Annotated in this window: 95 protein-coding genes and 1 other RNA gene (1 of these 96 running past the window's edge); 50 read left to right on the plus strand and 46 right to left on the minus strand. The window is 37.3% G+C overall.

Features of this window, described 5'->3' with window-relative positions; genetic code table 11:
- From ACFIML_RS04215 to ACFIML_RS04290, 16 genes are all read left to right on the plus strand, one after another.
- On the plus strand, positions 1–282 hold a 282-nt coding region (locus tag ACFIML_RS04215; RefSeq protein WP_375687452.1), incomplete at its 5' end, for a YadA-like family protein.
- A complete protein-coding gene (locus ACFIML_RS04220) occupies positions 279–881 on the plus strand; it encodes an invasion associated locus B family protein (protein ID WP_375615168.1) in 603 nt (200 codons plus the stop codon). The genes ACFIML_RS04215 and ACFIML_RS04220, both read left to right, overlap by 4 nt.
- Before the next feature lie 885 nt (positions 882–1,766).
- Complete coding sequence (locus ACFIML_RS04225) at positions 1,767–3,077, plus strand: Ppx/GppA phosphatase family protein (RefSeq protein ID WP_375607993.1); 1,311 nt, start codon at positions 1,767–1,769, stop codon at positions 3,075–3,077.
- Positions 3,078–3,106: 29 nt separating this feature from the next.
- Positions 3,107–3,835, plus strand: a complete 729-nt coding sequence (locus ACFIML_RS04230) for an RlmE family RNA methyltransferase (RefSeq protein WP_375606735.1) — start codon at positions 3,107–3,109, stop codon at positions 3,833–3,835.
- Between the two features lie 198 nt (positions 3,836–4,033).
- A complete protein-coding gene (gene obgE, locus ACFIML_RS04235; RefSeq protein ID WP_375614580.1) occupies positions 4,034–5,059 on the plus strand; it encodes a GTPase ObgE in 1,026 nt (341 codons plus the stop codon).
- A 1-nt stretch (position 5,060) separates the two neighbouring features.
- Positions 5,061–6,200: a glutamate 5-kinase gene (proB, locus tag ACFIML_RS04240; protein ID WP_375614582.1), complete on the plus strand. Its 1,140-nt coding sequence runs from the start codon at positions 5,061–5,063 to the stop codon at positions 6,198–6,200.
- Between the two features lie 45 nt (positions 6,201–6,245).
- Positions 6,246–7,502 (plus strand): glutamate-5-semialdehyde dehydrogenase, encoded by a 1,257-nt coding sequence (locus tag ACFIML_RS04245; RefSeq protein WP_375606737.1) that lies wholly within the window; start codon positions 6,246–6,248, stop codon positions 7,500–7,502.
- 29 nt (positions 7,503–7,531) lie between these two features.
- Positions 7,532–8,125: a nicotinate-nucleotide adenylyltransferase gene (locus ACFIML_RS04250; RefSeq protein WP_375687455.1), complete on the plus strand. Its 594-nt coding sequence runs from the start codon at positions 7,532–7,534 to the stop codon at positions 8,123–8,125.
- A 111-nt stretch (positions 8,126–8,236) separates the two neighbouring features.
- A complete protein-coding gene (rsfS, locus tag ACFIML_RS04255) occupies positions 8,237–8,623 on the plus strand; it encodes a ribosome silencing factor (protein WP_375606739.1) in 387 nt (128 codons plus the stop codon).
- Position 8,624: 1 nt separating this feature from the next.
- A complete protein-coding gene (gene rlmH, locus ACFIML_RS04260; RefSeq protein ID WP_375687458.1) occupies positions 8,625–9,107 on the plus strand; it encodes a 23S rRNA (pseudouridine(1915)-N(3))-methyltransferase RlmH in 483 nt (160 codons plus the stop codon).
- Positions 9,108–9,240: 133 nt separating this feature from the next.
- Positions 9,241–10,485, plus strand: coding sequence for a murein hydrolase activator EnvC family protein (locus tag ACFIML_RS04265; RefSeq protein ID WP_375610579.1), 1,245 nt, complete (start codon positions 9,241–9,243; stop codon positions 10,483–10,485).
- Positions 10,475–11,785, plus strand: a complete 1,311-nt coding sequence (locus tag ACFIML_RS04270) for a S41 family peptidase (protein WP_375606741.1) — start codon at positions 10,475–10,477, stop codon at positions 11,783–11,785. The genes ACFIML_RS04265 and ACFIML_RS04270 overlap by 11 nt, the downstream gene beginning before the upstream one ends.
- 39 nt (positions 11,786–11,824) lie before the next feature.
- Positions 11,825–12,352, plus strand: coding sequence for an RNA pyrophosphohydrolase (locus ACFIML_RS04275; RefSeq protein WP_375606742.1), 528 nt, complete (start codon positions 11,825–11,827; stop codon positions 12,350–12,352).
- A 101-nt stretch (positions 12,353–12,453) separates the two neighbouring features.
- The gene (locus ACFIML_RS04280; RefSeq protein ID WP_375606743.1) at positions 12,454–13,014 is read left to right on the plus strand and encodes an invasion associated locus B family protein; all 561 of its coding nucleotides are present in this window, start codon (positions 12,454–12,456) and stop codon (positions 13,012–13,014) included.
- A gap of 326 nt (positions 13,015–13,340) precedes the next feature.
- The gene (locus ACFIML_RS04285) at positions 13,341–13,634 is read left to right on the plus strand and encodes a YggT family protein (RefSeq protein ID WP_375610568.1); all 294 of its coding nucleotides are present in this window, start codon (positions 13,341–13,343) and stop codon (positions 13,632–13,634) included.
- A gap of 22 nt (positions 13,635–13,656) precedes the next feature.
- On the plus strand, positions 13,657–13,971 hold the full coding sequence (locus tag ACFIML_RS04290; RefSeq protein WP_375608004.1) for a DUF167 domain-containing protein: 315 nt from the start codon (positions 13,657–13,659) through the stop codon (positions 13,969–13,971).
- 52 nt (positions 13,972–14,023) lie between these two features.
- On the opposite strand, the gene ppa is transcribed toward ACFIML_RS04290, so the two are convergent.
- The 3 genes from ppa to mgtE all read right to left on the minus strand — a co-directional run bounded on the left by ppa (position 14,024) and on the right by mgtE (position 19,096).
- Positions 14,024–14,554 (minus strand): inorganic diphosphatase, encoded by a 531-nt coding sequence (gene ppa / locus ACFIML_RS04295; protein WP_375687460.1) that lies wholly within the window; start codon positions 14,552–14,554, stop codon positions 14,024–14,026.
- Between the two features lie 68 nt (positions 14,555–14,622).
- The gene (typA, locus tag ACFIML_RS04300) at positions 14,623–16,449 is read right to left on the minus strand and encodes a translational GTPase TypA (RefSeq protein ID WP_375606747.1); all 1,827 of its coding nucleotides are present in this window, start codon (positions 16,447–16,449) and stop codon (positions 14,623–14,625) included.
- Between the two features lie 1,270 nt (positions 16,450–17,719).
- Positions 17,720–19,096 (minus strand): magnesium transporter, encoded by a 1,377-nt coding sequence (gene mgtE / locus ACFIML_RS04305; RefSeq protein WP_375606748.1) that lies wholly within the window; start codon positions 19,094–19,096, stop codon positions 17,720–17,722.
- Between the two features lie 553 nt (positions 19,097–19,649).
- Here mgtE and ACFIML_RS04310 point away from each other — a divergent pair.
- Positions 19,650–21,674 (plus strand): M3 family metallopeptidase, encoded by a 2,025-nt coding sequence (locus ACFIML_RS04310; RefSeq protein WP_375687462.1) that lies wholly within the window; start codon positions 19,650–19,652, stop codon positions 21,672–21,674.
- 162 nt (positions 21,675–21,836) lie between these two features.
- Here ACFIML_RS04310 and ACFIML_RS04315 read toward each other — a convergent pair whose 3' ends face one another.
- Both ACFIML_RS04315 and ACFIML_RS04320 read right to left on the minus strand, forming a co-directional pair.
- On the minus strand, positions 21,837–22,913 hold the full coding sequence (locus ACFIML_RS04315) for an SGNH family hydrolase (protein WP_375687464.1): 1,077 nt from the start codon (positions 22,911–22,913) through the stop codon (positions 21,837–21,839).
- A 14-nt stretch (positions 22,914–22,927) separates the two neighbouring features.
- Positions 22,928–24,187, minus strand: a complete 1,260-nt coding sequence (locus tag ACFIML_RS04320) for a lytic murein transglycosylase (RefSeq protein WP_375687466.1) — start codon at positions 24,185–24,187, stop codon at positions 22,928–22,930.
- A 266-nt stretch (positions 24,188–24,453) separates the two neighbouring features.
- Between ACFIML_RS04320 and ACFIML_RS04325 the strand changes: the two genes are divergently transcribed.
- Complete coding sequence (locus tag ACFIML_RS04325; RefSeq protein ID WP_375687468.1) at positions 24,454–25,344, plus strand: UTP--glucose-1-phosphate uridylyltransferase; 891 nt, start codon at positions 24,454–24,456, stop codon at positions 25,342–25,344.
- A gap of 39 nt (positions 25,345–25,383) precedes the next feature.
- On the plus strand, positions 25,384–26,376 hold the full coding sequence (locus tag ACFIML_RS04330) for an SIS domain-containing protein (RefSeq protein WP_375606753.1): 993 nt from the start codon (positions 25,384–25,386) through the stop codon (positions 26,374–26,376).
- A 277-nt stretch (positions 26,377–26,653) separates the two neighbouring features.
- Here ACFIML_RS04330 and ACFIML_RS04335 read toward each other — a convergent pair whose 3' ends face one another.
- Positions 26,654–27,013 carry a hypothetical protein gene (locus ACFIML_RS04335; protein WP_375606754.1) on the minus strand — a complete coding sequence of 120 codons (360 nt, stop codon included), beginning with the start codon at positions 27,011–27,013 and terminating at the stop codon, positions 26,654–26,656.
- A gap of 253 nt (positions 27,014–27,266) precedes the next feature.
- On the opposite strand from ACFIML_RS04335, the gene ACFIML_RS04340 reads away from it, so the two are divergent.
- The 3 genes from ACFIML_RS04340 to guaB all read left to right on the plus strand — a co-directional run bounded on the left by ACFIML_RS04340 (position 27,267) and on the right by guaB (position 32,286).
- The gene (locus tag ACFIML_RS04340; RefSeq protein ID WP_375606755.1) at positions 27,267–28,652 is read left to right on the plus strand and encodes a sigma-54-dependent transcriptional regulator; all 1,386 of its coding nucleotides are present in this window, start codon (positions 27,267–27,269) and stop codon (positions 28,650–28,652) included.
- 413 nt (positions 28,653–29,065) lie between these two features.
- Complete coding sequence (locus ACFIML_RS04345; RefSeq protein ID WP_375606756.1) at positions 29,066–30,637, plus strand: phospholipase D family protein; 1,572 nt, start codon at positions 29,066–29,068, stop codon at positions 30,635–30,637.
- A gap of 149 nt (positions 30,638–30,786) precedes the next feature.
- Positions 30,787–32,286, plus strand: a complete 1,500-nt coding sequence (gene guaB / locus ACFIML_RS04350; RefSeq protein ID WP_375606757.1) for an IMP dehydrogenase — start codon at positions 30,787–30,789, stop codon at positions 32,284–32,286.
- 176 nt (positions 32,287–32,462) lie between these two features.
- On the opposite strand, the gene ACFIML_RS04355 is transcribed toward guaB, so the two are convergent.
- Positions 32,463–32,609 (minus strand): hypothetical protein, encoded by a 147-nt coding sequence (locus ACFIML_RS04355; RefSeq protein ID WP_273722522.1) that lies wholly within the window; start codon positions 32,607–32,609, stop codon positions 32,463–32,465.
- A 513-nt stretch (positions 32,610–33,122) separates the two neighbouring features.
- Here ACFIML_RS04355 and ACFIML_RS04360 point away from each other — a divergent pair.
- The 7 genes from ACFIML_RS04360 to ACFIML_RS04390 all read left to right on the plus strand — a co-directional run bounded on the left by ACFIML_RS04360 (position 33,123) and on the right by ACFIML_RS04390 (position 42,190).
- The gene (locus tag ACFIML_RS04360; RefSeq protein WP_375606758.1) at positions 33,123–34,409 is read left to right on the plus strand and encodes an RsmB/NOP family class I SAM-dependent RNA methyltransferase; all 1,287 of its coding nucleotides are present in this window, start codon (positions 33,123–33,125) and stop codon (positions 34,407–34,409) included.
- A gap of 132 nt (positions 34,410–34,541) precedes the next feature.
- Entirely contained in the window at positions 34,542–36,098 is a 1,557-nt protein-coding gene (guaA, locus tag ACFIML_RS04365; RefSeq protein ID WP_375606820.1) for a glutamine-hydrolyzing GMP synthase, read from the plus strand.
- Between the two features lie 170 nt (positions 36,099–36,268).
- Positions 36,269–36,991 (plus strand): glycerophosphodiester phosphodiesterase, encoded by a 723-nt coding sequence (locus ACFIML_RS04370; protein ID WP_375606759.1) that lies wholly within the window; start codon positions 36,269–36,271, stop codon positions 36,989–36,991.
- 973 nt (positions 36,992–37,964) lie between these two features.
- Positions 37,965–39,299, plus strand: a complete 1,335-nt coding sequence (gene ugpB / locus ACFIML_RS04375) for a sn-glycerol-3-phosphate ABC transporter substrate-binding protein UgpB (RefSeq protein WP_375606760.1) — start codon at positions 37,965–37,967, stop codon at positions 39,297–39,299.
- 95 nt (positions 39,300–39,394) lie between these two features.
- Positions 39,395–40,279 (plus strand): sn-glycerol-3-phosphate ABC transporter permease UgpA, encoded by an 885-nt coding sequence (gene ugpA / locus ACFIML_RS04380; RefSeq protein WP_375606761.1) that lies wholly within the window; start codon positions 39,395–39,397, stop codon positions 40,277–40,279.
- A gap of 10 nt (positions 40,280–40,289) precedes the next feature.
- Positions 40,290–41,141 carry a sn-glycerol-3-phosphate ABC transporter permease UgpE gene (gene ugpE / locus ACFIML_RS04385; protein ID WP_375606762.1) on the plus strand — a complete coding sequence of 284 codons (852 nt, stop codon included), beginning with the start codon at positions 40,290–40,292 and terminating at the stop codon, positions 41,139–41,141.
- A gap of 2 nt (positions 41,142–41,143) precedes the next feature.
- Positions 41,144–42,190, plus strand: coding sequence for a sn-glycerol-3-phosphate import ATP-binding protein UgpC (locus tag ACFIML_RS04390; protein WP_375606763.1), 1,047 nt, complete (start codon positions 41,144–41,146; stop codon positions 42,188–42,190).
- Positions 42,191–44,116: 1,926 nt separating this feature from the next.
- Here ACFIML_RS04390 and ACFIML_RS04395 read toward each other — a convergent pair.
- The 3 genes from ACFIML_RS04395 to ACFIML_RS04405 are packed head-to-tail and all read right to left on the minus strand — an operon-like array spanning position 44,117 to position 46,670.
- Complete coding sequence (locus tag ACFIML_RS04395; RefSeq protein WP_375606764.1) at positions 44,117–45,031, minus strand: metal ABC transporter solute-binding protein, Zn/Mn family; 915 nt, start codon at positions 45,029–45,031, stop codon at positions 44,117–44,119.
- 10 nt (positions 45,032–45,041) lie between these two features.
- The gene (locus ACFIML_RS04400; RefSeq protein WP_375606765.1) at positions 45,042–45,911 is read right to left on the minus strand and encodes a metal ABC transporter permease; all 870 of its coding nucleotides are present in this window, start codon (positions 45,909–45,911) and stop codon (positions 45,042–45,044) included.
- 3 nt (positions 45,912–45,914) lie between these two features.
- On the minus strand, positions 45,915–46,670 hold the full coding sequence (locus ACFIML_RS04405; RefSeq protein ID WP_375606766.1) for an ABC transporter ATP-binding protein: 756 nt from the start codon (positions 46,668–46,670) through the stop codon (positions 45,915–45,917).
- 680 nt (positions 46,671–47,350) lie between these two features.
- On the opposite strand from ACFIML_RS04405, the gene nrdH reads away from it, so the two are divergent.
- From nrdH to nrdF, 4 genes are read left to right on the plus strand one after another with little or no spacing between them, the layout of a single operon-like run.
- Positions 47,351–47,575 (plus strand): glutaredoxin-like protein NrdH, encoded by a 225-nt coding sequence (nrdH, locus tag ACFIML_RS04410; protein ID WP_005774163.1) that lies wholly within the window; start codon positions 47,351–47,353, stop codon positions 47,573–47,575.
- Positions 47,575–47,973, plus strand: coding sequence for a class Ib ribonucleoside-diphosphate reductase assembly flavoprotein NrdI (gene nrdI, locus ACFIML_RS04415; protein ID WP_375606767.1), 399 nt, complete (start codon positions 47,575–47,577; stop codon positions 47,971–47,973). Before nrdH ends, nrdI begins: the two co-directional genes overlap by 1 nt.
- On the plus strand, positions 47,955–50,105 hold the full coding sequence (gene nrdE, locus ACFIML_RS04420) for a class 1b ribonucleoside-diphosphate reductase subunit alpha (protein ID WP_375606768.1): 2,151 nt from the start codon (positions 47,955–47,957) through the stop codon (positions 50,103–50,105). The genes nrdI and nrdE overlap by 19 nt, the downstream gene beginning before the upstream one ends.
- An 11-nt stretch (positions 50,106–50,116) precedes the next feature.
- Positions 50,117–51,091 carry a class 1b ribonucleoside-diphosphate reductase subunit beta gene (gene nrdF / locus ACFIML_RS04425; RefSeq protein ID WP_273722534.1) on the plus strand — a complete coding sequence of 325 codons (975 nt, stop codon included), beginning with the start codon at positions 50,117–50,119 and terminating at the stop codon, positions 51,089–51,091.
- On the opposite strand, the gene prmC is transcribed toward nrdF, so the two are convergent.
- From prmC to secA, 4 genes are all read right to left on the minus strand, one after another.
- Entirely contained in the window at positions 51,088–51,954 is an 867-nt protein-coding gene (prmC, locus tag ACFIML_RS04430; RefSeq protein ID WP_375687471.1) for a peptide chain release factor N(5)-glutamine methyltransferase, read from the minus strand. The genes nrdF and prmC overlap by 4 nt on opposite strands.
- Positions 51,951–53,027, minus strand: a complete 1,077-nt coding sequence (gene prfA / locus ACFIML_RS04435; RefSeq protein ID WP_375687473.1) for a peptide chain release factor 1 — start codon at positions 53,025–53,027, stop codon at positions 51,951–51,953. Before prfA ends, prmC begins: the two co-directional genes overlap by 4 nt.
- Before the next feature lie 222 nt (positions 53,028–53,249).
- Complete coding sequence (locus tag ACFIML_RS04440; protein WP_375606771.1) at positions 53,250–53,669, minus strand: Fur family transcriptional regulator; 420 nt, start codon at positions 53,667–53,669, stop codon at positions 53,250–53,252.
- Between the two features lie 10 nt (positions 53,670–53,679).
- Entirely contained in the window at positions 53,680–56,397 is a 2,718-nt protein-coding gene (secA, locus tag ACFIML_RS04445) for a preprotein translocase subunit SecA (protein WP_375687475.1), read from the minus strand.
- Between the two features lie 434 nt (positions 56,398–56,831).
- Between secA and ACFIML_RS04450 the strand changes: the two genes are divergently transcribed.
- The 3 genes from ACFIML_RS04450 (at position 56,832) to mutT (ending at position 59,686) form a co-directional block, all read left to right on the plus strand.
- The gene (locus ACFIML_RS04450) at positions 56,832–57,785 is read left to right on the plus strand and encodes a peptidylprolyl isomerase (protein ID WP_375606773.1); all 954 of its coding nucleotides are present in this window, start codon (positions 56,832–56,834) and stop codon (positions 57,783–57,785) included.
- Positions 57,786–57,913: 128 nt separating this feature from the next.
- Entirely contained in the window at positions 57,914–59,146 is a 1,233-nt protein-coding gene (gene argJ / locus ACFIML_RS04455) for a bifunctional glutamate N-acetyltransferase/amino-acid acetyltransferase ArgJ (RefSeq protein WP_375614067.1), read from the plus strand.
- A 126-nt stretch (positions 59,147–59,272) separates the two neighbouring features.
- On the plus strand, positions 59,273–59,686 hold the full coding sequence (gene mutT / locus ACFIML_RS04460; protein WP_375614576.1) for an 8-oxo-dGTP diphosphatase MutT: 414 nt from the start codon (positions 59,273–59,275) through the stop codon (positions 59,684–59,686).
- A 1,572-nt stretch (positions 59,687–61,258) separates the two neighbouring features.
- Here the strand turns inward: mutT and ACFIML_RS04465 are convergent.
- From ACFIML_RS04465 to ACFIML_RS04480, 4 genes are all read right to left on the minus strand, one after another.
- On the minus strand, positions 61,259–62,122 hold the full coding sequence (locus tag ACFIML_RS04465) for an NlpC/P60 family protein (protein ID WP_375614581.1): 864 nt from the start codon (positions 62,120–62,122) through the stop codon (positions 61,259–61,261).
- A gap of 152 nt (positions 62,123–62,274) precedes the next feature.
- Complete coding sequence (locus tag ACFIML_RS04470; RefSeq protein ID WP_375687477.1) at positions 62,275–63,648, minus strand: M17 family metallopeptidase; 1,374 nt, start codon at positions 63,646–63,648, stop codon at positions 62,275–62,277.
- Between the two features lie 13 nt (positions 63,649–63,661).
- On the minus strand, positions 63,662–64,660 hold the full coding sequence (coaA, locus tag ACFIML_RS04475; RefSeq protein WP_375606822.1) for a type I pantothenate kinase: 999 nt from the start codon (positions 64,658–64,660) through the stop codon (positions 63,662–63,664).
- A gap of 122 nt (positions 64,661–64,782) precedes the next feature.
- Complete coding sequence (locus ACFIML_RS04480) at positions 64,783–65,772, minus strand: asparaginase (protein WP_375687479.1); 990 nt, start codon at positions 65,770–65,772, stop codon at positions 64,783–64,785.
- Between the two features lie 220 nt (positions 65,773–65,992).
- On the opposite strand from ACFIML_RS04480, the gene hslV reads away from it, so the two are divergent.
- The gene (hslV, locus tag ACFIML_RS04485; protein WP_012754621.1) at positions 65,993–66,574 is read left to right on the plus strand and encodes an ATP-dependent protease subunit HslV; all 582 of its coding nucleotides are present in this window, start codon (positions 65,993–65,995) and stop codon (positions 66,572–66,574) included.
- The gene (gene hslU, locus ACFIML_RS04490; protein ID WP_375606778.1) at positions 66,575–67,885 is read left to right on the plus strand and encodes an ATP-dependent protease ATPase subunit HslU; all 1,311 of its coding nucleotides are present in this window, start codon (positions 66,575–66,577) and stop codon (positions 67,883–67,885) included.
- A gap of 19 nt (positions 67,886–67,904) precedes the next feature.
- Here the strand turns inward: hslU and ACFIML_RS04495 are convergent, their stop codons facing one another.
- The 3 genes from ACFIML_RS04495 to rpsO form a co-directional block, all read right to left on the minus strand.
- Entirely contained in the window at positions 67,905–68,900 is a 996-nt protein-coding gene (locus ACFIML_RS04495; RefSeq protein WP_375687481.1) for a class I SAM-dependent methyltransferase, read from the minus strand.
- Between the two features lie 71 nt (positions 68,901–68,971).
- Positions 68,972–71,167 carry a polyribonucleotide nucleotidyltransferase gene (gene pnp, locus ACFIML_RS04500; protein WP_375686594.1) on the minus strand — a complete coding sequence of 732 codons (2,196 nt, stop codon included), beginning with the start codon at positions 71,165–71,167 and terminating at the stop codon, positions 68,972–68,974.
- 248 nt (positions 71,168–71,415) lie between these two features.
- Positions 71,416–71,685, minus strand: a complete 270-nt coding sequence (rpsO, locus tag ACFIML_RS04505) for a 30S ribosomal protein S15 (RefSeq protein ID WP_005774142.1) — start codon at positions 71,683–71,685, stop codon at positions 71,416–71,418.
- A gap of 314 nt (positions 71,686–71,999) precedes the next feature.
- Here rpsO and ACFIML_RS04510 point away from each other — a divergent pair, with 314 nt between their 5' ends.
- A complete protein-coding gene (locus tag ACFIML_RS04510) occupies positions 72,000–73,628 on the plus strand; it encodes an MFS transporter (protein WP_375687483.1) in 1,629 nt (542 codons plus the stop codon).
- A 1,602-nt stretch (positions 73,629–75,230) separates the two neighbouring features.
- Here ACFIML_RS04510 and truB read toward each other — a convergent pair.
- The 24 genes from truB to ACFIML_RS04630 form a co-directional block, all read right to left on the minus strand.
- Complete coding sequence (truB, locus tag ACFIML_RS04515; RefSeq protein ID WP_375687485.1) at positions 75,231–76,193, minus strand: tRNA pseudouridine(55) synthase TruB; 963 nt, start codon at positions 76,191–76,193, stop codon at positions 75,231–75,233.
- Positions 76,194–76,197: 4 nt separating this feature from the next.
- A complete protein-coding gene (gene rbfA, locus ACFIML_RS04520) occupies positions 76,198–76,605 on the minus strand; it encodes a 30S ribosome-binding factor RbfA (RefSeq protein ID WP_375606782.1) in 408 nt (135 codons plus the stop codon).
- A 121-nt stretch (positions 76,606–76,726) separates the two neighbouring features.
- Positions 76,727–79,246 (minus strand): translation initiation factor IF-2, encoded by a 2,520-nt coding sequence (gene infB, locus ACFIML_RS04525; protein WP_375686593.1) that lies wholly within the window; start codon positions 79,244–79,246, stop codon positions 76,727–76,729.
- A complete protein-coding gene (locus ACFIML_RS04530; protein WP_375606784.1) occupies positions 79,243–79,878 on the minus strand; it encodes an RNA-binding protein in 636 nt (211 codons plus the stop codon). The genes infB and ACFIML_RS04530 overlap by 4 nt, the downstream gene beginning before the upstream one ends.
- Complete coding sequence (nusA, locus tag ACFIML_RS04535) at positions 79,879–81,510, minus strand: transcription termination factor NusA (protein ID WP_375687487.1); 1,632 nt, start codon at positions 81,508–81,510, stop codon at positions 79,879–79,881. It abuts the gene before it with no gap.
- 47 nt (positions 81,511–81,557) lie between these two features.
- Positions 81,558–82,184, minus strand: a complete 627-nt coding sequence (rimP, locus tag ACFIML_RS04540) for a ribosome maturation factor RimP (protein ID WP_375687489.1) — start codon at positions 82,182–82,184, stop codon at positions 81,558–81,560.
- A gap of 151 nt (positions 82,185–82,335) precedes the next feature.
- Positions 82,336–83,037: a tRNA (guanine(46)-N(7))-methyltransferase TrmB gene (locus ACFIML_RS04545; RefSeq protein WP_375614573.1), complete on the minus strand. Its 702-nt coding sequence runs from the start codon at positions 83,035–83,037 to the stop codon at positions 82,336–82,338.
- The gene (gene metK, locus ACFIML_RS04550; protein WP_375606788.1) at positions 83,034–84,302 is read right to left on the minus strand and encodes a methionine adenosyltransferase; all 1,269 of its coding nucleotides are present in this window, start codon (positions 84,300–84,302) and stop codon (positions 83,034–83,036) included. Before metK ends, ACFIML_RS04545 begins: the two co-directional genes overlap by 4 nt.
- 130 nt (positions 84,303–84,432) lie before the next feature.
- Positions 84,433–84,846, minus strand: a complete 414-nt coding sequence (locus ACFIML_RS04555; RefSeq protein WP_375606789.1) for a helix-turn-helix domain-containing protein — start codon at positions 84,844–84,846, stop codon at positions 84,433–84,435.
- A 148-nt stretch (positions 84,847–84,994) separates the two neighbouring features.
- Entirely contained in the window at positions 84,995–86,629 is a 1,635-nt protein-coding gene (gene lnt / locus ACFIML_RS04560; RefSeq protein WP_375606790.1) for an apolipoprotein N-acyltransferase, read from the minus strand.
- Complete coding sequence (locus ACFIML_RS04565) at positions 86,592–87,617, minus strand: hemolysin family protein (protein WP_375606791.1); 1,026 nt, start codon at positions 87,615–87,617, stop codon at positions 86,592–86,594. Before ACFIML_RS04565 ends, lnt begins: the two co-directional genes overlap by 38 nt.
- 109 nt (positions 87,618–87,726) lie before the next feature.
- Positions 87,727–88,194, minus strand: coding sequence for an rRNA maturation RNase YbeY (gene ybeY / locus ACFIML_RS04570; protein ID WP_375606792.1), 468 nt, complete (start codon positions 88,192–88,194; stop codon positions 87,727–87,729).
- A gap of 19 nt (positions 88,195–88,213) precedes the next feature.
- A complete protein-coding gene (locus ACFIML_RS04575) occupies positions 88,214–89,314 on the minus strand; it encodes a PhoH family protein (RefSeq protein WP_375610576.1) in 1,101 nt (366 codons plus the stop codon).
- A 158-nt stretch (positions 89,315–89,472) separates the two neighbouring features.
- Positions 89,473–90,849, minus strand: a complete 1,377-nt coding sequence (miaB, locus tag ACFIML_RS04580) for a tRNA (N6-isopentenyl adenosine(37)-C2)-methylthiotransferase MiaB (protein WP_375606793.1) — start codon at positions 90,847–90,849, stop codon at positions 89,473–89,475.
- Positions 90,850–90,880: 31 nt separating this feature from the next.
- Positions 90,881–91,372 (minus strand): ribosomal protein S18-alanine N-acetyltransferase, encoded by a 492-nt coding sequence (gene rimI, locus ACFIML_RS04585; protein WP_375687492.1) that lies wholly within the window; start codon positions 91,370–91,372, stop codon positions 90,881–90,883.
- Positions 91,372–92,058, minus strand: a complete 687-nt coding sequence (gene tsaB, locus ACFIML_RS04590; protein WP_375687494.1) for a tRNA (adenosine(37)-N6)-threonylcarbamoyltransferase complex dimerization subunit type 1 TsaB — start codon at positions 92,056–92,058, stop codon at positions 91,372–91,374. Before tsaB ends, rimI begins: the two co-directional genes overlap by 1 nt.
- Positions 92,059–92,910: 852 nt before the next feature.
- Positions 92,911–93,939 (minus strand): YeiH family protein, encoded by a 1,029-nt coding sequence (locus ACFIML_RS04595; RefSeq protein WP_375606796.1) that lies wholly within the window; start codon positions 93,937–93,939, stop codon positions 92,911–92,913.
- Between the two features lie 49 nt (positions 93,940–93,988).
- Complete coding sequence (recR, locus tag ACFIML_RS04600) at positions 93,989–94,594, minus strand: recombination mediator RecR (protein ID WP_273790577.1); 606 nt, start codon at positions 94,592–94,594, stop codon at positions 93,989–93,991.
- Between the two features lie 30 nt (positions 94,595–94,624).
- Complete coding sequence (locus ACFIML_RS04605) at positions 94,625–94,948, minus strand: YbaB/EbfC family nucleoid-associated protein (RefSeq protein ID WP_375606797.1); 324 nt, start codon at positions 94,946–94,948, stop codon at positions 94,625–94,627.
- 14 nt (positions 94,949–94,962) lie between these two features.
- On the minus strand, positions 94,963–96,894 hold the full coding sequence (locus tag ACFIML_RS04610; protein WP_375615151.1) for a DNA polymerase III subunit gamma/tau: 1,932 nt from the start codon (positions 96,892–96,894) through the stop codon (positions 94,963–94,965).
- Positions 96,895–97,117: 223 nt separating this feature from the next.
- An RNA gene (gene ffs, locus ACFIML_RS04615) (signal recognition particle sRNA small type) lies at positions 97,118–97,215 on the minus strand.
- 1,545 nt (positions 97,216–98,760) lie between these two features.
- On the minus strand, positions 98,761–99,168 hold the full coding sequence (locus ACFIML_RS04620; RefSeq protein ID WP_375606799.1) for a hypothetical protein: 408 nt from the start codon (positions 99,166–99,168) through the stop codon (positions 98,761–98,763).
- A 536-nt stretch (positions 99,169–99,704) separates the two neighbouring features.
- The gene (locus tag ACFIML_RS04625) at positions 99,705–100,568 is read right to left on the minus strand and encodes a prephenate dehydratase (RefSeq protein ID WP_375687496.1); all 864 of its coding nucleotides are present in this window, start codon (positions 100,566–100,568) and stop codon (positions 99,705–99,707) included.
- Positions 100,565–101,296, minus strand: coding sequence for a 3-deoxy-manno-octulosonate cytidylyltransferase (locus tag ACFIML_RS04630; RefSeq protein WP_375606801.1), 732 nt, complete (start codon positions 101,294–101,296; stop codon positions 100,565–100,567). Before ACFIML_RS04630 ends, ACFIML_RS04625 begins: the two co-directional genes overlap by 4 nt.
- A gap of 104 nt (positions 101,297–101,400) precedes the next feature.
- On the opposite strand from ACFIML_RS04630, the gene ACFIML_RS04635 reads away from it, so the two are divergent.
- Positions 101,401–101,964 carry a c-type cytochrome gene (locus ACFIML_RS04635; protein WP_375687498.1) on the plus strand — a complete coding sequence of 188 codons (564 nt, stop codon included), beginning with the start codon at positions 101,401–101,403 and terminating at the stop codon, positions 101,962–101,964.
- Between the two features lie 897 nt (positions 101,965–102,861).
- Here the strand turns inward: ACFIML_RS04635 and ACFIML_RS04640 are convergent.
- A complete protein-coding gene (locus ACFIML_RS04640; RefSeq protein ID WP_375608045.1) occupies positions 102,862–103,656 on the minus strand; it encodes a molybdopterin-synthase adenylyltransferase MoeB in 795 nt (264 codons plus the stop codon).
- An 87-nt stretch (positions 103,657–103,743) separates the two neighbouring features.
- Between ACFIML_RS04640 and gshB the strand changes: the two genes are divergently transcribed.
- The 10 genes from gshB to ACFIML_RS04690 all read left to right on the plus strand — a co-directional run.
- Entirely contained in the window at positions 103,744–104,691 is a 948-nt protein-coding gene (gene gshB, locus ACFIML_RS04645) for a glutathione synthase (RefSeq protein WP_375608046.1), read from the plus strand.
- A 133-nt stretch (positions 104,692–104,824) separates the two neighbouring features.
- The gene (locus tag ACFIML_RS04650; protein ID WP_375614569.1) at positions 104,825–105,871 is read left to right on the plus strand and encodes a substrate-binding domain-containing protein; all 1,047 of its coding nucleotides are present in this window, start codon (positions 104,825–104,827) and stop codon (positions 105,869–105,871) included.
- A gap of 75 nt (positions 105,872–105,946) precedes the next feature.
- On the plus strand, positions 105,947–107,407 hold the full coding sequence (pstC, locus tag ACFIML_RS04655) for a phosphate ABC transporter permease subunit PstC (protein ID WP_375606806.1): 1,461 nt from the start codon (positions 105,947–105,949) through the stop codon (positions 107,405–107,407).
- Positions 107,404–108,696, plus strand: coding sequence for a phosphate ABC transporter permease PstA (pstA, locus tag ACFIML_RS04660; protein ID WP_375606807.1), 1,293 nt, complete (start codon positions 107,404–107,406; stop codon positions 108,694–108,696). Before pstC ends, pstA begins: the two co-directional genes overlap by 4 nt.
- 51 nt (positions 108,697–108,747) lie before the next feature.
- A complete protein-coding gene (gene pstB / locus ACFIML_RS04665; protein WP_139412809.1) occupies positions 108,748–109,506 on the plus strand; it encodes a phosphate ABC transporter ATP-binding protein PstB in 759 nt (252 codons plus the stop codon).
- Between the two features lie 21 nt (positions 109,507–109,527).
- Positions 109,528–110,250 carry a phosphate signaling complex protein PhoU gene (phoU, locus tag ACFIML_RS04670; RefSeq protein ID WP_375610531.1) on the plus strand — a complete coding sequence of 241 codons (723 nt, stop codon included), beginning with the start codon at positions 109,528–109,530 and terminating at the stop codon, positions 110,248–110,250.
- 551 nt (positions 110,251–110,801) lie between these two features.
- Positions 110,802–111,635: a cell wall hydrolase gene (locus tag ACFIML_RS04675; protein ID WP_375606809.1), complete on the plus strand. Its 834-nt coding sequence runs from the start codon at positions 110,802–110,804 to the stop codon at positions 111,633–111,635.
- 179 nt (positions 111,636–111,814) lie between these two features.
- Positions 111,815–113,062: an aminopeptidase gene (locus ACFIML_RS04680; RefSeq protein ID WP_375687501.1), complete on the plus strand. Its 1,248-nt coding sequence runs from the start codon at positions 111,815–111,817 to the stop codon at positions 113,060–113,062.
- A gap of 278 nt (positions 113,063–113,340) precedes the next feature.
- The gene (mutM, locus tag ACFIML_RS04685) at positions 113,341–114,216 is read left to right on the plus strand and encodes a bifunctional DNA-formamidopyrimidine glycosylase/DNA-(apurinic or apyrimidinic site) lyase (RefSeq protein ID WP_375606811.1); all 876 of its coding nucleotides are present in this window, start codon (positions 113,341–113,343) and stop codon (positions 114,214–114,216) included.
- An 85-nt stretch (positions 114,217–114,301) separates the two neighbouring features.
- On the plus strand, positions 114,302–115,343 hold the 5' portion of the coding sequence (locus ACFIML_RS04690) for a M20/M25/M40 family metallo-hydrolase (protein ID WP_375608048.1). The gene runs 353 nt beyond the window's last position; the window shows 1,042 of its 1,395 coding nt (coding positions 1–1,042); the start codon lies at positions 114,302–114,304; the stop codon falls past the right edge of the window.

A 115,343-nucleotide genomic window follows, 5' to 3' on the forward strand; every position in this document is an offset into this window, starting at 1 on the left:
ACGGATATGAAGTTTGAGACATTGAATTATGCTATTCAGGATGTTCGGAAAGAAGCAAGACAAGCTGCTGCTATTGGCCTAGCGGTGTCCAACTTACGTTACTATGATATACCAGGATCTTTAAGTGTTTCATTTGGGAGTGGTTTGTGGCGCAGTCAATCTGCACTTGCTATTGGTGCTGGTTATACATCTGAAGATGGAAATATTCGCTCGAATGTGTCTGTGACAAGTGCTGGAGGTCATTGGGGAATAGGCGCTGGAATTACTCTGAGGTTGAGATGATAATAGAAAAAATGGCTGTTATTGTAAAAACGAGAAGTATGTTAGTAAAGATTCTGCTTGCTCTTGCCTTAATAGGCAAGAGCGAGAGCTTTGCCAACGAGAACAATAATATTTATACAGTGCATCCACCGCACTTATCGATACCTAAGGGAGAACCTGGCGAAACACGTCGAATTATTATGCAGTTTTATGATTGGACTTTGATTTGTGACGAAAAACAAAAGCTCAAACATAAGCAAGGTATATGTAATGTGACACAGACGGTTCATGATCAAGAAGGAAATACCATTTTTAGTTGGTCTCTTGTTTCTACGACAAGTGGTCAAGCAGTGATGCTTTTTCGAACATTGCCAAATTCTGATATAAATGTTCCGATTCAAATGTTTGTAAAAGGTGTTAAAAAACCTGTTCTTATTAATTATACGCAATGTAATGAAACGGTTTGTTTGGCACAATCACCTGTAGGGCCGGTTTTGACTAAACAAATAGAGCAGAACAATAAGGTACGTATTTCCTATAAAACTAAAGAAGGTAAGGTATTTTCTTTTACTGTACCATTTAAAGGGTTAAATGCAGCACTTAATTCTTTCCGTCCTTAGAATCCATCGAGTATTTTTAACAAGAGTCATTTTTCCATAAATTGTTGTATTATATTTCTGAGTGTAAATTATAAGATTAAATAAGTAAGAAGTTTTATATAATATGATATCGAGATGATTTGTTGGAAATAGTGAGAGTTTTATGAAATATAAAGTCACAGTAAGTTCTTTATATGTAATAGAAAATCAAGTTAGTGTTTCCCGTAATGCTTAAAGAAAGATTTCGTTAGTTATTAAAAATAAAAAAGATTAGAAATAATCGATTTATTTCTTACAATAATGAGTAGACTAAATTCTTTTTTTAAGCGGTCTGGTTATGTATTAATATTTTTCAGATAAATTTATAATTCTAGGGGTTTTTTTGAACGATAGTTTTTATTGGTATTCACAAAATAACAGCTATTGTAATTGCATTGTGTAGTACTACAGAACTTTTATTCCAGCATAATCAAAGCTATTTCATTGTATATAACAAACGAGGCTCGTGTGTGGATAACGAGATTAAAAAAATTTTTCTTATAAACCGTACTAATGTATAGGTTGTTGTAACCTTAAGAGTCAGCAAATAGTATGATAGTGTAGGTTTGTTACAATAGAGGTGTGCTCCGGTAAATGGTATAAAGAAAAGAGCATAATTTATAAAAATTAATGTGAACGTAAACGATTAATTTATAGTTTTCAATTCATAAAGAGAAGAATGATTTCATGAAAACAACCAAAAGATTATACCAAAATCTGAATAATGCTAGCGTAGAAAATTTTGATGATAGAAAAAGAAGGAATGGTTTCTTTTATTATTTGATGCTGCATTGTTGCTTTATTTAGGAGTGAGTAGAAGAGTTTTTGCGTTTATTTATTGGGGGAAACGCTCAAAGGATGAGAGAAATGACCCCGTTAAATTATGGTTCAAAAGAGTCAGAGCGAGGAGAAACATGCGATACTGAAGCAGATCAGTTCTATGATCCGTGTGGTAGTAATAAAAACAATCTTTCTGCATTGTCACGAACAGAGGCACACTCCATATTTGTTGATATAAAGGGACAACAGAGAAAAAAATATTGTAAACAGAAACAGGTTTTTATTCAATCGGAAACAGCTTTTGAGTTTCATGGTCAGACAATGATAGGAGCTCAAAAAACAAAAAAACTCAAAGTTCCTTTTCTTCGACGGTTTTCTCAAGTAAAATCCCCACCTCTTTATGCGGCGCTTGATCTGGGAACGAATAATTGTCGTCTTCTTATCGCATCTCCCAGTAAACCTGGATATTTTCGTGTTGTTGATGCTTTTTCTCGTATTGTACGATTGGGAGAAGGTTTAATAAATAACGGTTTTCTTAATACGCAAGCTATGGATCGTGCGATTGAAGCATTAAAGATTTGTCATTTAAAATTAAAACAAAGGCATATTAAGCGTTATCGTTTGATTGCAACGGAAGCTTGCCGTTCAGCGGAAAATGGTAGGCATTTTATTCAGCGTGTTTTGGATGAAACAGGTCTTGAATTGGAAATTGTTGATCGGCAAACAGAAGCGCGTTTTGCGGTTACAGGGTGCAGTACGCTTGTTGAGCCAAATATTGATGCAATTGTGCTTTTTGATATTGGAGGAGGATCATCAGAAATTGTTCTCCTTGATGTTTCTCAAAAACGTTCTTTTCGTTTATCTGGACAGATTATCGCTTGGACTTCTCTTCCTGTTGGTGTTGTTACACTTGCTGAACGTTTTGGAGGAAATAATATTAGTTTAGACGATTTTGAAAAAATGAAAAGCTATGTGCGAAGGTTGTTAAATAATTTTTCAGATCGTCATAAATTAGGAGAGTTAGCGCAAGGTCCGAAGTTTCATCTTTTGGGAACCTCTGGTACAGTTACGACTTTAGCAGGAATGTATCTTAATTTAGAGCGTTATGATAGAAGAAAAGTGGATGGCATTTGGATGAATGATGCAGACATTACTCTTATGACAAAACGCCTATTGTCATGGGATATAGAAAAACGCGTAATAAGTCCTTTTATTGGGCGAGAGAGAGCAGATTTAGTTTTAGCTGGTTGTGCAATTTTAGATGTTATTCGAGAAGTTTGGCCAAGTCAGCGTTTAAGGGTTGCTGATCGTGGATTAAGGGAAGGAATTTTAATAGAGCTGATGTTACGCGATGGTGTATGGTGTCGTCATAGAAAGAGCAGAGATTTCAAGCGTTAGAGAACTAAATATGGAGACAATGAATAACGATGAAAAAAATAACAAAAACACCCAAGGGTGGCTATGGAGGTTCAGGGTCACATGAATTATATCAGCGCGTAAAAAAGAAAGCAGGAACCATTAAAGCTTCATCACGGCGATGGTTAGAGAGGCATCTGAATGATCCTTATGTTCATCAGTCAAAAGTAGATGGTTATCGTTCACGTGCGGCTTATAAACTCATTGAAATTAATGAACGTTATAGTTTTTTGAAAAAAGGACAAAAGGTTATTGATCTAGGAGCAGCACCTGGGGGATGGTGTCAGGTGGCTGGGCATATAATAGGGTCAAGTGATGAAAAGCCTAGCGTGGTTGGTATTGATTATTTGCATGTTGATCCGTTGCCTGGGGTTGTGATGCTGGAAATGGATTTTTTACATGCAGATGCACCGCAGAAATTAATTGATGCTTTAGGAACAAAGCCGGATGTTGTACTTTCTGATATGGCTGCACCAACAACAGGACATCGTCAAACAGATCATTTAAGAACGATTTATTTATGTGAAGTTGCTGCTGATTTTGCTCTTTCTGTTCTAAAACCTGGTGGGCATTTTTTGGCAAAGGCTTTTCAAGGTGGAGCAGAAAACACTCTTCTCACAATACTAAAACAGCATTTTAAAAAAGTCTATCATGTTAAACCACCCGCAAGCCGATCAGAATCAGTGGAGCTTTATCTTTTAGCGCTTGAATTTAAGGGAAAAACAAAAATACAAGAATAGCACCTTCTTTTAAGAAGGCTTAACTTTACTTACGTATTTGAAAAAGCTTAACTTTACGCATGTATTTAAGTATGATGATTTTTTCAAATAGTTATTCAGAGATATTTAGAGTTTCTCTGTTAACAATGATGAAAAGCTGGTAAAATTAATATATTGCCTATAGAGGTAGAAAGATTGATTCCTCAGTGAGCGCTTCCAATGAAATTTCTTGATCAAGCTAAAGTTTATATTCGTTCTGGTAATGGAGGTTCTGGAGCAGTATCATTTCGTCGTGAAAAATTCATAGAATTTGGGGGGCCTGATGGGGGGAATGGGGGGCGGGGAGGTGATGTCTGGGTGCTTGTTGTTGATGGGCTTAACACGCTGATTGATTATCGATACCAACAACATTTTAAAGCAAAAACAGGGGGACATGGCAAGGGGCGTAATATGACGGGTGAGAAGGGTGATGATGTCATCCTTAAAGTTCCGGTTGGGACGCAAATTTTTGAAGAAGATAATACAACGTTAATCTGTGATTTAACGGAAGTGGGACAGCGCTATCGCCTTGCAAAAGGCGGGAATGGCGGTTTTGGCAATCTTCACTTTACAACATCGACAAATCGGGCACCGCGTCGTGCAAATCCAGGTTTGTCTGGAGAAGAGCGTGCAATATGGCTTCGTTTGAAGTTAATTGCTGATGCGGGACTTGTTGGTTTACCAAATGCTGGGAAATCGACTTTTTTAGCTTCTGTGACGGCTGCAAAACCAAAAGTTGCAGATTATCCTTTTACCACTCTACATCCTCATCTTGGTGTTGTACGAATTGATGGTCGTGAATTTGTTTTGGCTGATATTCCGGGGTTAATCGAAGGAGCCCATGAAGGGGTGGGAATTGGAGACCGTTTTTTAGGACATGTGGAACGTTGTCGTGTCCTCCTTCATTTGATTTCTGCTCAAGAAGAAGATGTTGCAAAAGCATATCAAATTGTGCGTCATGAACTTGAGTCTTATGGAAACAATCTAAGTAATAAGACTGAAATTGTCGCTTTAAGCCAAATAGATACGCTCACGGTTGACGAGCGTAAAACGAAACAGGAAGCTTTACAAAGAGTAACGGATCAACCTGTTATGATGTTTTCTGCGGTTAGTCGCGAAGGTTTAGAAAATGTGCTGCGTGCTGGTGCACGTATTATTGAAATTTCACGTAAAGAGGAGAACGGTGGGGATAGCAGGATTGATTGAGATGGCTGTTGGATTGCAAAAACTCACACACTATAAACGTATCGTGGTCAAAATTGGATCTGCACTTTTGGTTGATCCTCAGACAGGGTTACGGGTTGAATGGCTTAAAAGTTTGATCAGTGATGTTGTTGGATTACACAAAAAAGGTGTAGAGATATTATTGGTGTCTTCAGGGGCTATTGCTTTAGGAAGGACATTGCTACAGCTTCCTAAGGGGGCTTTGAAATTGGAAGAAAGTCAGGCATGTGCTGCTTTGGGGCAAATTGAGTTAGCGAAAACCTATGGTGATGCGCTTGCTCAACATGGGCTCAAAACAGGCCAAATTTTGCTTACTTTATTTGATACGGAGGAGCGAAGACGTTATCTCAATGCACGTGCAACGATTGAGATGCTTTTATATTTGGGGGCTGTGCCTGTTATTAATGAGAATGATACTGTTGCGACAACTGAAATTCGTTATGGTGATAATGACCGTTTAGCTGCACGTGTGGCAACAATGGTGAGGGCAGATCTTTTAATACTTTTATCTGATATTGATGGTCTTTATACAAAGTCTCCCCATAGAGATCCTACGGCTGAATTTATACCTTTTGTTGCATCCATTACGCATGATATCGAAAAAATGGCAGATGTTGCTGCTTCAGAGTTTTCGCGGGGAGGAATGAAGACTAAGCTTGATGCCGGAAAAATAGCTAATGCTGCTGGAACGGCGATGATTATCACCTCAGGCAAACGTATGAATCCCCTTGCTGCAATTGACAAAGGTGAACGCAAGAGTTTTTTTGCAGCAAGTAAGAAATCTGTCAATGCTTGGAAAACATGGATTTCTGGTCATTTAGATCCATCTGGTGTTTTGACGATTGATCAAGGAGCCATTAGGGCTCTTGAAACAGGAAAATCATTATTAGCAGCAGGGGTTATTGGCGTTGAGGGAAATTTCCAGCGTGGGGATACGGTTGCAATTGTTGGTACAGATGGAGTTGAGATTGCGCGTGGACTTGTAAGCTATGACAAAGATGAGGCTGTACGCATTATAGGACATAAAAGTGAAGAAATTGAAGCTATTCTTGGGTATGAGGCGCGCTCTGCTATGGTGCATCGTAATGATATGATTGTACGTTACTTGATCAATTCTGTTTAAAAAAGTTACTTTTGTTTTTATTATTTTGGCAGAGTGGATGATACGATGACTTTAGAAGAAAAAATGAAAGATATGGGACAAAAAGCACGCTATGCCGCTGCAGCATTGGCTGTTGCTTCTTCTGAGCAAAAGAACAATGCATTGGAAATGATCGCTTTAAGCCTAGAGGCTTACTCAGATGAAATTTTACAGGCGAATTGTTTGGATTTAGAGAAGGCTGCTCAGAATAATTTGAAAGCAGCAATGATTGATCGGCTTAGATTAGATGAATTGCGTTTGGGTGCAATGATAGATAGTGTTCGTCAAGTTGCTCATTTATCTGATCCTGTTGGGCAGGTCATAAGTGCGTGGACACGCCCCAATGGGCTTCATATAAGTCGTGTAAGAACACCTCTTGGTGTAATTGGCATTATTTATGAGAGTCGCCCAAATGTTACAATTGATGCGAGTGCTTTGTGTTTAAAAGCGGGCAATGCTGCGATTTTGCGCGGTGGTTCGGATAGCTTTCATTCTTCTCATGCACTTCATTGTGCGTTGGTACAAGGATTAGAGCGCTCTGGTTTACCCAAAGATGCTATCCAAATGGTTGGAACGACAGATCGTGCTGCCGTTGGGGAAATGCTCAAAGGATTGGATGGAGCGATTGATGTGATCGTACCACGTGGTGGAAAGAGCCTTGTTGCCCGCGTTCAGTCTGATGCACGTGTTCCAATTTTTGCTCATTTGGAGGGACTTTGTCATATTTATATTGATAAATCGGCAGATTTAGATATGGCACGCAATATTGTTTTAAATGCAAAGCTGCGGCGAACAGGGATATGCGGTGCTGTTGAGACAGTTCTCATTGACAGCCAAGCATTAAAAAAGTTTCTTCCTGTTTTAACTGCTTTACAGGAGAAGGGATGTGAAATTCGCGCCACAGAAGATATTGTTTTTCTTATGCCAGATGTAAAATTAGCCTCTGAAGAAGATTGGTCACATGAATATCTTGATGCTATTCTTTCTGTTAAAACGGTTGAGGGGGTTGAGGGAGCTATTGCTCATATCAAGCGTTATTCATCAGGACATACGGAATCGGTTATTGCTGAGGATTTGGAAGTGGTGAAGATCTTTTTTAATCATTTAGATTCAGCTATTTTATTACACAATGCATCGACACAGTTTGCTGATGGAGGTGAATTTGGTTTTGGAATGGAAATTGGTATCGCAACAGGAAAAATGCATGCACGTGGTCCCATAGGTGTTGAACAGCTAACATCATTTCAATATCATGTTAAAGGAAATGGTCAGGTTAGAGTTTGAAAAGCCTATTTTTTCCATGGAAAAATTGTATGCCACATGTTGAAAGATCTAATGTTGTAGGTCTTTTTGGTGGTTCCTTTAATCCGCCGCATGCGGGGCACCTTCTCGTTGCAAAAATTGCCATTCAGCGTTTACATCTTGATCAGTTATGGTGGATGGTTAGTCCAGGCAATCCTTTAAAGGATTGTACACAGTTACTCCCTTTAGAGGAGAGAATGCGATTAAGTTTTAAACTTATTGACCATCCGAAAATTCGCTTGACAGGTTTTGAAAAAGCTATAGGGAGCAAAGTATCGGTAGATACAATTTTCCATATTCTTACCCATTACAGTAGTGTAAATTTTGTATGGATTATGGGAGCGGATAGTTTTACAACGATACATCATTGGTATCGATGGCGTGATATTGTCTCTATGCTTCCTATTGCAATTATTGATCGTCCTTTAGGCCATAGGTCGGCACTCTTTTCTCCTATGGCACAGATTTATCGCCGATTTCGTTTGGATGAGAGAGAAAGTGGGCGCTTACCTTTTATAAAACCGCCAGTTTGGACTTATTTGCATGGACCTTTATCTTTTCAATCTTCAACAAACCTTCGTTTGGAGAAGAATGATTTTTCTTGAACATTTCATAAGATTCTGCTTCTTTCTAAAGAAGTCTCTTTTTGACATTACACAACGACAAGAAAGGATATTGATCTGAAAAACGTTGCACACAAACACTGTTATGATATTATGCCTTCAAAAGAAAAAAAAGTTTTTTCTGTTAGTGAGAGTCTTGAAGTTATTCTCAAGAGTTTAGAAGATACAAAAGCAGAAGATATTGTTGCTATTGATATTCGAGGGAAGTCATCTTTGGCTGATTATATGATCATAGCTTCAGCAAATTCGCAGCGTCATGTATCTTCTGTTGCTGATCATTTATTACATACTTGGAAAGATAGTGGGCAGGGGCTTGCGTGTGTAGAAGGGCTTGCTGGAGGTGACTGGGTATTGATTGATACAGGTGATATTATCATTCATCTTTTTCGTCCAGAAGTTCGTCTTTTTTATAATTTAGAAAAAATATGGATGACGCCGGATTTAAATGATACGGCTTTGCTTCTCTTCGGAGATCATTAAAATGCAAATTTCTATTTTTGCGGTTGGTCGTATGAAAAGTGGGGCAGAGCAAACATTGGTTCAACATTATTTGGATCGTTTTTCTAAAAGTTCTGGTGCTGTAGGCTTTCATTTAAAAAAGTTACAAGAGATACCAGAAAGTCGTGCTCAAACAGTTTGTCAACGTATGGAGGAAGAGGGGAGAAAACTTATTGAATTTTTACCTGAAAAATGTCGATTAATTGTGTTAGATGAGCGTGGAGAATCGATTTCGTCAACTTCTTTTTCTGAAAAATTGAGGTGTTATTGTGATGAGGGAATTCGAGATGTCGTCATTGCTTTGGGAGGACCTGATGGGCATAATGAGCAAATAAGGAAGCGTGCTGATTTTCTTTTATCTTTTGGTTTGATGACGTGGCCACATCAAATTGCACGTATTCTTCTTACAGAACAACTTTATCGCGCTGTAACAATTGAAAATAATCATCCGTATCATCGTTTTTAATATTTTTGTTCAATTTTTAGCACTTATTTATATGTTTATTAATATTGTTTTAGCTGACACCATTTAAAGCATCTCTAATGTATACGATGAGGTGTCATGGTTTTTGCAAATGAAAAAGCTTCTTCATAGAAAGATGCTATATTTATATGAGGAGTGCGTCATATTTGTCATTCTGCTCTTGAGTATGTTTTTTTGCTTTTCTGTATCGCATGCGGAAGATACAATGAGGAGTACGGAAGTCCATAAAGAATTGGGAGAAATTCGCCAAAATATTTCACTTTCACGTGAGCGTGTTGCTTTTCTTATGCATCAAGTTGAGCATTTAAAAAAAGATCAACGTGTTTTGAGTGATGCACTCATAAAGGCGGCTAAAGAAGAACGTATAGTAGCAGATGATATTGCTAAAAGGGAAGAAAAGCTTAAAAAAATGATAGAAAAGCGGGTACAAGTCTATCAAAGTTTAAAAAATCGTCGTGCTGAATTTGCAGAAGTTCTTGCAATTTTGGAGCGTATGGGATTGAATCCGCCTCCTGCTCTTATGATACAGCCAGAGGACGCGTTGGCTTCTATACGTAGTTCTGTTTTATTAGGTACAGTTATTCCTCAGATGCAGGAGAAAACACGAGATTTAACAGTAAAACTCAAGGAGTTGACCAATTTGAGTAATTCCATTACTAGGGAATATACAGGATTAAAGACAAAACTGCAAAATCAAGCAGAGCAGCGAAAACGTTTAGAGCTTTTATTAGACAAAAAAAACAAACTACAAACAAAATCAGAAAAAGAACTTACAGAACAGCAACGAAAAAATATTGCTCTTGCTAAAAAAGCGCAGTCTTTGGAAGAATTGATTTTAGAGCTTGATCGTCAGTCAAAACTTAGCTCTGATGCATCAGTACAGGTACGGAAAAGTTTGCAATTGTTAGAACAGTCCAATTTTGAAAGCCGAAAAGGTTCTTTACTTTTTCCTGTTTCAGGAAAAAGAATACATCACTCTAACAAAAGTTCGCAGATTACGCGCTTTGGTGAAACGATAGAAACAGAGTCAGGAGCTGTTGTTATATCACCTGTGGATGCTTTTGTTGCTTTTGCTGGGCCATTTCGTTCTTACGGACATTTAATCATTCTCAACGTTGGAAATGGTTATCATATCATTCTTACTGGAATGTCGAGAATTAATGTAAAACAGGGGCAGTTTGTTCTTTCAGGTGAGCCTCTGGGTATAATGGAGATGCAATTTATTTCAAACAGTGTTGCATTGGATATAGGAAAAACTTCTCCAATGCTTTACATTGAGTTTAGAAAGCAGGGAAAACCTGTAAATCCAACTCCTTGGTGGCAGACTGAAAAAATAAGAAGGAGCCAAAATGATTCGTAAAGTTATTCTTTTGGTCGCTGGGGTATTGCTCGGCGCCTGTTCAATGATTATGGTGCAGTCTGTTGCTGCGAATAATGAAGATAATGCATATAAAAAGCTAGCTATATTTGGCGATGTTTTTGAGCGTGTGCGTATGCAATATGTTACAGTTCCAGATGATAAAAAGCTTATTGAAAATGCTATCAATGGCATGCTCACATCACTGGACCCTCATTCATCTTATTTGAATGCCGAAGAAGCCAAGGATATGCGGGATTCTACGAAAGGAGAGTTCGGAGGTCTTGGTATTGAGGTCACTATGGAAAAAAACTTAATTAAAGTTGTTTCACCAATGGATGATACTCCTGCTTCAAAAGCAGGTATTCTAGCAGGAGACCTTATTTCAAAAATTGATGATGTACAAACGAATGGTCAAACATTGAATGAAGCTGTTAATAAGATGCGAGGTGCTCCTGGAACACCAATTACCTTAACAATTATTCGTTCTGGCGTTGATAAGCCATTTGAAGTGAAGATTATTCGTGATATTATCAAAGTAAAAGCGGTGAAATATCGGGTTGAGGGTGACATTGGATATGTGAGAGTTATTCAGTTTTCTGAGCAGACATTAAATAATCTTCTAGCGGCAATTAAAGATATCCAATCTAAAATTCCTGAAGATAAGCTAAAAGGTTACGTTCTTGATTTGCGGCTTAATCCGGGTGGGCTTTTAGATCAAGCTGTTAATGTTTCGAGTGCTTTTCTCAATAAAGGTGAAATTGTGTCGACTCGTGGGCGCAAAAAGAGTGATGTGACAAGATTTGATGCGAAGCCAGGTGATGTCATCAATGGAAAACCGCTCATTGTTCTTATTAATGGTGGTTCGGCAAGTGCTTCCGAAATTGTTGCGGGTGCATTGCAAGATCATCGTCGTGCAACAATTTTAGGGACGCAGTCTTTTGGTAAAGGATCTGTTCAAACAATTATTCCTTTGGGTGAAAATGGGGCTTTACGCTTAACAACAGCACTTTATTACACGCCATCTGGCACTTCTATTCAAGGAACAGGGATCACGCCTGATATTATTGTAGAGCAGCCACTCCCCGAAAAATATAAGGGTTATGATGTAAAAGTTGGTGAGTCTGCATTAAAAGGACATATCAAAGGAAAACGAGAGAGTAATAAAGGATCTGGTTCAGCTGCTTTTGTTCCCAAAGACCCTAAAGATGATATTCAATTGAATGAGGCCTATAAACTATTACGAGGTGAAATGGTAAATGCAGCATTTCCACCAGATCCCAATAAGGATGTGTTAAAGTGAGAATTGATATCTATAGCTTGCGATTTTGAGGAATATTAAATGGATGCAGGTATTAATTTGAAGATTCTTCCATATCGCAAATGTGTTGGGATTGTTGTCTTTAATCATGAGGGTAAAGTGTGGGTTGGGCGTCGTTTAATGATGCCCATTCATCCAGATGCAGATATTGACATATCTCATCGTTGGCAGCTTCCTCAAGGAGGGATTGATGAAGATGAAAAACCATTAGATGCAGCGTATCGTGAACTTTATGAAGAAACGGGTATTCGATCTATAAAGTTGATTAAAGAAGCACAAAATTGGTTTCACTATGATTTTCCACAAGAACTTATTGGGTGCACATTAAGCAATAAATATCGTGGACAAATACAAAAGTGGTTTGCTTTCCAGTTTACAGGAAAGCTTTCTGAAATTGCGATTAATCCGCCGCCAGAAGGCAATAAAGCGGAGTTCGATCAATGGAAATGGGTTGATCTAGAAACCCTTCCTTTAATTGTTGTTTCTTTTAAAAAGCATGTTTATATGAAAGTTGTTAGCGAATTTCGAGGTAGCCTTCGGTTGTTATAAAAGCTATATGATTATAAGAAAGCTTTTTGTATTGAGATACTTTATATTAATTTATAAATAATAAATATGTTTCTCTTTTATGTAAAGAACAGGGATATAAAATGAAAAAGTTATTTAATTTACTTATAGTTTGTACTCTTTTGAGTATTTCATCTGTTGCATTTGCAACAGGTTCAAAGCCTTCTGCACCAAAAGATGCAGTAGAGACATTACCAAATGGTGCTTCTTCTTTAACTGAAACCTATGGCTTGTGGACCATTAATTGTGGGTTACAAGAAGGGAAAAAAGTTTGCTTTATGCATCGTCAAGAAGTAAATGAGCAAGGGCGTGTTGTTGTGGCTATGAGCCTTATTCTCAATGCTGAGGGTGTTGTATCAGGTAGCTTAACCGTTCCTTTTGGCATTTTGGTTTCTAAACCTGTTCGTTTGCAAGTTGATGAAGGGAAAGCTGTTATTGAAACTGGTATAAGGACTTGTGTGCCAGCAGGTTGTGTGGTTCCTGTCGTTTTTGACAAAAATCACGTAGCAGCTTTGCGTTCTGGAAAACAGTTAAAGTTGGCGATGACAATTGCTGCTGCAGGTGAACCAGCTTTGAATGATTTATTTATTCAGCTAGATGGTTTTAGCAGTGCTCTTAATCGTTTGACTGCTTTGCAAAAATAATTTTAAAACTAAAAACGGCCTTTTAAAGGCCGCTTTTAGTTTGTTTGTTTTTTATAATTAATAATTAAAACGATGAGATTTAAGATTAATCCTATAAGGGATATTCAGATTTTTTGCCGTTTCTTCTATTTTATGTGCTATTTTTACTTTTGATATTTGTTTTCTAACTGCATCGTCATTAAATAGAGAGATGAAGAATTTAGATGTCTGGTTTTTATTCAAGAAAAAAGAGTATTGAAATATAAAACCATTTTTTGATACACAGGCCTGCTTTAATGAAGGTTTTCTATACGCTCTTCTGTTTCCTTGATTGAAAGGGATGACGCATGATTTATGCATTGCTTCGAACGATTGATTTGATTTTTGAGATTTATATTGATATTTTAATCGCTAGTGTCATTTTTTCTTGGCTTTATGTCTTTAATATCATAAATTCACGCAATCGCTTTGTTGTTTTGATAGGAAGCTTTCTATATCGTCTTACAAATCCCGTTCTAAGCCGTATCCGGCAAATTTTACCAAATTTGGGAACAATTGATATTTCACCTATTATAGTGTTCGTTATTATTTATTTTATTCGTACTTTTATGTGGCGTGTTTACGCAAACATGTATGTATAGAAATGTTACTTGAGGCGAATACATGTTTTATCAAGTTGATAAAAATAACTTGATTTTGTTTGTATATCTCATTCCCAAATCATCTGTTGACAAAATAATAGGGGTTGAATGTAGGGATGGTGAAAAGCAATATCTGGTTATACGCCTTCGTGCTGTTCCTGAAGATGGAAAAGCGAATAAAGCTCTCATTAAATTTCTTGCGAAGCAGTGGAAAATCCCATCTTCTTCTATTTCCCTGAAAAGCGGCGCAATATCTCGCTACAAACAACTTTACTTTTCAACACATTTAGAAGAGCTACAACAGATATGGCAATCCTTTAGAGATTGTATCTCGTAGAAAAAATAAAGAACAAAGCCTATTTTTTATAGGCTTTATTTTATTAAAATCGTTATACTTTTTTATTGCGCTCAACAGCTTGCTTAATTAATTCATGAGCAAAGTTTTTATTACGCCATCCTTCAATTTTAGCCCATTTTCCAGGTTCCAGATCTTTATAATGCTTGAAGAAATGTTCAATTTGTTTGAGTGTAATCTCGGGCAGATCTGTATAGTCATGAATATTGATATAGCGTTTTGTTAATTTTGTCGTGGGAATGGCAATAATTTTTTCATCTTTACCACCATCATCTTCCATCATTAGAGCTCCGATGGGGCGAACATTGATAACACAACCAGGTATAAGTGGACGGGTATTACAGATAAGGACATCAATAGGATCACCATCATCTGAAAGCGTATGAGGGACAAAACCGTAATTTCCAGGATAAACCATCGATGTATGAAGAAAACGGTCAACAAATAATGCACCCGACTTTTTATCCATCTCATATTTTATTGGCTGACCACCAAGAGAGACTTCCACAATAACGTTAATATCTTCTGGTGGATTTTTGCCTACGGGTATTTCCTTAATATTCATAGAGACATCCTTTCTGGAATATAGTGAGGCTCAATACAATTAAATATTTTACCAAAGAGATTATGAAATTAACTTGAAATTGATGCACGTGTTTTTTCAAAACGTTTACGTTCATTGGGATCAAGATAGAGTTTGCGGAGACGAATATTTTTAGGGGTTACCTCCACAAGTTCATCATCTTGTATCCATGATAAGGCACGTTCTAATGTCATTTTAATGGGAGGCGTTAACTTTACCGCTTCATCTTTTCCGGAAGCGCGCATATTAGTAAGTTTTTTTCCTTTTAACACATTAACTTCTAAGTCATTATCGCGTGAGTGGATGCCAATAATCATACCTTGATAGACTTTCACACCTGCATCAATGATCATAGGTCCACGATCTTCAAGATTAAAAAGAGCATAAGCAACAGATTCACCGTTGTCATTAGAAATCATAACACCATTAACGCGACCAGCAATGTCTCCTTTATAAGGTTCATAAGCATGGAAAAGGCGATTCATAATTGCTGTACCACGTGTGTCCGTTAAAAGTTCAGATTGATAACCAATAAGTCCTCTAGTTGGGGCGTAAAAGACAAGGCGGACACGATGACCTCCAGAAGGACGTAATTCTACCATTTCACCCTTACGTTCAGACATTTTTTGTACAACAGTACCGGAATATTCTTCATCGACATCGATAACAACTTCTTCGATTGGCTCAAGAATTGTTCCATTTTCATCTTTTTGCATAACAACACGTGGACGTGAAACACTAAGCTCAAATCCTTCACGGCGCATATTTTCAATAAGAACTGCAAGCTGTAATTCTCCTCGTCCTGAAACGTAGAAAGAATCTTTATCGGCTGATTCTTCAATTTTAAGAGCGACATTGCCTTCTGCTTCTTTTAACAATCGGTCACGAATGACACGACTTGTTACTTTATCGCCTTCAGTTCCTGCAAGGGGGCTATCGTTGACGAGAAAACTCATCGTCACAGTAGGAGGATCAATTGGTTGGGCAGTAAGGGGTTCATTAACCGTAGGATCACAGAAAGTATCAGCGACGGTACCTTTTTGCAGACCTGCAATCGCAACAATATCACCAGCACTTCCTTCTTCAATAGGTTGCCGTTCTAGACCACGAAATGCTAGAATTTTTGAAATCCGCCCAGTTTCTAAAAGTTTTCCATCTTGTCCCAGAACCTTGACATTTTGATTGGGTTTTAGAGAGCCGGAATGAATACGACCTGTAATAATTCGTCCCAAAAACGGATCCGCTTCAAGAATAGTTCCAATCATGCGGAATGGGCCTTCTGCGACGCTAGGGGAAGGAACATGCCGCGTTACAAGATCAAATAAAGGACCTAATCCTTGATCTTTTGGTCCCTCGGGGGCTTCAGCCATCCATCCATCGCGTCCTGAACCATAAAGAATGGGAAAATCAAGCTGTTCATCAGTTGCGTCAAGAGCAGCGAAAAGGTCAAAAACCTCATTAATAACTTCATCAACGCGTGCATCAGGTCGGTCAATTTTATTAATAGCAACAATAGGGCGCAAACCTACTTTCAATGCTTTGCCAACGACAAATTTTGTTTGTGGCATTGGTCCTTCAGCTGCATCAACAAGGACGATGGCTCCATCAACCATATTGAGGATGCGTTCAACTTCTCCACCAAAGTCAGCGTGTCCTGGTGTATCAACAATATTAATTCGAGTATCTTTCCAAACAACAGATGTCACTTTCGCTAGGATTGTAATTCCGCGTTCTTTCTCAATATCGTTTGAATCCATCATACGTTCGCTTGTACGTTGATTATCACGGAAGTTTCCTGATTGCTTGAGAAGCCCGTCTACAAGCGTTGTTTTCCCATGGTCAACGTGGGCAATGATGGCAATGTTACGCAATTGCATAAATTTTCTTCTTTTCGTTTAATGAAATTTCATTTGAGGCAAAGTCTTTACATTCTTTGCCTGATTATTAGAAAACCTTTTACATGTTTTTTTATAATTTTGGAAGATGGAGGCAATATTTTTATGGCAAAACTATTTATCCAAGTCTTTAAGGCTCTATTGAGCTTCAATTTCTGAAGCTTCGTAAAAGTTTTTTATAATACGTATGTTCTATTCTCGAGCTAAGAATTATCCCAAAAATCACAGTCAATTTGATTTTTATCAATATGACACAAGAAATTTATATGAATTCTTGTAAGAGTAAGTAAGTATAAAGCTAGCGGTATTGTTGTTGTTGTTTTGCAAAGAGATTGATAAAAATCCGGAATATCTCTCAATCCATAGCCAATTTATTGACAATTTTACAATATTTTTATTCTAAATAAAGCTTTTTCTTATTCAATAACTTGTCAATCAAAATCCAGATCTAATGCAATCGTGTATTTGAGGTAAATATTGAGACGATTAAGAATTTTATAAGAAGTTCTAGCTTTTGTATGCCAGATTAGGGCAAGAGTTATATCTTTTGATTTATTTATGAATCCGGAATACAGTCTTATTTAGAAAGAATATGAAGGTATCCAAAGAAAATTCCCATTTTTGCCGTTAATCCAATTTATGATTTCAAAAGCATCTAAAGTAATATTTTTTAAACCATGGAGATAGTGCATTGCCTTACACTTTTTTGTTAATTGCATTCTCTAATAGGAGTATGCTTTTCATGCCAAACAGAACACTTTAAACAGAATATACTTTTTGTTGCATATTCATGTACTTAAGAGAGATCGCTTAATGTACACTACATCCATTCCATGATAGGGCTCATAAATGATATAACATACGCGAATAGTATACTATTAACGCCTTTGTGAAGAAATATAAAGCTTGTTGAGTATCATCATTATTATTCTTTCTCAGCTGTCAATATTGCGCCAGTTTTTGATACGAGAGAGAGATGATATAAGAAGTATTTTATTTTTTCTTGAATAGTTTTTAGCCATACACCGATCTCGTTTGTGACTGGCAAGAAGATGACTTTAATCGATTTAATATGAGAAGCTTTATGATGAGGTGAAATTACGCTATTCGGAGCTGTTATTCAAAAAAAATAATAAATTATCTATAGAGCGGTGCGCTAGAAAAATAAATAATAAAGCTTATTCTCTTATGGAAAGAATCTTAGGTTACATGACAAGATTTTTCCATAAGTAAGAGTTTTTACTTTACATGTTTAAAGGAGAGTTCCTGACAAAATGAGGGAAGCTACAGAAAAATAGATTATAATGCCCATGACATCTACTAAAGTTGCCACAAAAGGAGCAGAAGCACTTGCTGGATCAAATTTTAAACCTTTAAGAATAAAAGGCAACATAGATCCAGAAAGAGAACCAAAGGTAACGATTCCAACTAAAGCTGTACCCACTGTTGTCGAAATAGCAATCCAATGTTGGCCATAGTCGTAGATACCTAGTTTTTGCCAAAGAGCAATGCGCGTAACACCAATAATTCCGAGTAAGAGACCAAGGGATAATCCTGTTGGAATTTCACGAATAATAACTTTCCACCAGTCTTTTAATGTGAGTTCACGTAAAGCCAATGCACGGATAATAAGGGATGTAGCTTGTGAGCCGGAATTTCCTCCTGAGCTCATAATGAGAGGTATGAACAGTGTAAGAATAATCGCTTTTTCGAGTTCTGTTTCGAAATGCTGCATAGCGCTTGCTGTCAGCATTTCACCGATAAAGAGTAAAGCGAGCCACCCGCCACGTTTTTTCATCATTTCAGGAAACTTAATTTGCATATAGGGCTTATTAAGCGCTTCCATACCCCCAAATTTATAGGCATCTTCATTCATCTCATCGACCATAGTATCAAGCACGTCATCAACGGTTACAATGCCAATGACATGGTTACTTTCATCAACTACAGGCACAGAGAGAAGATCATGGCGTTGGAAAAGGCGTGCGATATCTTCATGATGTGTGAAGGGCGATATTGTAATGGGCGAGTCATGGGTAGGGACATTAAGAATTTGTTCATCAGGTGAGGCAAGAATAAGGTTACGCAGTGAAACAGCTTTGAGAAGAGTACCTGTTTTAGGATCAATCACATAGCTGGTATAAACTGTTTCACGTGTTCGCTCGACTTCACGAATGTGATCCAAAGTTTTTTGTATGGTCCAGTTCGAAGGAACGGCTATAAACTCTGTTGTCATCAGTGCTCCTGCTGTATGGTCAGGATAACTGGTGAGTTTTTTAAGTTCAGCGCGCGTTAAGGGGTTAAGCAAGGCATAAAGTCGTGTGCGGGTTTCTTTATCCATTTCTTGAAAGACGTCTGCAGCAGCATCGGCAGACATGCCATCAAGAATTTCAACAGCACGATTTATAGGGAGAAGTTCTAGGATGGCAGCAGGTTGCTCAAGCTCTGGTTTATCAAAAAGTTCGATAACATAATCAAGAGGTAGAAGACTAAGAATAGTGACACGTTCCATGATATCGAGATCATTGATGATATCAATAGAGTCTGCAAAATGCTGATTTTTTAATTTTTCAGCGAGAGCTTCAGGAGAAAAATTTTTGAAGTCGAAGGCCGTTTTAATTTCAGTCATGATAAAGTACCTCCTGAAGAGTTGGGGAGTTGTAAATCTAAATAATAGATGAGATAAAAACAAAAATTTATGGAAGATTTGAAAAAAACCTCCCCGACTATATTTTCAATTGTTAATATTTTAAGTTAAAGTCAAGGATAAATTATCAGTTATGAACAAGTTTCTGAATCACTGAAACGAGAATACAGCTTAATTTGAGGATAATATAAAAACGTAAATGTAAAAATCAGTTCTGATTTTTACCATCATTTCTTTAATGAAGTTTTTGATTTTCAAAAGAATCTACAGCAATATTTTATAAAGAGTGGAGATTATGCTTTTCTCCAAGTGTTTTTGTTAATATGCAATTCTATTGTGATGTGCGAGCGAATAATCTTTATTGCTTCAATATAATATGGTTTGAAATGGAAGAACTGTACGATTTTCAGGTTTTTTATTCAATAGCGTTTTGAAAGGTAGTTTTGAAACTCACAAAATAGTTTTAGTATGTTATCAATTTGTGTCGTAAAGATAATTGTTACAGTTTAAATTTATAATGGAGACATAAAATATTATGACAAAAGCAGCAGTGCTGGACTGGAAGGGATTTTCAGGTCTTCCTGATTTTTTTTCTATAAGTGATGAAGATTTTAAACCCGCTTTTGAACAGGCACTTCAAGAAGCCGAAGAAGAACTAGAAGCGATTGCGATGGTGCAAGAACCACCAACACTTGAGAACTTTTTGCAACCTTTTGAGCTTTGTGGCAAAGCGCTTAATCGTATCTGTTCAATATTTTTCTTGCGTACCAGTGCTCATACGAATGCGTTGATTCAACAGCTTGAACAAGAGTTCGTTGTAAAACTTTCTCGTTATTCTTCAAAAATGATGATGGATGCACGGATATTTGCGAAAATAGATGTGCTTTATAAACAGTCGCAACAGGGGACATTTGAGAGTGAAACAACACGTGTTCTTGAATTATGGTGGAAAAAGTTTGTTTGTCATGGTGCAAAATTAGATGAAAAAGCGAAAAAACGGCTTGTAGAAATTAATGAAAGACTCGCTTTTTTAAATGCTACTTTTGGGCAAAATGTCTTAAACGATGAAGCTGAATGGATTCTATTTTTAAAACAAACAGACTTATCTGGTTTACCGGAAGATCTCATTGCTTCAATGAAAGAAATTGCGTACGAAAGAGGCAGTGAAGAAGCCTATGCATTAACACTAGCACGCTCAATTGTTGAACCTTTTTTAAAATTCTCTGATCGTCGTGATTTGCGTAAAGTTGCATTCCAAGCTTGGGCTAAACGTGGTGAAAATAATAACAAGAATGACAATCGAACCATTATTTTAGAGATTGTTGCGCTTCGAGATGAGCAAGCTAAATTATTGGGATATAAATCTTTTGCGGATTTAAAACTCGATAATACTATGGCTAAAAGTGTTGATTCTGTTATGAATTTGCTTATGCCTGTATGGGAGCGAGCAAAAGCGAAGGCTTCTACTGAGCAAATTGAATTACAAAATTTTGCCAATAATCAGGGAAGCAATGAATCTTTAACAGCTTCGGATTGGCGTTATTATGCTGAAAAACTTCGCACTGAAAAGTTTTCTTTTGATGGCGCTGAAATTAAATATTATTTTCAACTTGATCATATGATTAAAGCGGCTTTTGGAGTAGCAGAAAAACTCTTTGGCATTACATTTGAAGAAAAAAATGCTGTTGCACTTTGGCATCCTGATGCACGTTTATGGGAAGTAAAAAAATCTGATGGAAGCTTACTTGGGCTTTTCATTGGTGATTATTTTGCACGTTCTTCAAAACGGTCTGGTGCGTGGATGAGTAGTTTGCAATCACAACATAAATTGGAAGGCGGACAAAAGCCCATTATCTACAATGTTTGTAATTTTGCTAAACCATCCAAAGGGGAGGTTGCCCTTTTATCTCTTGATGATGCACGTACGCTTTTTCACGAGTTTGGGCATGCATTGCATGGTTTGCTTTCTGATGTTGTATGGCCATCTGTATCGGGAACATCGGTTTCGCGTGATTTTGTTGAGCTGCCTTCTCAACTTTATGAACATTGGTTAACTGTACCAGAAATATTAAAATCTTATGCTATACATGCAAAAACAGGGCTTCCTATGCCACAAGAGTTGATAGATAAAGTTTTAGCAGCACAGACATTTAGTGCTGGATTTTCTGCGGTTGAATTTATCTCATCAGCTCTCGTGGATATGGCTTTTCACCAAGGAGAAAAAGTCACTGATCCAACAGTGTTTGAACGCCAAGAATTAGACAAGCTGCAAATGCCTGATACAATTATTATGCGCCATCGTCCTCCACATTTTACGCATATATTTTCAGGGGATAGTTACGCCGCTGGTTACTATTCTTATATGTGGTCAGAAGTGCTTGATGCTGATGCTTTTCAGGCTTTTGAAGAAACGGGAGATGTTTTTAATTCAGAGCTTGCTAATAAGTTGAAACGTTTTATTTACTCTGCTGGGGGAAGTCGTGATCCAGAGGAGCTTTATAAAGCTTTTCGGGGACGGATGCCTTTACCAGAGGCAATGATTAACAAACGTGGATTGTAAGATATAACGGCATGGTGCTAACCATGCCGTTTTCATATTCTTCGCAAAGATGTAGTTGCAATTTATGCAAATTTTCTCTTCATTATAGCTATGTAAACAGTGTTTTTATCTTATTCGCTTTTTGTTTATAGGGGAAAATAGATTTTGTATTTTAAATAGACATTATGGGAAAGAAAAATTATCAGCTCGATCTTTTTGATGTCCATTTGGTGGAAACCATGATTTTTCTATAAAACTTGATTTTTTTCTGCCTATGAGGTGGGTGTTTTGTTGTACCATATCATTAAGGCTCATTGGAGGCTGACGCATAATTTTACTCCGCTCTTGATTCTCTGATTCTTGTATAAATTTTTTAATAACTTGATCGGTTGAGTAAGAATTTTCATGAGAAAAGGCATGAAAATTTAAAATATTTTTCAATGGCTTTTCTAAATAAGCAGCAAGTTTTTTCTTTCCTTCAGAAGTGAAATGCATGCCATTATTGGTGCGCAATTTGGTCATTTTTCCATTAATATCATAGCCTGAAAAAGAAAAGTTTCCTTCTTCATCACTAAAGCCACTCCAGATATCAAGAAAATATCCTCCTGCTGTTTCTGTTACTTGTTTGTAGAGCGCATTAAAAATTTTCATTTTTTGTGTCAAAAGGTTATTTCCAAAAGAAGGTTGACCTATCCATATCCACGATTTTCCAGAGGCATGAAGACTTTCAGCAATTTCGATAATTCTTTGTTTGTAGATGTGCATCCATTCTGATTGATCTGTGTTAATCGTGCTATGAGAGTCTATGATGGGTTGATTATCATTGGCCCCGATCATCATGATAATGACATCGGGGTTATTTTGATTAATGAGTTTAGAAATATTGCTTTGCCAAGAATAATAATCAGTTCGAACTAATCCGGAAGCTGGCATTGTGTTGTTCATAATAACGATATCACTATTATCTATAAAAAACTTCTTAAGTGCATCGGCAACAGCAGAAGCTGTAAAATCTCCTATGACAAGAATGCGCTTTGCGTTCTCATTTTTTAGCTTTTGTATGTTTTTTTGTGTTACGATCTTTTTTTGTGGCTTGTTTATTTTTTGTTCTATAATTTGCGGTGGTTGTTGCGTCTGTTTGTTATGTTGTGACAACCATTTGAAGAAGTTCGTTGCTTTACTTGGGGATGGTTGTATGATCCCCACAATAGAAAATGAAAACAGTAAGAATATCAAGTATATAAGACGCAAAAGAGACAAGACCTTATTCTCCATTATTGTTGGCGAAGGAGAAAAAGCACTTGAGATGATGGATATCCATTTTCTTTTAGACCGTAATGCAGCTGAAAAGCTTTGATTGCTTTGCGAGAGGCTGTTCCGATTTGTCCATCAATATCTCCTTTATAATATCCCAATGCACTTAAGCGAGATTGCAGTTCTTTACATTCTTGGAAGGTAATAGGCTGAAAAGGTCTTTGCCAATCATGCACTAATCCAGGACGTCCAGCAATGCGATCAGCAAGAAGGGCAACGGCAAGAGCATAACGATCTGCATTATTATAACGTTTTAGAACAAAGAAATTTTTTGTGACTAAAAATATAGGTCCTTTTTCTCCATCTGGATATTTTAACATTGCTTGTTCAGCTAATGTAGGAAGAGGATGCCCATTAGCGTATTTTACACCTAATTTTTTCCATTGTTCAAAGGAATACCAGCCTTCAGGAAGTTTTTTTCCCTGCGGCACTTTTACCTCTACTCCCCAAATAAGATTAGGTTGCCAGCCATTTTTGTGAAGAAGATTAGCAGCAGTAGCCAGAGCATCTGGAACAAAGTTCCAGATATCACGCCGTCCATCTTGATTTATATCAACAGCATAGGCGAGATAACTGCTTGGAATAAATTGTGTATGTCCCAATGCTCCGGCCCAAGATCCAGTGAGTTGAGAGCGTTTAATTTCACCACTTTGTAGAATTTTCATAGCAGAAATAAGTTGTGTATGTGCGTATTTTTCGCGTTTTTTATCGGCATAGGCTAGGGTTGCAAGTGAGCGAATGGTATCATGCATGACACTTTTATTGGCTAAAATTTTCCCATAATTGCTTTCCATTGACCAAATAGCAAGCAGAATATTACGGTCAACACCAAAACGTTTTTCAATTTGAAGAAGCCATTTATTCCATTTTTTTGCTTGGCGCCGTCCTTCTATAATAGCAATATCATGGACACGATTATCGAAATAGTTCCATGAAGGAGCAATAAATTCCGGTTGGTATGCGGCGCTTTTTAAAACTTCTGGATCAATGGCATTAATGTCTTTAAATGCCATATGAAACGTAGAAGGGCTAATATTGTGAGCAATAGCTATTTTTTTAAACTCTTTAATCCAGTGTTTAAATCCGCTATCCGCATGTGAAAATGATGCAAAAAACATTAAAAAAGCAGACAAAAGAATGGCAGAGCCAGTGACAAGGGGTCTCCAAGCTATTGACTTCTCTAAAAAAAAAGAGAAACTCTTCAATTCTGTTTTTTGCATTTTGAAATCCCCATTAATATTCAATTCATTAGATGTGCAATAACTTTATTTTGTATTTAGTTTAATCGATAATATGATCAAGAATAGGAAAAAACTGAAATAAATAATTCGTTTTAATTCCTTCAATAAATTCTCAGATTCTTTTTACATTTTTGATTGCCTATTATAATGATAATCAAAACAATAAGATATCTTTTTTACCATTTCGTAAAAACATATGATAAATAAAACAAAAAAGTTATATGAATTCATTGAGGAGGGTGAGTGTGCGTAAAATCCGGAAAGCAGTATTCCCAGTAGCAGGTCTTGGTACGCGTTTCCTTCCTGCAACAAAAACGATTCCTAAAGAAATGCTAACAGTTGTTGATAAACCTGTTATTCAATATGTTGTGGATGAGGCGAGGGAAGCTGGTATTGAGCATTTTATTTTTGTGACTGGACGCAACAAAGCAGTCATTGAGGATTATTTTGATTCGCAAGTTGAATTATACACGACACTTGCTGAATGTGGAAAGAAAGAAGATCTTGCGCATTTATATCGTTTACAGCCGTTGCCAGGGACAACGTCTTTTACACGGCAACAGCAACCTTTGGGACTAGGGCATGCTCTTTGGTGTGCACGTGAATTAGTTGCAGGGGAACCTTTTGCTTTGTTATTACCGGATATGTTGATACAAGCGAAAAAGGGCTGTCTTTCTGAAATGATGAGCCTTTATGAAAAAACAGGTGGGGGGAATATTATAGCAGTTCAGGAATGCGATCCTAGAGAAACACATAAATATGGTATTGTTGGGAAAGGCAAACAGATTGCAAATGGTTTTGAAATCACAAAAATGGTAGAGAAACCAGCACAAGGAACGGCACCATCAAATTTGTACATCAATGGACGTTATATTTTGCAGCCAGAAATTTTTAATATTCTTTCCACTCAAGAACGAGGAGCAGGAAATGAAATTCAATTAACAGATGCTATGATACGGCTTTCAAATGAGCAAGATTTTTGGGGGTTGCAAGTAAAAGGGCGCACTTTTGATTGCGGTTCTAAAGCTGGTTTTATTGAAGCCAACGTTGCATTTTCTTTAGCACGCGCTGATATGCACAGCCACGTTTCTGCTTCATTGAAAAATTTACTAGAAACCATTAATGTTGAAAAGTGATATAGATCTCTCACTTAATTTTATTGATCGAATTTGATTATGACAATACCGTCTCCTCGTATGGCTTTGCAAGGTGCAGTAGCATCAGCGCTTAAAACACTTGCTAGTGAAAAGCAGGGGCTTGAAGCTCTTGAAAAAGCTCTTCTGGAAAGTCTTTCTTCTTCTTTTGAAGCGGTTGTTCAAACTATTAGAAATGCGCGTGGACATGTGGTCATTACTGGTCTTGGAAAAAGTGGTCATATAGGGACAAAAATTGCAGCAACCTTAGCCTCAACTGGTACACCTGCCTTTTTTGTGCACGCTGCAGAAGCCAATCATGGTGATCTTGGTATGATTGGATCTGATGATGTTATTTTTGCTTTATCATGGTCTGGTGAAACTCAAGAGTTAAGTGGTATTATGAGCTATGCTGCACGTTTTCGTATCCCTCTTATTGCAATGACATCAAATGAGCATTCTGTGTTAGGACGACAAGCTGATATTGTGCTATTATTACCAAAGATAGAAGAGGCTTGCCCCCATGGTTTAGCCCCTACAACTTCAACAATTATGCAATTGGCAATGGGAGATGCATTAGCGGTTTCTCTTTTAGAAATGCGTGGTTTTACCGCAACGGATTTCAAAATATATCATCCTGGTGGTTCTCTTGGTGCAAGCCTTAAATACGTGTGTGATATTATGCATGAGGGTGATAGTATTCCTCTGGTTATGCAGGGAACAGCTATGACTGAAGCGATGAATGTTTTGGTGGAAAAACATTTTGGTTGTGTTGGTGTTGTGAATCAAGAAGGTGAACTAATCGGAATTGTAACTGATGGCGATCTTGCACGTAACATTCATTTTAATTTATCAAAATTTAATGTTGACGAGGTGATGACCAAAGCTCCTAAAGTTGTAAAGCCAAATACACTTGTTGGTGCAGCAACAGCTTTTATTAATGATCATCAGATTGGTGCATTTTTCGTGGTTGAAGATAAAAAACCGATAGGAATTGTCCATTTTCATGATCTTTTGCGCATTGGCGCTGCTTAGATTAAGGTTCCCTATCAAATAAATGTTATTTTAGGTTAAAATAGATTGAATGATACAAAGTTACAATTTTATTGTGAGGTGGCCTTACTGATATTTTGTGGAAGAAAATGAATGTTTTACGCATTTCATAATGTTTAGAAAATTCTACGGATAGAGATTGTATCAGTTTCTTTACGTATTTGAGAGAAGATTCTCTGTCAGGAGGAGAAAGGAACACCTCCTGCTTAATGTATGTATTTTGTCTATCTTATAAAAAAAGCTTTATTTTATATTTTGTCTAAGATTTTCGTTTAAGAAAAAATTGTGCTCCTGTAGGTGAGGTGCAGAGAAGTTGTGTGAAGTCATATGACATTGTACAATTGACTCTAGAGATTGTTCCACGAAGAATAGAGCGTATTTCAATTTCTATATTTTGAGCATTGAGATAATTATATGCTCCTTCTGATAGCTTTTCTTCTGTATCTGCTGCATGTGTTTCAAAAACACCATTGTGGAAGGAGGAAATAATACCATTCTCATCAACCCATTTTCCATCAATTCCTGTTGGCATATTTGAGTTATAATATCGCGAAAAGTTACAGGCACTTAACAGCAAGGCGGTAATTGTAAGACATAAAATATGATAGGTATGTTTCATTTATTGCACTCTATTTAGATTATTTTGCTCTCTAGTTTCTATAACATTATTAAATTATCCCATGAGTCAATATGAAAAATTTGATGAAAATCAATGAAAAAGCAAAAAAATGGAAAAAAATGCCTTAATGTTGTATTTAATTGACAGCTTGATGAAGTTCGTAAGTGAAACACAAGAGGTAAAATATTTCTTATGGTTTACAACAATTTTTATATTAAGCTGCTGAGTAGTCTCAAAGGAGATTATTGACATTATGGTTGGTCCCATTCTTGTTGCGAGTGAAGATTATGGAAGACGTATAGAACTTTCTTCTATGCTGCGAGGTTTTGGTTATCGTGTCATTGAAGCAGAAAATGGTCTCCGTACGATTGATCTTTTACACAGGCGTAAAAACATTGTGCTCGCACTCCTTGATGTCGTTATGAGTGATTTGAGTGTGAGCGATTTGATTAAAATGATTAGAGTTGCTGGTGTTTCTGTTCCTATTGTCGTTATAGCACAACAAGAGAATCAGCATTTACTCCAGAAAGCTTTAACAGCTGGAGCTATTGATTATTGGATCCATCCAGTAACATTATTACGCGTAAGAGTTACTTTGGATATCCTTGCTCTTATTTCTGCCTTGGAGCATGAGGTTCGAGATATTCGGCGAAAAAAAGAGAATCATTTACGGTTTTCTGATCTTTGCGTAAAAAGTAGGGCTATGCAGATAGTGTTAGAACAATCGAGACAAGCAGCAACTTCTTTACAGAATCTTTTGATAGAGGGGGAAGCTGGAACAGGACGTGAGACTTTAGCTCGGATTATTCATCATGAGGGATTATTCTCGGAGGGTGTTTTTATTCGCTTTCAATGTTCAGCTATCGTTGATCCAGAAGAAGAAAATCAGCAGTGGTTTAAAGAATTCCTGCCATTGGTTTCTTCTCTTGAAAAAGGGACACTTTGCCTTTGTGATATTGATCGACTTGAGCCCATACAGCAAAAACGGTTTGCTCATTACCTTAAAGAAAGGGAAAGGGATACAAAAGGAGATTTTTTTCCTTTTCGGATCATTGCTATTTCAACATCACGTTTAAAGGATTTGGTTAATGAGAACTTTTTTTTGCATAGTTTGTTTGAACAATTTTCTCATTTGTCTATTAGCGTCCCTGCTTTACGAGAATTAAGGGATGATTTTCCAGAGATCACACAACGTTTGATTGATCGCATTATTACAGAAACAGGGCGATCACATGTCCATGGTTTAGCAGGCTCTGCTCTTTCCTTGCTTATGCAGTATGATTGGCCTGGCAATAGAAATGAGCTTGAAACCTTTTTATTTCGTGCGATTTTACTCAGTGAAGGACCGTTATTAACGGTTCGAGATTTTCCGCAATTAATGGGAAATTCATTAATGAATGTTCCCAATATCATTGAGGGTAATATGCAAGAAGATGATGAACAAGAATCGATAAAATTTTTGAATACTGATGGGCATGTGCGTACTTTTGCAGAGATGGAACATGATATTATCGAGAAAGCGGTTAAACATTATAAAGGACATATGAGTGAGATTGCACGCCGCCTTCATATTGGTCGCTCTACACTTTATAGAAAAATGGAAGAATTGAGAGCAATAAGAAATCAAGAACGAAAGTAAAATTCATAACAAATTTCTCCTCATGACAAGCATGAGTTTCAAAAAAATAGAGTGGATTTTGATAAATTTCGTGGGGGGAATCTTAAGAAAACAATCATTTATTGTAAAATTTATCTATAGAGGATGATTTTGTAGATTTAAATCAAATATAAATTTTATGTGACTATTTTAATCGTTTGTTTCAATTTATACAGTTTTGGTTAAGTTTGCATTTATTAAAACTATTAAAACAGAGAAGCATTTTTAAAAACTTTTAAATACTACCGCTAAAATTTTTGTATCATCAATATTAAATTTATACTCTCTTAAGCAAGAGGTGGCATTTTATCTGCTATACGATTAAGATGAAGTGATTAGTGTTATCGTTTGCATTACTGATGATGTGATAGATTAAAATAGAAAGTTTGCCCTCTTTGACTCTTTTACAGATTATTATTGGTTTTGTCCTCTTTTTTTTTATTGCATCTATGTTGGCAATCTACACTTATGGGCGTTTTGTGAAAAATGCTAGGGGGCAATGTTCTTATGCGTTACCTATTCAGAAAGATGAAACTAAGCTTGATCGTATCGTCAGTCAATTAGCTGAGGAAGAAAATGGATTGGGGATTGATAAAGATGCCCTTTCCCTCATTATCAGCAATTTGGATGCGTTTTGTGTTCGTGCAATAGGAGCTGCAGAGGCTGGGCGTAGCCTTGATCTGATGTATTATATTTGGGACGATGATTTAACGGGACGCCTATTATTAAGTGAAATAGTTGAAGCAGCTGATCGGGGGGTTCGGGTACGGCTTCTTTTGGATGATATTAATGCTCAGTCACGTGATCCAGCTTATATTGCGCTAGATAAACATCCTCATATTGAGGTGAGAATGTTTAATCCAGGGCGATCGCGTCAAGGTGGTTTACGCCGTGGTTTAGAAATTATATTACGGGCAATTACTGTAACACGTAGAATGCATAATAAAGCTTTTATCATTGATGGTAGGGTTGCTTTTGTCGGAGGGCGTAATCTTGCAGATTCTTATTTTGATGCTGGTAAAGAATCTCATTTTCGAGATTTAGATTTGATGTTAATCGGTCCCTCTGTTAAAAAGGTGGAAAGTATCTTTGATGATTTTTGGAATAGTGCTGTTGTTTTGCCAATTCATACTTTGGTTGTTCCTAAAAGCGCAAGTGATCTTAGCTATTGGAGAGATAAATTACGAAAATTTCGGGATTCCAAGGTTGCAAAGGTTTATTTAGATTATGTCAAAGAACACATTAACTTTAGTTGTTTTATCCAAACAGGAAAGCGGTTATTTTTAGCAGATAAAGTTGTTGTTCTTTCTGATCCTCCAGAAAAAGCATTGCGTAAAAAAGCAAGTAATTGGCTTATGAAGGCACTTTCAAAGGTTATTGGAAATGCCAAAAAAACGGTTCAGATTACGTCTCCTTATTTTGTTCCTGGTAAGGTTGGCACGCAGAATTTTAGTAATTTGGTTTCAAAGGGTGTTAATGTCAAAATTCTGACAAATTCTTTAGCCGCTACTGATGTAGCTTTAGTGCATGGTGGTTATGTACCTTATCGTAAGGCATTGTTGAAAAGTGGTGTTAATCTTTATGAATTAAAAGCGGAAGGCAATACTCATGGGTTGCGATTGTTTCGATCGAGTAAGGCAAGTTTACATGCAAAAGCTTTTTTAATTGATCATAAAACAGCTTTTATTGGATCTTTAAATTTTGATCCAAGATCAGCATCATTAAATACAGAAATGGGCATTCTTTTTGAATGTGCTCCCATTACAGAAAGATTAGATTTGTTGTTTTCTGAAGAAACCACAGGGGAAATGAGCTATCATCTGCGTCTTGGTGATAATAATCGTATTTATTGGGATTTTATTGAAAATGAAAAAAAATATAGCATTGACTATGAGCCAGAAAGCAATTTTTGGCGTCGCGCATTTGCAAAAATAATAAGTTGGTTACCTATTGAATCACAATTGTAAATCTTTATAAACCACACTTAAAAAAAATATTTATTTTTCTTTTCATTTTGTTTGTAGCATGGCATAATTTTTTGCCAATCTACCATGTATGAGAACCGCAGTTGTAGTTTAAAGCTTCTTGCGGTGTTTTATTATAAAAGGAATTTGATATGGCAAAGATTGTTGAAACGGGGACAGGTGCATTGGCACTAACTTTTGATGATGTACTTTTACAACCCGGTCATTCTCTTGTTATGCCTAGTCAAGTGGATCTCAGTACGCGCATTGCAGCGGATATTAAGCTCAATTTGCCATTGCTTTCTGCGGCAATGGATACGGTAACAGAATCGCGTTTGGCAATTGCTATGGCTCAAGCTGGTGGTCTTGGGGTTATTCATCGTAATATGTCTCCTGCAGAGCAGGCAGAAGAAGTTCGCCAAGTAAAAAAGTTTGAATCTGGTATGGTTGTTAATCCAGTCACAATTGGACCAGATTCAACACTTGAAGAAGCAAAATCTTTGATGCGCTCTCATGGTATTTCCGGTATTCCGGTTGTTGAAAATGGTGCTAAAGGTGAAACTGCTGGACGGCTTGTTGGCATTTTAACCAATAGGGATGTGCGTTTTGCATCGGATCCCAAACAAAAAATTTATGAATTAATGACGCATGAAAATTTAATTACAGTGCGTGAAAATGTTCAACTCAATGAAGCGAAGTATCTTTTACACCATCATCGTATTGAAAAATTATTAGTTGTGGATGAACAGAATCGCTGTGTCGGACTGATAACAGTTAAGGATATCGAAAAAGCGAAATTAAATCCGAATGCTGCTAAAGATTCTCAAGGGCGCTTGCGTGCTGCAGCGGCTAGTAGTGTTGGGAATGATGGGATTGAGCGTGCTGAACGTCTCATTGACGCAGGCGTTGATGTTCTGGTCATTGATACAGCACATGGACATTCTCAACGTGTACTAGAAACTGTTGAACGAATTAAAAAGATGACTTCCTCTCCAGCTGTTATTGCTGGGAATGTGGCGACTGCTCAAGCAACGCAGGCATTGATTGACAGTGGTGCAGATGCGGTAAAAGTTGGAATTGGTCCTGGCTCTATTTGCACAACGCGTATAGTTGCTGGTGTCGGAGTACCTCAACTTGCAGCCATTATGAATGCTGCAGAAGCTGCTGAAAAAGCGGACATTCCCATAATTGCAGATGGTGGGATCAAAGCTTCGGGTGATTTTGCTAAAGCTTTAGCGGGTGGGGCTTGTGCAGCGATGATTGGTTCTCTTTTAGCAGGTACAGAAGAAAGTCCTGGAGAAGTTTATCTTTATCAAGGTCGATCTTTTAAAGCCTATCGCGGTATGGGATCTGTTGGTGCTATGGCACGAGGATCGGCTGATCGCTATTTTCAAGATGACGTTCGTGATGAACTTAAGTTGGTTCCTGAAGGTGTGGAGGGGCAGGTGGCTTATAAAGGTCCTATAGCATCAGTTCTACATCAGCTTGCTGGTGGACTTCGCGCTTCGATGGGGTATGTTGGGGCAAAAGATCTCGTAGAGTTTCGTGAAAAAGCAACGTTTGTTCGTATTACGAATGCAGGACTCCATGAAAGTCATACGCATGATGTTTCTATCACTCGGGAGAGTCCAAACTATCGTGGGCCTGTTTGAAGAAATAAGAGTCTAGCATCATATTGCATAAATATAAAATCTTCCGAGAACAAAAAAGAGAGGCTGTTATTCTTTCTGCTTGTGATTTGGAATAAAATCCTAAAAGGAAAGAATTAGAGACTAAAACTCTAATTCTTTCTTCTAGACTATGTGAAATAAGTTATATACAATTAGAATTAACTTTTTGTTGTCTTCCGTCCAGTCTTTGACGCACGTTGGCGAGTGTTTGTCTGATCACTTTGGACGGATTTCTTTCCGTTGTTTGAGGGCATTGTATTATGACGGCTTTTAGATGAAGTTGTTTTTCCATTATTATAAGTCATTATTTTCTCCTTTTAAATTTCCTGGCAGTTGCCAGTAGAGTAAAAACGGTCATGCCAAATAGTGGTTCCAAGCATTTTCTAAAAAGTTAATTTTTTGATGAGCGTCAGATGAACTTGTTTAATTTTATGAAAATATTTTTTCTATTTTTTCAGAAGGATAGCCATCAAAAGATGGGAGATATTTGCTTTTTCTGTTATTCAGATAATCTTCGTAAATTTTATTTTACACAATGATAGAGAGGTTGTTTTTTGCATAATGCATGGCGGAAATAAGTTCTTTATGGATGGCTACGTATCTTTTAGTATAAGAGGTAGAAGGATAAAAAGGAAATGGGCAAAACGATAAAGGGAGAAATCTAGATACTCTAAATTGGGTTTTATAAAAAGTTTGATCAGATAATTTTAATATTGAATGTAAATTTTTATGGCTTTGAGAAGGTTTCATTGGCAAGAAGAAGATAATATTATTTTTTTAGATGATTTAAAATTTTATTATTTTAATGGGAGAAATGAGTGCGATTAGGTGGGCGTTTGCAAGCAGCAATAGATATTCTCAAAGAGATAGAAATGAAGCATCGCCCAGTAGGAGAAGCTTTAAAGGATTGGGGTCTTTCTCATCGCTTTGCTGGAGCAGGTGATCGTGCAGCCATTGGTACAATCGTTTATGATGTTTTAAGACGACGTTATTCTTTACAATGGCGTATGGAGAGTGATGATATCCGAGATATCGTTTTTGGTGCCTTATTAGATTCTGGAAAAATGACGCTGGAGCAAATTGACGGTGAGTTGGCAGAAGATCGGTTTGCACCGCAGTTATTAGGGGCTAAACAGCGTAAATCGTGGCAAGGTCAGCAATTAGTGGATGCTCCAGACTATATTCGTGGTGATATTCCGCAATGGTGTCAAGTGCATCTGCGTCCTTTATTTGGTGATAATTGGATCACTGAAGCGGCTGCGTTAGCAACGCGTCCTTCTTTAGACCTACGGGTAAATAACCTAAAGGCAACACCAGAAAAGGTGCTGAAAGAATTAGCAAAAACCAAACTTAAATCTTTTCCATGGTTTGGGCAAGCTTTAAGAATTGCACCGATTGAAAAGTTTAATCGTCATCCCAATGTTCAAGTGGAACCAGCTTTTCAAAAAGGATACTTTGAAATACAGGATTTAGGATCTCAAATTGTTGCTCATCTTGTAGAAGCGCAAGAAAGCATGCAAGTATTAGATTATTGTGCAGGTGCTGGTGGAAAGACATTAGCTTTAGCTTCTGATATGAAAAATCGTGGGCAAATTTATGCTTATGATTCTGATAAAGCACGCCTAGCTCCTATTTTTGATCGTCTTCGACGCGCTGGTGTTCGTAATGTCCAAGTACGAGCACAAAAAGAAGAATTGAAGCCATTAATAGGCCAGATGGATAGAGTTCTACTAGATGCACCCTGTAGTGGGACAGGAACATGGCGTCGTCGTCCAGATGCGAAATGGCGTTTAACATTAGAACAGGTGAAACAACGCCAAACAGAACAGAGGGATATTTTGAATGAAGCGATAGCTTATCTTAAGCCAAATGGGCGCCTAATCTATATTACCTGTTCTCTTTTTACAGATGAAAATGAGGAACAAATTTCCCATTTCCTTCAACAACATTCTCATTTTTCTCCAATAGATATGCCAGCGCTTTGGCAGAAACATTTTAGTTTTTCTCCTGTGCAACCAGTTTTTTCAAATTATGGACTTACTTTGTCGCCGGCCACAACACAAACAGATGGGTTCTTTTTATCTGTGTTGCAAAAAAAACATTGATCCATATTTTTACACTTTTTATCATAAACTTTACGAGAATAATCTTTTTCTTAAGAAAACAGGCTTGTGAAAAGAGAAAGATTGAATCATAACTCTCATGAGTTTTCTTTTACAATTGTTGATTGGTTTTCTATGAGCATATCACATCCAGACACTGTTCTTATTATTGACTTTGGTTCACAAGTTACACAACTTATTGCACGGAGGGTACGAGCAATGGGAGTGTATTGTGAAATTACTCCTTTTCAATTGGCTTTAGAAGCTGTGCGCCGCATAAATCCTAAAGCTATTATTTTATCAGGGAGTCCTTATTCCGTTATTGATGAGGGCTCTCCGCGTGCTCCAATGGAAATTTTTGAGGCGGGTGTTCCGATTCTGGGTATTTGCTATGGTGAACAAGTCATGTGTATTCAGCTTGGAGGAAAGGTTGAAGCTGGACATGAGCGTGAATTTGGGCGCGCTTTTTTGGAAGTTCAAGAAGAGAGTGCCCTTTTTGGTGGAGTGTGGGAAAAAGGTTCTCGTTATCAAGTATGGATGAGCCATGGTGACCGTGTGGCAGCTTTACCAGAAGGTTTTCGTGTCATAGGAACCTCAAAAGGTGCTCCCTATGCGGCTATTGCTGATGAGAAAAGGCATTTTTATGCGGTACAGTTTCATCCTGAAGTTATCCATACACCAGATGGTACAAAACTTTTGCAAAATTTTGTTCATAAGATCTCTGCTATTAAAGGTAATTGGTCAATGGCTTCTTATCGTGAGCAGGCAATTGCGACAATACGACAAACAGTTGGGAAAAGTCGTGTGATTTGTGGTCTTTCAGGGGGAGTGGATTCATCTGTTGTAGCGGTACTCCTTCATGAAGCCATAGGAGATCAACTGACATGTATTTTGGTAGACCATGGGCTGATGCGCAAGAATGAAGCTGAAGAAGTTCTCACGCTCTTTCGTGATCACTATAATATAGAGCTTATTCACGTTAATGCTGCTGATGTGTTTCTTAATGCTTTAAAAGGTGAGACAGATCCAGAAAAAAAACGCAAAACAATTGGTCGCCTTTTTATTGAAGCTTTTGAAGAAGAAACAAAAAAAATAGGAGGTGCAGAGTTTTTAGCACAAGGAACACTTTATCCAGATGTCATTGAGAGTGTGTCTGCTATTGGTGAAACGGTAACCATTAAAAGCCATCATAATGTGGGTGGACTACCAGAACAGATGAAGATGAAACTTGTAGAACCGTTGCGTGAGCTCTTTAAGGATGAAGTTCGCTCGCTAGGGCGAGAGTTAGGGCTACCGGAGCAGTTTATTGGTCGCCATCCTTTTCCAGGTCCCGGCCTTGCAATTCGGTGTCCAGGTGCTGTAACACGTGAAAAATTAGAAATTTTACGCGAAGCAGATGCTATTTATCTTGAGGAAATCCGTAAGGCCGGACTTTATGATGAAATTTGGCAAGCTTTTGCTGTTCTTCTTCCAGTTCAAACTGTTGGTGTTATGGGGGATGATCGCACTTATGAATTTGTTTGTGCTCTTCGCGCTGTCACATCTGTAGATGGAATGACCGCTGATTTTTATCCCTATGATATGGCATTTTTAAGTAAGACAGCAGCACGTATTATTAATGAAGTTAGAGGAATTAATCGTGTTGTGTATGATGTAACCTCAAAGCCTCCTGGTACCATTGAATGGGAATAATTGAAATGAAGGATAAGCCTTTTTCAGAATAAAATATGACTGAGGGTTTGATATTCAGAAAAATGTAGAAAAAATATTTAAAAATTATTGTGCATTTTCATGTTGATATAAGTCTTTATCTGAAAATCTGTACGTCAATATATTGAAAAGTGAGAAGTATGAAATTTTGCATGTCTGAGAAAAAAATTGTTGCACACCGTGGAGGAGCTCATCTTTATCCTGAAAATACCCTTTCGGCATTTAATAATGCTATAGCGTTAGGTGTTGATGAAGTTGAATGCGACGTTCATTTGCTAAAAAGCGGTGAGGTGGTTGTCTTTCACGATTTTCATCTAGACCAATTGGTTGGCAAAAAGGGATATATTCACGACATTGATAATGAAACACGCAAACAACTCTGCGTGAAAGGTAGCCGAGAAGCACCTCCTTTATTAGAAGAGGTGCTTGATCTTCTAGCACCAACGAATGTTGCGTTACATATTGAAATCAAAACATGTGGTGAAGTGGAGCGTGAAACAATATTATCTCAAAAAGCGCTTGCGCTCATAAAAAGCCGCAATTTAACAGAACGGGTTTCTGCAATTAGTTTTGATCCTTTAGTTCTTCGTCCTTTTATTGAGGCAGGAATACCATCTGGTCCATGTGTTGATAATTTTGAAGGTGATATGCACCGTCATTTTTCTGAATGGAAACAATTGGGGTATACTGATCTAAGTTTAAATGGCTCTATTGTTACACAGGATTTTATTGAATCAGCTCTTGAGGCTGATTTTATTGTAGGGGTATGGACAATTAATGGAAAAGCTCGGTTATCACATTGGCTTGATATGCCTGTACATTATATTACGACAGATCAACCTGATCTTGCATTGACATTGCGAGCACAAAGGTAAAAAATATATACCTTATAAAAGAAATCCTTGTACGCTTCATAAAGCGAGCTTAATGGAAGAAAACAAGAAATATTTTTTTACACGTAACAATAACACATTAATTTATAATGATAATTAATAGTTTTTCATGTTGAATGAGAATTCTTAACATATAAGTTTTTTTCATTTCAAATCTTTTTACAATGGATCAATCAAAATCATTCACTTGCACATTACAAGTAGGCTTGGTGTGTGGATAAATATCTCGTGAGAAAAGAATAAAAATTTTCATTTAAACGCTCTCAAATGCAAGACTTGTTGAAGCATGAGGGTTCATAGAGTGGTGCTGTTTTTCACTTTTTGAAGCATAAGAATGATGGCGTGCAAAAAGTTTTATACACTTTAGTGGAGGGACTTTAATATTCCATTTTATAGAAGCTATCATGAGATATAGATGTATTGAAAGATTTTTTAACAGCATGAAAATTTTGTAAGACAATGCCGTTTTGTTTTGCATGAAGGGCATGACCCCATTATCAGGGAAGGAGGCCATTAAATACTTTAAAATAATTTTCTTCATTTTAAGAAAAAGTCTATTTATCTCTTTGTTCAATGTAGTATCAACACCGTTTTAAGGCATAAATCGAAAGTTATAAGACAAATAACAAAATAATAAACAACTCTTTTTTTAAAAAGTAAGTTCAAATATTACAATAGTCATTGAATAACATTTACGATCTATATCTTTTTACCTATTTCCTTGTTTATTTAAACCTTCTCATTTTTTTAAATATTTACAATCGAATGACTCATGAATACATAAGAAAGCTTATAAAAGAAAACGAATAAATCTAAACAAATTCATTTGACCTTTTGGTGGTTCCTGTTTAAATGAGCCAGCATATTTTTATAATAAAATCGGCATGGCATGTTCATGTGTGATACTATAAATTTAGGGGTAGTTTGTATTCCATCACTTCAGAAAGGGTGAACCATGAGTCGTTTTTATCTTTCCATAGTAGCTACGGTTGCTATCATAATAACAACAGCGGGAATAACAGAAGGTTTCGCGCAGACAAAAATTAGTTTTTGGCATTCTATGAGTGGTGAACTAGGAAAGGAAACTGAAAGTCTCATTAACGATTTTAATGCGAGTCAATCTGAATATAAAGTTATTCCTTCATATCGCGGTGAGTATGAAGAGGGTTTGATTTCACTCATTGCAGCATTTCGTGGAAAGAAACAGCCGGTGCTCGCTCAAATTTATGACGTTGGTACTGGAACTATGATGGCAGCAAAAGGCGCAATCTATCCATTTTATCAACTTATGGCTGATACAAAACAAGAGTTCGATCCTACAGATTATTTTCCTGCTATTAGTGGCTATTACTCCGATGAACAGGGGCGTATGGTTTCTATGCCATTCAATATTTCAACACCAATCCTTTATTATAACAAAGATATCTTTAAAAAAGCAGGGCTTGATCCAGAACAGCCTCCTAAAACGTGGCAAGATATAGAAGATTTTTCCAAAAAAATTCTTGAAACTAAAGCGGCAACGTGTGGTTTTACAATGACTTATGCAGCTCAATGGATTGGTATAGAAAACTTTTCAGCGTTGCATAATGTTCCTTTTGGAACGAAGGAAAATGGCTTTAAAGGATTTGATTCAGAACTTACATTTAATGGACCTTTACAAGTGCGTATGTGGGCTGACTTGAAAAAGTGGTCTGATCAAGGTATTTTCCGCTATGGTGGTCCTGCTGGCGCATTAGATTCAACACCAATGTTTATGGCACAAAATTGTGCAATTTTAATGCAATCTTCAGGATCATATGCTGGAATTGTTTCTGAAGCTCAGTTTAATGTGGGGGTTGGTATGCTACCATACTATAAGGATGCAGAAGGAGCGCCGCAAAATTCAGTTATTGGGGGAGCTTCTATTTGGGCGTTTAAGGGACATACTCCAAAGGAATATGCAGGGGCAGCCGCTTTTCTTAAATTTCTTTCAAAAACAGAAAATCAAGCAAGGTGGCATCAAGAAACAGGTTATCTTCCAACCACAAAAGCGACTTATGAATTAAGCAAAAAACAACATTTCTATGAAAAAACGCCAGGTGCTGATATAGCTATTAAACAGATCAATCTTAATCCTCCAACAGTTAATTCGAAAGGTATAAGATTTGGTAATTTACCACAAATCCGTACTATTCTTGATCAAGAGTTGGAAGCTGTTCTTCGTGGTTCAAAAACACCGAAAGATGGTTTAGATGAAACCGTTAAACGTGGAAATAAACTCTTGCGTGAATTTGAAAAATCCAATCATTAATTTCGTTTTATTGTTAAACATTAAAGACTCAACAAAAATCGTTGAGTCCTTTTTGTTTATCTTTTTAAAGTCTCTACATTTAAAGAGCCCTACGAATGCAAGAAAAGCATGCATATTTTAAAAATAGTCTCCTTTCTTACGGGTTGCTTTTTCCTCAGCTCCTTGTGACTTTTTTGTTTTTCTTTTGGCCTGCTGCTCAGGCAATAAAATCATCCTTTGAACGCGAAGATCCTTTTGGCTTTACAACAACTTTTATTGGTCTTGAAAATTATATAACCGTTCTTTCTGATCCTACTTATCGGCAATCGCTTCTTACAACCGCAGTATTTTCCATCTCAGTTACTGTCGCTTCAATGACAATATCACTTCTCTTAGCTGTCTGTGTTGATCGTGTCATCCGTGCAAAAAAGGCTTATACAATGCTTTTGCTCTGGCCCTATGCTGTTGCTCCAGTATTGGCCGGTATATTATGGTTGTTTATCTTTCATCCCACTATTGGGATTATCCCTTTTCTTCTCGAAAAAATAGGGGTTTTATGGAATTATCGTATTAATGGCACTCAAGCGATGCTTCTTATTGTCATTGCGGCTAGCTGGAAACAGATTTCTTACAATTTTCTCTTTTTTCTTACAGGTCTTCAGTCTGTTCCGCGTTCTCAAATAGAAGCAGCCGCCATTGATGGTGCTGGTCCCTTTAAACGATTTTGGACTGTGATCTTCCCACAAATTTCACCAACGACGTTTTTCCTTCTTATTGTCAATGTCAATTATGTTATGTTTGATACTTTTGGTATTATTGATAATACAACTTCTGGAGGTCCTGCGCGTGCAACGAGCATCCTCGTCTATAAAGTATATGATGATGGCTTTAGAAATCAAATAATCGGTGCATCGGCAGCACAATCAACACTATTGATGTTGATGGTTATTGTCTTAACGTTTATCCAGTTTCGCTGGATTGAGCGCCGTGTACAATATTAGGAAACAAATTATGGTTGAAAATCGCCCTGTTTTGAAAGTTATAACCCATATAACGCTCATTGTTGGTATTATCATTATTTGCTTTCCAGTTTATGTTGCTATCATTGCATCAACTCATAGTTCAGCAGCATTTACCTCAGGAACACTTCCTCTTTTGCCTGGGAAATATGCTCTGGAAAATTATAAAACAATCTTTGGTGATGGCCTTGCACAGCTGGGTTTGCCCAACCTCTGGCCACTTTTAATGAATTCATTCATTATGGCTCTTGGGATTAGTATTGGAAAAATTATTATTTCACTTTTGTCTGCTTATGCAATTATTTACATGCGCTTTCCCTTCCGAAAAACTGCTTTTGTTCTTATTTTTGTTACATTGATGCTCCCTGTCGAAGTTCGTATTCTTCCAACCTATGAGATTGTTGCAAAATTGGGGATGGTTAATACCTATAGTGGAATGATTATTCCACTTATTGCATCTGCAACCGCTACATTTTTATTTCGCCAGTTTTTTTTGACTGTTCCAGATGAACTCTTAGAGGCGGCACGTGTTGATGGTGCAGGTCCAGTTAAATTTTTTAAGGATATTCTTCTTCCTCTTAGTAAAAGTAATATCGCTGCTTTATTTATCATTATGTTCATTTATGGATGGATACAATATCTCTGGCCTCTTATCATCACAACGGATCAAAATCATCAAACGATCCTTATTATTTTAAAACAGCTTATTGTCGAATCACTTCAACATGATCCTCAATGGAATATACTCATGGCAGTATCGGTTGTTGCCATGGTTCCCCCTGTTCTTGTTGTTATCTTCATGCAGCGGCTTTTTATCAAAGGCCTTATTGAAACGGAGAAGTAATTGTGGCCATAATCCAGTTATCAAATATAAAAAAACAGTATGACAACGGCATTCTGGTCATTGATGATTTAAACTTAACTATTGCCGATAAAGAGCTTCTTGTTCTTGTCGGTCCTTCAGGGTGTGGAAAATCAACCTTATTACGTATTATAGCAGGACTTGAACAAGTCACCTCAGGTGAATTATGCATTGATAACGAACGTATCAATGATCGTGAACCAGCTGATCGTGATATTGCTATGGTTTTTCAAAATTATGCCCTTTATCCCCATATGACAGTTCGTGGAAACTTAGAATATGGTCTTAAAAATCGTAAAACTCCTAAAGAAGAAATTAAAAAACGTATCGCACATGCTGCAAAGCTTTTGGAGATAGAACCATTTCTTGATCGTAAACCACGACAATTATCAGGAGGACAACGTCAGCGTGTTGCAATGGGGCGTGTGATTGTACGTCAACCCCGTGTTTTTCTCTTTGATGAACCTCTTTCAAATCTTGATGCAAAATTACGGGCGCAAATGTGTATTGAAATAAAAACACTACAGCGTTCATTAGGAACAACGAGCCTCTATGTTACCCATGATCAACTAGAAGCTATGACATTAGCTGATAGAATAGTGGTTTTGAATAAAGGAGCTATCGAGCAAATTGGAACACCAATGGAAATTTACGATACTCCAGCAACAACATTTGTTGCTGATTTCATTGGTTCTCCTCCTATGAATTTTCTTGATCGCCATGTCTTAGAACAACATTTAGGGCATTCATTTTCTTATGGCGAAGAAACTGATCTTTTAGCCTTCAGACCTGAGATCATCTTATTGGGCGAACATCCAGACAAAGGGCCTGTCTTTCACACAAAAATTGAGCTTATCAAGCCTATTGGAACAGGTTGCCATGTTTTAACGCGTTGGAATGGTAGCATCTTTACGATTGAAATAAAAGAACGCTTGACACACGACTATGGTCAAAAACTAAGTTTCACAGTTGCTCATCAGAATTTTCATACTTTTAATAAAAACACAGGAAAGCGCACAAATAATAAGTAAGCATTAATTGATGTGATACGACTCTCTTTTATGCTGCGTCATGATAATGGTGTGTTTTGACTTGCTCAATTACATTTACAAACTCAGGTTGTAACCGATGGGATTAAAAACAAAATTTTAACAGTTTTGGTAATGATCCATTGTTCCGTGGCGCTGAGAATGTCAAAACATTTATATGAAGAAATTTTACATTTTCATGGTCTATAAGAAGAATATAATTTTCAAACATCATTTTCATTATAAAAAAATATCAATATAGAATAAATCTTTATTAACCAATTTTTACTCATTTATAATTTTGTTATAAAAAACAACATATTATCATATGTTTATTGATGTAATAATTTATGTGTATTATAAAAGTAAATGAGAGAAATAGAGAGAAAAAATGAGTCATAGATAAGGGAGGATGCGCCCCATATCTGAGCTTTGATCGCTAACATAAGAAGTCTATTTGATCCATAAAATACGACGCTGTTCTAAATAGTCTCTACGAGAATAGGCGCATTCTATTTTACTGCTGGCCATATGATCTAAAATAGTTTCAGAGCTCCTATAAGAAGCATTTGTTTTTTTACCAATCACATAAATTAGAGAGAAACCTATGCGCGCATGCTGCAAGTTTATTTTTTCTCATGTAAATCACTATGTAATTCTCAGCAAGGGTATCTGATAAGTTGCAAAAAATCACTGAGAGATAGAAGGTGTGCTTATTTTAGAATTTTCATTGCTTTTAGCGATAAAAGCAGATGAAATACATCTGTAACATCTCATCGATCTTTCTATATTCTTGAGTTAAAAATTGCCTATAGATCATTCTAAAACAGATCTTTATGAATATAACATAAGGGATTGGTGCGAACACCTATAAGAATCAGTAGGGACAAAGGCAGTTATATTATTGTTTTGCAAAGCATTTTATAAAAGCTGGTATATTTTTTCAATATATTGCCAGTCTATTAATGGTTTTATGATATTATTTTCTTATAAAGCGCGTGATTTTTTGTTGCTTATAAATCAACCTAAACTTTATACAGCAGTATGTTTGAGACAAATATGAAGACGGTTCAGTGCTGTATTCAGTTTTGTATGCTAAAGTAGAATAAGCTTATCTGCTTTGTGTAATTTCTAAAATGAGGAGACAGCTTAATTTAGGCAGAATATGAAAGCATCAAATAAAAAATAGATTTTATCTTTAGCCTCATCTTTTAATTTAGTATTGCGATTTTCAAAAACATCTAAGCCAATGTCTCTTACATAATGGCGATTAAGCATTGCCGAGCACATTTTTTTACGTTCGTTGAATAAAATTGCATCTCTCATACAAAACAGAATACCTAAACAGAAGGCTGTTGGGTTGCCAATTTACGCACTTTTTTAAAAAAATATCTTGCTAGGTTGTTCAAACTATTTTTTCACGCAGTCGTTTATAAATAGTATAACATAAAATCCATTGTGTATTGCCATCTTTATGCGTATAAAAATACAAGCTTGGGCCATCATCATACTCTCTTTCAGTCTCCAACATTGCAACAATTATTGTGTTGAGACTCTTCATAAGAGGCATTTTTTCTTCAAGTGGTTTTTATTCATACACAATTCTACTTGCATGTTATAAATGAAGTTGGATAGATAAAAATACTTTAAGAAAGAGACACCAAATTCTTCTTATGAATCTTTCAAGTGTCGAGAGTTATTGTAAAAGAAGCATTGAAAAATAGAATGCTACTGCTAACAGTTTGGGCACCATGAGGCAATAAATCTACTTACTTTATCTATCTTAGAATCTATAGAGTATAAATTTCTCTGTAAAAGTAACTTTATTTCATATCAATGTTATCAATTATAGCTGTTGGGGCATCATTAGTAACATAATCATAGACTTACGATTTTATGAACTCTTTTTTATCTCTTTTATAGAAGATCTTAATGTTTTGTGATAGCATCAATGATGGTATTCACATTATGTTCCATCATATCGAGATAAGTTGCTGCAGGGCCATTTTTGTTTGACAATGCATCAGAATAAAGTGTTCCACCAATTGTTAAACCTGTTTCTTTTGCAATCTGTTTTATGAGACGAGGATTAGAGATATTTTCAACGAATAGGGCCGTTGCTTTATTCGCTTTAATTTGTTTAATAAGCTTGGCTACATCGGCTGCGGTTGCTTCAGTTTCTGTTGAAGCACTTTGAGGAGCAAGGATAGTAAAACCATATTCCTTGGCAAAATAGCCAAAGGCATCATGAGATGTGATAATGATACGTTTATCTTTAGGAATGGTAGCAATTTTTGTTTTCAGGGTATCTTGTGCTATTTTAAGTTTTTGGATGTAGGTTTCGGCATTTTTTTTGTAGCTGGTGCAGGATTGTGGATCAATTTTACAAAAAGCAGCAGCAATATTCTTCACATAGATTTCAACATTGGGAATTGTTTGCCAAGCGTGTGGGTCAATAACGCTGTGATGATGGGCATTATGTTCTTGTTTTTTCATTTCGAGAGGGGGTATATTATCACTAACTTTGACAAGAAGTGCTTTTGTACCGCTTGCTGTGATAAGGCGGTCAATGAACCCCTCTAAATGAAGTCCGTTGATGAAAATAATTTGAGCATTTCTAAGAGCTTGAGCATCATGAGGGGTAGGTTCATAAGTGTGGGTATTCGCATTGGGACCTACAAAAGTGGTCATAGAGATATGGTTATCTCCTACATTTTTTATGAGATCTGCAAGAATGGAAAAGCTCGCAACAACTTTGATTTTATTGTGTGCAGAAGCAGAAAATGGAGAAAGGGCAAGCAATAAAGCTCCAAGAAGAACAAATTTTTGAGCAAATTTAGGCACGTTTTTTTCCTTAAAGTGAGGAGGTATAAAAGAGGTGGGGAAACCATGCTACAATAAAGCCACGTGGACTTATCAAACAGGAAACAAGATAAATAAATCCTGCGGTAATGATGATAGCAGGGCCGGATGGAAGTGAAAGATGAAAAGAAAGCAGGAGACCACCTACGCTAGAAATGATTCCAAAAAGAGTGGAAAGCGCGCAAATAGGGCCTAGCCGTGAAAACCAAAAACGGGCTGTAATGGCTGGAATCATCATAATGCCAACGGAAAGTAATGTTCCTAGTGATTGAAAGCCTCCAACTAGATTCAGCACCACAAGTCCAAGCAATGAAATATGAATATATTTACTCAATGGAGAGAGTGATTTAAAAAAGAGGGGGTCAAAGCTTTCTAAAACGAGTGCACGCCAAAAAATACAAAGGCTGCATAGTGTAATCAGCATTATAGTAGTGATTAACCAAAGGGCTTGTGCATCAAGTGCAAGAACCGATCCGAATAAGAGATGAAGCAGCTCAATAGTTGAGTCTTTCAGTGAGATAATAATAACACCTGCCGCGAGTGCAATAAGATAAAAGACGGTCATGGATGCATCTTCTTTCTGAAAGCTGTTTCGTGAAATCAAAATGGTTGCTAAAGCAACAATAATGCCAGCAAAAATACCACCAAGTGTCATAGATATAAGGGAGAAGCCGCAAATGAGAAAAGCAGTTGCAACACCAGGAAGAATGGCATGAGAGATAGCATCTCCTGTCAAACTCATTCCACGGAGCATCAAAAACACACCAACAGGACAAGCACTAATAGAGAGGAGAATAGAGCCGATAAGAGCGTTTTGCATAAATTGGAAATCAACAAAGGGGGCAAGAAAAAATGCATACACGTCTTATAACCTAAGAAAGAGAGGATCATTAATGAGAAGATTTTGTTTTTGTTGTGCGCTAATAGGGAAAGAATTGGATGTGAGAGGTGGCATAACGTGATGAAGGGTGTTGTTTAAAAACTGTGTTGTTTCTCCATAAAAGGCGTTTTGTTGATCAATTTGAATCATTTGGGGAAAAAATTCTTGCACGATGAGAGGGTTATGGAGTGCTGTGAGAATTGTGCGTCCTTGCTGTTGCCAGTATGTGATCAGTGCAAGAAGGTCTTTTTGGGTATTATGATCTACACCATTGAAAGGTTCATCAAGCAAAATAATATTGGCATCTTGTACAATGATACGTGCAAAAAGAGCGCGTTGTAATTGCCCACCTGATAATGTTTCAAGCGAACGGGTGGCAAGTGCTGAGAGTCCAACCATTTCAAGCGCATTCTGAATCTTAGAATCATAAGGGCGTTGGTTTTTCCATAATCCACAAAAGGACCATAACCCTGTTTTGATAAGCGTTTTCACATCAATTGGAAATGTTTGATCTACATGACATTGCTGAGCAAGATAAGCAATGCGGCTTTTTTTTGGTTTTGTAATTTTTCCTTTAAGAGGTTTAATCAATCCGGCGATGGCTTTTAGCAGTGTCGATTTTCCAGCGCCATTATCACCTGTTATTGCAACCAATGAACCAGCTTTTAACTTTGCTGAAAAGTTCTTTATTGCTATTCTATTCCTATAGCCTAATGTTGTCTTATTGAAGTGCAGATCCATATTTTTTACCATTGTTGCTTATTATTTTGGAAACTATGTAATAATATAACGTTTGTCAACAAAATGTTATATTATTACATAGTTTTGAGTACTGAAAATTTTAGTGGGAAGATCGTGGAAAATTAAAAATAATAATTGAATTCACCTTGACGAAAGAGAGAGAGTATATACTATATATAGTATCAAAATGATTGGTGATTCTAAATAAGCACAAGAGAGGGTGTTAGTGTGTTTCGTTTGGTATCTAAGTTATTTCCATTATTGTAAAGAGTTTATTGGCCAAAGATATAGCAGTATTTTTACTGAAGAGTCTCTTTTGGAAGGATTCCCTTTCGTTTTTGTAATTGATTTTTGCCGTAAAAGAGTAAACAGAGCTCTTGAAAAACGGTAGTTTAGAACGTTAGTTTTTTAGACAGCAGGAGGGAATTGTAATGCAAGCAAAAGATTGTTTTATAACTAGGGGGCTTTGCCATTTAAGTTGTAGAATAATCGCTTATTCTCATCATAGTTTTTGAAGTTATTTGATGAGGAATTCTGTTATGTTTAAGAAGCTGTGTATTATTTGAAAATAACCACATGTTTTGCTTACAATTTCTGTTTTTTGTTATTCTTGAGTACCTATAAAATTATTAGATTGACCTTTCAGGGTTGATTGTTTGGAATTGTGAAAGTTGAAGAAAATGTCGATCACTATTTATAGTAAACCATCTTGTGTCCAATGTGATGCTACACGCCGCGCTTTTGATGCAAAAGGCATTCATTATCGTGTTGTTGATATTTCCTGTGATGAACAAGCATATAGTTTTGTTCAATCTCTGGGGTATCGTCAGGTTCCTGTCGTTGTTTGTGGTGAAAATCATTGGTCTGGTTTTAGACCAGATATGATTAGTGGTCTTTGTGCTTAATGGGGCTTATTGTTTATTATTCGAGTGCAACGGGTAATACAGAACATTTTGTCTCGCAGCTTGGTCAACGACTCTTCAAAATTGATAAAAAAAAGCCTTCTGCATTGGTTGGTGAACCTTATGTATTGGTTGTTCCTACATATGCAGATGGCGAAGGAAGAGGGGCCGTGCCAAAGGCCGTTGTCCAGTTTCTTAATGAATCTGAGAACCGAAAATTAATTTGTGGTGTTATTGGCGGTGGGAATCGTAATTTTGGTCGCTATTATAATTTAGCAAGTAAAATTATTGCTGAAAAATGTTGTGTCCCTTGCCTTTATCGTTTTGAGCTGCGTGGAACTGATGAAGACGTTATTTATGTAAAAAAGGGATTGGAAAGATTTTGGAAACAATTGGTATAGGACAATCGCAGAAATCGGATCAGGTTACTGATTATCATGCGTTGAATGCAATGCTTAATCTTTATGATGAAAATGGTCATATTCAATTTGATATGGATCGGCTTGCTGCGCGGCAATATTTTCTTCAGCATGTTAATCAAAATACAGTTTTTTTTCATAACTTGAAGGAAAAAATAGATTACTTAATAGAAGAAGGTTATTATGAAAAAGCTTTGTTTGAGCTTTATGATTTTTCTTTTATTAAAAAGCTTTTTAAACGTGCTTATGCATTTAAATTTCGTTTTCCTACCTTTTTAGGCGCGTTTAAGTATTATACCAGCTATACACTGAAGACTTTTGATGGGAAACGTTATCTTGAACGTTATGAAGATCGCGTCTGTCTTGTAGCTTTATATTTGGCACAAGGGAATAAAGCTCTTGCGGAAAGTTTTGTGGATGAAATTATTACAGGACGTTTTCAACCAGCAACGCCGACATTTCTAAATGCTGGCAAAAAACAACGTGGTGAATTGGTTTCGTGTTTTTTGCTACGTGTTGAAGATAATATGGAATCGATAGGTCGTTCGGTTAATTCGGCTTTGCAGCTTTCAAAACGTGGTGGAGGTGTGGCGCTTTGTTTGACCAATTTGCGGGAAGCTGGAGCGCCAATTAAGCAAATAGAAAATCAGTCCTCAGGTGTTTTACCGGTGATGAAACTCTTGGAAGATTCTTTTTCTTACGCCAATCAGCTTGGGGCACGACAGGGGGCTGGAGCTGTTTATTTGCATGCTCATCATTTAGATATTATGAAGTTTTTGGATACAAAGCGTGAAAATGCTGATGAAAAAGTTAGAATCAAAACGCTTTCGCTTGGTGTCGTTATTCCTGATATTACTTTTGAGCTTGCACGGAATAATGAGGATATGTATCTCTTCTCATCGTATGACATCGAGCGTGTTACAGGTAAACCCTTTAGCGATATTTCTTTAACGGAGCATTATCGATCCTTTGTTGATAATGCAAAGATTCGTAAAAAGAAAATAAGTGCACGCGTTTTTTTCCAGACACTAGCGGAAATTCAATTCGAGTCGGGTTATCCCTATATTTTATTTGAGGATACTGCTAATCGATCGAATCCGATAGCTGGGCGCATAAGTATGAGCAATTTATGTTCAGAAATTTTGCAGGTGAGTGAGGCGAGTGAACTGGAGACAGATTTAACGTATCGCACGATTGGAAGTGACATATCCTGTAATCTTGGATCCATGAATATTGCCAAAGCAATGGAAAGTCCTGATTTTGGACAGACCGTAGAATCTGCTGTTCGTGCTCTGACTGCTGTTTCGGATATGAGCAATATTGCTTGTGTACCTTCCATTGCGAAAGGCAATGCCGAAAGTCATGCGATTGGTTTGGGACAAATGAATTTGCATGGGTTTCTAGCGCGTGAGCAGATTTATTATGGATCTCCAGAAGCGATTGATTTTACCAATATCTACTTTTATATTGTGACATATCACGCCATACGTGCTTCCAATTTAATTGCGCGCGAACGTCAAGAAATATTTGCAGGGTTTGAAAAATCAGCTTATGCAGATGGGCGTTTTTTCGAAAAATATATTGAAAAAGAATGGAAACCGCAATTTGCGCTTGTACAAGAGCTTTTTGCACGGAACAATATTGTTATTCCAAGTCAAAATGATTGGCAGGAACTCAAAGATTTAGTTGTTGAGTATGGGTTGTATAATCGCAATCTACAGGCTGTTCCACCCACGGGATCTATTTCCTATATTAATCATGCCACTTCTTCTATTCATCCAATTGCTTCAAAAATTGAAATTCGCAAAGAGGGAAAAATTGGGCGCGTTTATTATCCCGCTCCTTATATGGATAATACGAATTTGAATTTTTACCAAGATGCTTATGAGATTGGGCCTGAAAAAATTATAGATACCTATGCTGTTGCAACACAGCATGTTGATCAAGGTCTTTCATTAACATTATTTTTTCCCGATACAGCGACCACACGTGATATTAACCGCGCACAAATTTATGCTTGGAAAAAGGGTATCAAGAGTATTTATTATGTACGATTACGGCAAGTAGCATTAAGTGGAACAGAAGTAGATGGCTGTGTTTCGTGCAGTTTATAGGAGATCATCATATGACAAAGATTACAACCAAAAATCCTGTTGTGTGTGCTGTTAATTGGAATAGATTACATGATGAGAAAGATCTTGAAGTATGGAACCGCTTAACTGGGAATTTTTGGTTACCTGAGAAGGTTCCACTTTCCAATGACATTCCCTCATGGTCAAGCTTAACGGATGAAGAACGTAAATTAACGATTCGTGTTTTTACAGGACTAACGCTTTTAGATACAATTCAAAACACTGTAGGAGCCATTTCGCTTCTGGCTGATGCGATAACAGAGCATGAGGAGGCGGTTTTGACGAATATTGCGTTTATGGAAGCGGTTCATGCACGTTCTTATTCCTCTATTTTTTCAACCCTTTGCTCGACCGTAGAAGTTGATGATGCATTTAGATGGTCGGAAGAAAATATTCATTTGCAGAAAAAGGCTAGATTAGTACTTGAACGTTATGAAGCAAATGATCCACTCAAGAAAAAAATTGCTTCTACTTTACTGGAAAGCTTTTTATTTTATTCTGGTTTTTATTTGCCCATGTATTGGGCCAGTCGCGCTAAGTTAACCAATACAGCAGATCTCATTCGACTGATCATTCGTGATGAAGCGGTTCACGGTTATTATATAGGTTATAAATTCCAATTGGGCTTTGCAAAGCTTGATGAAGCCAAAAGACAAGAAATTAAAGATTTTGCTTTTAACCTGCTCTTTGACCTTTATAACATCGAGTGCAAATATACTGAAGATCTTTATGATGCACTTGGATTGACGGAAGATGTTAAAATTTTTCTTCATTATAATGCTAACAAGGCTTTAATGAATTTAGGTTTTGAAGCTCTTTTCCCCCCTGAGGTTTGTCGTGTTAATCCCGCTATTTTGGCAGCTTTATCACCAAACTCTGACGAAAATCATGACTTTTTTTCAGGGGCTGGTTCTTCTTATGTCATTGGCAAGGCGGTTGCTACCACGGATGATGATTGGGAATTTTAATGTTTGCATGCAAATAGAAGTGCGCGGGGTATTCCACTGAGGTCTTTGCGCATTTCTAAACATTGAAAGCCATTTGTTTCAAACAAATTGCAAACTTCTTTTTCTTGAGAGTAACCAATTTCAACAGCGATAGTGCCGTTTTCTTTTAAGTAGTTGGCTGCTTCATGGGCGAGCTTACGATAAAAATCAAGACCATCTTTTCCACCGATAAGAGCGCGTAATGGATCATGTAAGCGCACTTCTTTTGCAAGTTTTTTGATATCTTTTGCGGGGATATAAGGTGGATTGGAAACAATGAAATCAAAGCGACCAGTGACAGAATTAAACCAATCGCTAAGAAGAGGTGTGAAGCGATGTATTACTTCAGCATTTTTTGCATTTTTTGTCGCTGTTTTAAGGGCATCTTCAGAAATATCGACAGCGACTGCATAGGATTGTGGAATGTGTTTAAGAATGGCAATGGCAATGGCGCCACTTCCTGTCCCCATATCAAGGAGTGTTATTTTTCTCGAATTTTCGACATATTTTTTGAGGAAAGGGAGAACAAGATCTATCAACGTTTCTGTATCAGGACGGGGTTCTAACGTCTCTTGAGACAAAGCGAAGGATATGCCATAAAATTCTCGTTCTCCTATAATACGGTAGACGGGTTCGCCTGCAATCCGCCGTTGGACAGCCTGTTTTATTTGTGTAATGTGCTCAGAAGATAGAGGTATATCTGGTTGAGAAATTCTTTCAGCAGCATTTATTCCTGTTATCCATTCAATGAGTATTTTCGCATCGAGATTGGCTTCAGAAATTCCTTTCATGCGCAATTTTTTTTGAGTTTGTTGGATGACATTTTTGAAAGAATATTTGTTCAATTATCGTCCATTTCCATCAGGAGTGCTGTTTGGTGATCTGAGATGAGTGCATGAATAAGCTCATCAAGATCTCCTTCCAATATGCGATCAAGCTTATACAGGGTCAGATTAATACGGTGATCCGTGATGCGTCCTTGTGGAAAATTATAGGTACGAATACGTTCTGAACGATCACCAGAACCAACTTGGCTCTTACGGGAAGCTGAACGTTCATTTTCCGCTTTTTGTCGTTCGATATCGAATAAGCGTGCCCGTAAAATTTGAAGGGCTCGTGCTCGGTTTTGATGTTGTGATTTTTCTGCTTGTACGACCATAATTCCTGTTGGAATATGCGTGATACGAACAGCTGAATCCGTTGTATTAACATGCTGTCCTCCTGCTCCAGATGCACGCATTGTGTCGATACGAATATCTTCAGGACGAATATCAATATCAATATCTTCAGCCTCTGGAAGTACAGCAACGGTAGCAGCAGATGTATGAATACGTCCACCTGTCTCTGTTTCAGGGATGCGTTGCACACGATGGACACCTGATTCATATTTCAATTTAGAAAAGACACCTTTTCCTGAAATGCTAGCAATAATCTCTTTATATCCGCCAACTTCCCCCTCACTGAGTGAAATAACTTCTACTTTCCAATGGTGAGCATGGGCATAACGTTCATACATGCGAAAAAGATCACCGGAAAAAAGTGCTGCTTCTGATCCACCCGTTCCTGCTCGAATTTCAATAATAGCGCTTTTTTCATCAGCAACATCTTTAGGCAAAAGCAGAATCTGGAGTTCTTTTTCAAATTGCTCTCCTTTTTTATATAACGATGGTAGCTCTTCCTGGGCAAGGTTACGCATCTCTATATCTGTTTGTTTATCGTTGATAATCGCTTCTAATTCTGTAATCTCTTCGTAAAGAGCATTTAATGCGCGTATAGAGGTAATAACGGGTTGTAGTTCTGCATATTCAGAAGCTAATTTGACATATGTTTCAGCATTTGGATTTGTTGTCATTTGGCTTTCAATTATTTCAAAGCGCTTTTCAAGCTGTTTCATACGATCTTGTGGCAAAGAAACCATGATAATATTGGCCTAATTTTTCATAATACAATTTTTATAATATTTTTTTGCAATGATTTTTTGTGATAATATCGGCAATGAATTACCGTATAGCATCATACAAAAAGAGGTAATAAAGCAATTCTTTTTTTTTGCCAATGAAAACTATTATATTTTAAAGGTAAATTTTTATAAAATTTGATTTGCCTGAGGTATTTTATCTAATGATATATAATCATTTTTTTAAGAGTTTTTTTTTCCGTAAAGTTCAAGGCGATGATGAATAATATCATAGCCAAGGGATTTTGCAATTTCCTCTTGCAGCTTTTCAATAACATCAGAATGAAACTCGATAACTTGTCCTGTTTCTATATCAATAAGATGATCATGATGTTGCCCATCTGCTTGCTCAAAACGAGATGGACCACCACTAAAGCTATGGCGATGAATTGTTCCATTTCCTTCTAATATTTTCATGGTTCGATAAACCGTTGAGAGTGAAATATTCGAATCTATTTTGTTTGCACGCTGAAAAATTTCAAATGCATTGGGATGATCATTTGTATCCGTCAAAATATCAAGAATAACACGTCGTTGACGTGTTACTCTTAAACCAGCTGTGCGCAATTCTTGCTCATAATTTCGCTTTTTATTCATTTGCATAGTTTACTTTTCAAACAAAGGCTCCATGACAGTGTTTGTATTTTTTCTCTGAACCGCAAGGACAACGCTCATTACGTCCAACTTTTCCCCATGTGGTTATATCGTTAGGGTCACGATCTTGTGGATTAACAAATCTATTTTCTTGTGATCGTGCCCATAAGGTTGGAGCATTTTCTTGACTTTGATCATTAAAGACGGATGAAACAGCATCCGTTTGCTCAGGCATGGTTGGTTCTGTGGGTTGTTGAATAATTTCAAAGCGCATAAGTTTAGAAGTGACAATTCTGCGCAAATTTTTCAACATATTTTGAAAGAGTTCAAATGATTCTGTCTTATATTCATTGAGTGGATCCCGCTGCGCATAACCACGAAACCCAACAACAGAACGCAAATGGTCTAAACTTACCAGATGTTCACGCCATAACGTGTCAATAGTTTCGAGCAACACTGCTTTGTGAAAATAAGCCATAACTTCTGGAGAATATCGTTCAGTACGATCATTTTCAAGTTTTGTAACAGCATCTGATACACGCTCTAGAATTTGCTCCTCGGCAATTCCATCTTCTTTTGCCCATTCTTCCACTGGAAGCTCAAGATTAAAGAGTTGTTGAAGCTCTTCTTCGAGAGTTTTTGCATCCCATTTTTCAGAATATGTCCCTGATGGAATATAAGCCTCTACGAGATCCTCTACGACTTCATTACGCATTTCAAGGATCATTTCTGATAAATCATCTGCATTCATGACCTCCATACGCTGTTCAAAAATAACTTTGCGTTGATCATTCATGACATCATCATATTTTAGTAGATTTTTACGAATTTCAAAGTTTCGTGCTTCGACCTTTTTTTGTGCTTTTTCAAGGGCTTTATTAATCCATGGATGGATAATAGCTTCATTTTCTTTCAATCCAAGTTTTTGTAGCATACCATCCATACGGTTGGAGCCAAAGATACGCATAAGATCATCTTGAAGAGAGAGAAAGAATTTTGAGCGACCAGGATCGCCTTGGCGACCAGAACGTCCACGAAGCTGGTTATCAATACGACGGCTTTCATGACGTTCAGTAGCGATAACGTAAAGCCCTCCAGCCGCTAAAGCTTTTTCTTTAAGTTGCTTGACATCTTTTTTTATTTCTTCAATTTTAGCTGTCCGCTCTGGACCTTCGGTGATATCCTGTAACTCTTGTCGAATGCGCATTTCAACATTACCACCAAGTTGTATATCCGTACCGCGTCCTGCCATGTTGGTTGCAATGGTGAGAGCTTTAGGAACTCCTGCTTGCGCAATGATATATGCTTCTTGTTCGTGATAGCGAGCATTTAAGACTCTAAAATCGGTAATGCCTTCTTTTCGCAAACGTTCTGCCAATTGTTCTGATTTTTCAATAGAGGTTGTTCCAACAAGAATAGGCTGTTCTTTTTCGTGTGCTTGACGGATATCACGCACAATTGCCCGATATTTCTCTTCTGCTGTTCGATAAATCTCATCATCTTCATCAATACGTTGTATTGGCAAATTTGTAGGAACTTCGACAACGTCAAGACCATAAATATTTCTGAATTCTTCGGCTTCTGTTGTTGCAGTTCCAGTCATGCCAGATAATTTTCTATACATACGGAAGTAATTTTGGAAAGTGATGGAAGCAAGTGTCTGGTTTTCTGGTTGAATAGCAACATGCTCTTTAGCTTCTAAAGCTTGATGAAGTCCTTCAGAATAACGCCGCCCAGGCATCATTCGCCCTGTAAATTCGTCAATAATAACGATCTCATCATTGCGAACAATATAATCTTTATCGCGAGCAAACAGTTTATGAGCTTTTAGAGCATTATTGACATGATGAACGATAGCGACATTTTCTATGTCATAAAGACTCTCACCTTTAAGATGCCCAGCTTGTTCGAGCATTTTTTCAATTTTTTCAGTACCAACTTCGGTAAAGGTCGTTGTTTTTTGTTTTTCGTCTATTTCATAGTCTTCTGGAGTTAAGGCAGGAATAAATGTATCAATAAGGTTATAGAAGTCAGTCCGATCTTCTAGAGGACCAGAAATAATAAGGGGGGTACGGGCTTCATCAATAAGAATCGAATCAACTTCATCAACAATTGCGTAATGATGTCCACGTTGGACCATTTGACTATGATCGAAGGCCATATTATCACGCAAATAGTCAAAACCTAGTTCATTATTTGTGGCATAGGTGATGTCGCATGCATATGCCTCTCGGCGGGCTTCACTATCAAGATCATGAAGAATCACGCCTGTTGTAAGCCCTAGAAAACTAAAAATTTTCCCCATTGTTTCAGCATCACGACTGGCGAGATAATCGTTTACTGTCACAACATGAACGCCTTTACCTTCCAATGCATTGAGATAAATTGGTAGAGTTGCCATTAATGTTTTACCTTCACCAGTACGCATTTCAGCTATGCCGCAGTCGTGAAGGACCATTCCACCAATAAGTTGTACGTCAAAAGGACGCATGTCATAAACACGTTTTGCTGCTTCACGAACAGTTGCGAAAGCTTCTGGTAAGAGCAAATCAATACTTTCACCTCCACTAAGACGTTTACGAAAGGCATCTGTTTTTTGGTAAAGCTGCTCATCACTTAATTTTACGAATTGTTCTTCCAAAGCATTAATTTGTGCAACTTTTTGGCGGAGTGCTTTGAGGCGTCGCTCATGAGCTGAACCAAAAAATTTACGTGCAAAAACACCTAAACCGACCATCACTGGCCCTTTCTTTTAATTATTGTCACTTTTGTTGGGTAATTCATACGTTTTCCCCATTCTCTACATTTTCTTTAAGTTTTCTGATATCATTAGAGATATAATGAAATGCAGATGGTACCATTATACTTGCTGGTGTGCAATTTTCCATTTTAATTGTAACGTAGAGATAAGAGGCTAAGCGCGCTATGTCAACTTTAGGTATGCTATTTAACTGATACAATACAAAGTAATTGAAGATACAATATGTCATTTTTCTCTATGATCATGTTTTTCATTTGCATTAGATAGGGTTGTAGAAACCGAGATAAAAGAACGATTTTATATTTTTTACAATGAAATTACTAATTTATTTCTCTATATTTAAAGAATAAAGTGTTATGGTAAAGAAAATTGGAATCTTGAACCTGCCTTCACTTTTAAGGAGTATATTTATGAAATTCAACTTTATCACGCTGTTTTTAGCATCAACTTTATTGGCAAGTACAAGTTTAGGGGTGAAAGCCCAAGAAGGTGTGAATTCACCATCGAATGATTTAAAAACTTTGGAGAAAGCTTCTGAAAAAGCAATTTCTCCTTCTCATGTTATGGCAGTTATTGATGGGAAAAATATTACAGCAGGTCAATTGGATGATTTAGCACTTGAAATAAATCCTAATTTAGCACGTTTTCCTGATGAACAACGTCGTATGATGGTTCTAAAAGCTTATTTAGATATGCAGGCACTTGCAAAAGAAGCAAGAAGAAAAGGTCTTGATAAGACAGAAGCTTACGATAAACGTATGGCAGTCATGCGTGATAATGTTCTTCAACAGCTTTATTTTAAACAGACGATTGTTGACAAAATATCGGATACTGATTTGGAAGCTCTTTATAAGCAAGAAGTTGCTGCTCTACCTAAGGAGGATGAGGTTAAAGCGCGTCATATTTTGGTCAAAACGAGAAAAGAAGCAGAAGCTATCATTAAGCATTTAAATAAAGGCGAAAGTTTTGAAGAGATTGCAAAGAAAAGTTCAACAGATGGTTCTGCTGCCGTTGGGGGTGATCTTGGTTATTTTAGCCATGGTCAAATGGTCAAGCCTTTTGAAGATGCCGCATTTGGTTTGAAAGTTGGCGAATACACTAAACAACCTGTTGAAAGTCCTTTTGGTTGGCATATTATTAAATTAGAGGATCGTCGTGTAAAACAACCGCCTGCATTTGATGATGTTAAAGAAATGTTGCGGACACAGCTGATAAAAAAGCGCTATCAAGAACTGATTGTTGATTTACGTAGCAAGATAGATGTGAAATACCCTGATCCTAATGTTACAAAAATCATGGAATCGCTTCATCAAAATGGGACGCTGCTTCCCGATGAGACGTCCGATGAAGAAGATACGGAATAGCTAGGAAAATAAGTAGATAGCCTCTTTAATAGATAATTTGCTAGGTTGGTTTTGTTCAAAAAATCTAGCAGTTTTCTATGAGAGGTTATTGATCTGCAATCATTTCATTTTTTTATAGAAAGCATATTGTGGTTTTGAAAATCTCTCCTTTGTCGCCTCAAAAGATCCAGGAGCTTTCTCCATTATCTGGTGTACGGATATCAACAGTTGAAGCTGGGATTAAATATAAAGGTCGTACAGATCTTCTTTTGATTATATTCGATGAGCCAGCGAGTGTGGCAGGCGTTTTTACACGTTCTAAATGTCCATCTGCTCCTGTAGAGCATTGTCGCGCATCGCTTCCTCATGGGGTTGCTAGAGCTGTTGTTGTAAATTCTGGAAATGCAAATGCTTTTACAGGAAGCAAAGGAAAGCACACAACGAATGAAATAATATATGCAGCAGCGAACGCTTTAAAGGTTAGAGAAGATGAAGTTTTTATAGCTTCCACAGGTGTTATTGGTGAGCCAATGGATGCCTCGGGTATTGTCAATCTTTTACCAAGTATGACAGAGACAGCAGAAGAGGGAAATTGGTTGGAAGCTGCGAAAGCCATAATGACAACGGACACATTTCCAAAACTTGCGACGCGCACTTTTGACTGTGGGGGAGAGTGTGTTACCATTAATGGAATTGCAAAGGGTGCTGGTATGATTGCACCCGATATGGCGACAATGCTGTCATTTGTAGTTAGTGATGCTACTATTTCTTCGGATGCACTCCAATCCATGTTATCAGAGGCAGTTGAGGGTTCTTTTAATTCAATTACTGTTGATAGTGATACCTCAACTTCAGATACGCTTATGTTGTTTGCGACAGGAAAAGAACATTTTCCCTGCATTAGATGTAAAACAGATCCGCGTTATGAAGTGTTCTCAAAGCACTTGAGTGCACTTTTGCACGAGCTCGCATTACAAGTTGTTTGTGATGGTGAAGGTGCTCGTCATTTAATTGAGGTTAATGTAATTGGTGCTACAACAAACGATGCTGCAAAAACGATTGCTTTGTCAATTGCAAATTCACCACTTGTAAAAACGGCTATTGCCGGTGAAGATGCGAATTGGGGACGGGTGGTTATGGCCGTTGGGAAGGCTGGTGTTGAAGTCGATCGTGATCTATTGATGATTTGGTTTGGTGAGCATCGTGTGGCGATCAATGGCGAACGAGATCCTGAGTATTGTGAAGAGACAATAGGTACTTATATGCAAGGTAAGCACATCACAATTCGTGTTGATATCGGTTTGGGTAATGGTACAGCGACAGTTTGGTCTTGCGATTTAACAAAAGAGTACGTTATGATCAACAGCAATTATAGAAGTTAACGGATGCATTTTATATTTAACAGCTTATTATTTTTCAGAAAAAATGAAGGATGTAAGTTCTTTTAGGAGCAGGAGGGGTATGATAGATAAAGACAGTTATCTTTATGATCCCTATTGGCGAGTAATATGTATATAAAAAGTTCCATTCTTCTTGTTGTTGCATGCGCATTGTTCGATCAGAATAATCGTGTTTTGCTAACTAAGCGTCTTGAAGGAAAATCACTAGCTGGTTTATGGGAGTTTCCTGGTGGCAAGGTTGAGCAAGGTGAAACTCCGGAAGCATCATTGATTCGTGAACTAGAGGAAGAGCTTGGTATTTATGTTCAACCAAATAATTTACACCCTTTAACATTTGCAAGTCATAGCTATAAAACATTTCATCTCTTAATGCCATTGTATCTTTGTGACCATTATGAGGGCGTTGCACAAGGACGAGAAGGGCAAAATTTAGAATGGGTTTTTATTAATGATCTTGATAAATACCCTATGCCTGATGCTGATAAACCATTGGTTCAGGTATTGAAAAATCACCTTCTTTGATGTGTTATAAGCAGGGAATATTGTTTAAATATAAACCAATATATTGAGTTATAATGATAATATAATTTTTATGTTGCATGGGGAAGTCCAGAGTCGTAAAAAATTTTCTCATTTCAAAACTGTCTTATTTTAAATTAATCAAAATCATTCTTTTTCATGTTCCAAGCGGGGCGGGGCATGTTAAAATTATTTAAGAAAGAAATAAAATACGTGCTGAAAGAACACTCTCTACTAGCCAAGGGTTATCGCAACATTGAGAATTAGCAAAGTATATAATGATGCCTTTGCACGCTTTATAAGCATAAAAATGGTGGTAGATAATGGATTTATACTTTTCGCGATTATCATTGAGAGATTGTCTTAGATGCACTGAGAGATATTAGGAGTATTTATTTCATAAGATATCAATAATAGAAAAAATTCAAAAAATGCTTTAAAAAAGAACGCTTTGTGTTTATTATTGGAGATTGTTTTACATGACCAAAATCCTAATTATCATATGTAATACATATATTATATAATAACGTATTGTTTTGTAATCATAAGTTTTATTTTTCTTGATGTTATACGATTTCCCAATCAAAAAAATGTTCAATAACGTACGAATAAAAAGAGTGGTATGTAATTTAAAAAATAATTTTAAAAAAATAAAACATACGGTTAATGAATGATTAAATATAAAAGAAAACATGAAAATAAGACTTCTTAGAGAACTATATATCATACATATCTATGGTATGAGAGATGGAGAAAAAGCTACCTAGGTAAGTATATAAATAAGGAATATATTATTTTTGTATATTTAAAAAAACATAAAACTGAATAGAAAAGAAATAATAAATCTGCGTAGTAATCTTTATTTTCATTTTTTTATAATACGCTTATTTCTCTATTGACTTGTAATAAAGGTATTTGAAACAGTGAAATATGATAATATTAAGAACTCTTATTTAAGTTATGTAATACGATTTATAATTGACTATATGATATTTTAATGAAAGTTCTTCAGTAAGACGGTCGATTAGTTTTCTCAGTATTTAAAGATAGGCGAATATTGATAAAGATTTCTAAATGAGTATGAACTTTAAGAAAAGATCAAAAATGTTGCTTTTGATTAAGAGGAGCGCGTTCTTTACGTAATGTAGAGCGGCATTGTGCTGCGTATTCACGAGCTTGTTTAAAAGAGGCATTTCGCAATGCTCCAAAACCCGTTTCGTGCCGCACTAGTGAATGGTATAACGTTAAAGCTCCCATGGAAATATGGAAATAATGTAAAATCTATTGAGCATACTATCCTTACGCTTACGAAGGAGTAAGTTGGTCCCAATGTTATTATGATAGCTCTTGGCATTTGAGAGCATTCATAAGGGATATTTTTACTTATACATCAATTTTGCTTGTGATGAACAAGCAAGCGATTTTGATTGATTCAACATAAAAACCGATTTGAAATGAGAGAATTTTACGATATTTAGAATGCTTGACACAGAGTAAATAATGGATAATTATCCTTATAAATCAATCTATTGTATAATAAAAAACATTCAATTAATTTTTTATAGGAGGCATGTATTAAATTTCTTGAATTGGGCGACGTTTTGCAATGGGGTATTGATTTTTTTTAGCGATACGCGTAATTGCTTCTTCCAATGGCTCGATCATAACGTCCATAGAAAAACCATTAGCGTGAATAATATTTTCATGATCAATCATAATAGCCACATGACCTTTCCAAAAAATTAAATCACCTCGTTGAAGTTTATCAGTGTCTGTAAGAAGCTTGCCTACAGTTTCTTGCTGCATATCGGTGTCTCGTAAAACTATTTGATCGGTCATCATCATAGAGAGCTGAATGAGTCCCGAACAATCAATTCCAAAACCGCTGATACCACCCCAAAGATAAGGTGTACGGATAAAGGTTTCTGCAACTGTGACATAATCTTCATATACGCGTCCAATGGGGCTGAGATGGCTCGTAATGATTGCCGTTCCATTTTCAAGAATAGAATACGTTGTATCACGGACTTCAATTTCATCAACAACACTGACTTTGCTTCCCATAGATAAAGGGGAGCTTATCGGTCCACGTAAGTCAGCGTGTAAATATTTAAATGTGCGTGGTACTGAAACCACATGTGTTTGTTTTATGGTTGATGAACAAAGAACTTTTGTATCAATATAACCGACATAACCATCCTTGAGTGATTGCCCCCACGACATCGTTTCCCCTTGTTCAAAAATGAGAAGCTCTTCTCCGAATAAGCATTCTGTTTGTCTTTCACTGTTTTTACTATTTTCTTTAAAAAGTCCGGCGACCGCGGTATTAACACGTCTTTTTTTACCTTGAACAAAGCGCTGAGCTGTAATTTCTGTTTCAAGACGTTGATCTGCTAGATCATCTCTGAATGCATAAAGCCTTGGGTCTTTAGAGATCATTTTTTTGCTTTCCATTTTTGGGCATCTCACCTTTAAGAAGACTCACGAAAACTGTCTTGGTAAGATTTTTATCTTCCAATAAAACCAAGAACACAGTGTAAGACCAATTATTCTTTAAGCTGCAAAATTGTCCATTTTTGTGGATATTTGTGTCAAAACTCATTTTTAAAAATATTATAAAGGGCACGGATAGTTTGTGCTGATCCACCAATAGGGTATCCTGGTTTTTCTTTTGGAACCCATCCATAAAGGTCAAAATGCGCAAAATGTTCAGTTTTTTCAACAAAAGAATTAAGAAATAAAGCAGCGATTATAGAGCCAGCAAAGCTATTTCCAGTTACATTGTTAAGGTCAGCAATTGGTGATGATAACATCTCTTGGTAAGGTTTCCAAAGGGGCATTTGCCAAAGAGGATCAAAAACAGCGTGAGCAGATTCAGAAATTTGTTGTGCCCATAGTGAATCATTACAATAAAATGCCGGAAGATCTGGTCCTAATGCTGTGCGTGCTGCTCCTGTTAAAGTAGCCATGCAAAGCATGAATTGTGGACTTTCTTCATCACCATAGGCGAGTGCATCGGCAAGGACAAGTCGCCCTTCAGCATCTGTATTACCTACTTCAACACTTAAACCTTTACGACTTTTGAGAATATCACCTGGTCGGTAAGCATTCGCAGAAATTGCATTTTCTACAGCTGGAATCAAAACGCGTAGACGGAAAGGCAATTTTGCATCCATGATAAGTTTAGCCAATCCCAAAACGTTTGCTCCACCCCCCATGTCTTTTTTCATAAGCAACATGTTATTGGCTGATTTAATATCGAGTCCTCCAGTATCAAAAGTTACGCCTTTGCCCACCAAGGTTATTTTAGGATGATGTTCTTGGCCCCAGAGTAACTCAATCAGTCGTGGTGGAGTACTGCCTGCTCGTCCTACGGCATGAATCATCGGAAAGTTATGGGTTAAGAGATCATCTCCACAAATACTTTGGACATGAGCACCATAAATTTTTCCTAGTTGTCGTACTTCTTTTTCGAGAGTATCAGGGTTCATATCATTGGCTGGAATATTAATGAGATCACGGACAAAGAAGACAGCTTCATAAATTCGTTGGAGTTCATTAAGATCAATTGCCTCATTGACATGGATAGATAAAGATTTGAAAGAAGAATTTTGACGATAGCGATTAAATTGATAACTGCCGAATGCCAATCCAAGATAGGTATTTATTTCATCAGAGTTTGTACCTTCTAAATGCCATTGACCAGCAGGAAGTTTTTGAGCAAGAACTCCTGTGATAAAAGGATCGTTACCATTGCCAATTCCAAATAAAACTTTTTTTAAATGCCCCGTTTCGTGAGGAATAAAGAGTATTTGTCCTGCTTTACCAGTAAAGTCATTAACTTTTATCCATGCTGTTGTTGACGCATCAAGTGATAAGTTGGCAAGAGTTCTTTGGTTTACCAAGATGATAGGGCAACTGTTATCGATACGCGTTGAGGTAAAATGAATGGGGTGGTGGTGCATAGTTATGAGATCCTTATAGTCGTCTAAGTGCGACATATTCGACCAAATGATTTTTTCCCTTTCGTAGAATGAGATTGGACCTTGGTCGTGTTGGCAGTATATTTTCTTGTAAATTTTTTAAATTAATCGTTTGCCAAAGATCCTCAGCAATTTTTGAGGCTTCTTTTTCATTGAGGTGGGCATAACGATGAAAATAGGATTCAGGATTTTGGAAAGCTGTTTTACGCAAACGTTTAAAACGTTCCAAATACCAGTGACGAATGACTTCTGTTTCAGCATCGACATAAATTGAAAAATCAAAAAAATCAGATACGAAAGGAATGGCTTTCCCATCTTTAGGAAGATCACTGACCTGTAATACATTAATACCTTCAACAATTAAAATATCAGGATGGTCAATGGCAATTGTCTGGTTTTCTAGAACATCATAGGTCATATGTGAGTAAAGCGGAGCACGAATATTTCCGACACCTGCTTTTATAGCAGAAAGAAAGCATAGCAATTTTTTTATGTCATAGGAATCAGGAAATCCTTTACGATTCATACGATTTTTTTGCTGTAAGATTGCGTTAGGATAGAGAAAACCATCCGTTGTGATCAGATCAACTTTAAGACTAGATGTCCAACGTTTCAATAGTTCTTGAAGAATGCGAGCAGTGGTTGATTTTCCTACTGCTACAGAACCAGCAATTCCAATAATAAAAGGCGTTTTCCTCATCTCTTCTTGATGGAGAAACTTCTGACGTTTGTGAAAAAGTTCCTGTACGGCTTCAACATGGCATGATAACAAACGCGATAAAGAAAGATAAATGCGTTGAACTTCCTCAAGATCGATAGGATCATCCATAGAGCGTAAACGCTTAATTTCATCAAAAGTCAAAGTAAGAGGTGTATCCGCACGAAACTCTGACCATTGTTGTGCAGTAAAGACACGGTAGGGTGAATATCGGTCAGAAACGGATTTGACCAGATTATCTTTCTGATTAATTTTTTGTATAGTCGTATCAATCATTTGTATTGGTCGAGAATTTTTTTGCCGCAGCAATCGATTAAGAACGGACATGTGAACGGCTTTGTATTCAAGTAAATTTTGTTTTTCATGCTCTCTTCTTCAAGATAATAGGTCATTTTTTGTTAGCTTATCGTCCAGTCATTCCAATCTACACGGATTTGTTCCAATGAGTACCCTTGCGCCAAAAAAGCCCATAAAAGTAGACGGGCTTTTACGGCTGATAAATAACCAGACATGAGCGCACCAGAAGCAATCATATCGATTTCTGAGCCTTTATAGCCATAAGTTATACGAGTTGTGGAGCCATTACAACAACGACTAGCAATAATGATTGGTATTTTTTGTGCATATTGTTGTACGAGGTCTGCCGCTTGAAAACTACAGTGTCCTGCACCAAAACCGGCGATAACAAGCCCAGCATAATACCCACTTTCGAGGCAGAGTTTCATTAATTGTGCATCAGAAGATAAAGAGGAATAGAGGAGTGCAATTTGATGATCATGGTTTTGGGGAAAATCAAACGTTTTTGGGAAAAATTTTCGATCATTGAAATAAATAAGTTTTTCCTCTAAAATAGTTCCTAAAACACCTGCAAGACCTGATTGAAAAGTTTCGACTTTGACGGTATGGCTTTTATAGAGCCAATAAGGTGAATGAATTGTATCATTGATGACAACGAGAACGCCTCTGTTACGACTTTGTGGGGCTGCCGCAACATGAGTGGCTGCTAAAATATTAGCTGGGCCATCGGCTCCTGCTTCATGAGGCATGCGCATAGCACCGGTTATGATGAGAGGTTCAGCTTCTTTCCAATAAAGAGAAAGAAAAAAAGCTGTTTCTTCCAGAGTATCAGTCCCTTGTGTTAAAACAATACCTTCTGCACCAGCGTTTATTTGTTGTTTTGCCCACTTAATTATTTCAAAAAGCATTTGAAACGATAAAGATCCACTTGGTATTTGCATTAATGTTTGTGCATGAATATCAGCAACGTTATTTAAAGCAGGAACACTTTTTATGAGGTTATCTGAAGTTAAAGTCGGTTGCATGTGACCAAAACTATCAGCCGTCATTGCAATTGTTCCACCTAAGGTCCCTATGGCTATTTTTTTCATAATTTTCCTCTAAAAAGCACAAACTGTTTATATAAAGCTATTTAGCAGTAATTTGCATTGACAACAATGATATCATTTTTCCATTTTCAACAAATTGAGTTATGCTGAATCATTGTGTTTTGCTGTATATGTTCTTAAATAGGACAATAGTAATTGAGTTTTACATTGTATGAAAAGAAATCAATATTAAAAAGTAAAGTTAATATTAAGGAGTTTCCTTATGACAGAACATAAGCCAGACATAATGTATGGTACAACAATTATTACGGTACGAAAAGGTGGAAAAGTCGTGATGGCCGGTGATGGTCAGGTTTCTCTTGGACAGACAATTATGAAAGGCAATGCACGTAAAGTGCGTCGTCTTGGAAAGAACGGAGTGGTTATTGCTGGTTTTGCAGGTGCTACGGCAGATGCTTTTACATTACTGGAGAGATTGGAAACAAAGCTTGAACAATATCCTGATCAGCTTATGCGTGCCTGTGTAGAACTTGCAAAAGATTGGAGAACAGATCGCTATTTGCGTCGTCTCGAAGCAATGATGCTCGTGGCTGATAAGAAAGTAACTTTGGCTCTAACAGGGCTTGGTGATGTTTTAGAACCAGAAGATGGGGTTATGGCAATTGGCTCTGGAGGAAATTTTGCGCTTTCGGCAGCGCGTGCACTCATGGATTTGGATTTGGATGCAGAAACTATTGCTCGTAAAGCTATGGCTATTGCCGCTAAAATTTGTGTTTACACCAATGATCATTTTACGATTGAAACATTGGATGCAGAATTATCTTCTTTAGAGAAAGCTATTTAAATGTGTGTTGTATTTTCCCCTCGTGAGACTGTTTCTGAACTTGATCGTTTTATTATTGGCCAAAATGATGCCAAACGCTCTGTAGCTATTGCACTGCGCAATCGGTGGCGTAGGCAACAGCTTGATGAGCCGATGCGTGAAGAAGTTATGCCAAAAAATATTTTAATGATAGGGCCAACAGGTGTTGGTAAAACTGGTATTGCACGTCGATTAGCAAAACTTTCTGGAGCACCCTTCGTTAAAGTAGAAGCGACTAAATTTACTGAAGTTGGTTATGTGGGACGTGATGTTGAGCAAATTATTCGAGATCTTGTTGAAATTGCCATTTCTCTTGTGCGTGAAAAGAAACGGGATGAAATAAAAGAAAAGGCCCACGTGAATGCTGAAGAGCGTGTTTTAGACGCCCTTGTTGGTAAAACAGCAAGTCCTACTACTCGTGATAGTTTTCGTAAAAAATTGCGTGAAGGTGAATTGGATGAAAAAGAGATTGAAATTGAAGTCGCCGATAATAATAGCAGTAGTGCTTCAACCTTTGATATTCCTGGTATGCCTGGGGCGCAAATGGGTATTATGAATTTATCAGATATTTTGGGAAAAATGGGCAGTCGTACAAAAGTCCGTAAGACGACAGTAAGAGATGCTTTTAAGCCGCTCATTGATGATGAATCTGAAAAACTCCTTGATCAGGAGCAAATTATTCAAGAGGCGCTTCGTGTTGCTGAAAATGACGGTATTGTTTTTATCGACGAGATTGATAAAATTGCAACCAGGGATGGTGGAGCAAGTGTTGCGGTTTCGCGTGAGGGCGTTCAACGGGATCTTTTGCCTTTGGTTGAAGGAACAACAATTTCTACAAAATATGGGCAAATAAAAACCGATCATATTCTTTTTATTGCCTCAGGTGCATTTCATGTTTCCAAGCCATCTGATTTATTACCGGAACTTCAAGGACGTTTGCCCATCCGTGTGGAGCTCAACCCTTTAACAAGGGAAGATTTACGACGCATTCTAACGGAACCAGAAGCTAGTTTGATTAAACAATATATCGCTCTTATGGCAACGGAAGAGGTTCATTTGGAAATTACAGATGATGCTATTGATGCTTTAGCAGATATTGCTGTAGATTTAAATGCAAGGATTGAAAATATAGGGGCACGTCGTTTGCAAACAGTGATGGAGCGCGTTTTGGATGAAATTTCTTTCACCGCGCCTGATAAAGCTGGAACAACATTTACAATTGATGCTGCTTACGTGAGAAAATCTATTGGCGAGCTTGCTGCTGATATCGATCTTTCACGTTTTATTCTTTGAAAGTTATTGCTTGTTCTGTTTATCTGCGTGCTTCGATAATTTTGAAACCATGGGGTTGTTCGTGTATCAACACTGTGCGGAAAATATTTTTTAATAATGTTTCATAAGGCAGGTGGCGGTTTGCAACAAAAAGCAGACTGCCGCTTGGCTTTAAGCACTTTGCAGCATTTATAATAAAATTTTTTCCTAATGAAACATCTGTTGTTTGTTGTGTGTGAAACGGTGGATTTGAAATGATTGTGTCATATAGATTTGTGATAGGTTCATGTACAAGGTCATGCCAATAAAAATGAATTGGAAAAGGAGTTGTTATGGATTTAAGGTGCTGTTTTGCTGCTCTCAAAGCATTGTAGTCTGCTTCATAAAGGTCGAGAGCAGTGAGTTTTTCACTTCTTTCAAGCGCAACGTGAGAAAGATAACCCCATCCAGCACCAAAATCAGCTGTTTTTCCAGAAATAACTTTGAGCATATAAGAAGCAAGCGCAGCAGATCCTGGATCAATACGACCGTGTGAGAACATACCAGAAGTAGTTTGAAATTTACCAAAAGTAAGCGGTGGTGAGCGCAATTGTAAAATATTCTGTTTCTCTATTTGTGGAGGAACTTGCAGCCAAAATACCAGACCATGATTTTTAGACAGTTTATTGGTGATGGGGACAATATTTTTGACCCATTTCATCATTGAAGCAGCACCAGCAGTTTTATTCCCACTGATCACAACCCATCCATTGGGTTTAACGCATTCTAATAAATCAAGAAAACAATTTTGATTAAAACCACGATATTTGCTCAAATGTAAAAATGCACCATCATAGTTGAAAGTTTTATCTATTTGAGGAGAGCAGTGAAATTGAGTATCGACAAATTTTAAAAAATCTGGTCGCCAAGGCGTAATAATTTTTAAATTTTGCGCCCATTTTTGAGCCGGAACTTCTGTTAAACCGAAACTCAGCCAACATTGGCTTGGATCTGGATACGGGAGTTCATGATTTTCAAAAGGCAAAAATAATAACACATAGGGCTCTTTCAAAGAAAAATGCCATTCCAATATTGGGATGGCATTTCATGATTGATAAGAAGAAAGGCTTACTCTTCTTTTTTCTTACGGCGGCGCTTATTTTCAGGTTGTTTTTTTTCATCCACGCACTTTTCTTCATTCATCGCTTTATCACCGGTGATTTCCTTTCCGGTTGTTTGATCAACGACCTTCATTGATAACCGAACTTTTCCACGCTCATCAAAGCCCATTAACTTAACCCAAACTTTGTCGCCTTCCTTAATAATATCGGTTGTTTTGGCGACGCGTTCTGATGCAAGTTGAGAGATATGAACGAGTCCATCACGAGAACCAAAGAAGTTTATAAATGCACCAAATTCTGCAGTTTTTACAACTGTTCCTTGGTAGATAGCACCAACTTCAGGTTCATCAACAATAGAATGGATCCAGCGTTTTGCCGCTTCAATGGTTTTAGCATCAGCAGAAGCAATTTTAATGGTACCATCATCTTCAATATTAATTTTTGCTCCTGTTTGTTCCACGATTTCCCGAATAACTTTACCACCAGAGCCGATAACATCACGGATTTTATCGACAGAAATATTCATAACTTCGATTCTCGGAGAAAATTCACTCAGCTCAGCACGTGCACTGGTTAAAGCTTTCGCCATCTCATTAAGGATATGGATTCGGCCACCTTTGGCTTGTTCAAGCGCAATTTTCATAATCTCTTCGGTAATACCATCAATTTTGATATCCATTTGCAAGGCAGTAATACCATTTTCTGTTCCTGCGACTTTAAAATCCATATCTCCAAGATGATCTTCATCTCCTAAAATATCAGAAAGAACAGCAAAGCGTTCTCCTTCTTTAATCAAGCCCATAGCAATACCAGCAACAGGGCGTGCTAGAGGAACACCAGCATCCATGAGAGCAAGTGACGTTCCACAAACCGTTGCCATAGAAGAAGATCCATTGGATTCAGTAATTTCTGAGACAGCACGAATGGTATAAGGAAAAGATTCTTTATTTGGCAACATGGGGTGAATTGCTCTCCATGCCAATTTGCCATGTCCAATTTCACGACGACCAGGAGAACCAAGGCGTCCTGTTTCACCCACGGAAAATGGTGGAAAATTATAATGGAGGAGGAATGTTTCCTTATACATACCCGTTAAAGAATCAACATATTGTTCATCTTCACCAGTTCCCAATGTTGCAACGACAATAGCTTGTGTTTCTCCGCGGGTAAAGAGTGCGGATCCATGTGTGCGGGGTAAAATACTTACTTCTGATTGGATAGGGCGCACGGTAGAAAGATTGCGTCCATCAATACGCTTTTGGGTATCAAGAATGTTTCCACGAACAATTTTTGCTTGCAACTGTTTAAATACGGTTGCAATTTGATCTGCACTGAATTGACAGTCTTTTTCTGTTTCTGGCATAAATTTACTGATAATTTCTGTTTTTAGTGCATCAATTGCAGCATAACGTTCTTGCTTATCAGTAATTGTGTAAGCCTTTCGTATATCCTGTTCTGCCATTTTCTGCACCGCTTTTTCAAGTTCAGAAAGATCTTCAGGAACAAAATCACGAGGATCTTTTGCAGCAACTTCGGCAAGCTTTATAATAGCATCAAGGACAGGTTGAAGGCCTTTGTGACCAAACATCACAGCTCCCAACATGATATCTTCCGGTAATTCTTGTGCTTCTGATTCAACCATCAAAACAGCACTTTCTGTTCCAGCAACAACAAGATCAAGTTTTGATTCAGGCATTTCATCGATATGAGGATTAAGAACATATTGTCCATTACAATAGCCAACGCGGGCACCGGCTATAGGCCCCATGAAAGGAACACCTGACAGGGTCAATGCGGCAGAAGATGCAATCATTGCAAGGATATCGGGATTGTTTTCGAGATCATGCTGTATAACGGAAACAATAACTTGTGTATCATTTTTATATCCCTCAACGAAAAGGGGACGAATTGGGCGATCAATCAAACGTGAAACCAAAGTTTCATTTTCACTTGGTCGACTTTCACGTTTTAAATAGCCCCCAGGTATTCGACCAACAGCATAGGATTTTTCTTGATAATTAACGGTGAGTGGAAAAAAGTCCTGGTCTGGTTTTGGGATTTTGGCTGATACAACGGTAGCTAAGACAATCGTTTCTCCATAGGTGGCAATCACTGCACCATCAGCTTGACGCGCTATTTTCCCTGTTTCAAGGGTGAGCGGACGCCCGGCCCATTCAATTTCTATCTTGTGCGTTTTAAACATTTTTTATCCTTAATGACCAGTGTTTAAATCTTTGATTGCTCACATTCTGGTTTCGCGTAGCATACTTCCAAGATCTGGGATGGACAACATACTTTTTATCTTTGTTGCAAGAAAAAAGAAGTAAACTGCTTAAATGCGAAACGATGAGCAGTTCTATCCCATAATAACTTATCAGTTTTTAAAATTTTTAATTAAAAGCAACACGTTGAAAAAATGGATGTTTTTTAAATACCACTTCCATTTTTCTTTTAGCGACGCAAACCTAACTTCTTTATAAGTGTCTGATAACGATTTTGGTCAACTCCTTTAAGATAATCAAGAAGACGCCGACGTTGAGATACCATCTTCAAAAGACCACGACGAGAATGATTATCTTTTTTGTGAGATTTAAAGTGGTTTGTTAAATTAGAAATACGTTCAGAAAGTACAGCAATTTGTACTTCTGGTGATCCTGTATCACCAACTTTATTTGCGTATTCTGCGACAAGAGCTTGTTTACGTTCAGCTGTAATCGACATCGTATTATCCTTTCCAAAAACGAAGAAACATAAGGCCACCCATAGCCGAGATGTCGTTCAGCAAGGGTCTGTGAGAAAACAGGAAAAGTCGAAGACTCTTACCTATTTTCGTTCTTATATAGGAAAGAAGGTTAAAATACTAGTCCTTAACAGCATTTTGAAGTCTTTCTTTAAATAAAAGCTTTTGTTTTGAAATATTGATTTAAATAGAGTTTTATGAGAAGTTTTTTAAAGAATTATGCATCCTTTTGATACAAAGATTATGAGCGTGTATGTGGTAACAAAAGTGATAAATACCGATTTGGAGGAAAAAGATGCAGAGCATTTCAACATTAAAACTTTTTCGTAATTCGGTATTTCGAAATTTATGGTCATCTACTCTTATTTCTAATTTAGGGGGGCTGATACAGGCTGTTGGAGCAGGGTGGTTAATGGCGTTGATTAGTTCTTCGCATTCCATGGTTGGGCTTGTTCAAAGTGCGACAACGTTACCACTTGTTATGTTTTCTTTGATGGCAGGGGCATTAGCTGATAATTTTAATCGGCGTCAAATTATGTTGTGTGCGCAGATTATGATGATGGTCATATCCATGAGTTTATCTATTTTAGCCTATCTGGGATTTCTAACACCTTGGCTTTTGTTATGTTTTACGTTTTTGATTGGATGTGGTACAGCTTTTTATAATCCTTCTTGGCAAGCAACGATAGGAGATATTGTGAGCAGGGAAAATATTCCTGCTGCTGTTAGTTTGAATAGTGTTGGCTTTAATTTGATGCGGAGTGTTGGCCCTGCGATTGGTGGTGCCATCATTGCAACTTTGGGGGCATCTGCTGCTTTTTTGTTTAATGCTATAAGCTATATTCCTCTTATTGGTGCGTTATTTTTCTGGAAGTCGAATTATGAAAACAACTCATTGCCACGAGAAAGGCTGTTAGGAGCTGTCTCAGATGGTTTGCGTTATGTTGCGATGTCGCCTAATCTCTTAAGTATTATGGTTCGAGCGTTCCTTTTTGGTATAGGAGCAATTTCTATTTTAGCACTTTTGCCAATTGTTGCGCATAAAGTTCTCGGAGGAAATGCCCTTCTTTATGGTACGTTGCTGGGTTGTTTTGGGTTAGGAGCCATGACAGCAGGTATTATTAATGAATTTGTACGGCATCATTTTCGTTCAGAAACAATTATTGCAAGTGCATTTATTGGTTTTGCCTTTTCTTGCTTTTTATTGGGAATCAGCCGTTCCCTGATTATAAGCCATATTGCTTTATTTCCTGCAGGGTTATGTTGGGTTTTGGCATTATCGTTGTTTAATACATCTGTACAACTCTCCACACCACGCTGGGTTGTAGCTCGTTCTTTAGCACTTTATCAAACGGCATCTTATGGGGGGATGGCTATTGGAAGTGCAATCTGGGGAGTTTTGGCTGATGGTTATTCTCCAACAATTGCTTTGAGCATTTGTTCTCTATTCTTGATTTTAGGTGCTCTTGCGGGGGTAAAGTTTAGAATTCAAGAAATTCCTCAGATAGATTTAAATCCTCTTGATCATTTTAGAGAGCCGGAATTATTACTCGACCTCAAAGCAAGAAGTGGCCCGATCATGATAATGATCGATTATCAAATTCATGAAAATGATCTCGAAGAGTTTCTTAAAGTGATGACGCGTCGACGCCATATTCGGTTACGCGATGGTGCGCGTCAATGGGTCCTTTTACGAGATCTGGAAAGACCTGAATATTGGACAGAGGCTTATCATATGCCAACATGGGTAGATTATTTACGCCATAATCATCGTCGCACAAAAGCGGATGCCGAAGTCAATAAGCGTCTGCGTCATTTAAATTGTGCTCCTAACGGTATAAGAGTGCACCGCATGATTGAACGCCAAACAATACCCCAAGCCAATGAGATGCTTTTAAAAGTCTCCTCTGATCATCTCCCTTAGGGTTAAAACAGTTTTTTTGTAAAATATTAAATTATGTTAATATTATTTTGATCAATTTTTTTGCATAAATGCAACAACAAAAAAACGGGTATTACAATAGTTAATATATTGACTTATAAATGACTAATTATCATTTTTTATGGTAAATAATAGTCTTGAAAAATTTAAGTTTTTCTCATTTCAAATCTGTTTATCTCACTTTATATTGCATCAATCAAAACCATTTTCTTGTACGTCACAAGTAAGAGTGGGTATGATAGAAAAAGGAGGATTTCTAATAAACTATTTCGAGTACCAAGGTTTATTACGACACTTTAAATTAGAAAATAGAATGATGATACCGGCTTATATTTTTATTAAGCGTAAAGATGGGGCCATGCGCAATGAATTTTATATATTTTACGAGCGTTGTTGTGAAATAGGTTCGAATGCATTGAGAAATGTTTCTTAAAAAAGCATGTGAATAAGCAGCACAACAATTTTTATTTTAGGCGTCCTATTTTGAGTGAGAAATAATCATATTAAAAGAGCGAGAAAAATAAAAACGTAAGACAAAGCGTAATCCCTATTATTTAAAAATTAGAGTCGAATGAAAGGGATAATAGTAAGATGAAAAATAGCTTGTTTTTGCTTGCATATTTTTTCAAAATGAAGCTATTTTATCCTTTTAAATATTACTCAACCAGATATATCTTTACTCATATCTGGAATAGAAGGTTGAAACTGTTTACAAAATACCAACCATTTTAATCTTTCTTTCAAAAATGTTACAGTATTAGGGTTGAATATTGCTTTATAAGCAAGAGAAGAAATATAGTATTATCAGATAAATAAAGTCATGAAATAAAAAATATACCAACCATGGAATGAAGAGATATACCAGCTTTTTATTCGATACAAAAAACAACGATAAGCTAGTCCCTAGCTTGACAATTTCTTATTCTTTACAGATATTTTTACAAAATCTTTGCGTGCTTTCGTGATGATTAGAATAATCGATTGTAAGCATAATGATGTCATTTTTAGGTGGTCAACGATCAATTTTTATTGGATAGATAGTTGGAAGGGATTATCCTTACAATGTGTTTAAATCCTAAGGTTTGAGTTTTTCTATTCGAAACAATTCTTTTCGCCAAAAAGAGATTATGTAGGTGTGTACTGTAATGATCAAATGAGTGATTTAACATGATATAGATTCTTGAGTTTTTAAGGTTGGATGCAATGCATATGATTCCAACACATTGATTATAAGAATAAATAACTGTTTTTTATATTGAATGTAAAAGTCTAGATATCTTAGGATTATTTCATTTTAAATGTGTTTAGGTTGAATCCATCCAAATCATTCGCTGATTCATTACAAACGGAGGTTAATGTGTAAGTAAAAAGAGATTGAAAAAGGGATATAACATGCCGCTTATGAATCTTTTTAAATGCAAGGACTGTTGTGACATTAGGGGGGACAAAGTGTATGATGGTGTTGGCTTGTATCGTTAACTTAATTTTTGATGTGAATAAGAAAAATGGAGACAATGAAAAGCAAAACATTTTCTTTATTTGAGAGAGAAAAATGATTTTTCCGCAAAAGGGGGAAAGAATCGATCAAATTGTAAAAATCCGCTTTGCTTTAAATAGACCTTTGTCGAGGGTGCCGATAGCAAGAAGTTGTTTCTTATAGAGGACACAAATTTCATCTTCATCAAGAGGTACTTTGTGATGACACAAGGGTATAGAATGCCCCTTCATAACTCTTTGTGCTTGGGTTTCATTAAGGGTATAATGAAAGAGGCAATCCAATGCAGCGCTCGTTTCAATTAAGAGCCCATCAAGTGTTGTGAATTTTTTTTCAAAAGAACGATTATTTTCCTCTGTAGTGTTTTTATTTGGCGGAATGGCTGCTTTTAGTTCCTCCCATGTAATGAGATCTTCTTCATCAAAAGGTGCGACGGCAATACGTCTTAAATCAGCAATATGCCCATAGCAACCGAGATCACGTCCCATATCGCGTGCTAAAGAGCGCACATAAGTTCCTTTTCCGCAGGTTATTTCAAAGGCAGAATGCTCTTTGGTAGGCATTTCTAATAACTTGAAAGTTTCTATTTCCACTTCACGGGGCGGAATTTCAACAACTTCCCCTTCACGCGCTAAATCATAGGCACGATTTCCGGCAATTTTGATTGCTGAAAACTGTGGAGGTGTTTGCAAAATAATACCTGTATATTGAGGAAGAAGAGCAAGTATTTCTTCTCGAGTTGGACGTTTGAGAGATGTTTTGGTTATTTCTCCTTCTAGATCATCTGTTGAGCGCTCTTGCCCCCAAGCAATATGAAAACGGTAAGTTTTTTTGCCTTGCATCACGTAAGGGACGGTTTTGGTTGCTTCGCCCAATGCAATGGGAAGGAGACCAGAAGCAAGAGGATCAAGTGTACCCGCATGTCCTGCCTTTTGAGCATGGAAGAGCCATTTGATTTGTGAAACAGCTTCTGTTGATTTCATTCCTTTTGGTTTATCAAATATGACCCAGCCAGAAACAGGACGCCCTTTTTTCTTATGTTGCCGCGCCATATCTTTAATCCTCATCTGTATCACTATGGTGAAGATCGCGTGCAACCTCAGGCGAGCGAAGGAGGGCATCAATTTTTGAAAAATTATCAAAACTATTATCAAGTCGGAAACGCAGTTCTGGCATATATTTCATTTGTCGCAACGCATGACTGATTTCTCCACGGAGAAAACGACTACGTTTATTGAGGGTATCAACAACATCGGTATGAGAAGCATTTTTAAGAGTGCTGAGAGGTGATACAAAGCAAGTAGCAATTTTTAAATCTGGTGACATGCGTACTTCAGAGACAGAAATAACAATATCTTTTAAGATATCATCAAGCAAAATATCACGCTGTAATATATGCGCTATTGCATGACGTACTTGCTCTGCTACTCTAAGTTGCCGTTGTGATGGCCCTGCATTTTTCATCAAAGTTTTATCCTTGCTACAAGATCTCTTTTTTGACCATTTAGATAAGGAAAAAGAGATATTGCGTATAAAACCTAATAACTTTTCTCATTTCACAACAGAGTAAAGTTATTGGATTATTTTATAATGTGCGATTAATATGTTCGATACGGAAGGTCTCAATGATGTCTCCTGCACGCATGTCTTCATAATTTTCAAAGGCTATTCCACATTCTTGACCACTTTGCACTTCATTGACTTCATCCTTAAAGCGTTTGAGTGTTTTCAGCTTTCCTTCGTGAATAACGATATTATCGCGGATAAGGCGAACACCGGCTCCTCGTTCTATTTTACCTTCTGTAACGCGACAGCCTGCAACTTTTCCAATTTTTGTAATGTTAAAGACTTCTAGAATTTCAGCATTACCAAGGAATGTTTCACGCTGTTCTGGTGAGAGTAATCCAGACATAGCAGCCTTGATATCATCAACAAGATCGTAAATGATGTTATAATAACGAATTTCAATTCCTTGTGTTTTAGCAAAATCACGTGCTTGCTTATTGGCTCGAACATTAAAGCCAATTACAGCAGAGTTAGAAGCTTCCGCAAGAGAAATATCACTTTCGGTAATTCCTCCAGCACCAGAATGTACAATACGCGCACGAACTTCGTCATTTCCGAGTTTTTCCAATGCTGAAGCGATTGCTTCAATTGATCCTTGCACATCCCCTTTTATAATAAGAGAAAATTCCTTAACACCAGTCGTTTGCAATTTTGTCATCATTTGTTCAAGAGAACCACGTGAACCAGTTTGCCGCGCAACAGCTTTATCACGTGCTAATCGTTGACGATATTCAGAAATTTCACGTGCTTTTGCTTCATGTGTGACAACAGCAAAACGGTCTCCGGCTTGTGGTGTTCCTTGCATGCCTAAAATTTCAATTGGTGTAGAAGGAACGGCTTCTTTGACATGGCGGCCATGGTCGTCAATCAAAGCACGCACACGACCCCATTCATTTCCGGCAACGATAATATCAGAAGGGTGTAATGTACCTTTTTGAACAAGAACTGTTGCAACAGACCCACGTCCGCGATCCAATTTGGCTTCAATGATAACGCCCTCTGCAGTTCGTTGAGGATCTGCTTTCAGATCAAGCATTTCAGCCTGAAGAAGGATAGCTTCGAGAAGTTTATCAAGATTTTGACCAGTTTTAGCAGAAACTTCAACGTCCAAAGTTTCTCCACCCATAGTTTCAACAAACACTTCATGTTGTAGAAGTTCTGTACGCACTTTTTGTGCATTCGCAGCTGGTTTATCAATTTTGTTGATAGCAACAATGATAGGGACACCAGCAGCTTTCGCATGATTGATTGATTCAATCGTTTGAGGCATAACACTATCATCAGCGGCTACAACGAGAACAGCAATATCAGTAACACGTGCTCCGCGTGCACGCATAGCCGTAAATGCAGCATGCCCTGGTGTATCAATAAAGGTAATTTTTTGACCGTTTTGTTCTACTTGATAGGCACCAATATGCTGCGTAATACCTCCTGCTTCGCCAGAAACAACATTTGCTTTACGAATAGCATCCAAAAGAGAAGTTTTTCCGTGGTCAACATGGCCCATAATGGTTACAACAGGGGGGCGTTGCTGCATGTTTTGAGGATTATCTATTATATTAAAGATACCTTCTTCTACGTCAGATTCTAAAACACGTTTAACAGTATGGCCAAATTCAACAGCAATGAGTTCGGCAACATCTGCATCAATAACATCGCCCGGTTTCATCATTTGTCCTTGTTTCATCAAGAATTTAATCACATCAACAGAACGCTCAGTCATACGTTGTGCGAGCTCTTGAATGGTAATCGTTTCAGGAAGAACAACTTCGCGAGAAATTTTTTCTCTTGGTTCTTGATTTTGTGCACGCTTAAACTTTTCCTGTCTACGCCGCATTGCAGCCATTGAGCGCCCACGTGCGCTTCCTTCTTCATCCAGTGCACTATTCAGAGTTAGCTTTCCGCGTCTCCGCTCATCAGCTCCTTTGACAACTTTGGGTATACGTATGTCTGACTTAGCAGGATTAGCACGTCGACTATGCCGTTCTTCCTCTTTATTGTCATCTATTTTGCGTTTTTCAACCACGGTTGTATGTTTAGGCGCAATAGGAATATCTGTCTGTTCAATGAGAGGGGGAACAGGTGGAATCTGTACTGGCGATATTTCTTCTTCTTGTTGGAGATGTATTTCTTTTTCTTTAATTTCTTGCTGTAAAATTTCTTCACGCTCTTTAGCGCGCCTTGCTTCTTCTTCGGCTTGTTCTCGCGTTATTCTTTCTTGGATATGTGCTTCTTCTAATGCGCGAAGTCTTGCTTCCATTTCAGCCGATGAAAGATTGCTTTTGGCTACAGATTCTTGAGGCTTTTTTTCCTCAAAACGTGGTTTAGAGCGCTGAGAAGCCACATGCGGCTTTGTAATGGGCTGTAGGGTTTCAGATTTTTCATCAGGTCGCGTAATTTTACGCCGCTTGGTTTCGACAACGACAGCCTTCGTACGGCCATGACTAAAATTTTGTTTAACCGTACTCGTTTCCAAGACAGACCTCTTGAGAGTTAGTGTCTTCTTGACGGTTGTTTTGTCGTTGTTATTTTCACTCATTGTACTTCCTTCACGGCTTGTGCCGTCATCTCACTAGACTTACTATGCTTGTCGTCACGATAGCTGATCAATTTACATGTTGTTTTGAGAAATCCTCCAGCAGCTTTTGTGTCCAGTAAGGCCGCGTGCATTACAGGATTAGAGCCAAAAGCCACTCGCATTTCATCACTTGTAAATAAAGATATGGTTTTTATAGTCCGATTTGTTTGTTGTTGTATTGAATGGATGGCCTGTGCAATTTTTCGTTTCCCATCTTCTGTTGTTTCTTTAGCATGAAGTACAAGAATAACTTTACCAGAGCGGATAGCAGCGTCAACCTTTGTTGCTCCCATAACAATTGCTCCCGCTTTTCGCGCCATGGAAAGGCTTGAAAGAGCGGCTTTTAGTAAAAGCGTATCAACAACATGCACAAGATTTGGTGCAACTTCAACATCTGTTTTAAAATTTCTATGAAAAGCTTTTTGTTTGATTGCTTTCTCAATAACAGCGTGATGGGCAGAAATCCAAACGCCACGCCCTGGTAAATTCGCTTTAAGATCAGGAACAATTTGGTTATTGGGACCAATAACAAAACGGATCAGTGTTTGTACTGAAGCATTTTTTCTGGTTACAATGCAAGTCCGTTCATTCATTTAAAGTGTATCCACATCCAAATCATCTGTTTTTTCATTTTCTGCAGAACTTTCATCTTCTACAGGACTTTCTGTAACAAGATCAGCTTGGTCTATCCAGCCTGCTTGTACACGTGCGGCTAAAACCATAGCTTCTGCATCTGCGCGTGTAATGTCAAAAGGGGTTAAAATACCAGAAAAATTCTGTGTTTGACCTTCTTTACGTTCTCTCCAACCAGCTAAATCATCAACGGCATAGCCAGCAAAGTCTTCTATCGTTTTTACACCATCCTCACCTACAGCAACCAACATAGCACTTGTCATTCCAGGAAGTGTTCGCAATTCGTCAGAAACTCCGAGTTTTTTACGTTTTTCGTCGAGCTCTTTTTCTTGCCGATCAAGATATTCGCGGGCACGACTTTGGATTTCATTAGCAGTTTCATGGTCAAAACCATCAATAGAAGCAATTTCTTCAAGATCAATATAGGCGATTTCTTCAATAGAAGAGAAACCCTCTGATGCCATAACCTGTCCGATCATTTCGTCAACCTCTAAGGCCTCCATAAACAATTTACTCCGTTCAGTAAATTCTTTTTGACGATTCTCAGATTCTTCTTTTTCCGTTAAAATATCAATGTTCCATCCTGTTAGTTGCGAAGCCAAGCGAACATTTTGCCCACGTCGTCCAATAGCAAGGCTAAGTTGATCATCTGGCACAATAACTTCAATCCGTTCAGCATCTTCATCAAGGATGATTTTAGAAACTTCAGCAGGTTGCAGTGCATTAACGACAAATGTTGCCGCATCAGGCGACCAAGGAATAATATCAATTTTTTCGCCTTGTAATTCAGCAACAACAGCTTGTACACGACTTCCTCGCATTCCAACGCATGCTCCAACAGGATCAATGGAACCATCGCGTGAAACAACGGCGATTTTAGCCCGTGAGCCTGGATCACGAGCAACAGATTTGATTTCTATAATACCATCATAAATTTCAGGTACTTCCATAGTGAAAAGTTTTACCATAAATTGGGGATGGGTGCGTGAAAGGAAAATTTGCGGCCCACGCGTTTCACGGTGTACATCATTGACAAAAGCACGAATGCGATCTCCATAGCGGAATGATTCACGAGGAATTAATTCATCACGGCGCACAATAGCTTCACCGCGCCCTAGATCAACGATGACGTTACCATATTCCACACGCTTAACTGTACCAGAAATAATTTCACCAACTTTATTTTTGAATTCTTCATATTGCTGATCACGCTCTGCATCGCGTACTTTTTGTACAATAACCTGTTTAGCAGATTGTGCTGCGATACGTCCAAAATCCATAGGAGGTAAAAGATCAGCAAAAAAATCACCAATTTTTGCTTCTGCTTGACGTTTGAGAGCATCAGACAAAGTAATTTCCGTTGTATAGTCTTCAACGACATCAACGATTTTAAGCAGGCGCTGTAATTTAATTTCACCTGTTTTAGAATTGATTTCAGCACGAATATTGGTTTCTTGACCATAACGAGAACGTGCTGCTTTTTGAATAGCATCAGCCATCGCAGAAATGACAATTTCACGGTCGATTGACTTTTCACGTGCAACAGCATCTGCAATTTGCAGAATCTCAAGCCTGTTAGCGCTTGTAGCCATCAATTTTCTCCTTCTTTGTGCCACACGATGGGTATTTCCCAGTGATATTATTTTTTGAAATTGAGCGTCTGTATAGAGTCGTTAGCGTTCTCTTTGGCAATGAATTGTTGACTTAAATCTTTATTTTGTTTCAATGCATCGCGAATAAGCTCATCGGTAAGCACTAAATGCGCATTTATAATATCACAAAAGGAAATAGGGGTATACATGGCTTCTCCATAAGCAGCTTTATCAGCGTTTAAAATAAATCCATCTTGCGTGATATTTGTAAGTGTCCCGCGAAATTTTCGGCGCCCATCAATTGTTATTTTGGTTTCAATTTTTGCAAGATGCCCTTGCCAATGAAAAAAATCAGATTTTCTTACCAATGGACGATCAATTCCAGGGGATGAGATTTCTAAATGATATTTGCGTTCAATAACATTTTGTACATCAAGGAGGGGAGAAACAGTTCGACTAACCGTTTCACAATCTTCTATGGTCATAGAACCATCGGCACGTTCAACCATAATTTGAAGTGTTAAACCATTTTGACCAAGAAGTTTCACGCGAACCAAACGAAAACCTAAAGGTTTAAGTAGTGGTATGACAATAGCAGCAACCTGTGCTTCGATACCATCTTCTTCAAACAGGCGCGGTTCGTCAAGATTGCTTATTTTTTCAACTTCATTCATAAATTTTATCCAAGTTGGTTTCATCAGTTTTATGATATTAAAAAAGAGCGGGTCCAACGGCCCACTCTTCATCATAAGACCAAGAATTTAACTATTGATACTCTTAAATTCAAAATTTTTCAAGTTGTTTATGAGAAAAGCGCTTGATCATTTATTTCTTGATAAAGGTAAGATAGGCAGGCGTTCGTCCTTCGCGGAGAGCTTTTGCTTCATAGCGGGTTTCGCTCCATAGTGGATAAGGGAGTTTCCAGTCTTGAGGGCTTTCTGCTTTCCATTCAAAGTGATCATGTTGTGCACAATGGTACAAAGTCCAGTTTACATAACTGTCTATATCGCTAGCAAAGCGAAAAAATTTCCCTATTTTAAGAACACGAGAAAAACGGTTAAGATTTTTTATATTGATGAAGCGTCGTTTCCAGTGTTTCTTTTTCGGCCAAGGATCAGGATAGAAGAGGTCTATTCCATCAAGCGAGTTATCAGGGAGCCAATCCAGAAGGCGTGTAGCATCATCATTATAGAGGCGAAGACGATTTTGATGGTTTTGATGCTGTTCAAGAGACGACAATATTTTTGCCATGCCATTGATAAAGGGCTCGACACCGATAAAACCGGTTGTTGGAAAATATGCCATTTCATGAAGTAAATGTTCACCTCCACCAAAACCGATTTCAAGTCGAATTTCTCTTACTTTGCTTGAAAATAAAGATGTAAGGTTTAAGGGAGGAGGGACATTTAAATCAATATTCAAACTGGGGAGAAGCATTTGTATACGTGTAAGCTGACTGTTTCGAAGTTGTTTTCCTTGTCGGCGTCCAAAAAATGCTTCACTCTTACGTATATTATGTTTAATCATGGGATTTGGATCATTGTTTGAAGCGTTTTCACGAGATCAGTTTTTTCCCATGAAAACGAACCATCGTGTTTTGGTTTACGACCAAAGTGACCATAGGCAGCTGTTTTTGCATAAATAGGTTTATTGAGGTCAAGATGTTTTCGAATGCCGGTAGGTGAAAGGTCCATTATTTTGCGGATGGCTTCTTCAATAACCTTTTCATCGACTTTTCCTGTTCCATGAAGATTAAGATAAATAGATAAAGGTTGTGCAATACCAATTGCATAGGAGAGTTGAATGGTGCATCTTTCTGCTAAATGAGCAGCAACAATATTTTTAGCCAGATAGCGTGCCGCATAGGCAGCAGAACGATCAACTTTTGTTGTATCTTTTCCTGAAAAAGCACCGCCTCCATGGGGTGCTGCACCTCCGTAAGTATCCACAATAATTTTGCGTCCCGTTAATCCGGCATCACTTTGAGGACCACCAATGACAAATTTTCCTGTTGGGTTTATATACCAACTACATTGAGCTGAAATGGGAATGTCATGTAAAGCTTGGCGAATGTAAGGTTCAACCACTGTACGCACTTTATTGGAATCCCAACTTTCATCAAGGTGCTGCGTTGAAAGAACAATGGATGTGACCTCTATCGGTTTTCCATTTTTATAACGTATGGTTATTTGGCTTTTAGCATCTGGTCCTAATTTTCCAGTTTCTCCCTCTCCTTTATGACGGGCTGCGGCAAGAAGTTTGAGAATTTTATGCGCATAATAAATTGGCGCAGGCATGAGATCAGGTGTTTCACGGCAAGCATATCCAAACATGATGCCTTGATCACCTGCTCCTTCTTCACCATGCCGATCCGTAGCATTATCAACCCCTCTTGCTATATCAGCTGATTGTGGGCGCAAAAGAACATCAATTTTAACAGTTTTCCAATGGAATCCTGCTTGTTCATAGCCAATGGTACGAATAGCACGGCGCGCTGCTGTACGAAAACGTGTAGGATTAATGAGTGGAAAGCCAGTCTTATCATAGATGAATTCTTTATTTTTATCTTTTTTTAATAGCGTATCGGGAACACGCACTTCACCAGCGATAACAACACGGTTGACACTGACGAGAGTTTCACATGCAACGCGTACTAACCATGGATCAGTACCAGTCTTTTCAGCTTCTTTATAGATCATATCAACGATTTCATCGGAAATACGATCACAAATTTTATCAGGATGTCCTTCCGATACCGATTCGCTCGTAAAAAGATAATCTTGATGCGGCATAGGAACTCCTTCAAAAAAGAAAACCAACGATTTAATCAATTGCTTACTAAAGTCGTCATCATTTGCTAATTCTACAGCAAATAGTCAATGCAAATGTATATGAATAAAAGAGAAAAGATATAATTTTAATTTATAACTTATTTGTCAAATCTTCCTCAGAAAGTGCTTTTGCCAAGTCAATAATTTTTCGACGCACTTTAGCATCAGATATATTTGTAAAAGCGCGCATGAGCTGAATCCCTTCGCTGCTAGAACAAAAGTCTATAAAATTGTGTTCACTTTCAGCAAAACCTTCTACTTGTTGGGAGGTAAGTCCTTTATCAAAAAAGTAAGAAACAGGAACATCCATAATTTCCGCTATCGCTTGAAGACGGCTGGCACCAATACGGTTTGTTCCTTTTTCATATTTTTGGATTTGCTGAAAAGTAATTCCTAATTTTTCACCTAGTTTCTCTTGAGTGAGTCCTAAAATATTACGACGTAAACGGATACGAGTTCCAACATAGATATCTATAGGGTCAGGTTTTTTTCTAGTTTCGGTCATAATGCAACTCTTTATTTCCAGCATTTTTCTTCTAAACCAACATCATATTTATGCGCAGTTGATTTATCATATAATTAAAACAATATGTAATATTTTTTCCCAATATTACTGGTACACGCAACATAATACCGTACAAAGGGCACTTGAATCATTTAAGCTGTTTTGTAAAACCAAAACCAATACGACACAATAGCATAAGGATGAATAAGGTAAAAGTAGAGAAAGTTCTGTATTCATTGCTTCCTATAGGGGTAATGGATGATGGAATTCGTGAATCAATAATGCCCACAGCATTTTGTCGAAGAGCTACAACGATTCGTCCATAAGAATCAATAACAGCTGATATGCCATTATTGGCTGCCCGTATGAGGGGAATTCCCAGTTCAACGGCACGAAGCTGTGCTTGTTGAAGATGTTGATAGGGTCCAGGTGTTACACCAAACCATGCATCATTTGTAATATTAATAATTGCTTGAGGCGGGGAGCCTTTGAAAGTCATTTCATGGGGAAATATTGCTTCATAACAAATCAAGGGTAGATAAGAAAATCCGTTTGGCATTGTAACAATTTTGCGCACACTTGCAGCACTATATCCACCAATATTATCGGCAAGGGTGCGCAATCCAATTTTTTTCAATAAATTCTGATAAGGAAGATACTCACCAAAAGGAACCAAATGAAGTTTATCGGAAGTATTTAAAATATTACCTTGAGCATTAATGACTGCAATTGTATTAAAATATTGTGTTTGGGAATAAGGTAGATCATTGCTGGCGCGTATTGCTCCAACAATAGCCCATTGTTTAGGTTTTAAAAGAGAGGCGATGTGCATTGTGATAGATGATTGATCATAGAGAAGGTAAGGAACGGAAGCTTCAGGCCATACGATAAAATCGGGTTCTGAATTTTGATCGGTTGTTGGTGTTGCACTTAGCTTCATATGCGCTTCCAACATAGCTTCTCGTGTATTATCACGCAATTTTATATTTTGTTGGATGGACGGTTGAACAATGCGCACCCAATAAGCACTTTTTTGATCTTCAGCTGTGTCTTCTATAGTATGAAGACGATAAAACCCAAAACCACAGTGAATGAAGATAAGTGATAAGCAAAGAGAAAGTGCCACTTTCTTTTTTTCATCTGTGAGTAAAACAGTTGGCAAACTGTAGGCTAAGACAGCAAGAATATTCATTCCGTAAAGTCCCACGATTGCATCAGATTGCATGAACATTGGGGTTGGCATGGCTGTATAGCCAAGAGAGTTCCATGGAAATCCTGTGAATAAAAACGCACGCAACCACTCGGACAATCCTAATGCAAAGGCTAAAACAAAAAAGCGTGCTATTCCTTTTGTCCATAATAAACCGACAATGAAACCAGAAAAAAACCAATAAAGAGAAAGGTAGAGTGGAGGGACTAAAATGGCTAAAGGGACGGCCCAACCAAAAGAATCTGGATCTGTTAACAAAGCATTGCATAGCCACCAAAGGCCGCAAATAAAATAACTAAAACCAAAGGTTCCACAGCTTAGAGCGTAAGTAAAAAAATGTTTTTTATTATTTTTGGTGGCTTGTATTGAGTCCAGTAAAACAATAAAGAGAGGGAAAGTTAAAAAGCAAAGAGGTGTTAAATAAAAGGGTGGAAGTGCAAAAGAAGTAAGAGCACCACACAGAAATATCCATGCTTGGCGTTTCCAGCCTGTAACAGAGAATAAAAAAACAATGAAATTGTGTAAAAACGCTGAACTATTCTTTAGGGATGGCATTGTTTTCAAGATTCTCATTTTTTGGAATGCGAAAAATGCGCAACCGTTTAATCCGGCGTTTATCAGCTTCTAAAATACGAAATCTATAGCCAGGTACAGCTTCAACAATTTCACCTTTGGCAGGAATGCGATCAAGAATGGAGACGATCAAACCACCAATAGTATCAACTTCATCACCATATTCCCCTACGATAAAATCAGGACCAAGAGCTTTCTCCACATCTTCTAGTTCAGTTCTTGCATCAACGAGCCATTTATTATTGGGTTCACGTACGATAGCATTGTCGACATTATCATGTTCATCTTCGATATCCCCAACGACTAACTCAACAATATCTTCCATTGAAACGAGACCATCTGTTCCTCCATGTTCATCAATAACTAAAGCCATTTGAGTTCGTGTAGTTTGCATCCGTGTTAATAATTTGCTTGCAAGCATAGAACTGGGAACAAAGAGAACTGTTCGGATCAAGTCCAATTCACCGATTGGAGTATGTAAGTCTGTATGGTTTAATTGAAGAAAATCGGATTTTTGTTCGGTTTTTGTTGGATTGATAATAAAGCGAATCATATAGTTAAGAATATCGCGGATATGGATCATGCCGCGCGGATCATCTAAAGTTTCAGCATAAACGGGTATGCGAGAATGACCAATTTTTGCAAAACATTTAAGGGTTTCTCCAAGTGAAGTGTTTATTTCTAATGCTTCGATTTCAGAACGAGGTATCATAACATCATCCACGCGTGCTTCACGTAAACGTAAAATGTTATGCAGCATAGTACGTTCTTCAGGCGAGAAGGGGGCGGTATCTTTTTCATTGTTAGTCGTGAGGGCAACGGTAAGATCATCGCGCAGTGACGTAGGTGCACAATTACGACCACGTAAGAATGAAAATAAATGATTCATCAGAGAATATTTTTCTGTATGATTCGTCTGTTGAGAAGATTTTTTTTCATTGTTAGAAGATGTTTGACTATTATTTTGTGTATTTATTTTGTTGTCCATGGTTTTGAAATCTTCTAAACTTTCTTTCTTATAATAGATAAATAAGAGGCTTTAAATGGTATGCTTGTAATATTAATTTTAAAAGTTAAATTTTATCATTGATAGACAATTATGCGTAAGGATCTCTTATGGAAAGCTTTTGAAGAATTTCTCTTTCGAGCTTTTCCATTTTATATGCTTCATCATCAGTTTCATGGTCATAACCAAGCAGATGCAAGATACCATGAACAATCATATGTGTTAAATGGTCTTGAAATGTTTTTCCTTCTTTCTCTGCTTCGAAAACAACAGTTTCTCGGGCAATAATAATATCACCGAGCATGGGACCAGGTCGATTTCCAGCCTTAAGTGGAAAAGCAGGAAAGGATAATACATTAGTAGATTTGTTTTTGTTGCGCCATTGTGCATTGATTTGTGCCATATGTTCATCATTCGTAAAAAGCAAGCTAATCTCGCTTACAACATTTGCCAATGAAACATGATGCATAGTTGTCATTAATGCTTTTTCAGTGATATTATAAAGCATTTTCTCATCATTCCACCCTGCGCTTTTAATCATTATATCAATAATAATCATGATGAATCAAATTCATTTTTTAATGCATCGCATGCGAATGATTTTTTTTATTTTGTATTTCTGAATCACGATCATAAGCACCAACGATAGCAGCAACAAGTGGATGGCGTACAACATCTTTTTCATCAAAATGCACAATTGCGATACTTTCTACATTTGAAAGAATGCGAATTGCTTCAATGAGACCTGATTTTTGCCCTATAGGCAAATCAATTTGGCTTACGTCACCGGTAACAATCATACGCGTTCCTTCTCCAAGACGTGTGAGAAACATCTTCATTTGCATGGGTGTAGTATTTTGTGCCTCATCAAGAATAACAGCGGCATGGGCAAGTGTTCGTCCGCGCATAAAGGCGAGAGGAGCAATTTCTATGACACCAGAGGCTAAAATGCGTTCTATTTTTTCAGCGGGCATCATATCATAAAGAGCATCATAAAGTGGTCGTAAATATGGGTCGACTTTTTCTTTGAGATCACCGGGAAGAAAACCAAGATGTTCTCCAGCTTCAACAGCCGGACGTGAGAGAATAATTCGCTCAATGATACCGCGTTCTAGAAGCATTGCAGCATGAGCAACAGCAAGATACGTTTTTCCTGTTCCTGCTGGTCCTATACCAAACACAAGTTCAGTATGCTCCATAGCGCTTATGTAAGCGTCTTGTGTTGGAGTTCTTGCATGAATTATTTTTTTATGGGTACTCAACCTTGCTGGTATACGTTTCGTTGCAGATTTGTGTGCTATTGTGTCTTCTTTCTGCTTCTTTGGTATATTTGCCATAGAAATCGCTCCTTTTATATCTGATAAAGTGAGCTCTTGATGTGTTTTGGCTCGTTCATAAAGCTGCTGCAATACATATTGCGCACGTTTTATAACAGAAATATTTCCACGGATTAAGACTTCATTACCACGCGGATGAATACTAAGTTCGAGTTTTTTTTCGATATAAGCGAGATTTTCGTCAAATTTACCAAAAACTGCTTTTGCATATTTATTATTTTCGAAAATCAAAACAACTTGGCTCAGATCTGAAGCGCTTGTTTGTTTCAAGGTATCAGCCTTTTCAAGGGACGTATTTACTTTTTCTTTAATACGCTTTATTTTTTCGGTTGAAGTTTTCAGTCTATTCTCCATATCTACATAAATATTGCACATTTTGTTAAGTAAACTTTATAAAGACAATTTTTTACAAAAAGTGCACGCTTTAGATGTAATCGTTTTCTTTTAAAATAAAAGAGTTTTCCAAAATATTTATTGTGAACAAGGTGTTAGAGGCATGTTTATCTATTTGTCACTTCACCAACAAAACTGTTTGAGCTTGCATTTTTAATATGAATTTCTATCACGCTACCTGTAGAGGCTTCTGTATCGACGACAACAGGTAAAAGCCAAGGGGAACGTCCTACCATTTGCCCTGAGTGACGTCCAGGTTTTTCGATGAGAACGTTCGTTTTTTGACCAATTTTAGAACGCAAAAACGCATTTTGTTGCTCAAGGAGAAGGATTTGTAAATGTTGAAGTCGGGCATCTTTTACAGATTCATCAACATGATTTTTCATTGTGGCTCCCACTGTTCCAGGACGGGGGGAATATTTAAAAGAATAAGCTGAACTGTATTGCACTTGTTGAATAAGTTTAATGGTTTCTTCAAAATCTTCATCTGTTTCGCCTGGAAATCCTACAATAAAATCACCTGAAAAGGCAATATCGGGTCGTGCAGTCCGAATTTTTTCAATAAGATGAAGATAATGAGAACTTTTGTGTTGGCGATTCATGGCTTTTAAGATGCGATCTGAACCTGATTGAACAGGCAGATGGAGGTAAGGCATTAACATATCAAGATCTCGATGTGCGGCAATAAGGCTATCATCCATATCACGCGGGTGGCTGGTTGTGTAACGCAAACGCTTTAAACCATCGAGTTTTGCAAGATGATAAAGAAGATCGCCAAGACGCCAAGTTTTGCCATCAGCACTTTGTCCATGCCAACCATTGACATTTTGTCCAAGCAGCGTAATCTCTTTAACACCTGCTTCAATAAGCTGGCGGGCTTCTTCAGTAATTTGCTCGACAGACCGTGATATTTCAGCACCGCGTGTGTACGGAACAACACAAAAAGTGCAAAATTTGTCGCACCCTTCTTGTACTGTTAAAAATGCGCTCACACCTCGTTTTCTTACTGCATGTTTATTATGGGGCGGCAAATGAGCAAATTTATCTTCAACAGCATAGTCTGTTTCGATAATTTTTTTCCCTTGTTTGGCTTTTTCTAACAATTCTGGCAGGCGATGATACATTTGTGGACCAATAACAAGATCCACTGTTGGAGCACGGCGCAAGATTTCACTTCCCTCAGCTTGTGCAACACAACCTGTTACACCAACCATAAGGGGTTTATCAGGTGTGCGCTCTTGACGCATAACGCGCAAACGACCGAGATCAGAATAAAGTTTTTCTGCTGCTTTTTCACGAATATGACAGGTATTAACAAGAATAAGATCGGCATCATTGGGAATTTGTGTTGTCACATAGCCTTGCGAACTGAGACTATCAGTCATCCGTTGGCTATCATAAACATTCATTTGACATCCATAAGTTTTGATAAAAACCTTTTTAGGAGCAACAGGAGATGTATTTTTAGGATTTACTTTATTCATAGTGCTTGTCTAAATGTTTTTTACACAAATCTCAATCTATTTGCTTAAAAGTTTTTTGCATGATAATTGCATCACCACGACCATTTTTTGACGCGTAATAGGCAAGACGTTCAGAAATTTTTTGAAATTCAAAGCGTTGATAAAGGTTCAAAGCAGAAAGATTTGTGGCTTCTACTTCCAAGAATAATTTTATGGCGCCCTTGTCGTGAAGATAGTGAACTGTGCTTTCGATAAGAAAGGTACCAATTCCTTTTTGACGATAATGAGGATGAACAGCAATTGTGATGATTTCTGCTTCATCAAGGATGAGACGGCATAGGCAAAAGCCTAAAATTTGATCAGAGCGATCAATGAGAAAAACTTTGTATCCGAAGATAGAGTGATCTGTTAAGAAATTATCAAAAGCTTGTTTTTCCCAAGAAGGGGTAAAACAATGCTGATGAATTTGATGAAGAGCAGCACTATCATGAACTTGTAGCGGAGCAATCTCAAAATCTTTTTTTGTCAATGAAAATTTGGACATTATTTTTTTCGTGGTAAAGCAAAATCGGTTTGTTGTTTTGCATCAGCACTGCGTAGATAGAGTGGGCGAGGTGAATTTTGTGGTTGTTTGTTTGCAGCAAGATAAGCATAGTTTACAATATCAGCCGCTTCGCAGGGGATTTTTTCTAGGACAATTTTTTCGTATATTTTATGGTTTTTCATATGCTGCACAATGACATCAGCAGCTGGGCCAGTCAGTCGGGTTTTTTTTGGCAAATCTTCGAGGATATTTTCCATTGTTTTTAATCCCGGTTCTCCCAAAGGTGTGAGATTATTATGAAAATTTTGATGATAGAACATCCCTCTCCCTGCTTCAATGACAACAGTAATTGCCGATGCTGTACTTTTATTGTTTATGACTTGTGCTGCTAACGCTTCAAGAGCACTCACTCCAACAGCTTGTATTTCAAGTGCTAATGCCAAAGCGCGTGCTGTTGCAACACCGACACGTACACCAGTAAATGACCCAGGTCCAATATTGACAGCAATACGCTCAACTTGATCAAGCGTCATATTGGCTTGTGTCATTATTTGTGTAATCTGCTCAATAAGTTTTTCAGCATGTCCTTTGTTCATGCGCTCATTGATACGCGCAATAACAGATTTATGACGAATAAGCGCAACAGCACAATAAATCGAAGCAGTATCTATAGCAAGGATAAGCATAAAAATATTTTAGTTGAATAAAACGATAAATAAAAGTCCTGCTGTATTTTTAATCTTTTCATTATCGTATATTTCATTTGTAAGAAAGTTACTAGTGCCAATAAGCAACAATATCTTTTTATGGGATAGAACGAGATGTTGATGTGCTTCTTATTGGTTTTTGTTATCAATGAATTGATTTTATAATAATATTTTATTATTGCCATGTTCAATAATATCCTTGGATATTGTAAGATTTTTTCATTTCAAACTCATAAATTAAAATCTTTTTCTTACACGGCATGAAAGAGAGTTGGCGTGTGGATAAAACTATTGAAGAAAAGAGTAAAATTTCTCTCATAAACCATTTAAATGCAAGAGCTATTGCAACATTGGGAGTTAATAATAGTATGATGCTAGGGCTTGTTACTTCATAAAGCGAAGAGGGGGATGAACAATGTATTTTGGACACTTCATGGGGATTTTAATTATATTATTCACAGGCACAGCCTTGAAAGGGAGTTCATGTGCCTTGAGAGGTATTTTTTTACAAGTACGTGAATGAGCAACATAAATATATTCTGTCTTCTATAAAAAAAATTAACTTAATCAGATCTGAAATAAAGAGCATTATTTTGTATGCGTTCCATATTGAATACTATACCGTTGCAAATCACTATAGACTGAAAAGCTTATTGAAAAAGCAAATTCGATAGTTTTCACTTCATATCGTAGCATTTTCAATTTTTTGTATAGAATAATGAGCAGTATTTTAGAACTTTTTCTGGTTTATGAAAGAACTGATTTCAATAATAATGAGGACTTTGGGTTGATTGCATACTCCCTTAAAAAAAGAAACAATTAATGCATATTTCAAAGTATTATATGATTTAAATCATTCAATTGTATCATGATAAGGCTACAAATACCGAGAATAATTATGGAGCAGGTTGAAGCCAAAATAACGCGCCATCCTGCTTTTTTTAATGATCGTATATCAACACCTAAACCTAATGCTGCCATTGAAATGATAGTGAACACCTGAGCAGTAAGTTTGATCGGATTTATAGCCGTTTCAGGAATAAGTCCGCTTGAGCGGATAAGCATCATGATAATAAAGCCGATTATAAACCATGGCACAAGAGTATGTAGACGAAAACGTGTTTGTGCTGAGCGATGATAGATAATTGATAGAATAAAAATAACAGGACCTAACATGAGAACGCGTACCAATTTAACAATTGTTGCAATTTGAACACTCAGAAAAGAGACAGATGCTGTTGCTGCTAAAACCTGTGGTACAGCATAAACAACCATGCCAGCAAGCACACCATATTGGCTAAATGACAAATTCAGAGATGGATGTAAAAAGGGTAAAAATAAAATAATAAGAATTCCTAAAAGAGCAGTGAAGGCAATTGACGCGGCTACATCGTCATGTTTTGCTTTTATGACAGGTGCAACAGCGACAATAGCTGAATTGCCACAAATAGCATTCCCGCAAGCAACTAACATTGCTAAATGTGTAGAAAGCCCGAAAAGTCGACCAATGACAAAGCTAAGGATAATTGTTATGAATATAACGAATACGATGCTAGCAAGTAAATTCCAACCAGCTGAAAGGACTGCATTAATACTAATGCTTGCACCTAGAAGAACAATAGCAATTTCGAGAAGTGTTTTTGCACAAAAGGTGATACCTTTTTGAAAATATGTTGGCAAAGTAAAACAACTACGGGTAATAGAGCCTAAAAGAATTGCCAAAACAAGGCTTTCAAGCCACGCTTCTGCAAAAAGCTGTTTTTCTACAACTTCTAAACCATAAGCTAAGGCTGATATGAGTAAACATACTAAAATACCAGGACCAAAGTCGTTTAAAAGTGAGAGTTTTTTCTTGATCACTTGAATATTCCCCCGTCATTAAAAAGCTAAAGGTTAAGAAGAAAAAGTTTTAAAGATTTGTTCTTGCTTGTACAGCTGCTGCTAAAGTTCCGTCATCAAGATAATCAAGCTCGCCTCCTACAGGGACACCATGAGCAAGTCGCGTAATTTTAACTGGAAAATTGGAAAGCTGATCGGTGATATAGTGAGCAGTTGTTTGACCTTCGACAGTCGCATTGACAGCAAGAATAATCTCCGTAATAGGGTTTTGTACAACACGTTGTATTAAGGTGGCAATATTGAGTTCATCAGGGCCTATTCCATCTAAGGGAGAGAGTCGTCCACCCAACACATGGTAACGTGCGGCTAAAGTTTTTGCGCGCTCAAGAGCCCACAGATCAGCAATATCCTCAACAACAATGATTGTTGTATCATCGCGGCGTAAATCTGTGCAAATTGAACAAGGATCAATGGTATCGACATTTCCACAAACAGAACAAATGCCGACTTTTTCTATAGCTGCTTGTATAGCCGCTCCCAAAGGCTCCAGCAATGTCTCTTTTTTTTTGATAAGATGAAGCGCAGCACGACGTGCTGAACGTGGACCAAGACCTGGTAACCGTGATAAAATCTGAATGAGACGTTCAATCTCAGGTCCTGCAATGTATTTAGACATATTTTTGTCCCACGGAAAAAATCCGTTTCATTAAAATGGAAGCTTGAAACCTGATGGGAGTGGTAGCCCTGCGGTCATACTTTTGGTTTTTTCTTCTATTGCGACTTCGATTTTTGTTCTTGCTTCATTATAAGCCGCCATAATGAGATCTTCAAGAATTTCAGCTTCCTCAGGTTTGAGTAATGAAGGATCAATTTGAATTGCTGTTATAATATTTTTTCCATTTAAAGTGATATTGACGAGACCACCTCCTGCAGTGCCCACAGCTTGCAGATTAGCTATTTCTTCTTGAATCTTCTGCATTTTTTCTTGCATTTCTTTGGCTTTTTTCATCATGCTCATCATTTCACGCATAGGAATAGGTATCCTTATTCATCATTGATATCATTTTTATTTTTAAAAATATCAGCATTTTTAAAGGTATTGGGGAGTAAATCAAGATCATTTTCTTCTTTATTGAGTCGAATATCGACAATTTTTGCTTCTGGGAAATGATTGAGGATTTTTGCGATATCAGGATCTGTTTCTGCATTGGAAAAAAGAGTCTTTTGAATCGCTATACTTTCCTCCTGTAAGGTTGGGCCACCTCCTTCATTAACAAAAGTTATTGTCCAGCGTTTTTCTGTCCATTGAGATATCTTTTTTTCTATATCATGAGCAAGAAATTGTGGGGTATTTTCAGAAAGTCTTAAGGTAATATGCCCAGCTTCAAAAGAAACAGGATGAACAAATTCTTTAATAAGGAGTTTGAAAGGAGTGTCATTATGCTGTTCGGCTAATTGAACAATATCGTGCAAAGAATTAATTACGAGAGTTTTAGGTTCAGTAATCTCTTCTGTTATTTGTGTGACACAATGCGATAAATTTTCAATCTTTTCAGAAAGATCAGTAGATTGAAAAGTTTCAAGAGTTTTTGTTACTTCGTGGGCGTTGGTTTTTTCAAGAGTTTGATTTTTAACTAAATTTTCCGGTTGTAAGGAATTATCTAATTGGCTTTTCAAAGATGTTTTTAAATCTGATAATGTATTGGTAACGCTTGAGAAAGTATGGGCATTGACCGTTGTTTCTTTTGCTATATTATTTGCATTCGTAGATTCTTGATGAGAAGAATTTGTAACGAGTGTGAGAGGTGTTTTTTCTTGCGTAAGCTTTTTTAAAGCTTCATCAAGAGTTGGTAGGTCAGCTGTGTGAGCAAGACGAATTAAAAGCATTTCAGCGGCTTGAAGTGGACGTGCAGTTTGATTAACTTCCTGTAATCCTTTGAGTAACATTTGCCAGTTTCGGGATAAAACAGGAACGGAAAGTTTTTTTGAAAAGTCTAAACTTTTTAAACGTTGTTCTTCAGTTAGTGAGAAATCTTCCACTATTTCTGGTGTAAAACGTAAACGTGTGACCAGATGATTAAAATCGGCTAGTTCTGTCAATATAGTAAGAGGATCAGCACCTGCTTCATATTGACTGCGTAATTCATGTAACGCATTGACAACATCGCCCTTCATGATAAATTCAAAAAGATCAATAATACGTGCTTGATCAGCTAATCCTAACATTGTACGCACCGCAATAGCATTAACATTGCCATTGCTATGGGCAATCGCTTGATCAAAAATGGATAATGCATCACGTGCAGATCCTTCTGCAGCACGGGCAATAATAGAGAGTGCTTGATCTTCTACTTCTACCTTTTCATATTTCGCAATTTGGCGCAAATGTGCACTCAAAGCTTTTGATTCAATACGTCGCAAATCAAAACGTTGGCAACGCGAAAGAATTGTAATAGGAACTTTGCGAATTTCTGTTGTGGCAAAAATAAATTTTACATGCGACGGTGGTTCTTCAAGGGTTTTCAATAAACCATTAAAGGCTTGTGTTGAGAGCATATGTACTTCATCTATAATATAAACCTTATAGCGTGCAGAAACAGGACGATAGCGTATTTGTTCAATAATTTCACGAATATCATCAATGCCCGTATGAGAAGCGGCATCCATTTCTATAACATCAATATGGCGTCCTTCGATAATTTGTGTGCAATGTTCACCAAGAGAGTCCAATACAGTTGTTGGTTGGTCAATATCTTTTGTTTTATAATTAAGCGCACGTGCCAAAATACGTGCTGTTGTGGTTTTACCTACGCCACGAATCCCTGTTAACATCCACGCTTGTGCAATACGACCTTTTTCAAAGGCGTTGGTGAGAGTACGCACCATAGCTTCCTGACCAATGAGGTCAGAGAAGTTTTGGGGTCGATATTTACGAGCAAGAACACGATAGGCTGTTTCTACCGGTAAATTTTCCATGAATATTTCCAACTTCGAAGTTCTTTATGCGTACATTTTGATAATACAAAAGCATAGATCAATACTGTAGTCTCATATAAAAGGATTTTTTCTTAATCAAATTATTTATGGGACAATTTGTTTAAAAACAACAAAATCCCTTTATTTGCTGCATACAAATGCCGCTCTGAAGATTAAAAATACCTCGCTAAAAGACAGCATAAAAAATAATTTCTTCAGCAAAATAGGAGGTTGGAACAATGACCCGTACCAGAACTCGTTGGGGCTGCTTCTTTCCAGACCTGACCCAGTTGGCGAGTAGTTCGTCCACCACCAACCTCCCGAGTTCATATTGTCGATTTGGAATGAAAAATCAAGCTCGGAAACGAAAAATATCCTAAGAACGACAAAGAATTTTCCTTTGCGTTTAATTTATTGACATATAAACAACAAAGAGATTGAGGATTTATCAGTTTTCATAGCAGGAGTTTTTCATATTTATTGGGGATGAAAATATTTTCTTCGTTTAAGATAATCTGAATGTATAATTATAATCATTCGTTCAAACTTGCCTGTAAGAATTTTAGGATAGCTCCGTCTGTTCTAAAATTACGAAGTTGAATCATTAAAATTTGCAACGGCAAAAAAGGAAAATAAAGCATATAGATCGTGCAATGAATTATAATGAGAAATTTAGAGGAAGAATATTGTTTATGAAAATTATAAAATATTGATTCAATGACGTCTCCCCCTTCATACAAAACAGAACACTCTAAACACAATACACTTAAGTTTTACATTTACATGCTTTTACACGAAATATTTTTAACTCTATTTCATCACATCACTTGTAAAGTGTATACATACTGCCGCTGAGGTATAAGTCCATTGTGCACTACCATCTTTATGTTTAATAAAAGTACAAGCCAGAACCCTTATATTATTTAACATCTCCCCAATGTTGCAATCCTTTGCATTTGAGAGGTTTCATAAGGAACATTTTTATTCCTTTTTTCAATCAATTTTACTCACACACCACTCCTCTTTGTAACTTTCAAGAAAACGATTTTAATTGATTCAGTATGAATATCAAAGACTTAATTATAGTGAGTTAATGTCTTATCTTATAATACCACTCCATCATTTCTATTGTGAACGAGAATATCAAATACGTAATATTTTTTCTTTTAACATCTATGAATGTAAATCTTGAGTAGATGTTATCGCTCTTTTTTCTTGAGTGCTGATTTTCTTCATTAAAGACGTTGGGCTCATCACTAGATAAATCAATATATGTGTTCCCATTATTGGAGAAAAGATTTCACATATCTTTTAAGGACTGTACTCATACAAGAGACGATGCAATTTAAAAGCTATAAAATAATAATGGTGGCTGGCACAGATTTATGATTTTATAACTGTAAAAATGGTATTTTATATACACGACATTTTATAGCTTTAAATAATTAGATTTTTTAACGAAAAGAGAAAAGCGAGATAAATTTTTATAAAAAGCTGAATGAGTATGACTTAAAGTGCAGTGAGGAATGCGTCTGCAGATGCAAATTTTACTTTCTGTTTATCTAAGTGATTTGGGTACGATGTGCTTTATAGTACTTAAAATAAAGCAGTTGCGAAGATAGAAGTTATATTCTTATTAAAAAAATAGCTCTGATAGTAGAAAATACAGAACAATTTAAGTTTAGTCTTCTAGTTTTCGCAAAAGTTCTTTAATATCTAACCTTATAAGCATCTTAAGGTTTGCCATATTAGTATAAAAATAATCTTTTCAGCGATTAGTTTTAATGGCTCATTATGCCGTATTTTGAAAAAAACACCTAAAAAAAAGAATAACTCTACTCAAATTTAGATGTTATAGAAATATTGTTAATCATAACCTCCTGTGTCACAATCTGTTCCAACAACTTTTTTGTTCGTAATATTTTTAAAAATATAACGTCCTGACCAAGGAAAACTTATATGAAGAGATTTTATATTTTTTAGGGTAAAGATTTTCTTTTCTTTATCATGGGTTATTTTCTTTTCATCATCAACAAAAATTCTCAATTTGTTTAAATCAGAAGGGGCAGAGTATGATAAAGTAAAGGATACTTTTTTCGGTTTAAAGATATTACAAGAGTATTCAACTCCTTGCTGGAATGTATAGGATGGTGTGATCACAACACTTTCATCCCGCGCAAAATTCCATTTTTTTTCACCAAAGCCAGCAAATGCAACACTAGAGTAGGCGAGAATATTTGCAGCTAATAATCCTCGCGTGAAGACTTTTTTCATTATCCTCTCCTTTTTCTAAAGTGAGGTGAATCATAAATCAATTTTTATAAAGATAAAAGCTCAAACTTAATGCTAAAATCAGGGCTAAGTTGCATTTTCTAGTTTCAAACTATGTTTAGAATGGTATTAATCTAAGAGATTTGAATGCTCTATTATGTATAATAATTTTAATTGTTTTGAGAGCGAATTTAGAAGTTCGTTATCTTTATTGGAATATTGTCAGAGGAAATGACTTTTCTCAAGAGTCTCTCTTTGAATATATAAAGGGAAATAGATGGTACAAGCGTTTTTATTTTTGGTTACTGTATTTTTTACACTGGTTTTTATACGAGTTGAATTGCGGTTTATCGTGATATAATTTGTGAGAAAATATTATGAAAATAATTTATATATTCTGTTACGAGCTGTTTTTTCTTCTTCAGTGTTTATAAAGGGTGTTGAGTAGAAAAAAACAAGCCCTTTCAAGATGCGTTGCATTATGAAATTTTTACGATGCTTTTTGATATCAACAAAAAATGATAGCAGCTTAATTTCTTTTATATATACGATGTTCGATCGTTTTGTGCTGGATAAGTACCGATAATACGCAGTTCTGCAGAAAAGAAAGATAATTCTTCTAAGGCAAGTTTCATCATCGGGTCTTCAGGATGTCCTTCAATATCAACAAAGAATTGTGTTGCATTGAAATTTCCACCAATTTGATAGCTTTCTAATTTTGTCATATTGATACCATTCGTTGCAAATCCTCCCATAGCTTTATAGAGAGCAGCGGGGACATTGCGCACTCGAAAAAGAAGACTGGTGATGATTTTTTCGCCATTTTGAGGTTTGGGGACATGTCGTTTGGAGCGTGAAAAGATGACAAAACGGGTAATATTATGAGGGTTATCTTCAACATTTCTTTCAAGAATATCAAGTCCATAGAGTTCTGCTGCGATTAAAGGTGCTAAGGCAGCCTGTGAACGTTTAGCATTTTTTTTAATAAATTTTGCAGCTCCAGCGGTGTCAGCAGAAACAACAGGTTTCCAACCGTTGTTTCGTATGATTTTTCGGCATTGTGCAAGGGCATGCGTATGGCTGTGGACGGTTTTAATTTCGTCATATGTAACGCCGGGCAAAACCATGAGTTGAAAATGGATAGGTAAAAAATATTCATCAATAATATAAAGAGACGACTGCGGTAAAAGATGATGAATGTCTGCAACGCGCCCTGCAAGAGTATTTTCAATAGGGATCATAGCAAGATCAGCTTTCCCGCTTTCCACTAAATTAAGAGCGTCTTCGAAAGTAGCAGAGGGAACAGCATCCATATTGGGGAACATATTGGAGCAAGCAATATGGGAATTAGCGCCGTATTCTCCTTGGAAAGAAATTTTATTGGTTTTTTTAAGTATTTTCATGCTAAAATCTCACAAGCTCTATCGAGATCATGTTGTGTGTCTACACCTAAGGGAATTGTATCGACTATTTCCACATCAATACGCATATTGTTTTCTAATGCACGTAATTGTTCAAGTTTTTCACGTTTCTCAAGTGGTGAGGGTTTGAATGATACAAATTTTTCAAGTGCTTCGCGCTTATAGGCGTATATTCCAATATGGTGATAAAGAGGACCATCTCCATAGGGTGCTGTGGCGCGAGTAAAATAAAGAGCACGAAGGCGATTTTGAGAAAGCGGTGTCCCAATGATCTTGACAACATTGGGATCTCTTGTTTCATTTTCTTCAATGATTTGAGCACCCAAGGTTGCAATATCAGTAAAGCTATTTTCTAAAGGGCGTAGTGCACGAATGATTTCACGAGGCATGATTGTTGGTAGGTCACCTTGTATATTTAAAATGGCGTTGTAGCGTTGTTCAGGATCAATGCGTACTAAAGCTTCATAAATACGATCAGATCCAGACTTATGATCACCTCGTGTTATGATGTATTCATGCCCATAATCTGCAACAGCTTTAGCGATATCATTATGATCTGTTGCAACGATGGTTCGACCTAATGCGGCTTTTTTTGCTTGTTCTGCGACATGAACAATCATCGGCTTTCCAGCGATTTCAGCGAGAGCTTTTTGAGGTAGACGGGTTGAGCCCATACGGGCAGGGATAAGAATAATTGGTTCAAGAGCCATTGCAAGATTCCAAACGTCGTCTGTGATGCATTTAGGATGTTGTGTGTTATAAAGAAAAAGCTTATACTAAAAATGGTAATGAAACCATGAACATTTGAGTTTTTATGAATCGCTGGAGAGTTATCTATTTTGTTTTTGCTTGTTTATGTGTGTTGATCATTGTTGTGGGAATTTCCACACTCAGCAATATAGTTTATGATCATCCTACATCGGTTCAATATTATCATACAGTTACCAAGAACGATATATTTAAAGAAAAACAGAAAGCACCTGATGTTTCCCTATCACTAAATAGCCGACTTCAACAAGGCAATTTTGAAAATGGCCGTAAAATTTTTCGCCAATGTGCCATATGCCATACTTCTGGACGCAATGAAGCAGGGCGTGTTGGTCCAGTTCTCTGGGAGATTGTTGACCGCCCTTTGGCATCAGCAGCAGGTTTTGCTTATTCACGGGCATTGCGTGCGCACTCTGATCAAAAATGGGATTTTGTAACGTTAGATCGTTATCTGCGTTCTCCGCGTGAAGCTTTTCCTGGGACTATTATGTCTTTTCGTGGAATTAAAAATGACCAAGATCGTGCTGATCTTTTGCTTTATTTACGCAGTTTATCCGATCATCCTGTTCCTTTACCAATGGATAATAATAAAGCGAACGAGCCAAATTAACTTATACCATAGATGTTAATTTTAGAAAGAAGTCTGATTTTTTTGTAATTTTAGTTTCACAGTTTTATAAAAAGAGCTCTTATTGATGTTTTGTTAGGGGGAACGCCCCTCACGCAAAACAGAACACATTTAACATTGCATATTTACTCGCTTATTTTAAAGAGATCTTTTATAAAAATGCACTTTTTACACTGTCGTCTGTAGATTGGTTTTCAAGATTTGTGTGCTTCACTTTTTCTACATATACTTGTCTGTGAAATTATTGCTGAAGGATTATCAATTCATGAGCCGCAGCTTTCTGCTTCTGAATGTAATAATTATGTAATTAAAGCTCTCCATGAGGTTTATCTTAATCCTTCTATACACATCAATTCCCATGTATTTTTCTTATGAACTGAGACAATTGATTGTTCTTATACGTGCAATAATCCTAAGCTGCATTTTATGATGCTTGATGAATAGACGTTTTCTCTTAAGGTTAGAAGTGTGTGGACAGATCATTGACCTTTTATAGTACCGATCACTAAAATATGACTTAGATTATTTATAGGTTATGGTTTGAAGTGAGCACTTTCATGTGAAACAATTTTTATGTGTGACTAGTAAAATAGTTGAATAGAGTTCCGTTGATTGTATTTTTATCTACGTTGAAAATTTTTTACACAAGAATACTGATGGGAGCTAAGTTTGCACGAGTCTCTGTCTATTTATAGACGATGACATGAAATTATGATGATAATCCATTATAGAGAATTATTTTTTCACAAAAGGTTTTCCATATTTGTGATAAATTTAATAGGTTTCATTAGTTACAATGTTTCGATGACTTACGATAAAATATTAGTATTTCAATACATATTGCGAGAGTGCTAAAAGTTAGTGGAAGAGAGAACATCATCAAGATTCTCCAAGCTTCTTAATAACTATGGCATTTTCTTTATAATTTGAGCGTTTATAAGTAATAATATTAAATTGTGCTAATAATCCATTATAGAGAAGAATCTTTCCTACTAATGGCTCTCCGATGTTTGTGATCATTTTAATAACTTCCATTGCTTGTAGGGTCCCAATAACACCGGGTAAAACACCGATAATTCCAGCTTCAGCGCATGTTGGAATAGTATCGGGAGCAGGAGGCGTGGGAAATAAATCGCGATAGTGAGGATTATTGTCTTTATATGGCATAAGGACGGTTAATGAGCCATTAAAACGTTCTACAGCACCACTTATTAAAGGTTTTTTACATTGGGCAGCGTGATCAGCAAGAAGATAGCGTGTCGTAAAATTATCACTTCCATCAACAATGATGTGGTAAGCATTGAGCAGTTTATCCACATTACTGTTATCTAAGCGTAGGGTGTGTTTTTCAACTACAACATGGGGATTTATTGCTTTTATAGTGGTTTCAGCACTGTCTGTTTTGCTTTTGTTCATTGCACTTGTTTTATGAATAACTTGGCGTTGTAAATTGGAAAGTGAAACAATGTCATTATCGATAATTCCAAGGGTTCCAACACCTGCGGCAGCCAAATAGGTTAAGACAGGAGCACCGAGACCACCAGCGCCCACAACAAGGACACGTGCTTTTTTTAGCTTTTGTTGCCCTGCACCACCAATCTCAGGCAAAATGATGTGGCGTGCATAGCGTTCGATTTCTTCGTTGCTTAATTTTGTATCTGTTTCTTGTGTCATAAATTTTCTCTTGTCATAGTTCTTTTATTGTTTACTAAGTTTATGATGCATAGACCAGTCTGCTTTTAGGATAGGGAGGATTTATTTATGAAAATTGCCATTCAGATGGATCATATTTCAACAGTTCGGATTCAAGGAGATACGACATTTGCACTCGCTTTAGCAGCACAAGAACGTGGACATTCTCTCTTCCATTATACACCAGATCGTTTATCTCTGTGCGATGGTTGTGTGATTGCACGACTAGAGCCATTGATTGTACATGATAAAGAGGGAAGCCACTATCAATTAGAAAAGCCTGTTCGCACAGAATTAACAGATATGGATGTGGTTCTTTTACGCCAAGATCCCCCTTTTGATCTCAATTATATCACCACGACTCATTTGTTAGAACGTATTCATCCTAAAACACTTGTTGTGAATGATCCGGCATGGGTACGCAACAGTCCAGAAAAAATTTTTGTTACTGAATTTTCCGATTTGATGCCAGAAACACTAATTACCAAAGATATTGAAGAAATAACAGCTTTTAGAAAGACATTTGGCGATATTATTGTTAAACCACTTTATGGGAATGGGGGCGCTGGTGTTTTTTATTTAAAACAAGATGATCGCAATTTAGCATCATTGTTGGAAATGTTTGCAGAAATTTATCACGAACCTTTTATTGTTCAGCGCTATTTAGAGGTAGTACGAAAAGGAGATAAAAGGATTATTTTGCTTGATGGTGCACCTGTTGGAGCTATTAATCGAATTCCGACAGAAACAGATGTGCGCTCTAATATGCATGTTGGAGGTCGCGCGGAAAATGTTGAGTTAACAAAACGTGATTATGAGATTTGTGAACGCATTGGTCCAGCCTTAAAGGAACGAGGTCTTCTTTTTGTGGGGATTGATGTGATTGGAGATTATATAACAGAAATCAATGTGACGTCTCCTACGGGAATTCGTGAAATTAAACGCTTCTGCGGTACAGATGTTGCTCATTTGTTTTGGGATGTTATTGAGTTCAAGCGTTCAAATGAATTTATTTGACAGAAGATAAAAACATGGTTTTAAAAAAATGATCCATATTGTTTTTTATATTTGTTATGGTGCAAATGTGAACTACAATGACCGTATGATATGAATTAAGAGGCTTTGTCCTCAATTTTTAGGGAGTTTATAGATGAGCAGAGTATTATCAATTGGAGTGGGATTGATTTTTGCGCTACTGCTGTCAGCAAATGGAGGCAATGCACGCGATCAAATACAGATTACTGGTTCATCTACAGTTTTACCTTATCAAAAGATTATTGCTGAGACATTTGGAGAAATTTATCCCCATTTTAAGGTTCCTGTTATCGAATCGGGTGGAACAGGAGCTGGTATTAAGGAATTCTGCCGTGGTATTGGGGAGAACACTGTTGATATTGTTAATGCTTCGCGAGCAATGAAACCGAGTGAATTACAGTCTTGTTTTGATGCTGGTGTAAAAGATGTTGAGGAAATACGTATTGGGTATGATGGCATTGTTTTTGCAACAGATATTAAGGGGCCTGATTGGAAATTACAGCCAGTAGATGTTTATAAAGCCCTTGCTGCTCGAATTATTATAGACGGAAAATTGCAACCGAATAATTTTTTGAAATGGAGTACAGTTAATAGTGCTCTTCCTGATTGGACGATAGCAGCGTATATTCCTGGAGAGAAGCATGGGACACGTGAAGTTTTTGAGGAAAAATTACTTATTGAGGGGTGTAAAGAGAGTGGGGCAGTTGAGGTTATGAAGTCTTTAGGAATGGATGATAAGGAGATACACACTGCTTGTATTGCGGTACGTAAGGATGGAAAAGCGGTTGATATTGATGGTGATTATTCTGAAACATTTGCGCGTCTAACTTCTAATAAAACAGGGGTTGGTATTTTTGGTTTGTCTTTTTATCAAAATAATGCTGATAGGCTAAAGGTTGCCGATATTAACGGTTTTGCGCCAACAGTTGAGACGATTTCTAGTGGACAATATCCAGTTTCTCGTCCACTTTTTTTCTATATTAAGAAAGCACATTTAGGTATTATTTCAGGTTTGCGAGAGTATGTTGATTTTTTTCTTTCTGATCAAATGATTGGTCCAGAGGGTCCTTTGGCTGAATATGGTTTGATTGTTTCTCCTGAAAAGGAACGTCAAGCACAGCGTTTTGATTTTTCTGCTGGTCGAGTAATGACATTGAAATAATTTGCAGGGAAAATTTGTTGGATTTCTGGGATAGGAAATTTGGGTGCTATTTTTTTATAAAAACTGAAAGATAAAATGCGCATTTCCTTCATTATTTTGCTGTTATTAATTCTTGGATTTTGTGGCTTTTGTATTTCTTATATGCGTGCACGCTTTCTTGAATACAGACGACATAAAATGCATTCTCGTGCGTATTATTATGGCTGGTGGACATTTTTGATTACTGTTATTCCAGCTTTTATTTTTTTAATTTTTTGGGATTCTGGGAGTACAATTTATTTAGAATATAATGCCTCTCAAGAGCTTGAGGCATATAGTGCGCATATAACAGAGCCTGTAAATCATGATTTACTTTGGGAGACTCTTCGAAGTCTTGCCAAAATGCTTCATCACTTTGAAGGGGATCTTTCTACCGCTTCCTATAAGACAGTGCAGGCACAATTATTCGCGAAGGGATTTATTTTACCTGATGAAGTATCGGATGATGTGTACACAATGGCACAGTCATGGGTATTTTCTTCTGAAAAGCTTCAGTTCATTGGTTATGGTTTCCTTTTTGCTATTGCATTCTTTGGTTTTATCTGTGGAATAATGCAAATTGCTCCTCATCAGCGTGCGCGTAATAAGGTTGAATCTTTGATTATTATTGGACTGGTTTGTGCTTCTATCGTTGCTATCTTGACGACAATAGCCATTGCACTTTCTATGTTTTTTCAGACAATAAGCTTTTTTCAGTCTGTATCTTTTTCAAATTTCTTTTTAGGAACGGTTTGGGATCCGCGTTTTTCCGCGAGCGGTTCAAGCGGTGAAGTAGGACAATTTGGTTTAATACCACTTCTTGCTGGTACGCTTTATATTGCATTTGTTGCCATGCTTTTTGCTGTACCTATAGGATTATTTTCAGCTCTTTATATGGCCGAGTATGCTTCTTCGCGATTGCGAGCAATTGTGAAGCCATTGTTAGAAGTTCTTGCTGGCATTCCAACGATTGTTTATGGCTTTTTTGCTTTGAAGGTTGTAGGACCATTTTTACGAGATCTCTCTGCTTCTCTCTCAGACGGGGTTAGTTTTATTATGGCGCAAAGTGTTTTGACTGCTGGAGTTGTGATGGGAATTATGTTGATTCCTTTTGTTTCCTCTTTGTCGGATGATGTTATAACAGCTGTTCCACGCATTTTACGTGAAGGTTCTTATGGTTTAGGAGCAACACAATCTGAAACAATTAAGAAAGTCGTTATACCGGCAGCGCTTCCAGGGATTATGGGAGCAATTTTGTTGACAGCATCGCGTGCAATTGGTGAAACAATGATTGTGGTTTTGGCGGCGGGTGTTGCTGCAAACTTAACACTCAATCCTTTCGAAGCAATGACGACGATGACAGTTAAGATTGTTAATCAATTGACTGGTGATTTTGAGTTTAACTCTCCACAAACTTTGGTGGCTTTTGCATTAGGAATGACACTCTTTGTCATGACACTTTTGATGAATATTCTAGCTCTTTATATTGTGCGTAAATATCGGGAACAATATGAATGAATGAAAAAATTCTTTTTCCTCGTCGCAATATTAGCCTCAAACGTCGGTATTGGGCTGAACGTCGTTTTCGTGCCTATGGTTTGATTGCCATTTTTATTGGTTTGTTTTTTTTATTTGCGCTTTTATGGTCTATCATTAGTCAAGGTTATACAGCCTTTTTGCAGAGTCAAATGACATTATCGATTTATTTGGATGAAAAGATTATTGATCCAGGTGGTCAACATAAAACAAATCCACAGGTCCTCATAATGGCGAATTATCCAATTCTTGTACGCAATGCGTTAGCCAAGAAACTTGATATCGATCAAAATGATCGAGCCTCCCTGCGGGATGTTAGCCGTATGTTTTCAAGTGGTGTACGTGTTCAACTCCGTGAAATGGTGACAAAGAATCCAAGACTGATTGGCACAATGCAAAAAATCAAAGTTTTGGCAGCTGCGGATATCGATTCTGCTTATAAGGGGCAGATTGATCTGCATGTAGCAGAAAAAAACCGTAAAGTTTCTAATCGGCAAATAGAATGGATAAAGCGTTTAGCGCATGATGGTACGCTTTATAAAACATTTAATGTTGGTTTTTTTACACTTGGCGCTTCAAGTCGTCCTGAGACTGCTGGGTTAGGGGTTGCGATTATTGGTTCTCTTTATATGATAGGCATTGTTTTATTGGTTTCACTTCCGATAGGCATAGCAACGGCTCTTTATTTGGAAGAATATGCACGTAAAAATAAATTTACAGATTTTATCGAAGTTAATATCAATAATCTTGCAGCTGTTCCTTCGATTGTCTTTGGTCTTTTAGGACTCGCGGTTTTTATTAATTTTTTGGGATTACCACGTTCCGCTTCTTTTGTTGGGGGGCTTGTTTTAGCGCTCATGACTCTCCCCACGATTATTATTGCAACACGTTCTGCTTTGCGTGCTGTTCCTCTCTCTATTCGTGCAGCAGCTTTAGGTTTGGGGGCATCAAAAACACAAATGATTTTTCATCATGTTATTCCTTTAGCCGCGCCTGGTATTTTGACAGGTACAATTATTGGAGTAGCTCAGGCTTTGGGTGAAACTGCGCCTTTGCTTTTGATTGGAATGGTTGCTTTTGTTGTTAATATTCCTACGACTCCCATGGATCCAGCAACAGCGTTGCCTGTTCAAATTTTTATGTGGGCTGGTGAAGCAGAGCGCGCTTTTGTTGAAAAGACGTCAGGGGCTATTATTGTATTAATGATTTTTCTTGCGATCATGAATATTTCTGCGGTTTTTTTACGTCGACGATTTGAACGCCGCCAATAATTTTAATAAAATAACAATTTCGATAAGATTTTTGTAAGGTGAGTTTTTGTAATGAAGATTAAAATGCGTGGTCAGGATGTGAAGGTTTCTTATGGAGACAAAGAAGCACTCCATGGTATTACACTTGATATTCCTGAACATCAAGTGACTGCTTTGATTGGTCCATCAGGATGCGGGAAGTCAACTTTTTTGCGTTGTTTTAACCGTATGAATGATACGATTGAAGGTGCTAAAATAACGGGTCTTATTACCTTAGATGGGGAGAATATTTATGATCAGAGGATTGATGTTGTAGAATTGCGTGCTCGTGTTGGAATGGTTTTTCAAAAGCCTAGTCCTTTTCCAAAATCTATATTTGAGAATGTTGCGTATGGTCCACGCATTCACGGTTTGGTTAAAACACGCTCTGAATTGCATGATGTGGTTGAAAAGAGTTTGAGGCAGGCAGGTTTGTTTGAAGAAGTAAAAGACCGTCTTCATGATCTTGGAACAAGTTTATCAGGGGGACAACAACAGCGTTTGTGTATTGCACGTGCTATTGCGGTTAGTCCTGAAGTTATTTTGATGGATGAGCCTTGTTCAGCTCTTGATCCCATTGCGACAGCACGGATTGAAGAGCTTATCGATGCGTTACGGCAAAATTATACAATTGTTATTGTAACACATTCCATGCAACAGGCCGCACGTGTTTCTCAATATACGGCTATGTTTCATTTAGGGCATTTGGTAGAAGTTGGTGCAACTGAAATGATCTTTACTTCACCAAAAGAGCAACGGACGCAAGATTATATTACGGGGCGTTTTGGATAGGTGAATTGAGGAGTGTAAGATATGTCTATGAAACATACTGTCCGTTCTTATGATGCAGAACTAAAATATTTGAGAGTAAGGATTACAGAAATGGGGAGCCATGCAGAAAGGATGATTGAACGTTCTGTTGCATCGGTTGTGTGTAGTGATCTTCAACTTGCAACGACAGTGATTGCCGATGATGTGTTTTTAGATGAAGCAGAACGTGACATTGATGAAAAAGCGGTTGCTATTATATGCAAACGCCAGCCGATGGCTGTCGATTTGCGTGAAATTATTGGAGCTATTCGTATTTCTTCTGATCTTGAGCGGATTGGGGATATGGCCAAAAACATTGCTAAGAGGACTGTTGCACTTTCAGAAATACGTCAATCTGCGTCCTTTTATCATGGACTTGAAACAATTACAGCTTTAGCGCTCAATCAATTAAAAGAAGTGTTAAATGCTTATACGAGTCGCTTATTAGAGCGTATTGACGCTGTGCGGGAGCGTGATGAGAAGATTGATGCTTTGTATACTTCTCTTTTTCGTGAACTTTTGACGTATATGATGGAAGATATGCGCAATATTACGGTTTGTACGCACTTACTGTTTTGTTTAAAAAACATTGAACGAATTGGTGATCATGTTACCAATATTGCTGAAATGTTGCATTATATCATAACGGGTTATCATATGTCTTCTGATCGTCCTCGCGATGATCTTACTTATAAAGTTGGGGTAGGTGAGAAGAAAATAGATTAAAATTTTTCTTATATGTATAAAATAAGTTTGTAGATATATGAGTATTTTCTTAGAGTGCAGCTATAGAAAGAATAAGATAACCATCTTATGGAAAAGCACAAAGAAGTAACAAAGAGTTTTTTCAGAGAAGCATGGCAGATTTCTAACTCTTGATTTGACATATTTGTATATTGAATGATACCATCATTCACACTGTGGCTGGAGGGGAGTTTTCTAGGGGAATTTCCTTTCAGATCATTTTGTTAAAATTTTATATTCAAAGGGGATATCTGTATTATTTTTTTCGTATGTAGAAGAAGTGGATAGTGTTATTTTATTGTAATTGAAACGTCTGGGTTATTATGGCCTATATTGAATCGTGAAGAATAACAATATCGATCTGTAAATTAAGAGTTTTTTATTTTTTATTTTGCATAGATACTTTTTGATTACCTCTTGTATTAAAGTTTTACTGAGTGGTAACAATTAGCTATGTACTTTATTGAGAGATACATTTAAAGCTCATTTCAAAATTTGAATAGCTTAGAGATTATAGGAATGTGTTGCATAAGATGAAAAAAAATCGTTGGAATGTTTTTGTTACCTGTTGTGTAGCGCCGTTAGTTATTGTGGGATGTGCTTCAAATCATTTAGATACTGGAAAAATAAATAATAAGACAAAAACGGTTACGTATCCATTGACAGAGCGTCAATGCCTTATGCGAGCGATGTATTTTGAATCAAATCGCACAAGCCGTGAAGGAATGATTGCCGTTGGGACGGTTGTTATGAATCGTGTTAATTCGACCGCCTATCCTAAGACGATTTGTGGTGTTGTTGGTCAATATAAGCAGTTTGCTCCTGGTGTTTTAACACGTCCTATGACGGAGAAAGCATCTGTTGCTCGTGTAAGAGAAGCGGCTGATGCCGTTTTACGGGGTGAACGAGATAAGAAAGTTAAACACGCTAAGTTTTTTCATACCGCTGGTTTGTCTTTTCCGTATAAAAACATGCACTATGTTCATGTTGCAGGGGGAAATGCTTTTTATGAAAAACGATCGCGTGATGGATCACTTCAAATTCCTACAAATAATCGCCCTTATGATGTTGCTTATGCGTTTGCCCAAGAACGTTCTGGTAATACGCCAAGCTTTGTGGATGAAAGTTTAGAAAGTAGAGGAATAAGAACAGAAAAGAGTATATCTTCTTCTACACAGGTAGCACAGTCCAAGACGGACCATCCTACGTCTTTTGCGATGGTACAGCTTGATAAAGTTCCCATTCCCGCCTATGCGCCTCAACATCCAGCTAGGAAAGAAGAAAATAAACCGATTATGGCGTTACCTTCATCAGATCAGTTAAATGCAATTGTTGCAATGTTAGAAAAACGGTACACAAACCGATAATTTTTGCACGACCAAGGAAGTGTTTTTACAATCCATTGCAGTTTATGAATTAAGTGAACTCTTTAGCGATCATGATATCCATAATTATACGTGGAGAAAGTAAATTCAAAAGATATTGAATAACAATTTATAATATGACGACATAAAGAACGCATTCTATTTAAAGAAGGGTATTGGTAATGTACTTTGATATTCATGAGACAATTTCGCCTGAAATGCTTAATCGTCTTGCAGAAATTACAGTGAAAGTGGGGTTGAATTTACAAGAGGGGCAGGATCTTGTTTTAACTGCTCCAGTTTCAGCCCTCCCTTTTGTTCGGCGTATCGCATATCATGCTTATAAGATTGGTGCTGGTGTCATTACACCAATTTTTAGTGATGATATGTTATCACTTACACGTTTTGAAAATGCTCATACGGCTAGTTTTGATTGTGCTCCTTCTTGGCTCTATGAGGGAATGGCAAAGGCTTTTGAAAATGGGGCAGCGCGTTTAGCGATTGTTGGGGATAATCCTTTGCTCCTTTCCAATCAGGATTTTGATAAGGTTTCACGTTTAAATAAAGCCACTTCAATAGCTTACCAGCCGGCACTCAAGAAAATATCAAATTTTGCTATGAATTGGTCGATTGTTGCATATCCAACAGCAGGATGGGCTGAGGCAATGTTTCCTTCTTTACCACTTAATGAGGCGATTAAAAAATTAGCTGATGCAATTTTTTCTGCTTCACGTGTTACAGAAGAAGATCCAGTGCATGCATGGAGTGTCCATAATGCAGCTTTGAAACAACGGTCATCTTGGCTTAATGAGCAGCGTTTCTCTGCTTTGCATTTTACAGGACCAGGTACCGATTTAACAGTTGGTTTGGCAGATGATCATGAATGGCATGGTGGTGCATCTGCATCTCAAAATGGTGTTGTTTGCAATCCGAATATTCCGACAGAAGAAGTTTTCACGACTCCTCATGCTCATAAGGTTGAAGGTTTCGTTCGCTCAACAAAGCCTCTTTCTTATCAAGGAGCACTGATTGATAATATTGAGATGCGTTTTGAAGCAGGGCGTATTGTTGAGGCTCGTGCATCAACAGGTCAGGAAGTTTTGCAACAGGTTTTGCAAAGTGATGAAGGGGCTAGTCGCTTAGGTGAAGTTGCTCTTGTGCCCCATTCTTCACCAATTTCTAAGAGTGACCTCCTTTTTTATAATACCTTATTTGATGAAAATGCTGCATGTCATATTGCTTTAGGGCAGTGTTATTCCAAATGCTTTTTAGATGGGGCATCATTGACATCAGAAGAGATTGCAGCACGTGGTGGAAATAAAAGTGTCATTCATATTGACTGGATGATTGGTTCTGGTGAAATTGACATAGATGGCATTACCCAAGATGGTGTAAGAGTTCCTGTATTTCGTAAGGGTGAATGGACTTAATTCTGTTATGCTGTAAAACTTCGTCATTTAAGGTGGGGTGGTATGCAAGTCTCATTGATACGCTAAGTATTTTAGAGTGTGTGGTATATATTCAAGGCAGGGTTTGGCCATAAAGCCTTTAGTTAAATGACTCACATGAGTAGAAAGCCAAGTAAAATCCACTCATCAAGAATTTGTTTAGTAGATGTAGAGGAAGTCTTCGTTCTTTGAGGAGGGGGGGGAAGAAGCCAATTTATCAGTCATACGATTGGAAAGTGTATAATTATTAAAGAAGAGTAATGCCTGAGCTTCCTGAAGTAGAGACAGTTCGTCGTGGACTTGAGTCCGTTGTAACTGATGCAAAGATAGTATCTGTCAAACTTAATCGTAGAGATTTGCGTTTTCCTTTTCCTGAGGCGTTTTCTGAGCGCCTTATCGGCAGAAAAATTATAGAACTTGGTCGACGTGCGAAATATTTATTATTTCATCTTTCTCATAATGAAACGATTTTAAGCCATTTAGGAATGTCTGGTTCATGGCGTATAGAGAATGACATTTTGAGAAAAGCTTTTTCAACGAGAAATAAATTGGTTAAGCATGACCATTTTATCATGGATATTCAGACAAGGGATGGTGAATTTTATCATCTTATTTATAATGATGTGCGTCGCTTTGGGTTTATGCTTTTAGTCGATACGGACAAGCTTTATGAACATCCGCTTTTAAATAAGCTAGGGCTTGAACCTATGAGTAATTCGTTTTCTGGTCGTTATTTACAAAAGGCTTTTGTTAATAAAAAAATGTCTCTCAAGGGCGTTTTACTTGATCAGTCTATTGTTTCGGGTCTTGGGAATATTTATGTTTGCGAAGCACTTTGGCGGAGTCGTTTATCTCCACAACGTAGTGCATTTACATTGGCATCAAAAACGACACGTGCACGTGAATTTGCAGATTCTTTAGCACAAAATATACGCAATGTGATTTCTGAAGCCATTTTGTCCGGTGGCTCTTCTTTACGTGATTATATGCATATAGATGGTTCACTTGGTTATTTTCAACACGCTTTTTCAGTTTATGGACGAGAAGGCAAGGAATGTTTGGAATGTGGAACGCCTATTATACGTATTTTACAGGCTGGGCGTTCAAGTTTTTACTGCTCACAGTGTCAAAAATGAATAAGGTGTCTTGCAAAATCCTACAAGAGGCTTAAAGTCAGGTTCTTACAATTATACGAATATACGAGGCTTGAGAGGTTTTTTTATGTTGAATAAAGTATTAACACATCTTGATGAGAATATAGGAAAGAGCCTTGAACGCCTTTTTTCTCTTTTACGTTTCCAATCGATTTCTACAGACTTGGCTTATAAGGATGAATGTCGTAAAGCAGCTGATTGGTTGGTAGAAGATTTAAAAACAATAGGTTTTGAGGCTTCACGGCGTGATACACCAGGTCATCCAATGGTTGTTGGACATCATCCAGGGCCTTCAGATGATTGTCTGCATGTGTTATTTTATGGACATTATGATGTTCAACCTGTTGATCCATTAAATTTATGGGAAGATGATCCATTTAATCCTTCATTAAAGGAAAAAGATGGAGAAAAAGTTATTTGTGCTCGTGGCGCTTCTGATGACAAAGGTCAGCTCATGACCTTTGTTGAGGCATGTCGTGCATTTAAGAAAGAAACGGGGCAACTTCCCATTAAGGTTACTGTTTTATTTGAGGGAGAAGAAGAAAGTGGTTCTCCTTCTCTTGTTCCTTTTTTAAAAGAAAATAGGGATGAACTTAAGGCTGATTGTGCATTGGTTTGTGATACAGCAATGTGGGATGCCGATACACCATCTGTTTGTATTGCTCTTCGGGGTATTTTAGGAGAAGAGGTTACGATTACAGCAGCCGATCGTGATTTGCACTCTGGTGCTTATGGAGGGGTAGCTGCTAACCCTATTCATATTTTAACAAAAATCTTAGCAGGACTTCATGATGACAATGGTCGTGTAACGCTTCCAGGTTTTTATGATGGAGTTGAAGAAACACCTTCACAGATTTTGCAATCATGGAATGCCCTGAATTGTACTGCTGAAAATTTTCTTGGTCCTATAGGACTTTCCATTCCTGCTGGTGAAAAAGGACGGAGCATTTTAGAACTTGTATGGGCGCGTCCTACAGCAGAAGTTAACGGGATTAGTGGTGGTTATGAAGGAGAAGGAATAAAAACAGTTATTGCTTCTCAAGCGAATGCGAAAGTATCTTTTCGTTTAGTGCATAAGCAAGATCCAGAGAAAATACGCCAAGCTTTCC

The organism is Bartonella sp. AC62GZZY, from assembly GCF_042196525.1.
In the GTDB taxonomy this organism is placed as follows: Bacteria; Pseudomonadota; Alphaproteobacteria; order Rhizobiales; family Rhizobiaceae; genus Bartonella.

Coding starts and splice junctions, on each gene's coding strand:
- ACFIML_RS04220 (WP_375615168.1), top strand. CDS start 279: ATGATAATAGAAAAAATGGCTGTTATTGTAAAAACGAGAAGTATGTTA.
- ACFIML_RS04225 (WP_375607993.1), top strand. CDS start 1,767: ATGACCCCGTTAAATTATGGTTCAAAAGAGTCAGAGCGAGGAGAAACA.
- ACFIML_RS04230 (WP_375606735.1), top strand. CDS start 3,107: ATGAAAAAAATAACAAAAACACCCAAGGGTGGCTATGGAGGTTCAGGG.
- obgE (WP_375614580.1), top strand. CDS start 4,034: ATGAAATTTCTTGATCAAGCTAAAGTTTATATTCGTTCTGGTAATGGA.
- proB (WP_375614582.1), top strand. CDS start 5,061: ATGGCTGTTGGATTGCAAAAACTCACACACTATAAACGTATCGTGGTC.
- ACFIML_RS04245 (WP_375606737.1), top strand. CDS start 6,246: ATGACTTTAGAAGAAAAAATGAAAGATATGGGACAAAAAGCACGCTAT.
- ACFIML_RS04250 (WP_375687455.1), top strand. CDS start 7,532: ATGCCACATGTTGAAAGATCTAATGTTGTAGGTCTTTTTGGTGGTTCC.
- rsfS (WP_375606739.1), top strand. CDS start 8,237: ATGCCTTCAAAAGAAAAAAAAGTTTTTTCTGTTAGTGAGAGTCTTGAA.
- rlmH (WP_375687458.1), top strand. CDS start 8,625: ATGCAAATTTCTATTTTTGCGGTTGGTCGTATGAAAAGTGGGGCAGAG.
- ACFIML_RS04265 (WP_375610579.1), top strand. CDS start 9,241: ATGCTATATTTATATGAGGAGTGCGTCATATTTGTCATTCTGCTCTTG.
- ACFIML_RS04270 (WP_375606741.1), top strand. CDS start 10,475: ATGATTCGTAAAGTTATTCTTTTGGTCGCTGGGGTATTGCTCGGCGCC.
- ACFIML_RS04275 (WP_375606742.1), top strand. CDS start 11,825: ATGGATGCAGGTATTAATTTGAAGATTCTTCCATATCGCAAATGTGTT.
- ACFIML_RS04280 (WP_375606743.1), top strand. CDS start 12,454: ATGAAAAAGTTATTTAATTTACTTATAGTTTGTACTCTTTTGAGTATT.
- ACFIML_RS04285 (WP_375610568.1), top strand. CDS start 13,341: ATGATTTATGCATTGCTTCGAACGATTGATTTGATTTTTGAGATTTAT.
- ACFIML_RS04290 (WP_375608004.1), top strand. CDS start 13,657: ATGTTTTATCAAGTTGATAAAAATAACTTGATTTTGTTTGTATATCTC.
- ppa (WP_375687460.1), bottom strand. CDS start 14,554: ATGAATATTAAGGAAATACCCGTAGGCAAAAATCCACCAGAAGATATT.
- typA (WP_375606747.1), bottom strand. CDS start 16,449: ATGCAATTGCGTAACATTGCCATCATTGCCCACGTTGACCATGGGAAA.
- mgtE (WP_375606748.1), bottom strand. CDS start 19,096: ATGACTGAAATTAAAACGGCCTTCGACTTCAAAAATTTTTCTCCTGAA.
- ACFIML_RS04310 (WP_375687462.1), top strand. CDS start 19,650: ATGACAAAAGCAGCAGTGCTGGACTGGAAGGGATTTTCAGGTCTTCCT.
- ACFIML_RS04320 (WP_375687466.1), bottom strand. CDS start 24,187: ATGCAAAAAACAGAATTGAAGAGTTTCTCTTTTTTTTTAGAGAAGTCA.
- ACFIML_RS04330 (WP_375606753.1), top strand. CDS start 25,384: ATGACAATACCGTCTCCTCGTATGGCTTTGCAAGGTGCAGTAGCATCA.
- ACFIML_RS04335 (WP_375606754.1), bottom strand. CDS start 27,013: ATGAAACATACCTATCATATTTTATGTCTTACAATTACCGCCTTGCTG.
- ACFIML_RS04340 (WP_375606755.1), top strand. CDS start 27,267: ATGGTTGGTCCCATTCTTGTTGCGAGTGAAGATTATGGAAGACGTATA.
- guaB (WP_375606757.1), top strand. CDS start 30,787: ATGGCAAAGATTGTTGAAACGGGGACAGGTGCATTGGCACTAACTTTT.
- ACFIML_RS04355 (WP_273722522.1), bottom strand. CDS start 32,609: ATGACTTATAATAATGGAAAAACAACTTCATCTAAAAGCCGTCATAAT.
- guaA (WP_375606820.1), top strand. CDS start 34,542: ATGAGCATATCACATCCAGACACTGTTCTTATTATTGACTTTGGTTCA.
- ACFIML_RS04370 (WP_375606759.1), top strand. CDS start 36,269: ATGTCTGAGAAAAAAATTGTTGCACACCGTGGAGGAGCTCATCTTTAT.
- ugpB (WP_375606760.1), top strand. CDS start 37,965: ATGAGTCGTTTTTATCTTTCCATAGTAGCTACGGTTGCTATCATAATA.
- ugpA (WP_375606761.1), top strand. CDS start 39,395: ATGCAAGAAAAGCATGCATATTTTAAAAATAGTCTCCTTTCTTACGGG.
- ugpE (WP_375606762.1), top strand. CDS start 40,290: ATGGTTGAAAATCGCCCTGTTTTGAAAGTTATAACCCATATAACGCTC.
- ACFIML_RS04405 (WP_375606766.1), bottom strand. CDS start 46,670: ATGGATCTGCACTTCAATAAGACAACATTAGGCTATAGGAATAGAATA.
- nrdH (WP_005774163.1), top strand. CDS start 47,351: ATGTCGATCACTATTTATAGTAAACCATCTTGTGTCCAATGTGATGCT.
- nrdI (WP_375606767.1), top strand. CDS start 47,575: ATGGGGCTTATTGTTTATTATTCGAGTGCAACGGGTAATACAGAACAT.
- nrdF (WP_273722534.1), top strand. CDS start 50,117: ATGACAAAGATTACAACCAAAAATCCTGTTGTGTGTGCTGTTAATTGG.
- prfA (WP_375687473.1), bottom strand. CDS start 53,027: ATGGTTTCTTTGCCACAAGATCGTATGAAACAGCTTGAAAAGCGCTTT.
- ACFIML_RS04440 (WP_375606771.1), bottom strand. CDS start 53,669: ATGCAAATGAATAAAAAGCGAAATTATGAGCAAGAATTGCGCACAGCT.
- secA (WP_375687475.1), bottom strand. CDS start 56,397: ATGGTCGGTTTAGGTGTTTTTGCACGTAAATTTTTTGGTTCAGCTCAT.
- ACFIML_RS04450 (WP_375606773.1), top strand. CDS start 56,832: ATGAAATTCAACTTTATCACGCTGTTTTTAGCATCAACTTTATTGGCA.
- mutT (WP_375614576.1), top strand. CDS start 59,273: ATGTATATAAAAAGTTCCATTCTTCTTGTTGTTGCATGCGCATTGTTC.
- ACFIML_RS04465 (WP_375614581.1), bottom strand. CDS start 62,122: ATGATCTCTAAAGACCCAAGGCTTTATGCATTCAGAGATGATCTAGCA.
- ACFIML_RS04470 (WP_375687477.1), bottom strand. CDS start 63,648: ATGCACCACCACCCCATTCATTTTACCTCAACGCGTATCGATAACAGT.
- coaA (WP_375606822.1), bottom strand. CDS start 64,660: ATGATTGATACGACTATACAAAAAATTAATCAGAAAGATAATCTGGTC.
- ACFIML_RS04480 (WP_375687479.1), bottom strand. CDS start 65,772: ATGAAAAAAATAGCCATAGGGACCTTAGGTGGAACAATTGCAATGACG.
- hslV (WP_012754621.1), top strand. CDS start 65,993: ATGACAGAACATAAGCCAGACATAATGTATGGTACAACAATTATTACG.
- hslU (WP_375606778.1), top strand. CDS start 66,575: ATGTGTGTTGTATTTTCCCCTCGTGAGACTGTTTCTGAACTTGATCGT.
- pnp (WP_375686594.1), bottom strand. CDS start 71,167: ATGTTTAAAACGCACAAGATAGAAATTGAATGGGCCGGGCGTCCGCTC.
- rpsO (WP_005774142.1), bottom strand. CDS start 71,685: ATGTCGATTACAGCTGAACGTAAACAAGCTCTTGTCGCAGAATACGCA.
- ACFIML_RS04510 (WP_375687483.1), top strand. CDS start 72,000: ATGCAGAGCATTTCAACATTAAAACTTTTTCGTAATTCGGTATTTCGA.
- truB (WP_375687485.1), bottom strand. CDS start 76,193: ATGGCGCGGCAACATAAGAAAAAAGGGCGTCCTGTTTCTGGCTGGGTC.
- rbfA (WP_375606782.1), bottom strand. CDS start 76,605: ATGAAAAATGCAGGGCCATCACAACGGCAACTTAGAGTAGCAGAGCAA.
- infB (WP_375686593.1), bottom strand. CDS start 79,246: ATGAGTGAAAATAACAACGACAAAACAACCGTCAAGAAGACACTAACT.
- ACFIML_RS04530 (WP_375606784.1), bottom strand. CDS start 79,878: ATGAATGAACGGACTTGCATTGTAACCAGAAAAAATGCTTCAGTACAA.
- nusA (WP_375687487.1), bottom strand. CDS start 81,510: ATGGCTACAAGCGCTAACAGGCTTGAGATTCTGCAAATTGCAGATGCT.
- rimP (WP_375687489.1), bottom strand. CDS start 82,184: ATGAATGAAGTTGAAAAAATAAGCAATCTTGACGAACCGCGCCTGTTT.
- ACFIML_RS04545 (WP_375614573.1), bottom strand. CDS start 83,037: ATGATTAAACATAATATACGTAAGAGTGAAGCATTTTTTGGACGCCGA.
- metK (WP_375606788.1), bottom strand. CDS start 84,302: ATGCCGCATCAAGATTATCTTTTTACGAGCGAATCGGTATCGGAAGGA.
- ACFIML_RS04555 (WP_375606789.1), bottom strand. CDS start 84,846: ATGACCGAAACTAGAAAAAAACCTGACCCTATAGATATCTATGTTGGA.
- lnt (WP_375606790.1), bottom strand. CDS start 86,629: ATGAGAATCTTGAAAACAATGCCATCCCTAAAGAATAGTTCAGCGTTT.
- ACFIML_RS04565 (WP_375606791.1), bottom strand. CDS start 87,617: ATGGACAACAAAATAAATACACAAAATAATAGTCAAACATCTTCTAAC.
- ybeY (WP_375606792.1), bottom strand. CDS start 88,194: ATGATTATTATTGATATAATGATTAAAAGCGCAGGGTGGAATGATGAG.
- miaB (WP_375606793.1), bottom strand. CDS start 90,849: ATGAATAAAGTAAATCCTAAAAATACATCTCCTGTTGCTCCTAAAAAG.
- rimI (WP_375687492.1), bottom strand. CDS start 91,372: ATGTCCAAATTTTCATTGACAAAAAAAGATTTTGAGATTGCTCCGCTA.
- tsaB (WP_375687494.1), bottom strand. CDS start 92,058: ATGCTTATCCTTGCTATAGATACTGCTTCGATTTATTGTGCTGTTGCG.
- recR (WP_273790577.1), bottom strand. CDS start 94,594: ATGTCTAAATACATTGCAGGACCTGAGATTGAACGTCTCATTCAGATT.
- ACFIML_RS04605 (WP_375606797.1), bottom strand. CDS start 94,948: ATGCGTGAAATGATGAGCATGATGAAAAAAGCCAAAGAAATGCAAGAA.
- ACFIML_RS04610 (WP_375615151.1), bottom strand. CDS start 96,894: ATGGAAAATTTACCGGTAGAAACAGCCTATCGTGTTCTTGCTCGTAAA.
- ACFIML_RS04620 (WP_375606799.1), bottom strand. CDS start 99,168: ATGAAAAAAGTCTTCACGCGAGGATTATTAGCTGCAAATATTCTCGCC.
- ACFIML_RS04625 (WP_375687496.1), bottom strand. CDS start 100,568: ATGAAAATACTTAAAAAAACCAATAAAATTTCTTTCCAAGGAGAATAC.
- ACFIML_RS04630 (WP_375606801.1), bottom strand. CDS start 101,296: ATGGCTCTTGAACCAATTATTCTTATCCCTGCCCGTATGGGCTCAACC.
- ACFIML_RS04635 (WP_375687498.1), top strand. CDS start 101,401: ATGAATCGCTGGAGAGTTATCTATTTTGTTTTTGCTTGTTTATGTGTG.
- ACFIML_RS04640 (WP_375608045.1), bottom strand. CDS start 103,656: ATGACACAAGAAACAGATACAAAATTAAGCAACGAAGAAATCGAACGC.
- gshB (WP_375608046.1), top strand. CDS start 103,744: ATGAAAATTGCCATTCAGATGGATCATATTTCAACAGTTCGGATTCAA.
- ACFIML_RS04650 (WP_375614569.1), top strand. CDS start 104,825: ATGAGCAGAGTATTATCAATTGGAGTGGGATTGATTTTTGCGCTACTG.
- pstC (WP_375606806.1), top strand. CDS start 105,947: ATGCGCATTTCCTTCATTATTTTGCTGTTATTAATTCTTGGATTTTGT.
- pstA (WP_375606807.1), top strand. CDS start 107,404: ATGAATGAAAAAATTCTTTTTCCTCGTCGCAATATTAGCCTCAAACGT.
- pstB (WP_139412809.1), top strand. CDS start 108,748: ATGAAGATTAAAATGCGTGGTCAGGATGTGAAGGTTTCTTATGGAGAC.
- phoU (WP_375610531.1), top strand. CDS start 109,528: ATGTCTATGAAACATACTGTCCGTTCTTATGATGCAGAACTAAAATAT.
- ACFIML_RS04675 (WP_375606809.1), top strand. CDS start 110,802: ATGAAAAAAAATCGTTGGAATGTTTTTGTTACCTGTTGTGTAGCGCCG.
- ACFIML_RS04680 (WP_375687501.1), top strand. CDS start 111,815: ATGTACTTTGATATTCATGAGACAATTTCGCCTGAAATGCTTAATCGT.
- mutM (WP_375606811.1), top strand. CDS start 113,341: ATGCCTGAGCTTCCTGAAGTAGAGACAGTTCGTCGTGGACTTGAGTCC.